At 70.5% G+C, this 85,177-nt stretch carries 84 protein-coding genes, 4 tRNA genes and 2 pseudogenes (1 of these 90 cut by a window edge); 52 read left to right on the top strand and 38 right to left on the bottom strand.

Annotation, left to right across the window (positions count from 1 at the left end; all coding sequences use genetic code 11):
- Window positions 1-1,564: 1,564 nt before the first annotated feature.
- The 4 genes from ACOJV9_RS06980 to ACOJV9_RS06965 all read left to right on the top strand — a co-directional run bounded on the left by ACOJV9_RS06980 (window position 1,565) and on the right by ACOJV9_RS06965 (window position 4,543).
- On the top strand, window positions 1,565-2,023 hold the full coding sequence (locus tag ACOJV9_RS06980; RefSeq protein WP_420184463.1) for a hypothetical protein: 459 nt from the start codon (window positions 1,565-1,567) through the stop codon (window positions 2,021-2,023).
- Window positions 2,024-2,425: 402 nt separating this feature from the next.
- Window positions 2,426-2,902 carry a hypothetical protein gene (locus ACOJV9_RS06975; protein WP_420184462.1) on the top strand — a complete coding sequence of 159 codons (477 nt, stop codon included), beginning with the start codon at window positions 2,426-2,428 and terminating at the stop codon, window positions 2,900-2,902.
- Between the two features lie 132 nt (window positions 2,903-3,034).
- Complete coding sequence (locus ACOJV9_RS06970) at window positions 3,035-3,355, top strand: pentapeptide repeat-containing protein (RefSeq protein WP_420184461.1); 321 nt, start codon at window positions 3,035-3,037, stop codon at window positions 3,353-3,355.
- A gap of 480 nt (window positions 3,356-3,835) precedes the next feature.
- Window positions 3,836-4,543: a hypothetical protein gene (locus ACOJV9_RS06965; protein WP_420184460.1), complete on the top strand. Its 708-nt coding sequence runs from the start codon at window positions 3,836-3,838 to the stop codon at window positions 4,541-4,543.
- A gap of 245 nt (window positions 4,544-4,788) precedes the next feature.
- Here the strand turns inward: ACOJV9_RS06965 and ACOJV9_RS06960 are convergent, their stop codons facing one another.
- The 3 genes and pseudogenes from ACOJV9_RS06960 to ACOJV9_RS06950 form a co-directional block, all read right to left on the bottom strand.
- Window positions 4,789-5,091 carry a hypothetical protein gene (locus ACOJV9_RS06960; RefSeq protein ID WP_420184475.1) on the bottom strand — a complete coding sequence of 101 codons (303 nt, stop codon included), beginning with the start codon at window positions 5,089-5,091 and terminating at the stop codon, window positions 4,789-4,791.
- A gap of 68 nt (window positions 5,092-5,159) precedes the next feature.
- Window positions 5,160-5,489, bottom strand: a pseudogene (locus ACOJV9_RS06955) (transposase); the annotation flags it as partial.
- A gap of 30 nt (window positions 5,490-5,519) precedes the next feature.
- A complete protein-coding gene (locus ACOJV9_RS06950) occupies window positions 5,520-5,969 on the bottom strand; it encodes an IS110 family transposase (RefSeq protein WP_420184459.1) in 450 nt (149 codons plus the stop codon).
- Window positions 5,970-6,271: 302 nt separating this feature from the next.
- Here ACOJV9_RS06950 and ACOJV9_RS06945 point away from each other — a divergent pair, with 302 nt between their 5' ends.
- The gene (locus ACOJV9_RS06945; RefSeq protein WP_420184458.1) at window positions 6,272-7,306 is read left to right on the top strand and encodes an IS110 family RNA-guided transposase; all 1,035 of its coding nucleotides are present in this window, start codon (window positions 6,272-6,274) and stop codon (window positions 7,304-7,306) included.
- Window positions 7,307-7,582: 276 nt separating this feature from the next.
- On the opposite strand, the gene ACOJV9_RS06940 is transcribed toward ACOJV9_RS06945, so the two are convergent.
- The 3 genes from ACOJV9_RS06940 to ACOJV9_RS06930 form a co-directional block, all read right to left on the bottom strand.
- The gene (locus ACOJV9_RS06940; protein WP_420184457.1) at window positions 7,583-8,356 is read right to left on the bottom strand and encodes a hypothetical protein; all 774 of its coding nucleotides are present in this window, start codon (window positions 8,354-8,356) and stop codon (window positions 7,583-7,585) included.
- A gap of 366 nt (window positions 8,357-8,722) precedes the next feature.
- Window positions 8,723-9,247: a hypothetical protein gene (locus ACOJV9_RS06935; protein ID WP_420184456.1), complete on the bottom strand. Its 525-nt coding sequence runs from the start codon at window positions 9,245-9,247 to the stop codon at window positions 8,723-8,725.
- Window positions 9,248-9,421: 174 nt separating this feature from the next.
- Window positions 9,422-9,637 (bottom strand): hypothetical protein, encoded by a 216-nt coding sequence (locus ACOJV9_RS06930; RefSeq protein ID WP_420184455.1) that lies wholly within the window; start codon window positions 9,635-9,637, stop codon window positions 9,422-9,424.
- 89 nt (window positions 9,638-9,726) lie between these two features.
- On the opposite strand from ACOJV9_RS06930, the gene ACOJV9_RS06925 reads away from it, so the two are divergent.
- Window positions 9,727-10,236, top strand: a complete 510-nt coding sequence (locus tag ACOJV9_RS06925; RefSeq protein WP_420184454.1) for a DUF6493 family protein — start codon at window positions 9,727-9,729, stop codon at window positions 10,234-10,236.
- Window positions 10,237-10,311: 75 nt separating this feature from the next.
- Window positions 10,312-10,728: a hypothetical protein gene (locus ACOJV9_RS06920; protein ID WP_420184453.1), complete on the top strand. Its 417-nt coding sequence runs from the start codon at window positions 10,312-10,314 to the stop codon at window positions 10,726-10,728.
- Between the two features lie 25 nt (window positions 10,729-10,753).
- Here the strand turns inward: ACOJV9_RS06920 and ACOJV9_RS06915 are convergent, their stop codons facing one another.
- Both ACOJV9_RS06915 and ACOJV9_RS06910 read right to left on the bottom strand, forming a co-directional pair.
- Window positions 10,754-10,909 carry a PGPGW domain-containing protein gene (locus tag ACOJV9_RS06915; RefSeq protein WP_420184452.1) on the bottom strand — a complete coding sequence of 52 codons (156 nt, stop codon included), beginning with the start codon at window positions 10,907-10,909 and terminating at the stop codon, window positions 10,754-10,756.
- A gap of 103 nt (window positions 10,910-11,012) precedes the next feature.
- Entirely contained in the window at window positions 11,013-11,423 is a 411-nt protein-coding gene (locus tag ACOJV9_RS06910; RefSeq protein WP_420184451.1) for a hypothetical protein, read from the bottom strand.
- Between the two features lie 379 nt (window positions 11,424-11,802).
- Here ACOJV9_RS06910 and ACOJV9_RS06905 point away from each other — a divergent pair, with 379 nt between their 5' ends.
- On the top strand, window positions 11,803-12,390 hold the full coding sequence (locus tag ACOJV9_RS06905) for a hypothetical protein (RefSeq protein ID WP_420184450.1): 588 nt from the start codon (window positions 11,803-11,805) through the stop codon (window positions 12,388-12,390).
- 81 nt (window positions 12,391-12,471) lie between these two features.
- On the top strand, window positions 12,472-13,272 hold the full coding sequence (locus tag ACOJV9_RS06900) for a class I SAM-dependent methyltransferase (RefSeq protein ID WP_420184449.1): 801 nt from the start codon (window positions 12,472-12,474) through the stop codon (window positions 13,270-13,272).
- A gap of 373 nt (window positions 13,273-13,645) precedes the next feature.
- On the opposite strand, the gene ACOJV9_RS06895 is transcribed toward ACOJV9_RS06900, so the two are convergent.
- From ACOJV9_RS06895 to ACOJV9_RS06880, 4 genes and pseudogenes are all read right to left on the bottom strand, one after another.
- A complete protein-coding gene (locus ACOJV9_RS06895) occupies window positions 13,646-14,377 on the bottom strand; it encodes an alpha/beta fold hydrolase (RefSeq protein WP_420184448.1) in 732 nt (243 codons plus the stop codon).
- Window positions 14,378-15,086: 709 nt separating this feature from the next.
- Window positions 15,087-15,335: pseudogene (locus tag ACOJV9_RS06890) on the bottom strand (Txe/YoeB family addiction module toxin); the annotation flags it as partial.
- A 1-nt stretch (window position 15,336) separates the two neighbouring features.
- Window positions 15,337-15,477, bottom strand: coding sequence for a type II toxin-antitoxin system Phd/YefM family antitoxin (locus tag ACOJV9_RS06885; protein WP_420184447.1), 141 nt, complete (start codon window positions 15,475-15,477; stop codon window positions 15,337-15,339).
- A gap of 124 nt (window positions 15,478-15,601) precedes the next feature.
- The gene (locus ACOJV9_RS06880) at window positions 15,602-16,168 is read right to left on the bottom strand and encodes a dihydrofolate reductase family protein (protein ID WP_420184446.1); all 567 of its coding nucleotides are present in this window, start codon (window positions 16,166-16,168) and stop codon (window positions 15,602-15,604) included.
- 221 nt (window positions 16,169-16,389) lie between these two features.
- Between ACOJV9_RS06880 and ACOJV9_RS06875 the strand changes: the two genes are divergently transcribed.
- Window positions 16,390-17,316, top strand: a complete 927-nt coding sequence (locus ACOJV9_RS06875) for an alpha/beta fold hydrolase (protein WP_420184445.1) — start codon at window positions 16,390-16,392, stop codon at window positions 17,314-17,316.
- Here ACOJV9_RS06875 and ACOJV9_RS06870 read toward each other — a convergent pair.
- The gene (locus tag ACOJV9_RS06870; protein WP_420184444.1) at window positions 17,298-19,154 is read right to left on the bottom strand and encodes a helix-turn-helix domain-containing protein; all 1,857 of its coding nucleotides are present in this window, start codon (window positions 19,152-19,154) and stop codon (window positions 17,298-17,300) included. The two genes, ACOJV9_RS06875 and ACOJV9_RS06870, sit on opposite strands and share 19 nt — an antisense overlap.
- Window positions 19,155-19,319: 165 nt before the next feature.
- Between ACOJV9_RS06870 and ACOJV9_RS06865 the strand changes: the two genes are divergently transcribed.
- From ACOJV9_RS06865 to ACOJV9_RS06840, 6 genes are all read left to right on the top strand, one after another.
- Complete coding sequence (locus ACOJV9_RS06865) at window positions 19,320-20,129, top strand: ABC transporter ATP-binding protein (protein WP_474544395.1); 810 nt, start codon at window positions 19,320-19,322, stop codon at window positions 20,127-20,129.
- Window positions 20,122-20,829, top strand: a complete 708-nt coding sequence (locus ACOJV9_RS06860) for an ABC transporter ATP-binding protein (RefSeq protein WP_420184443.1) — start codon at window positions 20,122-20,124, stop codon at window positions 20,827-20,829. The genes ACOJV9_RS06865 and ACOJV9_RS06860 overlap by 8 nt, the downstream gene beginning before the upstream one ends.
- Before the next feature lie 80 nt (window positions 20,830-20,909).
- Window positions 20,910-22,160, top strand: a complete 1,251-nt coding sequence (locus tag ACOJV9_RS06855) for an ABC transporter substrate-binding protein (protein WP_420184442.1) — start codon at window positions 20,910-20,912, stop codon at window positions 22,158-22,160.
- Between the two features lie 48 nt (window positions 22,161-22,208).
- Complete coding sequence (locus ACOJV9_RS06850) at window positions 22,209-23,078, top strand: branched-chain amino acid ABC transporter permease (RefSeq protein WP_420184441.1); 870 nt, start codon at window positions 22,209-22,211, stop codon at window positions 23,076-23,078.
- Window positions 23,075-24,106, top strand: coding sequence for a branched-chain amino acid ABC transporter permease (locus ACOJV9_RS06845; RefSeq protein ID WP_420184440.1), 1,032 nt, complete (start codon window positions 23,075-23,077; stop codon window positions 24,104-24,106). The genes ACOJV9_RS06850 and ACOJV9_RS06845 overlap by 4 nt, the downstream gene beginning before the upstream one ends.
- Window positions 24,099-24,848 (top strand): 3-hydroxybutyrate dehydrogenase, encoded by a 750-nt coding sequence (locus ACOJV9_RS06840; RefSeq protein ID WP_420184473.1) that lies wholly within the window; start codon window positions 24,099-24,101, stop codon window positions 24,846-24,848. Before ACOJV9_RS06845 ends, ACOJV9_RS06840 begins: the two co-directional genes overlap by 8 nt.
- A gap of 152 nt (window positions 24,849-25,000) precedes the next feature.
- On the opposite strand, the gene ACOJV9_RS06835 is transcribed toward ACOJV9_RS06840, so the two are convergent.
- The 6 genes from ACOJV9_RS06835 to ACOJV9_RS06810 all read right to left on the bottom strand — a co-directional run bounded on the left by ACOJV9_RS06835 (window position 25,001) and on the right by ACOJV9_RS06810 (window position 33,225).
- A complete protein-coding gene (locus tag ACOJV9_RS06835) occupies window positions 25,001-26,134 on the bottom strand; it encodes a class I SAM-dependent methyltransferase (protein ID WP_420184439.1) in 1,134 nt (377 codons plus the stop codon).
- A gap of 1 nt (window position 26,135) precedes the next feature.
- Window positions 26,136-27,671 (bottom strand): helix-turn-helix domain-containing protein, encoded by a 1,536-nt coding sequence (locus ACOJV9_RS06830; RefSeq protein ID WP_420184438.1) that lies wholly within the window; start codon window positions 27,669-27,671, stop codon window positions 26,136-26,138.
- Window positions 27,672-27,790: 119 nt separating this feature from the next.
- Window positions 27,791-29,923, bottom strand: coding sequence for a 3-hydroxyacyl-CoA dehydrogenase NAD-binding domain-containing protein (locus ACOJV9_RS06825; RefSeq protein WP_420184437.1), 2,133 nt, complete (start codon window positions 29,921-29,923; stop codon window positions 27,791-27,793).
- Between the two features lies 1 nt (window position 29,924).
- Window positions 29,925-31,148, bottom strand: coding sequence for a thiolase family protein (locus tag ACOJV9_RS06820; protein ID WP_420184436.1), 1,224 nt, complete (start codon window positions 31,146-31,148; stop codon window positions 29,925-29,927).
- Between the two features lie 177 nt (window positions 31,149-31,325).
- Window positions 31,326-32,639: an HRDC domain-containing protein gene (locus tag ACOJV9_RS06815; protein WP_420184435.1), complete on the bottom strand. Its 1,314-nt coding sequence runs from the start codon at window positions 32,637-32,639 to the stop codon at window positions 31,326-31,328.
- Window position 32,640: 1 nt separating this feature from the next.
- Window positions 32,641-33,225 carry a DUF3000 domain-containing protein gene (locus ACOJV9_RS06810; RefSeq protein WP_420184434.1) on the bottom strand — a complete coding sequence of 195 codons (585 nt, stop codon included), beginning with the start codon at window positions 33,223-33,225 and terminating at the stop codon, window positions 32,641-32,643.
- Between the two features lie 79 nt (window positions 33,226-33,304).
- Between ACOJV9_RS06810 and ACOJV9_RS06805 the strand changes: the two genes are divergently transcribed.
- Both ACOJV9_RS06805 and hemE read left to right on the top strand, forming a co-directional pair.
- Window positions 33,305-34,138, top strand: coding sequence for a DMT family transporter (locus tag ACOJV9_RS06805; RefSeq protein ID WP_420184433.1), 834 nt, complete (start codon window positions 33,305-33,307; stop codon window positions 34,136-34,138).
- 58 nt (window positions 34,139-34,196) lie between these two features.
- Window positions 34,197-35,225, top strand: coding sequence for a uroporphyrinogen decarboxylase (gene hemE / locus ACOJV9_RS06800; RefSeq protein WP_420184432.1), 1,029 nt, complete (start codon window positions 34,197-34,199; stop codon window positions 35,223-35,225).
- On the opposite strand, the gene ACOJV9_RS06795 is transcribed toward hemE, so the two are convergent.
- On the bottom strand, window positions 35,214-36,170 hold the full coding sequence (locus ACOJV9_RS06795) for a DUF4349 domain-containing protein (RefSeq protein WP_420184431.1): 957 nt from the start codon (window positions 36,168-36,170) through the stop codon (window positions 35,214-35,216). The two genes, hemE and ACOJV9_RS06795, sit on opposite strands and share 12 nt — an antisense overlap.
- Window positions 36,171-36,304: 134 nt before the next feature.
- Here ACOJV9_RS06795 and hemG point away from each other — a divergent pair, with 134 nt between their 5' ends.
- The 4 genes from hemG to ACOJV9_RS06775 all read left to right on the top strand — a co-directional run bounded on the left by hemG (window position 36,305) and on the right by ACOJV9_RS06775 (window position 39,620).
- Window positions 36,305-37,729: a protoporphyrinogen oxidase gene (hemG, locus tag ACOJV9_RS06790; protein ID WP_420184430.1), complete on the top strand. Its 1,425-nt coding sequence runs from the start codon at window positions 36,305-36,307 to the stop codon at window positions 37,727-37,729.
- 4 nt (window positions 37,730-37,733) lie between these two features.
- Window positions 37,734-38,462 (top strand): hydrogen peroxide-dependent heme synthase, encoded by a 729-nt coding sequence (gene hemQ, locus ACOJV9_RS06785; RefSeq protein ID WP_420184429.1) that lies wholly within the window; start codon window positions 37,734-37,736, stop codon window positions 38,460-38,462.
- A gap of 201 nt (window positions 38,463-38,663) precedes the next feature.
- Window positions 38,664-39,278, top strand: coding sequence for a type IV toxin-antitoxin system AbiEi family antitoxin domain-containing protein (locus tag ACOJV9_RS06780; protein ID WP_420184428.1), 615 nt, complete (start codon window positions 38,664-38,666; stop codon window positions 39,276-39,278).
- A gap of 45 nt (window positions 39,279-39,323) precedes the next feature.
- Window positions 39,324-39,620, top strand: coding sequence for a hypothetical protein (locus tag ACOJV9_RS06775; RefSeq protein ID WP_420184427.1), 297 nt, complete (start codon window positions 39,324-39,326; stop codon window positions 39,618-39,620).
- A gap of 54 nt (window positions 39,621-39,674) precedes the next feature.
- Here the strand turns inward: ACOJV9_RS06775 and msrB are convergent, their stop codons facing one another.
- Window positions 39,675-40,100: a peptide-methionine (R)-S-oxide reductase MsrB gene (gene msrB / locus ACOJV9_RS06770; RefSeq protein WP_420184426.1), complete on the bottom strand. Its 426-nt coding sequence runs from the start codon at window positions 40,098-40,100 to the stop codon at window positions 39,675-39,677.
- Window positions 40,101-40,169: 69 nt separating this feature from the next.
- A complete protein-coding gene (locus ACOJV9_RS06765) occupies window positions 40,170-42,590 on the bottom strand; it encodes an ExeM/NucH family extracellular endonuclease (RefSeq protein WP_420184425.1) in 2,421 nt (806 codons plus the stop codon).
- 117 nt (window positions 42,591-42,707) lie between these two features.
- Here ACOJV9_RS06765 and ACOJV9_RS06760 point away from each other — a divergent pair, with 117 nt between their 5' ends.
- The 4 genes from ACOJV9_RS06760 (at window position 42,708) to ACOJV9_RS06745 (ending at window position 48,613) form a co-directional block, all read left to right on the top strand.
- Entirely contained in the window at window positions 42,708-44,849 is a 2,142-nt protein-coding gene (locus ACOJV9_RS06760; RefSeq protein WP_420184424.1) for an ATP-dependent DNA ligase, read from the top strand.
- Complete coding sequence (locus ACOJV9_RS06755) at window positions 44,842-46,011, top strand: alpha/beta hydrolase family protein (RefSeq protein ID WP_420184423.1); 1,170 nt, start codon at window positions 44,842-44,844, stop codon at window positions 46,009-46,011. The genes ACOJV9_RS06760 and ACOJV9_RS06755 overlap by 8 nt, the downstream gene beginning before the upstream one ends.
- Window positions 46,012-46,199: 188 nt before the next feature.
- Window positions 46,200-47,621 (top strand): dicarboxylate/amino acid:cation symporter, encoded by a 1,422-nt coding sequence (locus ACOJV9_RS06750; RefSeq protein WP_420184422.1) that lies wholly within the window; start codon window positions 46,200-46,202, stop codon window positions 47,619-47,621.
- The gene (locus tag ACOJV9_RS06745; RefSeq protein WP_420184421.1) at window positions 47,618-48,613 is read left to right on the top strand and encodes an LLM class flavin-dependent oxidoreductase; all 996 of its coding nucleotides are present in this window, start codon (window positions 47,618-47,620) and stop codon (window positions 48,611-48,613) included. Before ACOJV9_RS06750 ends, ACOJV9_RS06745 begins: the two co-directional genes overlap by 4 nt.
- A gap of 152 nt (window positions 48,614-48,765) precedes the next feature.
- Here the strand turns inward: ACOJV9_RS06745 and ACOJV9_RS06740 are convergent, their stop codons facing one another.
- Window positions 48,766-49,446: a dihydrofolate reductase family protein gene (locus tag ACOJV9_RS06740; protein WP_420184420.1), complete on the bottom strand. Its 681-nt coding sequence runs from the start codon at window positions 49,444-49,446 to the stop codon at window positions 48,766-48,768.
- 52 nt (window positions 49,447-49,498) lie between these two features.
- On the opposite strand from ACOJV9_RS06740, the gene ACOJV9_RS06735 reads away from it, so the two are divergent.
- Window positions 49,499-50,365, top strand: a complete 867-nt coding sequence (locus ACOJV9_RS06735) for a polyphosphate kinase 2 family protein (protein ID WP_420184419.1) — start codon at window positions 49,499-49,501, stop codon at window positions 50,363-50,365.
- Between the two features lie 3 nt (window positions 50,366-50,368).
- Here the strand turns inward: ACOJV9_RS06735 and ACOJV9_RS06730 are convergent, their stop codons facing one another.
- The gene (locus ACOJV9_RS06730) at window positions 50,369-52,012 is read right to left on the bottom strand and encodes an acyl-CoA dehydrogenase family protein (RefSeq protein ID WP_420184418.1); all 1,644 of its coding nucleotides are present in this window, start codon (window positions 52,010-52,012) and stop codon (window positions 50,369-50,371) included.
- A gap of 114 nt (window positions 52,013-52,126) precedes the next feature.
- On the opposite strand from ACOJV9_RS06730, the gene ACOJV9_RS06725 reads away from it, so the two are divergent.
- The 4 genes from ACOJV9_RS06725 to ACOJV9_RS06710 all read left to right on the top strand — a co-directional run bounded on the left by ACOJV9_RS06725 (window position 52,127) and on the right by ACOJV9_RS06710 (window position 53,576).
- On the top strand, window positions 52,127-53,236 hold the full coding sequence (locus tag ACOJV9_RS06725) for a YihY/virulence factor BrkB family protein (RefSeq protein WP_420184417.1): 1,110 nt from the start codon (window positions 52,127-52,129) through the stop codon (window positions 53,234-53,236).
- Between the two features lie 80 nt (window positions 53,237-53,316).
- A tRNA-Gly gene (locus ACOJV9_RS06720) sits at window positions 53,317-53,389 on the top strand.
- Window positions 53,390-53,415: 26 nt separating this feature from the next.
- Window positions 53,416-53,486: transfer RNA gene (locus ACOJV9_RS06715), tRNA-Cys, on the top strand.
- Window positions 53,487-53,504: 18 nt separating this feature from the next.
- Window positions 53,505-53,576, top strand: a tRNA-Val gene (locus ACOJV9_RS06710).
- Between the two features lie 329 nt (window positions 53,577-53,905).
- Here ACOJV9_RS06710 and ACOJV9_RS06705 read toward each other — a convergent pair.
- Window positions 53,906-54,589 carry an ANTAR domain-containing protein gene (locus tag ACOJV9_RS06705; RefSeq protein WP_420184416.1) on the bottom strand — a complete coding sequence of 228 codons (684 nt, stop codon included), beginning with the start codon at window positions 54,587-54,589 and terminating at the stop codon, window positions 53,906-53,908.
- A gap of 362 nt (window positions 54,590-54,951) precedes the next feature.
- Here ACOJV9_RS06705 and ACOJV9_RS06700 point away from each other — a divergent pair, with 362 nt between their 5' ends.
- Complete coding sequence (locus ACOJV9_RS06700) at window positions 54,952-55,731, top strand: ZIP family metal transporter (RefSeq protein WP_420184415.1); 780 nt, start codon at window positions 54,952-54,954, stop codon at window positions 55,729-55,731.
- 97 nt (window positions 55,732-55,828) lie between these two features.
- On the opposite strand, the gene ACOJV9_RS06695 is transcribed toward ACOJV9_RS06700, so the two are convergent.
- Complete coding sequence (locus ACOJV9_RS06695) at window positions 55,829-56,650, bottom strand: ABC transporter permease (RefSeq protein ID WP_420184414.1); 822 nt, start codon at window positions 56,648-56,650, stop codon at window positions 55,829-55,831.
- On the bottom strand, window positions 56,647-57,549 hold the full coding sequence (locus tag ACOJV9_RS06690) for an ATP-binding cassette domain-containing protein (RefSeq protein ID WP_420184413.1): 903 nt from the start codon (window positions 57,547-57,549) through the stop codon (window positions 56,647-56,649). Before ACOJV9_RS06690 ends, ACOJV9_RS06695 begins: the two co-directional genes overlap by 4 nt.
- A 108-nt stretch (window positions 57,550-57,657) precedes the next feature.
- Between ACOJV9_RS06690 and ACOJV9_RS06685 the strand changes: the two genes are divergently transcribed.
- On the top strand, window positions 57,658-58,119 hold the full coding sequence (locus tag ACOJV9_RS06685; protein ID WP_420184412.1) for an SRPBCC family protein: 462 nt from the start codon (window positions 57,658-57,660) through the stop codon (window positions 58,117-58,119).
- Between the two features lie 51 nt (window positions 58,120-58,170).
- Entirely contained in the window at window positions 58,171-58,983 is an 813-nt protein-coding gene (ppk2, locus tag ACOJV9_RS06680; RefSeq protein ID WP_420184411.1) for a polyphosphate kinase 2, read from the top strand.
- Window positions 58,984-58,990: 7 nt separating this feature from the next.
- Here the strand turns inward: ppk2 and ACOJV9_RS06675 are convergent, their stop codons facing one another.
- Both ACOJV9_RS06675 and ACOJV9_RS06670 read right to left on the bottom strand, forming a co-directional pair.
- Entirely contained in the window at window positions 58,991-59,890 is a 900-nt protein-coding gene (locus ACOJV9_RS06675; protein WP_420184410.1) for an SDR family oxidoreductase, read from the bottom strand.
- A 71-nt stretch (window positions 59,891-59,961) separates the two neighbouring features.
- On the bottom strand, window positions 59,962-60,447 hold the full coding sequence (locus ACOJV9_RS06670; protein ID WP_420184409.1) for a hypothetical protein: 486 nt from the start codon (window positions 60,445-60,447) through the stop codon (window positions 59,962-59,964).
- A 130-nt stretch (window positions 60,448-60,577) separates the two neighbouring features.
- On the opposite strand from ACOJV9_RS06670, the gene ACOJV9_RS06665 reads away from it, so the two are divergent.
- Genes ACOJV9_RS06665 through ACOJV9_RS06655 form a run of 3 tightly spaced genes read left to right on the top strand, consistent with a single transcriptional unit; the run spans window position 60,578 to window position 64,681 of the window.
- On the top strand, window positions 60,578-62,284 hold the full coding sequence (locus tag ACOJV9_RS06665; RefSeq protein ID WP_420184408.1) for a formate--tetrahydrofolate ligase: 1,707 nt from the start codon (window positions 60,578-60,580) through the stop codon (window positions 62,282-62,284).
- 25 nt (window positions 62,285-62,309) lie between these two features.
- A complete protein-coding gene (locus tag ACOJV9_RS06660; RefSeq protein ID WP_420184407.1) occupies window positions 62,310-64,046 on the top strand; it encodes a SulP family inorganic anion transporter in 1,737 nt (578 codons plus the stop codon).
- Window positions 64,043-64,681, top strand: a complete 639-nt coding sequence (locus ACOJV9_RS06655; RefSeq protein ID WP_420184406.1) for a hypothetical protein — start codon at window positions 64,043-64,045, stop codon at window positions 64,679-64,681. The genes ACOJV9_RS06660 and ACOJV9_RS06655 overlap by 4 nt, the downstream gene beginning before the upstream one ends.
- A gap of 203 nt (window positions 64,682-64,884) precedes the next feature.
- On the opposite strand, the gene ACOJV9_RS06650 is transcribed toward ACOJV9_RS06655, so the two are convergent.
- Window positions 64,885-65,007: a hypothetical protein gene (locus ACOJV9_RS06650; protein ID WP_420184405.1), complete on the bottom strand. Its 123-nt coding sequence runs from the start codon at window positions 65,005-65,007 to the stop codon at window positions 64,885-64,887.
- Between the two features lie 191 nt (window positions 65,008-65,198).
- Here ACOJV9_RS06650 and ACOJV9_RS06645 point away from each other — a divergent pair, with 191 nt between their 5' ends.
- The 6 genes from ACOJV9_RS06645 to ACOJV9_RS06620 all read left to right on the top strand — a co-directional run bounded on the left by ACOJV9_RS06645 (window position 65,199) and on the right by ACOJV9_RS06620 (window position 70,911).
- Entirely contained in the window at window positions 65,199-66,029 is an 831-nt protein-coding gene (locus ACOJV9_RS06645; RefSeq protein ID WP_420184404.1) for a DUF1028 domain-containing protein, read from the top strand.
- Between the two features lie 85 nt (window positions 66,030-66,114).
- Complete coding sequence (locus tag ACOJV9_RS06640) at window positions 66,115-67,815, top strand: GAF domain-containing sensor histidine kinase (RefSeq protein WP_420184403.1); 1,701 nt, start codon at window positions 66,115-66,117, stop codon at window positions 67,813-67,815.
- Window positions 67,816-67,855: 40 nt separating this feature from the next.
- Entirely contained in the window at window positions 67,856-68,809 is a 954-nt protein-coding gene (locus tag ACOJV9_RS06635) for a universal stress protein (RefSeq protein ID WP_420184402.1), read from the top strand.
- Window positions 68,810-68,851: 42 nt separating this feature from the next.
- Entirely contained in the window at window positions 68,852-69,496 is a 645-nt protein-coding gene (locus ACOJV9_RS06630) for a response regulator (protein ID WP_420184401.1), read from the top strand.
- Window positions 69,497-69,574: 78 nt separating this feature from the next.
- Window positions 69,575-70,474: a universal stress protein gene (locus ACOJV9_RS06625; RefSeq protein ID WP_420184400.1), complete on the top strand. Its 900-nt coding sequence runs from the start codon at window positions 69,575-69,577 to the stop codon at window positions 70,472-70,474.
- Window positions 70,471-70,911 (top strand): pyridoxamine 5'-phosphate oxidase family protein, encoded by a 441-nt coding sequence (locus ACOJV9_RS06620; protein WP_420184399.1) that lies wholly within the window; start codon window positions 70,471-70,473, stop codon window positions 70,909-70,911. Before ACOJV9_RS06625 ends, ACOJV9_RS06620 begins: the two co-directional genes overlap by 4 nt.
- 125 nt (window positions 70,912-71,036) lie before the next feature.
- On the opposite strand, the gene ACOJV9_RS06615 is transcribed toward ACOJV9_RS06620, so the two are convergent.
- From ACOJV9_RS06615 to ACOJV9_RS06590, 6 genes are all read right to left on the bottom strand, one after another.
- Window positions 71,037-71,606, bottom strand: coding sequence for a CBS domain-containing protein (locus tag ACOJV9_RS06615; RefSeq protein WP_420184472.1), 570 nt, complete (start codon window positions 71,604-71,606; stop codon window positions 71,037-71,039).
- Window positions 71,606-72,910, bottom strand: a complete 1,305-nt coding sequence (locus ACOJV9_RS06610; protein WP_420184398.1) for an acetyl-CoA hydrolase/transferase family protein — start codon at window positions 72,908-72,910, stop codon at window positions 71,606-71,608. Before ACOJV9_RS06610 ends, ACOJV9_RS06615 begins: the two co-directional genes overlap by 1 nt.
- Window positions 72,907-73,359, bottom strand: a complete 453-nt coding sequence (locus ACOJV9_RS06605) for a pyridoxamine 5'-phosphate oxidase family protein (RefSeq protein ID WP_420184397.1) — start codon at window positions 73,357-73,359, stop codon at window positions 72,907-72,909. The genes ACOJV9_RS06610 and ACOJV9_RS06605 overlap by 4 nt, the downstream gene beginning before the upstream one ends.
- A 168-nt stretch (window positions 73,360-73,527) precedes the next feature.
- Window positions 73,528-74,016 (bottom strand): DUF6328 family protein, encoded by a 489-nt coding sequence (locus ACOJV9_RS06600; RefSeq protein ID WP_420184396.1) that lies wholly within the window; start codon window positions 74,014-74,016, stop codon window positions 73,528-73,530.
- A gap of 35 nt (window positions 74,017-74,051) precedes the next feature.
- Window positions 74,052-75,191 (bottom strand): thiolase family protein, encoded by a 1,140-nt coding sequence (locus ACOJV9_RS06595; protein ID WP_420184395.1) that lies wholly within the window; start codon window positions 75,189-75,191, stop codon window positions 74,052-74,054.
- Window positions 75,188-76,222 (bottom strand): class I adenylate-forming enzyme family protein, encoded by a 1,035-nt coding sequence (locus ACOJV9_RS06590; RefSeq protein WP_420184394.1) that lies wholly within the window; start codon window positions 76,220-76,222, stop codon window positions 75,188-75,190. The genes ACOJV9_RS06595 and ACOJV9_RS06590 overlap by 4 nt, the downstream gene beginning before the upstream one ends.
- Before the next feature lie 77 nt (window positions 76,223-76,299).
- Between ACOJV9_RS06590 and ACOJV9_RS06585 the strand changes: the two genes are divergently transcribed.
- The 5 genes from ACOJV9_RS06585 to ACOJV9_RS06565 all read left to right on the top strand — a co-directional run bounded on the left by ACOJV9_RS06585 (window position 76,300) and on the right by ACOJV9_RS06565 (window position 79,480).
- Window positions 76,300-76,920 (top strand): flavodoxin family protein, encoded by a 621-nt coding sequence (locus ACOJV9_RS06585; protein WP_420184393.1) that lies wholly within the window; start codon window positions 76,300-76,302, stop codon window positions 76,918-76,920.
- Window positions 76,921-76,950: 30 nt separating this feature from the next.
- The gene (locus tag ACOJV9_RS06580; RefSeq protein WP_420184392.1) at window positions 76,951-77,982 is read left to right on the top strand and encodes a chorismate-binding protein; all 1,032 of its coding nucleotides are present in this window, start codon (window positions 76,951-76,953) and stop codon (window positions 77,980-77,982) included.
- Between the two features lie 53 nt (window positions 77,983-78,035).
- Window positions 78,036-78,884 (top strand): aminotransferase class IV, encoded by an 849-nt coding sequence (locus ACOJV9_RS06575; RefSeq protein WP_420184391.1) that lies wholly within the window; start codon window positions 78,036-78,038, stop codon window positions 78,882-78,884.
- Complete coding sequence (locus ACOJV9_RS06570) at window positions 78,881-79,318, top strand: TIGR02611 family protein (protein WP_420184390.1); 438 nt, start codon at window positions 78,881-78,883, stop codon at window positions 79,316-79,318. Before ACOJV9_RS06575 ends, ACOJV9_RS06570 begins: the two co-directional genes overlap by 4 nt.
- An 85-nt stretch (window positions 79,319-79,403) precedes the next feature.
- Window positions 79,404-79,480, top strand: a tRNA-Val gene (locus ACOJV9_RS06565).
- Between the two features lie 578 nt (window positions 79,481-80,058).
- On the opposite strand, the gene ACOJV9_RS06560 is transcribed toward ACOJV9_RS06565, so the two are convergent.
- Window positions 80,059-80,253: a DUF6582 domain-containing protein gene (locus tag ACOJV9_RS06560; protein WP_420184389.1), complete on the bottom strand. Its 195-nt coding sequence runs from the start codon at window positions 80,251-80,253 to the stop codon at window positions 80,059-80,061.
- A gap of 157 nt (window positions 80,254-80,410) precedes the next feature.
- Here ACOJV9_RS06560 and ACOJV9_RS06555 point away from each other — a divergent pair, with 157 nt between their 5' ends.
- The 4 genes from ACOJV9_RS06555 to ACOJV9_RS06540 all read left to right on the top strand — a co-directional run bounded on the left by ACOJV9_RS06555 (window position 80,411) and on the right by ACOJV9_RS06540 (window position 85,050).
- Window positions 80,411-81,073, top strand: coding sequence for a Type 1 glutamine amidotransferase-like domain-containing protein (locus tag ACOJV9_RS06555; RefSeq protein WP_420184388.1), 663 nt, complete (start codon window positions 80,411-80,413; stop codon window positions 81,071-81,073).
- A gap of 59 nt (window positions 81,074-81,132) precedes the next feature.
- Window positions 81,133-82,521: an FAD-binding oxidoreductase gene (locus tag ACOJV9_RS06550; RefSeq protein WP_420184387.1), complete on the top strand. Its 1,389-nt coding sequence runs from the start codon at window positions 81,133-81,135 to the stop codon at window positions 82,519-82,521.
- Window positions 82,518-83,801, top strand: a complete 1,284-nt coding sequence (locus ACOJV9_RS06545; RefSeq protein WP_420184386.1) for a class I SAM-dependent methyltransferase — start codon at window positions 82,518-82,520, stop codon at window positions 83,799-83,801. Before ACOJV9_RS06550 ends, ACOJV9_RS06545 begins: the two co-directional genes overlap by 4 nt.
- Before the next feature lie 100 nt (window positions 83,802-83,901).
- Window positions 83,902-85,050: an NAD(P)/FAD-dependent oxidoreductase gene (locus tag ACOJV9_RS06540; protein ID WP_420184385.1), complete on the top strand. Its 1,149-nt coding sequence runs from the start codon at window positions 83,902-83,904 to the stop codon at window positions 85,048-85,050.
- Here ACOJV9_RS06540 and ACOJV9_RS06535 read toward each other — a convergent pair.
- Window positions 85,039-85,177 carry the 3' portion of a class I SAM-dependent methyltransferase gene (locus ACOJV9_RS06535; RefSeq protein ID WP_420184384.1) on the bottom strand. It continues 494 nt past the right edge of the window, so 139 of the gene's 633 nt are visible here — the last part of the coding sequence; its start codon lies off the right edge, out of view; it ends in the stop codon at window positions 85,039-85,041. The two genes, ACOJV9_RS06540 and ACOJV9_RS06535, sit on opposite strands and share 12 nt — an antisense overlap.

Here is an 85,177-nt window from a genome sequence, read left to right as displayed (position 1 = left end):
GACAACCTCATCACTGGCCTCGACAGCACCGAGGCCTCTTGACACCGATCACCCACATAATGCCGATGAGCGGGTGCTCAGCCTCGGTGGGGAGCCGCAAGGTCATGTTGTAGCAGGATGGTCTAAGTCACCGAGTCAGGAGCACCGCTTGCGCCAATTACGCCTTTCTGAGGTATGGGACATACTCGCGGTTCTCCTACTGCTCCCTGTGGTGATTGTGATGAGCAGCCAACTGCCCGGAGACTGGAAGCGCCACAACGGCGGTGGCCTGCCCGGGAGGGCCAGCGTGTCCGTGGTCGAGCCGACGCGTGGCGGCACCTACATCTTGGTAGACGTGTTCGACGAGGCAGGGCGAGTGGTTTCGACGGAGGAGGAGGTTAACGGAGACGCACCCCACGTCCTAGGCGCGGAGTTCCCAGTCACATACGTGCCTGCCGGCTTCACGGGCGTCACGCAGGTATACACAGCAGGCCATGACCCATTCACAACTAACCTGGTCGTTCTCATACCCTGCGCTGGCTTGCTCCTCGCCGGTCTAATCCGAGCGGGCCTTCGACTTCGGAGGCTAAGCAGTCGATGGTTCTCGCGAAATCGAACCGGTCCCTATCGCGCTGGCTATGGATACACGCGCGAATAGCATCGCGGCTCGGTCCGTCGAAGCGCCCGATCATGCCGCGTTCCGCGCTCGTGCCGACTGAGCGGATCGTGCAGGTCGACTACCCATACCCAGTTAGATCAGGGGCCTGTCGGTCCGCGGAAAAGGGGGTGCAGGCCGCTGCAGCCTCAGGTGCTGATGCTGATCACGCCGCTGTCAGATGTCGACACCGTGTAGGTCGTGGACTTACCGCCTGCTCCTGCATCCCCATAAGCCGTGACCGAAGTCCCCGGAGAAGGGATCCGCACGGTGAGTTGACCAACTTGGATCTCCTTGCCCACGAGGTTGCAGTCTCCAGCATTGACACCCTGAAGGTCAGCCTGGCTGTAAGAGGACTGGCCGGCCGCAGAGGCAGTCGGCGTTGGGCACCCAGAGGAGGACGCCTTGTCGGACCAACAGCCAGTAGAGCCGACGGCAGTAAGCAGCAGAACGCCCCCGAGCGCCGCCACAGAGCGCGGACGCGCGCACTTGGATGAGGGCGACTTCAATCCGTTGCGGACCGGCACGCCGCAAGTCTACGGGGGGCCTTGCGAATCAACCCGATCCAGTACCGCGAGCCGCGAGACCGACACTCGTCGGAGGGCTCCTCGCCGGGGACCCGTCCCCTTTCACCGACCCCCTGTACGCACCGACGGTGGAACGCCTCGACGTCGCCGCCCGCGGTCCCTGGCATAGGGCGCGTTAACCCCCTGCCGTTTCGCTCTCATGCCGCGGATCGTGCAGCGCGCTTTCGGCGAAAGCAGAAGTGGTCAGCCGAGGACCTCCGGTTCGCCATGGCAGATCTGGCGACAATCACTGAGGACAACTAGGCACTCGCTCGACACCTGCCGCAGCCCGTGGGTTGCTTGAACCGGTTTGCGCCGTCCAGGGCGCATGCCACACTCAGACACCCATTCTCAGGAGGTTGCGATGTCCGCCAACGTGCCGCACGGCGCTCCGTCGCGTGACCGGTCGACGTGGGCCATCGGGTTGGCGATCGCCGCGCTCGTCGTCTCAAGCGGCCTGGCAGTGCTCATGGCCGTGATGGTCTTGGGAACGGGCAGCACGACGCACGGGTGGTTCGCCTACGACACCCAGGTGCAGATGCGCGACATGGAGCCGCTGCTCAATGACGGGTCAGTCGCCGTTGACGCGGAGGGCGGGGTGTTAGGTGAGGTCATCGCGGGTGCGTTGCGCCGTGCGCTCGACCCCACGTTCGGACCGCTCACGTGCCAGGCTGTTCGCCCGGTTGCTGCCGACGCCACGTCCGTGTGTAACCACGAGAACCTGCCCGGCGAGAAGGTCGTCGTCCTGTTCATGAACGATCGCGGCCGGTTTGTCTGGTCGCAGATGCCCGTCGACGCCAGCGCCTACCTTCCTCAAGACTGATGCTCTGCCAGAGCCCGGCGACGCTGGCTGATCGTCGCGCACTCCTGAAGACGAGCCTGTAGAGCCCAGACGTCCTCACATGCCGCGTTCCGCGCTCGTGCCGATGAGCAGACATGGCATGTCGGTGGATGTGCCGGACGATGACCCGGTGGATGACAGGATCGAGTCCGTATCGCTTTGGACTCGGACGACTCGGGAGGCGAGGTTCCGGATGACAGACCTAGAGGTGCCGCTTAAGGAGTTGCCCCAGGCCATCAAGGGTCTTCCGATTCTCTGGTCGTCCGGGGCGGTGGCATCTTGGTAGGTGCCAATCTCGCCAACATCGCTGCCCGCGATACGCAGCTCTTGCCCGACGATTCGATTGGCGCACTGCTGCGATCACTTCTGCCAGCCAGGTTCGCCATGAAGGTCGGCCGCGACATCCCGGTGTTCGAGGACTGTGACTTCTCTGGCCTGCGCGGATGGTTCGAGCCGGGTATCGCCCAGTTCCACCGGTGCAGGTTCTTGGACGTGAACGTGCGAGGACAGTTGATGCGGGCGCACTTCGTGGGCTGCCAGTTCTCAGGGACTTGGGAGGCTAACTTCACCACCGAGGCCGCCCGGGAAGATCCGGCGTCGCGTGTGGTCATCTCCGGGAACGACTTTCGAGGGCTTCGAGGGATGGACTTTTTCGGGGTGCCCGAAGGCGCGAACGAGCTCGACACTGCGGGCGATCACCTCGTGCTGAGGAAGCGGCATCTGATTGACCCTGCAGTCAGGGATGTGCTGGCTGGCATGGAGTCGGGGTGGAGCCACATAGACGCCTGGAGAAGGGCGGGGATCAGTGGGTGCTCCTGGAGAAGGAAACAACCTTGCCCCCTTCAAAATGGCAGGCGCTAAGAACGGTGCTCTGGACGGCCTGAAGCGCAGCCACCTACTCGCGGATTCGGGCCTCGAGGTCCTGCGAATCGTCCGTCTTGCCGTGTAGTGGAAGGGACACCGGCTCGACTTTGCACGTGCTCTACTACGTCCATGCCGACACCCGGGTTCACCGAGCGAGAGAGCTTCGCACGCGCTGATCTTCGGCAGGTGACCTTCGATGGCCAATCCTTCAAGCTCTGCAACTTTCGCGGGGCAGATCTGCGCGGGGCCTCCCTTAGAGGTTGCCGCTTCTCCGGTTGCGATCTCCGAGGAGCGGACCTCCGAGGAGCCGATCTGACCGACGCCGTGTTCACGTACGTCGCGACCCACACGGCGGACTATGGGCGCACCGATGTCTCGGGCGCGCAATGGCAGGATGCTTGCCTGAAGCGTGTCACAACAGATCGAGTAATCGGTTGGCCAGCGGACTGACGTCCGGAGATGCCGCCATTTGGACGCTCTAGGTGTCACATGCCGTCTGGCGGGGGGACGCCGGTGGGCGGCTCATTTCACCACCCGTCTCGCTTGGCGAGGTGTCCACGCGCCAGAGCCGTCACCAAATGGTCAGTCAACCTTTCGGCCACGTAGCCAAGCTCCTCGTCTGTGGTCGGGGGGTCCGCGAGAACGTTCGCGTCCCGAAGCCCAGTCTCGACAACCTCGTTGATCGCCACCCAGTCGTGATCCGTACCCATGAGGTGATGGTTGCCGAGGGTCCAACCAGGAACGCCCGGACATGCCGCCGACCGCGCGTCGTAGGCCAGCTTCATCCGGGGTGGGTTGTTGTTTGTTACGTTTCTCCGCATGAGAAGGGCTCTTGCGGGGATTGCCCTGTTGATCGTGACACTGCCTTCTGGCTGTGCTGGGGGCTCGACGGCTGGGGCGCAACAGTCTGCACCAAGCGGTACTTCGGGGTTGGCGACCTCCTCGACAACTGCGTCGGCAACGAACCCCGACCGCACATGGGCCGAAGCCCGCGCCAATTTCGCTGGCACCGGCTCATTCACTTTCGAGGGCAAGACCGCAACGGTCAGCGAGGCCTTTCAGATTACGCGGACGGTGCGCGGTGAGGTCGATCGCAGCACAGATGCCTCATTGGTGAGAACGTCCATCACCTCACCTGATCCGAACCTTGCTGTTCCTGGGGAGACCGTCGTCTTGAGCGTTTCCGATGGCATCTGGATGCAGATGACCGAATGGAAGGCACCCAACCGTGGCAAGTGGCTCGACCTGGCGGCACAAGGCTCTGCTGGAGTCGGGCAGCGGACCTTGCTGGAGGAAGCATTGCTCTCCTTCGTTCCCGAGGGCAGCACCGCTGAGGCTTCGCAGTTCTCAGGCATGGCCCCCTTGTCGGACACGGCGAAGCTTCTCGGCATGACGAGTCTGCCGGACTCCCTCCAGATCGACGGCGACGTAAACATGACCGTCACTCTGGATGACAACGGATCAATTACGCACGTGCAGCTGGACGGCGCGGGACTTCGCGGTTCCTCCTTGCCCAGCGAGTACGCAGGCGCGGTTACAGCCTCCCGCTTCGAGGCCGAGGTGGACCTATCCGGTTCCGTCAATGTGAAAGCGCCTTCAGCAGATTCAGTTGTCAGTTCGCTCGAGCAAACTGACTGACCGCCTCTTCTGGCCTTCCGCCATTGGCTTCGCGTCTCCTTAGCGCGGCGGTAGCGCTGTAAGACGCTGGCATCAGATGGGCCGTCCAAGCCAGCCAAGTCCAACGCAGGCAAGACGCTCGGCAAGGGTTGACTGCGGCCGGCAGCGCTCGTCGTCCGATCTATTGCGGGAGCTGCCGGCCCACGGTTCCAAGCGTGGCGACCAAGGACGCGCTAAGCGACGCACGCTCATGGCTCCCTTCTGTGTCAAGACGCCCGCGGGAGGGTGGTCGTAGGCTGGGTGGTGGCGGGTCCGGGAAGTGGCTTGTCCGAAGAGCCGGTGTGGGGTTGTGAGCCGGTCGCGCTGGAGTCAGAGTCGTTGCCCCGGTGCCCTCCCGGGCTCGTCACCTTGCTCGCGGTGTAGTCGCCGAGCATGGTCCGGTAGACGATGTCGGACAGGCGCCGTTTGAGGCAGCGCATGGCTTCCATCGAGGTCTTGCCGGCGGCTTTCTTCCGGTCGAAGTAGGCCCGGCCCTCGGTGCTGGGGGTGCGCAGCTGGACCGTGGCCATGATGTGCAGGACCGGTTGATCTGTCGGTTCCCGCCGCGGGAGAGGCGGTGGCGGACGTGGTCGCCGGAGGAGGCGTCGATCGGGGCGGTGCCGGTCCAGGACGCGAAGTGGTTGCGGTCGGGCAAGCGGGACAGGTCCCCGACCGCGACCAGGAGTCGTGCGGCGCCGGAGGGGCTGATGCCGTGCAGGTCGAGCAGCGAGGTCCCGGTCGCCGCGACAAGTTCTTTCAGTTCCTTGTCTGCGGCCTTCTTGCGGGTGTAGATCCGTTCCAGGTCGGCGACGAGCTCGGCCGCGACCCGTTTGCGGGTCTTGCCCACCGCGTCACGCGGGCGGACACCGGCGAGCAGGGTCTTGGCCTGTGCCGCGGAGAGGTACTTCTTCGCGGCACCGGGCAGCATTTCCAACAGGATCCGGTGCAGCTGGCTGATCTAGCGGGTGTGCTCGTCCCCGATGCAGCGGCGCCGGTCGACCAGCAGCTGGAGCACCTCGAGCTGGGCATCGGACACCACGGGTCGCAGCCCGGCCATACGGGTGCCGACCAGCGCGACCGAGTGCGCGTCGGTGGCATCGGTCTTGCGGCCCTGCCCGGTCGCGAACACCCGCGCCCGCGCGGACAGCTTGGCCGGCACGTCGACGATGTCCTGACCGTCGGCCAGGAGCCGGTGGGCGATGTGCCGGCCGATGCCCTCGCAGCCCTCGATCGCCCACACCCGGTCCGGCCAGCCGGCGACGAACGCCAGCGTCTCTTGGTAGTCCTCGACGGTGGTGTCGAACCGGCCACCACCCACGACCGTCTCGTCAGCCAGCATCACCTCGATCGTGACGCTGCGCTTGTGCGGGTCCATCCCGATCACGACCCGCGGAACCTGCTCTTCCATGACGTCCTCCATTCGCCTCGAACCTGGTGATGGTTGGGCGTGGAGGGCACCGCTACTTCGAGCAGAGCAATCCCTTGACTTGTTCACTTGCCTCAGGCGCCATGGGTCTGCAGCCCTACGGTGTCGAGGGTGTCGGTCCGGGCTGGCTCGCAAGTCCCCTTGCCGCCTTCGGGCTGGCTCATCAAGAGCGTGCGTACCCGGCCGGCACCCGCCGCGGTGTGGCTCAGCAGAGGCGTGATCGTTCCAGAAGTCAGGTTGCCCGCCGTGGTCCCTTCCGTCACGTTTCGAGAAAGGCGTCACTGGTGATCACGATCGGGATCGACCCGCACAAGAGCTCACTGACCGCGGTAGCGGTCCACGCGAAGGGCATGCCCGGGCCTCCGCTGCGGGTGGTGGTGGACAAGACCACGCCGGCGGTGCTGTTGGCCTGGGCCGCGCAGTGGCCCGAGCGGCGGTGGGCCGTCGAAGGCGCCACCGGGTTGGGCCGAGGCATCGCCCAGCAGCTCGTCGCTGCCGGTGAGGCCGTCCTGGACGTCCCGGCGAAGCTAGCCGCCCGGGCCCACCTGCTTGGCTCCAGCAGCGCCCGCAAGACCGACGTCGCCGACGCGACCTCGGTGGCCGCAGTCGCGTTGCACAACCGGCGCCTGAACCAGGCGCGTGCCGAGGACGAGACCACGGTCATGCGGCTGCTGACCGAACGGCGCGAGGACTTGGTGGCCGAGCACACCCGCTGGATCAACCGGCTTCACGTCCTGCTGCGCGACCTCGTCCCCGGCGGGGCCCGCGTGCGCCTCAACGTCGCCCAGGCGTCCGCGCTGCTCGCCAAGGTCCGGCCCGTCACCGCAGCCGACCACCAGCGCAAGCAGCTCGCCCGGAACATCGTGCGTGACCTGCGCCGGCACGAGGCGTCTATCAAGAACCTCGAGAAGCAGCTACGCGACGCGGTATCGGCCAGCGGCAGCACGCTCACCGAGATCCAAGGCATCGGGTTCCTCACCGCGGCCGAGATCCTCGCGCTAACCGGCGACATCCGGCGCTTCCCTAACCAGGAGCACTACGCCAGTTACGCCGGCACCGCCCCGATCGACGTCTCCAGCGGCGACCAGGAAACCCATCGCCTGTCCAGACGAGGCAACCGTCAGCTCAACGCCGCCATCCACGTCGCAGCCATCACCCAAGCTCGCGACCCCGGGCCCGGCCGGGATCACTCCCGCCGCAAGATCGCCGAACACAAGACCGTCAAAGAAGCCCGTCGCAGCCTTAAACGCCGCATCACCAACGCCATCTATCGCCGAATCCTGGCCGACCAGCAACGGCCCCAAGTCCACGTCGCTTGACACACAGAGGCGCTCTTGAGCCTCTCCTGCCCGGCGGTGCCCGGGCGGCGCAGTCCATGTGAGAGCCACACGATCACCGTGGGCAGCCGCGATTGAGAGCGACGAACCCGGGCACCTGAACCGAGCCTGCGCAGGCACCGGTCCTGCCGTCAATGAAACAAGTAGCCGCGATCCGAGTGCCCCCTCACTTCCGGTCGGGGGTATGCATCGAGCGTTGGACGATGACCCGATGGCCACCACGGGAGGCGGGGATTCGTCTACTCTCGACCGGCTGGATCAGAGCGGCGGGGCGACGATGTTGGCGCTGACGCCGTACTCGACGTCGACATTGTGCCGGATCCCGCCCAGCACCATGTGGACGCGTCGCAGGTCCCCGGTTTCGCCGTGGACCCACAACTCACCGGTGATCTGCTTGGGCGCCTTGCCGTCGATGAGGTGGAGGTCCATGGCGTCGAGGGTGGCTTTGGTGTTCGCGGTGTAGGCGTAGTGCACGAGAGGGGTGCCGGCCTCCTCGACCGTGCCCTTCGAGGTCACAGTGGTCACCCCTGCCTTGAGGGCCGGGATGAGCAGGTGCACGGCAAGTTCGTAGACATCAGCCTCCGCGTCCTTGAAGCCGGTCTTGCGCCATGTCGGTGATCCCGCCTCACCCTCGTTGTCGTAGGCCTTGCCGTCCAGCACCACGAGATCCCGGTAGCCGTCCGAGTCGTCGATGAAGACGCGCGCTGCCAGTGGTTTGCGTATGACGATCTCGCCCCCGGCATCGAGTGTCGGATCGCCACCCTCTGTGTCCTCGATCTGGAAGCTGACCGAAGGATCCTTCTTGATGAGGGCATCGGTCGCGGCCAGCAGGGGTCCGATCTTCGTGTGCAGGGTCGGGGACGGCGTCGGGCTTGCTGACGCGCTGACGGTGGCAGATGCGCTCGTGCTGGCGCGCGCCTTGCCACCCGATGCTTCGGTCTCGCCCGAATCGCCCGCGCCTCCGCAGCCGGTCAGTGCAAGGGTCGCGACTGTCGCCGTGACGGCGCCCCTCAATACAGCGTTGATCCTCATGTGTCCCTCGTCCCCGTTGAACGGCCGACAAGGGCCACTGCTGGATCGGTCCAGGTGGTCAACGAGCGCCGGCGCGAACCCATGGTAGCTCTGCGGCGTCATCGCGGGGAGGCGTTCCCCGACATCCGTGGGGAGAGGTGGGGATGACGAGATCGTCCGGTGGGAAGCAGATTGAGCTCTTGGATCGCGACAGTCGAGCCGTGCGCCGCAGGCTGAAGTAGGTGACACCTTCGTGGTGATCCACGACCCCTGATCTTTCCGGCCCTTCCCAGTGAAACGTCCGCAACTGCCGCGAAGCGCGCGGTCGTGCCGATCACTGCGAGTTGGCCCAGACAGCCCACGCACCACGCCGCGGGGTGCGGGCCGCTAATCAGTATCGGTAATGCAGAGCACCGTGATCTCGGCATTTCGGGTGTCCGTAAGGACGCAGGTGTGGTCCCACGCAACGTTGGCGAACCACGGCGTCCATGCCTCGTGCGAGACGTCGACCCGAAAATCCTCGAAGCGGTCGCCGATCAGGGCGTGCACGGCACCGGCAGCCAGGTCCTTGGCTTCGCGCGCCGTCCCTCGGAACCGCTCGTAGGCGCCGCCCTGGACGATCAGACCTGCCCAGGCTCCGTCCAACATCAGTGAGCCCGCCCATTGCTCCTTGAGTCCCGCAGCTTCCCGATCCAGCCTTGGAGGAACGTTGAGCGCCGGGAGGGCTTCGCGAAATGTGTCGCTATCGAACAGCAGCCTAAAGAGTTCGTACTCGTCGAGGCGATTTCGGCTCGCAAACCACTGCGCTACATCGGGGTACTCCACAGCACGCCAGCGGCCCAGAAGGAACCCGCCATTGGAGTGTGTGCGGCGCACCTCGTCCAGATAGGACTGGAGAGAGTCGTCGTCCAATGGCCGCGTCTCCCACCGGAGGTGCGGCCAGGATGCGATGAGTTCCTGAAGCGACGGGCGAGGTTGGTCCCAATCGACAGAATTCCAGGGGCGGGGCATGCGGTCATTGTTGCTGTGGCGGCCTGTACGAGGGGCGGGAAACGCCCGGATCTGCCGCTGATCGCGCGCCGAAGTTCAGCGCTCCGGCTGTATGACCACAGTTCCGCACACAGCGCATCGCAGGGCAGGCGCGCTGTGGTTGAAGAGGCCCGTCGTTAGCGGAATGCCGGCCAGGTCACCAAGGATGCCGCGGCTCTTCTTGAACTTGACGCCCGGCGACCTGCCGACAATGAGGCCGGAGGCGAGTTCGGCGCTGCCGCACGTGGGACAGGCGATCTCGTTCTGGGACATGTCCTCATCCTGCCCGATCGACGAGCGGTCGCACTCTTTTGCCGCAGGTCGCGCTCCTTCTTGCCACCGCTCTACGTAGCCTTGCGTTCATGTTCAGCGGTGACGGTGTCCCGAGGCACCTTCGACACCTGGTGCGCGATCTTGACGCCATGGGCGACGGCACGGGTCGCAGCCTGGTCCGGGCACTGGCAGCGAGTCAGATCTGGGAGCCCTACTTCCAAGTCGTGCGATGGCGAGAGCGCCGAGGCGACTACCAGCTGGACCACGACGACACCTATGTCTTGGCGATGGTGAATGCCCTCGGCGGTGGCATGGAGGCGGAAACGCTGAACTCGGCACTTCGCCAGGACGAGGACCTGCGGGAGGAAGCCTTCTGGAGAATTTTCGAGGTCCGTGGCACCAGACGCGTGAACCTTGGGTATCTGGAGCGATACCGCGGCGAGGCCGGGGAAGGGTGGGAGTCGAGCATCCTCACCCTCATCAACGAAGGCACCCTCAGCCGACAGCGAGTCGCCGACGCGTGCGCCCGCGCTCTGGCCCGGGACTTCTCCCCGATCGAAGCGGCATGGTTCAGACGCCTGGCGTCGAAGGTCAACTGATCCCAGAACGTCCGCTTCTGCCGCAGATACTGTCGATCCGCAGCGCTGGCGCGGTGAGTCGGAGAGGATCTGCTCATGGGGCGCCTCGTGATGACGGCCACGACGATGTTGGTGGGCATTACTCTCCATGCCTTGACAGGCTGCGCCGCCCGGGATAGTGCTTCGCCGCCGCTACCGGGTGCTGCAGCTTCCGACGTGCTCGACACGTATCTGCGCGCCTTCGTTGCGGGCGACTGCGCTACTGCCCATGCGGCCGCGACACCCACGCTCGCCGCCGACCCTTCGGAGCTCTGTGGCGAGGTGAAGGTCTCGGCGTTCTCCGTGCGCGAAGACCCAGCGACCCCCAGCCCCAATAAGGTGGTCTACATGACCACCCTCACCACGAACGGGAGCAGTGACGGCACAATCGCTCGAGGGGAGACCGTCTGGTTCTACGGGCTCCAACGCGAAGGTGGCCAATGGCGGGTCGTCAGTGGAGGGTCAGGTCCGTAGGAGTGAGCCGGACGCACATGCCGCGCTAGGTGCGTTTGGGGCGATGCTGCAGCAGGGCTGCCGCGACAGCGGTCACGATGACGCCGAGGGTCAGGACGATGAACCCAGGACCCGGCAGCGGGATGAGCGCCACGCCAAGGGCGATCAGGACCAGTTCGATTCCGAGCAAGACCTTCAGCACGATCACATCCTTGACCGTCTCAGTGGCTGACGTTGGCCTTGCACTCATCTGCCGCGGATGGGGCGCTTCAAGTCGCCGCCGGTCGAAGTGGTCAATCGATCGCTTACGGCTCAGAGAAACGCCTAACGTCTAGGTCCCCCCACCTCACTGAACCATCACCCAGCAGGTACGTCGCGCCGTCATCCGCCTGCCATAGGGAGAACGTCGCTGACTTGCGGTTGTGTCGCGGTGGGCCCTCACGGACAAGGGCCTTCACGTCCTCAGTGTCAACCCACATCAAGCCGCACCCGCCACCGCAACCACAGGCGTCTATGACTACTCGGGCGCCCGCCCGGGCCAGTTCCCACACTCGGGCGTTTGGGAGGTCCTCTTCTACGCAGGTGTACTCCAGCCCGGACTCATCAACGAGCGTGTCATCATCCAGCGAGGCGATGCGCGGGGGGACCACGTCCTCGGTCTCCGGGAGGCCACTGACCATCTGCGCGAACGTCTGGCGCGTCGGCTTCTTGCCCATCCCCCCAGTATCCCCCGTGTCCACCAGCACGCGAGGTGACTAGCGAACCGGCTCCAACGCCCGAACATGCCGCAGATCGCGAATGCCGACGGGCGGACCTGCAACTGCCACAGGGCTCGTGGGAACAGCGAGAAGCAGGGCTGCCGTCTGTCTTGCTGACCAAATCGGCCCCGTGCCTTGGGCAGGTCGCCCCACGCCGCAGTCATGTCGTAGTTGCGAAGGGCCCTCCTGCTGGCCGCGTTGGCCACCGGTGCGAGCACCGGAGCATGCACCCAGAACTGCACCCTTAACGCCCTGTGAGTCGCCACGGCGAGGTGCTCGCGGACGTGCCCGCTCGTTTCCGTAGGTAGGAGCCTCATCGTGATGGCACGATCACCGCATGACGGTCACTAGCGCCGAGAATCCGACAACACGGCGTCGCCAAGTGGTTAACTGGACGCGCCCCTTCGGCGCCCTGGCCGCGCTGGTCGTGGCCGGGACGGCCATGGCCGCAACCGGGATCGGCACAGGTTCTGGCCCTATCAGCCATGGCGTCGGCACAACCTTCGGCATTAATCGCTCAGCGCCGTCCACCTTCTCGTCTGGGATCATCCTGCGCAATCACGGCTGGTTCGACGTGCAGATCGAAAGCATCCGCCCGATACCGCGTGGTGACGCGGCGAGTGGTATGCCGTTGCGGGAAGTCTCCTTCACCCTCGAGACCTACCCCGTGGGCATGTCAGATGGATCGGCCGAGCCGGAGATGCCTCGTTCCGTGCGTCGCCCAGCTGCGGGCTTCGTGCTTCCCCCGAGCGACGGCTCACCCGACTCGTCCGCCTTCGGGGTGGCCACGTGGGAACTCGTTACAGATGGCGAATGGGCCTACGACGGCTACGAGGTCATCTACCGCCATGGGTTCATCCGACACCGGGCCGAGGTGGGGCCTCGCACCGTTGCCTGTCCCGACCCGTTGACGACCTGCGACTGATGCTCGTGGTCGAGGAGAGTTGCTGACGCGCCAATCGCACGCTCATGCCGCACACGGGTCACGTGACCCACACTGGTCTGCATGCCGGAGGACCGCTTCACGCTACGGACGAGGTTCAACGAGGACGCGCTGCTCTACCACCGGGCGCGCCCGACATATCCACCTGCCGTCTTCGATGCAATCTTTAATCGCCTCCCACACGCCGCGTGGGCTCCGCCGCGGGTCCTCGAGATCGGCTGCGGAACCGGTCAGGCGACGCGGCCGCTGGCCGAGCGAGGCTGCCAGGTCCTGGCGGTCGACCTCGGCGCCGACATGACGGAAGTGACGCGCAGCAACCTGGCCGCCTTCGCCAACGTCGAGGTCGTCCACGCCGACATTGAGCAGTGGGACCCTAGAAAGACGAACTTTGACCTGGTCCTGAGCGCGACCGCCTTTCACTGGCTCGACCCCGCCACTAGATTCCCCCGGGTCGCGCGCCTACTGCGCCCCGGTGGCGTTCTCGCGCTCATCCAGACCATCCACATCGAAGGTCGGTCCGAGACGTTCTTCTCCGACGCCCAACGCTGCTACGAGCGCTGGGACCCCGCCACTCCGCCCGGGCTACGCCGACCACGCCTGCAGGACCTACCCGTCAACAGCGAGTACGGCATTGAGCAGGCCACCGAGTTCGACGAGGCCAACGTCCAGCGATTCGCTGTCGACTTCCGTTACACCGCGCAGCAGTACCTAGACTTGTTGAGGACCTTCTCCAACCATCAAGCCCTGCCGGCCGCCAGCCTCGAACGTCTCCTCGCCTGCTTGCGTCAGCGCATCGACGCCGAACCAGACCACAGCATCACCAAGTCCGTCGCCTTCGAGCTCAGCAGCGCCCTCGCTCGCTGACCCGCACACGTCGTACCATCCCACCGGTCCTGCGTGGGGGTACCTTCGGCGACCACGTCAGGGCTGGCGCACTTGACGACACTGAATCGTTCGGCAGAAATGCACGCACTGACTTTCCTGCCTGATGCTGGCCGACGAGCCCAACGTTCAATTCTTGCGCACGTCAGGGTGACGCGTTTACTGGAATGCCGCGGATCGCGCGCTGTGGTGGCCGCTCGCAGCGCGCGACACCACTCCTTGGGATCTGGCCGGCCGCACTGGCGCCCGACGAGGGGCCGGCGCCTACGTACGGGGGTGCGCCCGCGGCGACCCGCTCCGCCAAACCGCCCCACGAACACCCATGCTTTCGTTGGCGGGGCCTCGGTAGTTGGACTCAATCTGTGCGGTGCAGAATCAGCCGAGTCGCTTCGTGCGCTGCATCCCATTGTGGAAAATGACCGCATCGCTCGAACCAGTGCAACTGCGCGTCAGGGAACAGCTGCGAGGCACGAGCTGCCTGACTTGGCACGGTCACCAAATCACGACATCCCCAACCGATCGTGACTCTGCCGGGCACCGTGCCGGCCGGGGCGCCGTCTTGCTTTAGCCCTTTGGTCAGGGCGTCCATCGCAGCGCCGGTAGCCGGGGCATCGGCCAGTCCGAGCACGTCCGGCAGCACGGTCCCAGGCGAGAGCGCCCAGGGTCGCGCTGAGAGCTGCGCCAACAGCAAGGTCCTTCCCACGCGGCTGCCAAGCAGTGCGGGTAACCGGCCGCGCAGCGCTCGAACCAGTGCGATTGACGGCCGCAACGTCGCGCCGAAGACGAGGAGCTCGTGGTCGCTCCAAAAGCCGCCCGGGTCCAACGCCACGGTGTCGCCGCCCACTCCCCGTCGCGCGAGCTCGAGCACGATCCGGCCGCCCATCGACTGGCCCACGGTGGCGACCCCGTCCAAGCCCTGTTCGCGAATGAAGTCACCGACGGAGTTGGTCAGGGTGGCGATGGAGACCTCGCCGGTCAAAGGGGGCGTCTCGCCGAACCCCGGCAGGTCGACTGCGATAACTTCACGGCGCTCGGCCAGCTCATCGATGATCCGGGGTCCACGATCGCCACCCGGCGCCCAGACCATGCACAAGCAACAGTGGGCTGCCGGTTCCGCGTCGAACGTGGTTCAAGGTCACGCCGTAACGCTAATTCATGCGGATCCCGGAGTCTTCGGTCACTGCAGGCGGATCCCTTGGGGGAGCCCGGTGGCGATGCTCGGTGGTCGAGGGTTCTCGAATCGTTGTGCGCAGTGCTCGTGCCTCGCACCGAACCGTCTCACGGTTGCGAAGCGTCCGGAACTGCCGCTCTCCGCGAATCCGTGGTCGCGATGATGCGTCGCCGTCGGGGCTACGTGTGACTCTCAGTCTCGCGGGACCTGACGCGACCGCGCGGGAACATCGGCTAGAAGTTTTGTCCGTTGCCCCACTGGTTCGGCGTCGTGCTGGGCCCACTCCCATACACCTGGTCGGACACGTGGTGCGGGTCTCCTGACCCAGAGCCACGGCGCATCAGCACGACGATCGGGACGACGAACACGATGACGCCGGCCACGATCCACCACCACATGGGTTGCTCACTTCCGACGAGTGCAGCATGACGAGATGCCCGAGTGTTCCGCGGCTGAGCAGTGGTGTCCAGTGCAGGAGCAGGCGGGTTGCTGATCAGTTGAACTGCACGCCGATGCGTTGCTCACAATGACGACGAGGACGTCGAGCCACAGAAGGAGTTCATCTGTCGATCTTGGACGCGCCCCCTCGCCAGAAACGCCCGTTATTGCCGCAGGTGTGCGGTGATCCGTCGTGATACCGGCAGGCAGCGACGCGTACCTGGTCGCCGGCGATCTACGAGGCGATGCTCGTCGGTGATGCGCCTGGACCAACATCCGGCGACGTCGTGCTCGAGCGCCTCCGGCTTCCCGATGCCTTCGTTGCCGTTGCGTTGGATCTCGACCAACAGGGCGTTGAGGCGTTTCGGGACCTTGCGGTCCTGTGCTCGCCACCAGAGGTAGTCCTCCAAGCGTTCTCGTCCCAGACGAGCAGCACGTCAGTCGGTGTCGACCGGGTCGTGGACCCCGCCACCTCCGGCTTCGAGGCGCTCCATCGCATCGAGCAGGCGACGGGCGTTGGCGGGCGAGCGCATCAGGTACGCCGTCTCACGCAGGGACTCGTCGTCGTCGAGTGTCATGACTGCCTCCCGTACATGAAAGCGTGCGCTCACGCGTGTCAAAGCGCAATGAAGCCTCCCTCGACAGCTCGTGGCCACGCGCGCATAGTTCGACGCCGGGCTCGTCCTCGCCCCGGTGCGAGTGTCAGGCAGCGTTTCGCACGGCGTGGCGGACGTAGACCACGCCGTTGGCGAGTCGTCGGTGGTCCAGCAGCTCGAGGTCGAGCCGAACGCCTCGGGGCAGCGCCGGCTTGCCGCCGCCGACGAGGACCGGGCACAGCAGCAGGACGCACTCGTCGACCAGGCCGTGCCGGAAGGCCTCGGCCGCGATCCCCGCGCCTCCGATGCTCAGGTCCGAGTCGGAGGACTCCTTGAGCCGACGCACCGCCTCCGGGTCGAACCGCCGCTCGATCCTCGTGCGCGCGGTCGACACGTCGGGAAGCGAGGTGGAGTAGACGACCTTGTCGGCGTTACGCCAGATCCCCGCGTACTCGCGGACCACGGGCGGCTCGTTCACCAACCAGTCGTCGGTCTCCCACACACGCATCGCCTCATACATGCGCCGCCCGTAGAGCGACGTACCTATGCCCCGCTCGTGCTCGTTCCAGAACGCGTGCAGGTCCTCGTCGGGTACGGACCAGTCGAAAGAACCCGTCTCGTCCTCGAGGAAACCGTCCAGCGAGATGTTCGCCGCGTAGATCAACTTGCCCATGGAGCCCTCCACTCGGACGCGGGGCGACGGCGTGCGACGTCGCACAGGCACAGTCAACAACATCGACGGCGACGCGGGCGCCGCTTGGCAGGCACGGGTGGTGGCACCAACACAGAGTCGCGCCGGATGTGGTGCCGGAACCCATTCTTGGGTGGTGAGCGGACGGCATACGGTGCACGCCAGGGTGGCACCACGCGACCCGAGGCGCGGGAGGTGAGCCGGTGAGGGTCGAGCCCGCGTTCACCGTGCAGGTCGAGACCGGGACCCTTGCCGTCCACGACCTCATCCCGGGGACCGCCCGCCCGGACGTGCCCGTCATCCTCGCCCTGCACGGCATCACCGCGAACGGCCTTGCGTGGCAAGCGCTCGCGGACGAGATCGTCCGCCGTCACGGCGTCGGCACGGTGCGGCTGATCGCACCCGACCTGCGTGGGCGGGGTGCGAGCCGCGACGTGCCCGGCCCGTTCGGACTGGCCGCCCACGCGCAGGACGCCCTCGCGATCGCCTCCGCGTTCGGCGGGCGGCCGATCCTCGTCGGGCACTCGATGGGTGCCTTCGTCGCGGGCCTCGCGGCGGCTCAGGACCCGGACCGCTACCGCGCGCTCGTCCTCGTCGACGGGGGCCTCGCCTTTCCGGCGCCGGCAGGCCGCGACGCCGACCAGGCCCTCTCCGCCGTCCTCGGTCCGGCGATGGCACGGCTCGACATGGTGTTCGACTCGCCCGAGGACCACCTCGCCTTCTGGCGTCGGCACCCGGCCGTCGGACCGCTGCTCGCCGGGCCCGCCGGCGGATGGCTGCAGCGCTACCTCGCCCACGACCTCCTCCGGGGCACCGACGGCTGGCGCTCGAGCTGCGTCCTCGAGGCGGTCCGCGCCGACGGGCGCGACGTGCTCACCGACCCCGACGCCCACACGGCGGTGCGTCGTGCCGTCGAGTCAGGTGTCGACACCCAGCTGATCTGGGCCGAGCGAGGGCTCCTCGACGAGCCGCAGGGGCTCTACGACGAGGCCCGGCTGCGGGCCCTCGGCCTCCCAGCGGGCCTGCGGACCCGTGAGGTCAGGGGCTCCAACCACTACTCGGTGATCCTCGAGCCGACGGCCATCACGGCGCTGGCCGACGCCGTCGACGGTCAGCTGGCCACGAGGTGACGAAGCCGCAGCGCGAGCTGGAGCTCGAGCGCCCGCTCCGGTGACTGCCACGCGTCCCCGACGAGCCGGGTGATGCGCTCCAGCCGCTGCGCGACCGTGTTGGTGTGCACGTGCAGGCGGGTCGCCGCATGGCGCGGGCTCGACCCGGCGAGGAAGTACGCCTCCAGGGTGCCGACGAGGTCGGTGCCGCGCGCCGTGTCGTAGTCCACGAGCGCGCCGAGGACCGAGTGCACGTATGCCGCGACCTCGGGTCGGGTGCCCACGATGAGTCCCGCGAAGCCCAGGTCCGACGCCGAGGCGCCGTCCCCCCGTCGGCCGAGGGCGACGAGTGCTTCGGCGGTCCGCAGGGCCTCGGTGTGGGCGGCGGCGAGGTCGGCGACCAGCCGACCATCTCCCTCCCGGACCGGACCGGCGGCGCCCACGGTGACCACGCCGACGCGGGTGAGCCGCTGGGCCAGCTCGGTGGCGGCGGGGCCTGGCTCGGTGCAGGGGAGCAGGGCCACGGCGTGTTCGTCGACCTCTCCGACGAGACCCAGTCCGCCGAGCGCGGCGTTGACGGCGAGCACGAGCGAGCGGACCGGGCCGCCGTCGTCGCGGCGGACCACGAGCAGGCAGGTCGGCTCACGCAGGTCCACTCCCAGCGAGCGGACCGCCGGCGACAGGACGCCGAGGTCCCCATGCCCGCTGACGAGCCGGGCGACGACGTCGGTGCGCTGCTGCTGCCGGGCCTCGGCCCTGTTGCGCTCACCGAGGAGGACAAGTGCTGTCACGACCGCCGCGCGCTCGACGGTGCGTTCGTCGGACTCGTCCATCGTCGACACGTCCCCGATGGCGAGGTAGCCGATGGGGGTGTCGGTGGCGCTGATGCCCACCGCCCACACGTCCCCGACCCGGGTGAGCCGGGCACCCTCCGCGTCGGCGACGACCTGCGCAGCGAGCTCCTGCAGGGCGTCACCACTCGGGGGAGCCGCTCCCGCCACGCTGCGCGGGATCCCCTCCTCGTCGAGCAGGATGGCCCATCCGCCGAGCAGCTGGGTGAGCGACTCGGTGAGGTCGTCGACGCCGCCGCCCTCGAGGACGATCTCGGCGAACCGGTCGTGAGCGGTGGCCGCCCGCTCGATGCCCGCGGCGTACTGGCTCACTCGCTCGGTGGCCTCCGACAGGGCCGCCAGGGTGCGCGCCGCGTCCTCTGCCGCCCGCACCTGCACGATGGTGACGGCCGCCAGTGCGGCCAGCGATCCGAGCAGCGCGACCTCGTCGTGCGTGAAGGGGCGCGGGGTGCGGTTCGAGGCGAACAACACGCCGACGAACTCGTCCTTGACGATGAGGGGAGTGCCGCAGATGGCGACCAGGCCCTCGTCACCGACGGCACCGTCGATGGCGCTCGTGTGCATGAAGCGTGCGTCGGCGAAGTAGTCGGCCGTCCAGTACGGCTTGCGCGACTGGGCGACGAGCCCGCCGAGCCCGGCGCCGAAGTCGAGACGGACGACCTGGAACTGGGCCGAGACCGAGCCCGCGGTCGCCCGCATGTAGGTGTCCTCGTTCTCGGGGTCGTAGAGGGTGAGGTACGCGACGTCGGTTCCCATGAGGGCCCGGGCCCGCCGCACGATCGCGTCGAGCACGACGGAGGGGTCGGTCATCGAGGCCAGCTCGCGGGCGGTGTCGACGAGGGCGGCGAGCTGCTGCTCGCGTCGGCGCTGCACGTCGAAGGCCCCGGCGATGCGCATGGCGAGGTCCCGCGCGTGCGGGTCCACGTCGAGGGCGGCGAGGTCGGCGGGCGACGCACCGGAGGCGAGCGACTCGAGCAGCCGCGTGCCGGCGTCGACGTTGTCGGGCATGAGGGCGATCCTAGGTCCCACCGAGGCACACCCCATGGTTCGAGGGTCCATGAGACACGCCGGACCATGGTGCGCGAGGACATGGGTGGGTGTGGACGACCGCCCTATGGTGAGGCCTCATCGCCTGCAGAGCCCTTCTGCCGGTGAAGCACGAGGAGGTGCTTGGTGACGACTGGCGCATCGACGTCCGCGACCGCGACGGCCACGACGACATCGTCGACCGCGATCCTGCGGACCGTCGACCTGACGAAGGACTTCCGTGGCTTCACCGCCGTGAACGCGGTCAGCCTGGACGTCGCCGAGGGGACGATCCACGCGCTGGTGGGGCCGAACGGTGCCGGGAAGACCACGCTGTTCAACCTGCTCACCGGCTTCCTCACCCCGACCTCGGGGCAGATCCTCCTGCGCGGCGACGACATCGCGGGGCGTCAGCCCGAGCAGATCGCCCACATGGGCGTCGCCCGCTCCTTCCAGATCACCAGCCTCTTCGAGCAGATGACGCTGCTCGAGCACCTCGAGCTGGCCCTCGCCGCACCCACCGGCCTCGGCTACAAGTTCTGGACGTCGCGCAAGAGCCTGGGTCGCTTCAGGAAGCGCGGGATGGAGCTGCTCTCGGAGGTCGGCCTCGCCGACCGGAGCGGGGTCACCGCCGGTTCGCTCGCCTACGGGCAGAAGCGGGCGCTCGAGATCGCCCTCGCCCTGGCCAACGACCCCGCCCTGCTCCTCCTCGACGAGCCGACGGCCGGCATGGGTCTGGAGGACGTCGACCGCACGATCGCCCTGGTCAAGAAGGCCTCGGAGGGGCGCACGGTCGTCTTCGTCGACCACAACATGCACGTCGTCGGGTCCCTCGCGGACCAGGTGACGGTGCTCCAGTCCGGTGAGGTCCTCGCGGAGGGGACCTACGACCACGTGAGGAACGACGAACGTGTCATCACGGCATACCTCGGGGAGTCGGGGGGCGAGCATGGCTGAGCGGCTGCTCACCGTCGACAACCTGTCGGCCTTCCACGGCGAGGCGCAGGTCCTGCGCGACGTCTCCATCGACGTCTCGTCCGGCGAGGTCGTCACCCTCGTGGGCCGCAACGGTGCGGGGAAGACCACCCTGCTGCGCTCGATCATGGGTCTGCACCGCAACGTACGGGGCACGATCACCCTCGACGGCACCACGCTCGACGGCCGGTCCGCGGACAAGCGTGCGCGTCTCGGGCTCGGCTGGGTCCCCGACGACCGCGGCATCTACGCGACCCTCACCGTCGAGGAGAACCTCAGCCTGCCGCCGGTCGTCGACAAGGACGCGTCGTGGAGCCTGGACCGGATCTACGAGCAGTTCCCGGTGCTGCGCGAGCGCCGCGACTTCCCCGGCACGAAGCTCTCCGGAGGCGAGCAGCAGATGCTCGCCATGGCGCGCCCTCTGCGAGCGGGCTCGCGACTCCTTCTCCTCGACGAGCCCAGCGAGGGCCTCGCACCGGTGATCGTGAGCCAGATCGGCCAGATCATCCGGGACATCCGTACCCAGGGTGTCGCCGTCCTCCTCGTCGAGCAGAACGTGAAGTTCGCCTCCACCGTGGCCGACCGCCACAACCTCCTCGCCCAGGGCGAGGTCGTCGAGAGCCTCGACAACGACGAGTTCCAGTCCCGCACCACGGAGCTCCTCCAGCACCTCGGCATGTAGCCGAGCCGTACCACCAGCACGACCACACCATCACCACCATCGGACCGCCGGCTCCGGCGTACGACACCCCAGGAGGGGAAATGCGACACACCAGAAGAATCAGCCTCGCGGCCATGGTGGCCGGCTCCGGCCTCGTCCTCACCGCGTGCGGCAGCGCCGGCGGCGGACCGTCCTCGGCGAGCGGCAAGATCAGCGACGACAAGATCGTCCTCGCCGTGCTCAACGACCAGTCCGGCGTCTACAAGGACCTCTCCGGCCCCAACTCGGTCGAGGCCGTGAAGATGGCCGTCGAGGACTGGAAGGCCAAGCACAAGGACGACGCGGTCAGCAAGAACATCGAGGTCGTCACGGCGGACCACCAGAACAAGCCCGACATCGCCAACACCAAGGCGCAGGAGCTCTACGACCGCCAGAAGGCCGACATCATCCTCGACGTCCCGACCTCGTCGGCGGCCCTGGCCGTGGCGAACCAGGCCAAGACGAAGAAGAAGGTCTACATCAACATCGGTGCCGGCACGACCGCGCTCACCGGCGCCCAGTGCAACAAGTACACCTTCCACTGGGCCTACGACACCTACATGCTCGCCAAGGGCACCGGTGGCACGCTCACCAAGGACGGCGGCTCGAAGTGGAACGTCGTCTACCCCGACTACGCCTTCGGTCAGGACATGACCAAGTCGTTCGAGGGCCAGATCACCGCTGCGGGTGGCTCGATCGGCCAGAAGGTCCCGACGCCGTTCCCCAACGACAACTTCGCGACCTACATCACCAAGGCCGCGGCCGACAAGCCGAACGTCATCGGCACCATGCACGCCGGTGGTGACCTCATCAACTTCGTCAAGCAGTACAACCAGGCCGGTGTCTCCGACCAGATCAAGCTGGCCGTGGGCCTGATGTTCATCACCGACATCCACAGCCTGGGCGCCGAGCAGTTCAAGGGCGTCACCTTCACCGAGGCCTGGTACTGGAACTTCGACGAGCAGAACCGCGCCTGGGCCGACAAGTTCCAGGCCAAGACCAAGACCCGTCCGTCGTTCGCGCACGCCGCCAACTACTCGGCGGCCTTCAACTACCTCGAGGCCGTCCAGGAGGCCGGCTCCGACACCGGTGACGACGTCGTCGCCAAGCTCGAGGGCAAGAAGATCAACGACTTCTTCCTGCGCAACGGCGAGGTCCGCGCCGAGGACCACCGCGTCATCCACGACGCGTACCTGGCCGAGGTCAAGCCCGCCGCCGAGGTCAAGGAGGAATGGGACTACGAGAAGATCGTCGCCACCATCCCCGCGGCCGAGGCCTTCAAGCCGGTGGCCGAGTCCGGCTGCTCGATGTGACGTCCGAGTCCTGATTCCCCGGTTGTCCTGAGGTCACAGAGGTAGGCGATGAGTGCATTTATCCAGTACACGCTGCAGGGTCTGGCGACGGGCGGGTTCTACGCCCTCGCCGCCCTGGGGCTGGCGGTCATCTTCGGTGTCATGGGGGTGGTCAACTTCAGCCACGGCGCCATGTACATGCTCGGGGCGGTCGGCGCGGCCGTGCTCCTCGACGTCGCCGACGTGCCGTTCTGGGGAGCGCTCGTCATCGTCCCCGTCCTGCTGTTCCTCTTCGGGATCCTCGTGGAGCGGCTGCTCGTGCGGTGGCTCCTCGCGCTCGACCCGCTCTACAACTTCCTGCTCACCTTCGGCCTGACGCTGCTCATCGTCGACCTCGTGAAGCGCCGCTACGGCGTCTCCGGGTTGCCGTACGAGCTCCCCGCCGGGCTGGAGGGGCGGGTCAACGTGGGTGGGCTGAGCCTGTCGAGCTACCAGCTGTTCGCGGCCTTCTTCTCCGTGGCGCTGTGCGTCGCGGTGTGGCTGCTCCTCACCAAGACCCGCATCGGCATGATCGTGCGGGCCTCGACCGAGAACGCGGAGCGCACCCGAGCGCTCGGCATCAACGTCGGCCGCTGGGTCACCCCCGTCTTCGGCTTCGGCATCGCCCTGGCCGGGGTCGCGGGTGTCCTGGCGGCCCCGTTCCGCGCGATCACCGCGGACATGGGCAGCAACTTCATCATCATCCTGTTCGCCGTCGTCGTCATCGGCGGGCTCGGCTCGATCCTCGGTGCCGTCATGGCCGGGTTCCTCGTCGGGCTCGTCGAGGCGTACGGCCAGGCCTACGCGCCGTCCTACGCGCAGGTCCTCATCTTCGTCCTCATGGCAGCGGTCGTGCTCGTCCGCCCGGCAGGACTCTTCGGCCGCGAGGAGGCCTCATGAGCGCCCAGCTCACCGAGACGACCCACGTCGAGACGGCGGCGTCGTCGGCGCCGGACCGCCGGCTCAACCCGTTCCTGCGGGCCGGGCTGCTGCTCCTCGCCCTGCTCGTCGTCCTGGCCCTGCCCTGGTACATCTACCCGCCCGTGGCGATGGACATCGTCGCCTGGGGACTGTTCGCCATCTCGATCGACCTGCTCCTCGGCTTCACCGGGCTGCTCAGCTTCGGGCACGCGGCGTTCTGGGGCACGTCGGCCTACGTCACCGGCCTCATCGCCATCAGGTCCGGTCTGCCGTTCCCGGTCGCGATCCTCGGCGGGGCGCTGGTCGCGATGCTCATCGCGGTGCCCACCGGCTACCTCGCCGTGCGGCGAACCGGCATCTACTTCGCCATGGTGACGCTCGCCTTCGCCCAGATGATCTTCTTCATCGCCAACCAGGCCCGCGACATCACCGGCGGCGAGAACGGCCTCCAGGGCATCCCCAAGTCGTTCTTCGGCGTCGAGCTCGTCGAGACGGACCCGTTCTACTTCTACTACGCGGCCCTGCCGCTCATCCTGCTCGGCGCGCTCATCGCCTGGCGCACCGTGTCCTCGCCGTTCGGGCGGGTGCTGCTCGCCATCCGTGACAACCCCGCCCGTGCCCGGGCGCTCGGCTACGACGTCGAGCGCTACAAGATCATGGTGTTCGTCATCTCGGCCGGCATCGCCGGCCTGGCCGGGGGAGTCTTCTCGGTCAGCCACGGGTTCGCCTCGCTGCAGGAGCTCGTCTGGCAGACGTCCGGCAAGGTCGTGCTCATCACCGTCCTCGGTGGCATCGGCACGCTGTGGGGTGGCCCGTTCGGCGCCGCCGTCGTCGTCCTCCTCGAGGACTACCTCGCCTCGTCCGGCTTCAACGGCATCGGGATCATCACCGGCACGATCTTCGTCCTCATCGTCCTGCTCTTCCGCAAGGGCATCTGGGGCACCGTCGCGGACCTCGTGGCACGGCTGCGCAGTCGTGGCCGGACGCCGGGTCGCCGCGATGCTTGAGGGCCGGACGGCGCTCGTCACGGGTGCCGCGAGCGGCATCGGCGCGGCCGTGGTCGAGCGACTCGCCGGAGCCGGCGCCCGGGTGCACGCCGTGGACCTCGACGGTGATGCCCTGGATGCGCTGGTCAAGCAGGTGGGCGTCGAACGCGTCACCCCGTGGGTGCTGGACCTCGCGGACCTCGACGCCCACGGCGCCCTGCCCACCGACATCGACGTCCTCGTCAACAACGCCGGCATCCAGCACGTCGCACCGGTCCACGAGTTCCCCGTCGAGGAGTTCGAGCGGATCCACCGGATCATGCTGCTGTCGCCGTTCCGGCTCGTGCGTGCGTGCCTTCCCCACATGTATGCCGCGGGCTGGGGTCGCGTCGTCAACATCTCGTCCGTGCACGGCCTGCGTGCCAGCCCGTTCAAGTCCGCCTACGTCTCGGCGAAGCACGGTCTCGAGGGTCTGAGCAAGGTCGTCGCCCTGGAGGCCGGCGACAAGGGCGTGACGAGCAACTGCGTCAACCCGGCATACGTGCGAACACCCTTGGTGGAGAAGCAGATCGCGGACCAGGCGCGCACCCACGGCATACCGGACTCGGAGGTCCTGGAGAAGGTGATGCTGACGCCGGTCGCCGTCAAGCGGCTCATCGAGCCGTCCGAGGTCGCCGACCTCGTCGGGTTCCTCTGCGGCCCATCGTCGGACTCGATCTCCGGGTCGTCCTTCACCATGGACGGCGGCTGGACCGCGCACTGACGTTGGTCTCGCTCGCCGGCGCTCGTCGCACCCACGCATCGATTCGCCGCAGTCCCATCCGCACGTCGCGCGCTGCGCGCACTCCGCGCTCCCGCCAGGCCCAGCCAGCGGCGAATCGACGCGTGCGTGCTCCTGGGGCGGAGCGAGGGGCGTCAGGAACGGCGGCGGCTGGAGGTCAGGGTGAACTTGGTGGTGCGCTGGACCTGCTTCGTGGAGCCGAGGACCTTGTCGAGGATGGGGCGGTAGTTGAGGTGTGAGTTCCAGACGCACCAGAGCTCGCCGCCGGGCTCGAGGACCCGGGCGGCGTCGGCGAAGAGGCGTTCGGCGAGGCCGGAGTGGACGGCCGCGCCGACGTGGAACGGCGGGTTGAGCACGACGAGCTGCGCGGAGGCGTCGCGCTCGGTCTCGAGACCGTCGGCGCGCACGACCTCGATGCGGTCCGCGACGCCGTTGGCGGACGCGGTGGCCCGGGTGGACGCCACGGCCGCGGCCGACTGGTCGGTCGCGAGGACGCGCAGGTCGGGTCGGGCGAGGGCCAGCGCGGCGGCGACGACGCCGCCGCCTGAGGCGAGGTCGATGGCCCGGTCAGCCGGCCTCATCGCCGGGAGGTGGTCGAGCAGGAGGCGGGTGCCGATGTCGATGCCGGTGCCGGCGAAGACCCCGCCATGGGCGACGACGGTCAGGCCGACGTCCTCGTGACGCTGCTGACGGGGCCAGTCGGTGGCGACGTCGGCGCGCGGGGCACTGGCGTGCAGGACCCGGGACTTCTGCCGGGCGAGGCTGGCGCTCACCTCGCCGAACGAGGCCGCGAGCACCTCGTTCATCGAGCGGGACATGTGCTTGACCCGACCGCCGGCGACGACCCGCACCTGCGGGCGCGCATGGGCTGCGACGAGCTGGGCCACCTCGTCCAGCTCGTCGAGCGAGCGGGGGAGCTGCAGCAGGACCAGCCGCGCCCCTTCCACGAGGGTGGCGTCGAGCGGGTGGTGCGCGAACGGCGTGGTGTCACCGTCACGGCCGAGGCCGCGGCGGCGGGCGTTGGACACCAGCGCCCGCTCGCCGAGGAGTCCGTCCTGGTGCACCCGGACCCGCGTCGCCCCACCGGCCAGGGCGCCGAGGGTGAGCGCACCGTGACGGTCCCCGATGACGACCACCTCGCCGGACAGGTCGCCGGCCTCGTCGAGGATGAGGCGGTCGGTCGCGTCCCACGCCTGGAGGTTCGGTGCCTCGACGTCGGGCCAGCGCCGCAGGTCGTCCCAGTCGTCCGTCGTGGAGGTCGTCGTCACCTCAGATGTCGCGGAAGATCTCGATGGTCGCGCCGAGGGCGTTGAGGCGCTCGGCGAGGTCCTCGTAGCCACGATTGATGACGTAGACGTTGCGCAGCACCGACGTGCCGTTGGCGGCGAGCATCGCGAGGAGCACGACGACCCCGGGCCGCAGCGCCGGCGGGCACATGACCTCGGCCGGGCGCCACTTGGCGGTCGGACCGGTGATCATGACGCGGTGCGGGTCGAGGAGCTGCACCTGCGCGCCGACCTTGGTCAGCTCGGTGAGGTAGATCGCCCGGTTCTCGTAGACCCAGTCGTGGATCATCGTCGTGCCCTCGGCGCACGCCGCGATGAGCGCGAAGAACGGCAGGTTGTCGATGTTGAGGCCGGGGAAGGGCATGGGCGCGATCTTGTCGATCGGCGCGGTGAGCGTGCTCGGCAGGATGGTGATGTCCGCGAGGCGCGTGTGCCCGTTCTTGGCGAGGTACTCCTCGGTGATCTCGTACTGCAGGCCCATGCCGTCGAGGACGGCGAGCTCGACCTCGAGGAACTCGATCGGCGCGCGCTCGATGGTGATCGAGGACTCCGTGACGACCGCGGCGGCGATGAGGCTCATCGCCTCGATCGGGTCCTCGCTGGGGGAGTAGTCGACGTCCACGTCGATCGACTCGCGACCGGTGACCTTGAGCGTCGTCGTGCCGATGCCCTCGATGGTCACGCCGAGCTTCTGCAGGAAGAAGCAGACGTCCTGGACCATGTAGTTGGACGAGGCGTTGCGGATGACCGTCGTGCCCGGGTGCAGGGCCGCGGCGAACAGGACGTTCTCGGTGACCGTGTCACCTCGCTCGGTGAGGACGATGGGCTTGTCGGGGCGCGTGGTCCTGTCGACCTTCGCCTCGTAGAAGCCGTGCGTGGCCGCGACATCGAGACCGAACGACTGCAGCGTGGTGAGGTGCGGCTCGACGGTGCGGGTCCCGAGGTCGCAGCCACCGGCATACGGCAGGGAGAACGCCTCGAACTGGTGGAGCAGCGGACCGAGGAACATGATGACGGTCCGCGTGCGACGGGCGGCGGCGACGTCGATGCCGTCGAGGTCGAGGACGGCCGGGGGGATGATCTCGAGGTCGCTCGTGCCCTCGATCCAGCGCACCTTGACGCCCATCGAGGTGAGCACCTCGATGATGCGGTTGACCTCCTCGATGCGGGCGAGGTTGCGCAGCGTCGTGCGGCCCTTGTTGAGCATCGCGGCGCAGAGCAGGCCGACGGCGGCGTTCTTGCTCGTCTTGACGGGGATGGACCCGGAGAGCTTGGCGCCACCGACGATCCGCAGGTGCTGGGGGCCGCTGTGGCCGAGGGAGACGAACTCGCTGCCAAGGGTCTCGCCGACCCGGGCGAGCATCTCGAGGCTGAGGTTCTGACGGCCCTGCTCGATGCGCGCGACGGCGCTCTGGCTCGTGCCGAGCTTGTCGGCGAGCTCGTTCTGGGTGAGGCCCTGGTGTCGCCGGGCGTCCCGGATGAGGGTCCCGATTCGAGTGAGGTAGCTGGACTCAGTCATGCGATCCAGCGTATGTCACATATGAGATATTGCAAGCTGCACGGCGCGGCCCACGTGTCGCCACGCACGGGGCGGGGCGGACGGCATACGGCCCGAGGCACGTATGCCGTCCGCTCGGCTCACTCGCGAACGCTGGCTGCGCCGGGCGGCAGGAAACGCTGCCCGACGACCTTCTCGGAGATACCCTCGCGGTCGAGCAGCGGGGTGATCCCGCCGTTCCAGAACTGGAAGCCGGCACCGGTGATGAGGGCCAGGTCGATGTCCATCGGGGCCTGCGCGACGCCCTCCTCGAGCATCAGCGCCACCTCCTCGGCGAGGACGGAGAGGACCCGCTCGCGCACCTGCGCCACGTCCAGCTCGACCGGGTGCTCTGGGGCGATGTGGGCCGCCTCGAGCTCGGGGTCGACGACGAACCTGCCGTCGACCTGCTGGTAGTAGCCGCGCTTGCCGAGCTCGACCATCTTCCTGAGGTTCGGCGAGACGTGGAAGCGGTCGCCGAACGCCCGGTGCAGCGTCTCGCTGTTGTGCAGCGCGATCGCGGGGCCGACCAGCCCGAGCAGGACGAACGGCGGCATCGGTGCGAGGCCGGCCACCGCCTTCTCCGCCACGGGGACGGGCGTGCCCTCGTCGACGATCCGGCTGAACTCGCCCATGAAGCGACCGAGCAGGCGGTTGACGATGAAGGAGGGGCTGTCCTTGACGAGGATCGTCGTCTTCCTCAGGCCCTTGCCGGTGGCAAAGGCCGTCGCCAGCGAGGCGTCGTCGGTCCTGTCGCCGCGGATGATCTCGAGCAGCGGCATGACGGCGACCGGGTTGAAGAAGTGCAGGCCCACGACCCGCTCGGGGTGCCGCAGGTCCGCGGCCATCTCGGTGATCGACAGGGAGCTCGTGTTGGAGGCGAGGACGCACTCGGGCGAGACCACGGCCTCGACCTCGGCCCAGACCTGCTTCTTGACCGACATCTCCTCGAAGACCGCCTCGACGACGAGGTCGGCGTCGGCGAAGCCGTCCTTGGACGTCGAGCCCGTCACGAGCCCGGTGAGGTGGTTGGCCCGGTCGCGACCGATCTTGCCGGCCTCGAGGGACGTCGCGATCTCGCCGTGCACCCAGCCGACACCCTTGGCGACGCGCTCCTCGTCGAGGTCGGTCATGACGACCGGCACCTTGAGGTTGCGGGCGAAGAGCAGGGCGAGCTGGCTGGCCATGAGGCCGGCCCCGACGATGCCGACCTTGGTGACCTTGCGGGCGAGCGCCTTGTCCGGCGCTCCTGCCGGGCGCTTGGCCCGCTTCTGCACGAGGTCGAACGCATAGAGCCCGGCCCGCAGCTCGTCACGCATGAGAAGGTCCGCCAGCGCCTCGTCCTCGGCGGCGAAGGCCGCGTCCCGGTCGGCGGTGCGCGCGGCCGAGACGAGCTCGATCGCGCGGAGGGCGCCGGGGGAGCGTCCGGCCGTCTTGGTCAGGACGAGCCTGGTCGCGGCCTGTGTGGCCGCGTCCCACTCCGACTCGTCGCGCGAGACCTGGGCACGCTCGACGGGCGTCTCACCGGAGACCACCCGGGCGGCCCAGGCGATCGACTCCTCGAGGAAGTCGGCCGGCTCGAGGAGCGCGTCCGCGATCCCGAGCTTCGCGGCAGCCGAGCCGGAGAGCATCTTGTTGGTGTTCATCGGGTTCTCGATGATGACCTTGAGCGCGTTCGCCGGGCCGACGAGGTTCGGCAGCAGGTAGCAGCCGCCCCAGCCCGGCACGAGGCCCAGGAACGTCTCCGGCAGCGCGATCGCCGGCACGCCGGCGCTGATGGTGCGGTAGTCGCACGAGAGGGCCAGCTCCACGCCGCCCCCCATCGCCGCACCGTTGACGAACGCGAACGTCGGGACCGGCAGGTCCATGACCGCCGCGAACGCAGCGTGGCCGGCCCGGGCGATCTCGAGGGCCTGCTCGCGGCTGCTCACGGTGGGGACGCCGGAGAGGTCGGCGCCGACGGCGAAGATGAACGGCTTGCCGGTGATGGCCACGGCCACGATCTCCCCGGCCTCGGCGCGGGAGCGCAGGGTCTCGACGACACCGGCGAGCGCCCCGATGCCCTCGGGGCCGAAGGTGTTGGGCCGGGTGTGGTCGTGGCCGTTGTCGAGCGTGACGAGGGCGAGGATGCCGCCCCCACCGGGGAGCGCGACGTCCTGCACGAGGGCGCGGGTGACGACCTCGCCTCGGGCGGCGGTCTCGGGTCGGGCGGTGGTGGTCGTGGTGTCGGTCATGTCAGGCCACCTCGTCGTCGTCGCGGGCATAGTCGGCGTGGTGCGGGTTCTCCCAGATGACCGAACCGCCCATGCCGATGCCGATGCACATGGCGGTGACGCCGTAGCGGACCTCGGGGTGCTCCTCGAACTGGCGGGCGAGCTGGGTCATGAGGCGCACGCCCGAGGAGGCGAGCGGGTGGCCGGTCGCGATGGCGCCGCCGTACTCGTTGACGCGCGGGTCGTCGTCGGCGATGCCGAAGTGGTCGAGGAAGGCGAGCACCTGCACGGCGAACGCCTCGTTGAGCTCGAAGAGGCCGATGTCCTCGATCGTCAGGCCCGCCTTGGCCAGGGCCTTCTCGGTCGCGGGGACCGGGCCGATGCCCATGACCTCGGGCTCGACGCCGACGAAGCCGAAGGAGACCATCCGCATCTTCACGGGCAGGCCGAGCTCCTCGGCGGCGGTCTCGGAAGCGAGGATGCAGGCGGTCGCACCGTCGTTGAGGCCCGCGGCGTTGCCGGCGGAGACCCCGCCGTGCGGGCGGAACGGCGTCTTGAGGCCGGCGAGCTCCTCCAGCGTGGTGCCCGGGCGCGGCGGCTCGTCCCTGGTCGCGAGGCCGTAACCCCGCTCCGAGTGCCGGGTCGCCATCGGCACGAGGTCCGGCTGGATCTTGCCGGCGTCGTAGGCGGCAGCGAGCTTCGCCTGGCTGCTCACGGCATACGCGTCGGAACGCTCCTTCGTGAGCTGCGGGAAGCGGTCGTGCAGGTTCTCGGCGGTGTTGCCCATCGACAGCGCGGACTGGTCGACGATCTTCTCCGCGAGCAGCCGCGGGTTCGGGTCGATGCCCTCACCCATCGGGTGGCGGCCCATGTGCTCGACCCCACCGGCGATGGCGACGTCGTAGGCACCGAAGCCGATCGAGCTCGCGACGTTGGTCACCGCGGTCATCGCGCCGGCGCACATGCGGTCGACGGAGTAGCCCGGGGTGGTGTTGGGCAGACCCGAGAGCAGGGCGGCGAGGCGTCCGAGGGTGAGGCCCTGGTCGCCGATCTGCGTGGTGGCCGCGATGGCGACCTCCTCGACGCGGTCCTTGGGGAGCTGGGGGTTGCGCCTGAGCAGCTCGCGGATGCAGCGGATGACGAGGTCGTCGGCGCGGGTCTGGGCGTACATGCCCTTCTCTCCGGCTTTGCCGAACGGTGTGCGCACGCCGTCGACGAAGACGACCTCATTCAGGGTGCGGGGCACGGGGGGCCTCTCTGGTCGGAGGGGGTGGTGCCCGTCAGGCTACTAAGCGAGCGCTCACCTGCGTATGCCGTCCGGTCGTGAGAGCCGTCACCCCCCACCGACCTGTTGCCCAGTACGGTCAGGCGGCAGGGGCCTTCGGTCGACCGGGCGTGACCGTACTGGGCAACAAGTCCAGGGTCAGGCGGGGTCGGGGTGCGAGGTGAAGGCCTTCGCCAGCAGGGGCGCGACGACGTCGGCCTGCCACTGGCGGACCCCATGCTCGCGCAGCGCCTGCCCGAAGCCCTCCTCGTCGCGCTCGACCGGCGGGCGCCAGACGACCCGGCGCAGGGGGTCGGGGGAGCAGACGTTCTCGACGGGGATGCGGTGCTGCTCGGCGAACGCCGTGAGGTCGGCCCGCACCTCGGTCAGGCGGGCGGCGGCGACGGGGTCCTTGTCGGCCCACGAGCGAGCCGGCGGCGGTCCGTCGGAGCGGACGGTTCGCGGCGGCAGGTCTGCCTCGTCGAGGGCCATGGCGCGCTTGACGGCACCCACCCACTGCCGGCCGTAGCGGGCGATGGCTCGGTGACCGCGCGGCAGGTCGTCGGTGGACGTCGGCGACTCCGTGGCGATCGCGATGAGCCCGGCGTCCGGGAGGATCCGGCCCGGTGACGTGTCGCGGTCCTGCGCGATGTCGTCACGGGCGTACCAGAGCTCGCGCACGACGGCGACGCCGCGACGGCTGCGGATGGTGTTGAGGCCACTCGTGCGGCGCCACGGGTCGACCCGCTCGGTCGGCTCCCAGTGCAGCAGCGCCTCGAACTCCTGGCGCGCCCACTCGGACTTGTCCTGCATGGCGAGGTCGACGCCCATGAGGTTGCGCAGCTCGGTGAGGACCTCGACGTCGAGGGCGGCGTAGCGCAGCCACGGCTCCGGGAGCGGGCGGGTCGACCAGTCGACCGCCGAGTGCTCCTTGGCCAGCGCCAGGCCGAGGTAGTGCTCCACCACGGCGGCGAGGCCGACGCGGGGGAGCCCGAGCAGCCGGGCGGCGAGCTCGGTGTCGAAGAGCTGGCGCGGGCGCAGGCCCACCTCGGCGAGGCAGGCGAGGTCCTGGGTCGCGGCGTGCAGGATCCACTCGGCGCGGCCGATGGCCTCGTCGAGCGGTGACAGGTCGGGGCAGGCGATGGGGTCGATGAGCCACGTCCCCGAGCCCTCGCGGCGCACCTGCACGAGGTAGGCGCGCTGGCCGTAGCGGTAGCCCGAGGCGCGTTCGGCGTCGACCGCGACCGGTCCCTCGCCGGCGGCGATCGCCGCGGCCGCCTCGATGAGGCCTCGCTCGGTCTCGACGACGAGCGGGACGCCGTCGGCCGGCTCGTCCAGGGGTACGGTCGCAGGCGGCTGGGGTTCGTCGGTGGGCTCCGACATCCCCGACGCGTCCGGACCGGAGGGCTCGACGACCTGGGGGTCGTCGGCGGCGTGGGCGTCGGCAGGAGGGACGGTGGTGGGGCCGGTCATGTCACCGCCGCGGTCCCGGCAGCGCCACCACGCCTTCGGGCAGGGGCGGCAGCCCAGCGATGGTGCAGAGCAGGTCCGACCACGCGAGCAGGTGCTCTCCTGCGTCGGGGCCGATCGGCGTCCAGGACGCGCGCACCTCCATCTCGACGCTCGCGGGGCGGTCGGAGAGCGCAGCGAAGCTCTGGCTCACGACCCGGGTGACCGTGCCGGCCTCGGCGCTCGCGTGCACGCCGCGCAGGGCGAGGGCGTCCATGAGCCACGACCAGCCCACCTCACCGAGCAGCGGGTCGGAGGCCAGCTCGGGCTCGAGCTCGGCGCGCGCGAAGGTCACCGCGCGCCACTCGCCGCCCCACGGCTCGGGCGCCGACGGGTCGTGCAGGAGGACGAAGCGACCGGAGGCGAGCTCCTCGTCGTCACCGGCCGCGCCGAGCACATCGGCGGTGAGGGCGACGGCATACGGCGCGATGCGTTGCGGGGCCGGCACCTCGGTGATCCGGACCTCGGGACGCAGCCTGGCGTGCCGGAGGGCCTCGAGGGCCGCGGTGAACTCCGGGGACTCGCGGCCGGGAAGGGAGCGTGTTGCCACCCCGAGAGCGTATGCCGGTCGGCTGGGTCCGCGGGTGAGGCCACGCCGACCGGCCTCCGCCCGCGCCTAGGCTGCCGACATGCTCGCCGTCCTCGCCCTGGCCTCCTCGGCGGTGTGGGGCACCTCCGACTTCTTCGGCGGCCTCGTGGCCAAGCGGCTGCCGGCGATCGCCGTCGTCGGCTCGACCCAGGCGATCGCCTTCGTCGTCCTCAGCGTCATCGTCCTCGTACGGGCGGCGCAGGGTCATCCGCCGGAGTGGGGGGAGTGGGTCGGGTGGGCCATGCTCGCCGGGGTGACGGGTGCCTCCGGCCTCGTCGCGTTCTACACCGCGCTGGCCAGCGGGACGATGGGCGTCGTCGCGCCGATCGCCTCCATGGGTGTCCTCGTCCCCGTGGCCCTCGGCGTGGCGACGGGCGAGGCCCCGTCGCCGTGGGTGTGGCTGGGCATCGTGATCGCCGTCGTGGGCATCGTCCTCGCCTCCGGGCCGGAGCTCTCCGGTGACGTGTCGCCGCGGCCCGTCCTGCTGGCGGGGGTCGCGGCGGCGTGCTTCGGCATGGCGCTCTTCGCGCTCGACCGCGGGGCCCGCGACTCGTTGCTCATGACGCTGTGGGGGATGCGCTGCACCTCGGTGGCGATCTTCGTGGTCGTGGCGCTCGTCCTCCGCTCGGTCGGGGGCATCCGGGCGCGCGACCTCGTGGCCCTCGCGCTCATCGGGTGCGCCGACCTGCTGGCCAACGCCCTGTTCGCGACGGCGTCCTCGCGGGGTCAGGTGAGCATCGCGGCCGTGCTGGGGTCGCTCTACCCGGTCGCGACGATCCTGCTCGCCCGCGTCGTCCTCGCGGAGCGGCTGCGGACCATCCAGGTGGCCGGGGTCGCCTGCGCCCTGCTCGGCGCCGCCGTCATCTCCCTCTGAGGACCCGCCGAACCGCCGCCCGGCAAGCCGCCCCCGCCGCGGATGAGAGGATCGCGCGGTGATCGCCGACAGCCCGCTCGTCCTCGCCGCCACCCGCCAGCCGGTGCCGCACACCCCCGTGTGGTTCATGCGGCAGGCCGGCCGCTCCCTGCCCGAGTACCGCGAGCTGCGGGAGGGCACGGCCATGCTCGAGGCCTGCCGCACGCCCGACCTCGTCACCGAGATCACGATGCAGCCGGTCCGGCGGCACAAGGTCGATGCCGCGATCTTCTTCTCGGACATCGTCGTGCCGCTGGCCGCGGTCGGCGTCGACGTGGACATCGTGCCGGGCACCGGTCCCGTCGTGCCGGCACCGTTCCGCACGCGGGCCGACCTCGACCGCCTGCCGGACCTCACTCCCGACGCCGTCCCGGACATCACCGAGTCGGTGAGCCGCCTCGTCGCCGAGCTCGGCGCGACCCCGCTCATCGGCTTCGCCGGCGCGCCGTTCACGCTCGCGTCCTACCTCGTGGAGGGCGGTCCGTCACGCACGCACGAGCACACCAAGGCGCTGATGCACGGCGACCCGCAGCTGTGGAACGACCTCTGTGAGCGGCTCGCCCAGATCTCCGGCGCCTTCCTGCGCGTCCAGGCCGAGGCCGGCGCCAGTGCGGTCCAGCTCTTCGACTCCTGGGTGGGCGCGCTGTCCCGCACCGACTACGTCACGCACGTCCAGCGCCACTCCGCCGCCGCGCTGGCCGCGGTCGACGGGCTCGGCGTGCCGCGCATCCACTTCGGTGTGGGGACCGGCGAGCTGCTCGACCTCATGGGCGAGGCCGGCGCCGACGTCGTCGGGGTCGACTTCCGCGTCTCGCTTCCGGACGCCGTGAGCCGGCTCGGGGACGCGTATGCCGTCCAGGGCAACCTCGACCCGGCCCTCCTCGGCGCCCCGTGGGAGGTCGTCGAGGCCAAGGTCCGCTCGATCCTCGACGAGGGACGTGCCGCTCCGGGCCACATCTTCAACCTCGGTCACGGCGTCCCACCGCACACCGACCCCGACGTCCTCACCCGGATCGTCGAGGTCGTGCACGAGCACTCAGCCCGCTGACGGCGGCGGCCCGACCGGGCGGGCTAGCGCCGGCACCGCACCAACCCGACGGCGGCGCCACCACACCATCACGGGGATACCGACGAGCGCCCCGGCGAGGGCGAACGGCAGGACGGCGCCGAGCGCCGTGGCCAGGACCGACAGCGATGTGAGGAAGGCCGACCAGCCCGACCGCAGGCCGGCGAGGAACCCACCGGCCGTCACCGGCTCGAAGTCGTCGGTGGAGAGCGAGATGGAGATCGGCGACATCGCCACCGAGTCCTTGAGGTTCGCGAGCTGCGCGGTGAGCGCGTCGAGCTCGGCCTGGCGTCGCGAGAGCTCGTTCTCGAGCGCGACGAGGTCGCTGATGCTCTTCGCCGTGGCGAGCAGCTCGCGGATGCGGCCGACGCTCTCGGTGAGGGACTTCACCCGGGCCTCGGTGTCGACGTAGGTCGCTGTCACGTCCTCGCTGGAGCTCGACCGGAACTGCACGTCCCCGACCTTCTCGATCAGCCCGATCGTCGACTCCAGGGAGCTCGCCGGCACGGTGATCGTGATGGACCCGGACGTGTCCGGCCCCGCGCCCATCGACGCGTAGAGCTCCTCGGACAGGACCGACCCGCCCTGGCTGGTGGCGATGGCGCGGATCCGCTCCGCGGAGCCGCGGAGGGAGTCGACCTTGAGCTGGAGGCTGGCGCGCCGCACGAGCTTGTCGCCGGCTCCTGCCCGGACGGCGTCGGGGGCGACCTCGCCCTTGGCGTCACCCACCACGCCGGCTCGGTCGCCGTCGGCCGGCTGGGGAGCGACCTCGGACTGGTCGACCCCGCTGGAGCCTCCGGTGGCGCTGCCGGAGTCCTCCGACCCGCCGGAGCAGGCGGCGAGGCTGCCGAGACCGAGGAGGGCCACGAGGAACAGCGTGGCGAGGCGCCGCCGTGGTGCGGACCGGGGAAGGACCGAGGGGCTCATGGTGCTCTCCACTTCTCGGGGCTGGCCCCGGCTGCTGCGGGTGGTGGGTTGTCGTTGCTCGGACGTCGCCGGACGGGTCCGCGGTTCCCCCGGGCGGGTCACAACTTGGCGTCGGCCGGTGAGAGAGTGACGAGGTGACGCAGGACAACCGCCCAGAGCCCACCGTGGTCGTCGTGGGCGGTGGTCTCGCCGGCCTGACCGCCGCTCGTGACGTGCTCGTCGCCGAGCCGCGGATCCGGGTCGTCGTCCTCGACGCCGCCGACCAGGTGGGCGGCAAGCTGCGGCGGGCCGCGGTGGGCGGTCACCTCGTCGACGTCGGCGCCGAGGCCGTCCTCGCTCTGCGTCCCGAGGCCACCGCGCTGATGGCCGAGCTCGCCGACCCGACCGACGTCGTCACCCCCACGACCACCTCGGCCCGGGTGTGGTCGCGCGGCGCCCTGCACGCGCTGCCGCGCACCCGTGTGGGCGTCCCGTTCGCCGACTCCGTCGTCGCCGGGCTGCTCACCGAGGCCGAGGAGCGGCGGATGCGCGACGAGACCCCCGCGGCGGACGTCGGAGACGACGTCTCCGTCGGCGACTACGTCGCCGCCCGCCTCGGCGACGCGGTCGTCGAGCGGCTCGTCGAGCCGATGCTCGGCGGGGTGTATGCCGGTCATGCCCGCCTGTTGTCCCTGCGTTCGACGATGCCCGGCGTGTGGGAGGTCGCGAGCCGCGGCGGGTCGCTCCTCGAGCCCCCCGCGGTTCTGGTCGAGTCGGCTGCCGCCGGACCGCGGCCGCCGTTCGCGGGTCTCGTCGGGGGAGTGGGCCGGCTCGCCGACCTGCTGGCCGAGGACGTCGAGCGTCGAGGCGGCCGCATCGAGGTCGGTGTGACCGTGCGTGGCCTGGAGCGCACCCCGACCGGCTGGTCGGTGCTCACCGGCCCGACGACAGACCCCCGCCTCGTCGAGGCCGACGCGGTCGTCGTGGCCGTGCCACCCCCGGCCGCTGCGCGACTGCTCACGCCCGTGGCGCCGGACGCGGGAGCGGCGCTCGGCGAGGTCGAGATGGCCTCGGTCGCCGTCATCACGCTCGCCGTGCCGCGCTCCCAGGTCGAGGGCTGGGACGGCTCGGGGTTCCTCGTCCCGCCGGTCGACGGCCGGGGCATCAAGGCGAGCACCTTCAACTCCGCCAAGTGGGGGTGGCTGGCTGCGGAAGGCGGCGAGACGGCATACGTCAGGGCGTCGGTCGGGCGAGCGGGGGAGACCGCGTCGCTGCAACGGGACGACGCCGACCTCGTCGAGCTGGCGAAGCGCGAGATCGCGGAGGCGGTCGGCGCTGCACCGCTGACGGTCGTCGACAGCCACGTGCAGCGGTGGGGAGGTGGGCTCCCGCAGTACACCGTTGGTCACCATGCGCGGGTGGCCCGCGTGGCCCGTGCCCTCACGGCGGTGCCCGGCCTCGAGGTGGCCGGTGCCGCCTACCAGGGCATCGGGATTCCCGCCGTCATCGCGTCGGCGCACGCCGCGGCGGAGGCGACGACGACCCACCTGAGGGCGGTCCGGCGGCACGCGGGAGAATGACCGCATGAGCACCCCCACCGGTCGTCCCGCCCCGACCAAGCCCACCCCCGCCAAGATGCGCGAGATCAACGAGACGATCCGCTACACGATGTGGTCGGTGTTCGAGGTGACCGAACCGCTCGGTGCCGACGACCGGGCGGCGATGACCGCCGAGGTCGAGGAGCTCGTCGCCGAGCTCGAGTCGGGCGACGTCGTCGTGCGCGGCTTCTACGACGTGGCGGGGCTGCGCGGTGACGCCGACCTCATGGTGTGGTGGCACGCCGAGCGCATCGAGGACCTCCAGGACGCCTACCACCGGCTGCTGCGCACGTCGTTCGGCGCCCACCTGTCGTCGGTGTGGTCCAACGCGGCGCTGCACCGGCCGGCGGAGTTCAACAAGAGCCACGTCCCGGCGTTCCTCGCCGGTGAGGAGCCGCGCGACTACGTCTGCGTCTACCCGTTCGTGCGGTCCTACGAGTGGTACCTCCTCGAGGACGACGAGCGTCGCGACATGCTGCGTGAGCACGGCCAGATGGCCCGCGAGTTCCCCGACGTGCGCGCCAACACGATCTCGTCGTTCGCCCTGGGTGACTACGAGTGGATCCTCGCGTTCGAGGCCGACGAGCTGCACCGGATCGTCGACCTCATGCGCGAGCTGCGACCGTCCCGCGCCCGGCTGCACGTGCGCGAGGAGGTCCCCTTCTTCACCGGCCCCCGGGTCGACGTCGCCGACCTCATCGCCCGCCAGCGCTGACCCGCCCCCGCCCCCCCTTTTTCCGCCTGATCGCGGAAGGTGGCCCTTCCCCCGGGATCGTTCCCGGGGTGAAGGGTCAGCTTCCGGGGTGGAGGTCGCCCGCTCGGCGCGCGTCCACAGCCAACCTGCAGGACCGGGCTCGTCCACAGCCGCTGCAACCGGCTGTCGTCAGGCACGCGTCGACGCCGGAGGCTGCGGCTCATGGCATGCCTCGATCCCAACCTGCTCGCTCTCGCTGAGGGCCAGTGCGGCCTGTTCACCACCCGACAGGCACGCGACGTCGGCGTCGTCGCCAAGGCCTTGAGGGAACACGTCACCTCGAAGCGGATCGTGCGTCTCGCTCGAGGCCTGTATGCCGTGTCGCCGCCTCGGCCGCAGTCGTCCGAGGCACGTCACCAGTCCCTCGCGCGGGGAGCGCACCTCCTCTACGACGACGCCGTCCTCACCGGTGTCACGGCCGTCCTCGCGCACGGGCTACCGGTGTGGAACTGCCCGTTGGGCCGACCGGACCTGCTGCGGCCCATCCACCGTCAGGTCGGCGTCAGGCCCTACCGGGTGCGCCCGCGCCGAGGCGGACAGGTGGACTCGCCCTGGGGTCCCACGGTTCCGCTGGCGCAGGCTCTCGTCCAGCTGTGCCTCGACCACGGGATCGTGCAAGGGGTGGTGTCCGCCGATGCTGCGCTGCACGCGGGGCGTGTCACGCTCGCAGAGCTGACGGCAGCCGTCGAGGCCGTCCGGACCTGGCCGAAGTCGAACCGCCCCCGCGCGATGCTCGAGTTCGTCGACCCGTCGTGCGAGTCCGTGGCGGAGAGCTGAGCCCGCGTCGAGTTCACCACTCACGGCATACGCGTCCGGTCGCAGGTGAACGTCTGCAGACGGGACGGATCGGTCATCGGACGCGCCGACTTCATCGTCGAGGACACCGATGTGGTCGTCGAGGTCGACGGCAGGGTGAAGTACGCCACCGGCGATCCTGGGGTCCTCTGGGCGGAGAAGCGGCGAGAGGACGACATGCGGGCCGAGGGGAAGGTCGTCGTCCGGGTGACGTGGGCCGACCTGGAGACGCCCGGTCGGGCCTCGGCGAAGGTGCAGCGGGCCCTGCCGCGCGCCCTCGAGTCACCGTCACCCCCGGAACATGACCCTTCCCCCGGGAAATGATCCCGGAGGAAGGGTTAGTTTCCGTGATGAGGCGGGAAACGGGAGGCGGGTCGGTCAGGCGTCGGCCGGGCGCAGCGTCATCGCGATGCTGTTCATGCAGTAGCGCTGGTCGGTCGGCGTCTCGTAGCCCTCGCCCTCGAAGACGTGGCCGAGGTGGCTGCCGCAGGACGCGCAGCGGACCTCGGTGCGGGGGCGACCCGGCAGCGAGGCGTCCTCGAGCAGCTCCACCGACTCGCCGGCGAGCGGGCTGTAGAAGGACGGCCAGCCGCAGTGGCTGTCGAACTTCGTCGTGGACGTGAACAGCTCCGCACCACAGGCGCGGCACGAGTAGACGCCCTCGGTCTTGGTGTCGGTGTACTCGCCGGCGTAGGGACGCTCGGTGCCGGCCTGGCGGAGCACGGCGTACTCCTCCGGGGTCAGCTCGGCGCGCCACTCCTCGTCGGACTTGGTGACGGCATACGTGCGGTTGGTGGGCTCCATGACAAGAGGTAACCACGAGACCCCCGGGAAGGTTCCCGGGGGTCTCGTGTCATGCGGTCAGGCCGGTCCTCAGCGCGGTCCGCGCCCTTCGACCGACAGCCCGATGAGCAGCGGGTCGTGGTCCGAGGACGAGAACGGCGTCGCGGCGAAGAAGTCCGTGATGTTGTAGTTGCGACGCGAGTACTGCATCGCGACGGACTCGTCACCGTTGATGTCCCAGACGCCGGCGCCGGTCACCATCTTGAGCGCCTTGGCGTTGGCGAACCCGTGGTCGAGGGAGCCGAGGCGCCCGTCGAACTGGTAGCTGGCCGAGCCCTCGTCGAACGTCTTGGCCAGGTTGGTGTAGCCGGCCGCCTCGATGATGCGGATCGGGTCCTCCATGGAGTAGGCGTTGAAGTCACCCACCAGGAAGATCGCCTCGTCGGCGAACTGGGTGTTCGCCCACGTCGTCAGCGCCGTGGCCTGAGCGATGCGCGAGGGGTTGGCGTTACCCTGGCCAGTGCCGTCGTTGACGCCCGAACCCTTGGACTTGAAGTGGTTGGCGATGACGACGAAGGGGCTGCCGGCGTTGAGCGCCTTGAACTTCTGTGCCAGCGGGTAGCGCGCGTTGGCGAACGCTCCGTCGAGCAGGATCTGCGAGGCCTCGAGCGGCATCACCCGGTCCGTGCGGTAGATGAACGCCGTGCGGATGACGTCCTCGTTGCTCGGCGTGACGGTCGGCGACGCGACGTAGGCCCACTGCCCGCCATCGGCGTTGAGCGCCGTGACGAGGGTGGCGAGCGCCTTGTCGCGCGGCTGGCCCGGCAGGTAGCTGATTGCCGCGGAGTTCTCGATCTCCTCGAGGGAGATGACGTCCGCCCCGAGACCGTTGATCGCCGTGACGATCTTGGTCTCCTGGTCCTCGAACGCCTCGGGGGTCCACGCACCGCGGACCTCGCAGAAGTCCGTGGTGACGGGAGTGCCGTCGCGGTCGGCGAAATAGCGGCAGTTCTTGTAGGTGTCCTCGGTCGCACCCAGGTCCGGGAAGTAGTTGAGGACGTTGAAGGTGGCGAGCTTGAGGTTGCCACCGACAGCCGGAGCGGTGAGCTCGCGGTCGTTCTCGGTGCTCACCGGGTCGTCCGAGTCGGTGGCGCCGACGACGTGCCCGGTGGGCTGGTAGTTCCACTGGAACCGGTAGTCGAGGATGACCGGCTTGGTGAAGCTCACCTGGGAGCCGGTGCGCATCGGCTCCGCCTGCGAGAGGTAGGGCAGCGGCGAGTCCTGCGCCGTCTGGTTGGTGACGTAGTTCCAGCTGGAGCCGTCGTCGAGGGTGATGTACTTCTTCTTGTTCTCAGCCTCGTATGCCGTCGCAGCGGCTCCCGGGAGGACGACGTCTGTTGCGGTGTAGAGCGGCTGGTCACCGACGGCGAGGCCGACCTGGCCGAACTGGTTCAGCTGGAAGTTGTTCGTGATCGTGTAGGTGCCCTCGGGCTGCACGAGCATGCCCTCGTACTGCTCCTTGTCGGCGTCCGTGACCGGGACCGTAACCAGCGGCGTCGGCGCCACCGGCGCGCAGTCGGTCGCTGCCGCCAGGGTCGCGTCGCCCAGCTGGGTCTGCATGCCGAACTCGGAGACGGTCGCGGTGACCGTGTAGCACTCACCGATCTGGACGTCGGCCGCGCGGAAGACGAAGAGGCCGTCCGAGGCGCCGGGGGTGGCGTCGGTGGTGCCACCCGTTCCAGGCGTCTGCAGGTAGGCCCCGTTGAAGCCGCCGGTCGGGTACACGGCCGTGACGACGCCCGTCGTCTCGACCTGCTTGCCGACCATGGGGGAGGCGGGACCGGTGCCCTGGATCTCGGCGATCGTCGCCTTGGTGACGACCGGGGTCGGGTCAGGGTCGGGGTCGGTCCCGCCGCCCGAAGTGGTCTGGGGCGTTGGGGCGCCGGTGGCGAAGTCGGCCGCGTTGTTGTCCGTGTCCACGAACGAGTTCTTGCGCGCCACGGAGGTCGAGTTGGTCGTCGCCGGAGCGGGAGCACCCTCAGACGGCGTGGCGGTGGGGCCCCAGGCGAGCAGGTCCACGACCAGGTTCGAGGAGTTCACCAGCTCCACGCGGCCGGTCGTGCCGGACATCGGGATGCTCCCGGTGGCATTCGGTGTGGGGAGCGCGGTGGTACCGCCGTTGCCCTTGGCCTCCTGCACAAGATAGAGGCCGTTCGCTGCCACCGATCCGGTGAGCGGCGTGGTCTGTGCCGAGGTGCCAGTGCTGGAGTAGTACTTCACCGACCATCCATCGAGCGACAGCGAGCCGGACGTCTTGTTCGACAGCTCGATGAAGTCATGGGTGTAGGTGGCGCCGGAGTTGCCGCCACCGCCGTAGACCTCGGAGATGAGCACGGTGTCGGACACCGCGTTGGCAGGAGCGGCCGCGACCAGGGCGGTGGCCCCGGCGAGCGGCAGGGCGACGAACGGCGCAGCGATGGCAGCGCACGTCCGACGGGAGATCACGGACATGGGGGACCCTTCGGGGGCTCAGGGGAGTGAACACGCCGACGGTAAGCGGTGAAGGGGGTCCGCGTCTGCACCCCAAGGTATGCAATCGGCAAAGAGTGCATGACTAGTCTTCGAAGCATGGCGTCCTCCACGACGATCGAGCTCGACGGACCCGACGGACCCCGCGAGGTCCGGCTCTCGAGCCCCGACCGGCTGATGTGGCCGGGAGACGGGATCACCAAGGGTGACCTCGCGGCATACGTCGCCGCGGTCGGCGAGCCGCTGGTGCGGGCGATCGGGGACCGGCCGGTCACCCTGCAACGCTTTCCCGAGGGGATCGACGGCGAGGAGTTCTACCAGAAGAACCCGCCCAAGGGCATGCCCGAGTGGATCCGGACGGTGTCGTGCCGCTACCCGTCCGGGCGGCGCCACGACCAGCTCGTCGTCGACGAGGTCGCCGCCGCCGTCTGGGCCGTCCAGATGAACACCGTCACCTTCCACCCCTGGCCGGTGCGCACCGCCGACAACGACAACCCCGACGAGCTGCGCATCGACCTCGACCCTCAGCCCGGGCGCACCTTCGACGACGCCGTCGAGGCGGCGGTCGCGCTGCGCGAGCTGATGTCCGAGCTCGGGCTGACGGCCTGGGCCAAGACCTCGGGCAACCGCGGGGTCCACGTCTTCGCCCGGGTGACCCCGACCCACGAGTTCCTCGACGTGCGCCACGGCGTCATCGGCATCGCCCGCGAGCTCGAGCGACGCCTGCCCGACCTCGTCACCACCTCGTGGTGGAAGGAGGAGCGCGGCGAGCGCGTGTTCGTCGACTTCAACCAGGCCTGCCGCGACCGCACCATCGCCTCGGCCTACAGCCCCCGGCCGCTGCCCGGCGCCCCCGTGTCGATGCCGGTGTCGTGGGAGGAACTGGTCACAATCGCTCCTGCCGACTTCACCGTCCTCACGGTGCCGGAGATCGTCGCCGACCGCGGTGACGCCTGGGAGGGCATGAGCGAGACCGTCGCCGACATCCAGCCGGCCCTCGCGCTCTGGGACGCCGACGTCGAGCGAGGGCTCGGTGAGCTGAACTTCCCTCCGGACTACCCCAAGATGCCGGGGGAGCCGCCGCGCGTGCAGCCGAGCAAGCGGCGCGCCGACCGCGCCGACGAGGACTACATGCGACCCAAGGCCGAGCGTGACGCCGAGGAGCGCGAGCAGTGGGGTATGCCGGTCGTGCCGCCGGTCGCTCCGATGCTCGCCAAGCCGAGCAAGAAGCTCGTCGAGGGAGAGGTGAGCTACGAGCCGAAGTGGGACGGCTTCCGCTCGATCATCTACCGGTCGGGGGACCGGGTCGAGATCGGCAGCCGCAACGAGAAGCCGATGACCCGCTACTTCCCGGACGTCGTCGAGGCCGTCCTCGCGAACTTCCCCGACAAGTGCGTCGTCGACGGCGAGATCATCGTCGTACGGCCCGGGGAGGACCGGCTGGACTTCGACCTGCTCCAGCAGCGGATTCATCCGGCGGCGAGCCGGGTGAAGAAGCTGGCCGGCGAGACCCCGGCGAGCTTCGTGGCGTTCGACCTGCTGGCCCTTGGCGAACGCGACCTCATGGGCGAGCCGTTCGCGGTCCGGCGGGCCGAGCTCGAGAAGGCCTTCGCCGACGTCAAGGCGCCGGTCCACCTCACGGCTGCGACGCGCGACGTCGAGCAGGCCCGCAGATGGTTCGAGCAGTTCGAGGGGGCCGGGCTCGACGGGGTCATGGTCAAGCCGCTCGACGGGACCTACGAGCCCGACAAGCGCACGATGCACAAGTTCAAGCACGAGCGCACGGCCGACTGCGTCGTCGCGGGCTACCGCACCCACAAGAGCGGGGACGACCTCGTCGGCTCGCTCCTGCTCGGCCTCTACGACGACGAGGGGACGCTCGCGAGCGTCGGCGTCATCGGCGCGTTCCCGATGGCCCGCCGCAGGGAGCTGTTCGAGGAGCTGCAGCCCCTTGTCACCGACTTCGACGACCACCCCTGGGCGTGGGCGAAGCAGGAGGAGGGCACGCGCACGCCGCAGAACGCCGCCGGCTCCCGGTGGGCGGCAGGCAAGGACCTCTCGTTCACGCCGCTGCGGCCCGAGCGGGTCGTGGAGGTGCGCTACGACCACATGGAGGGCGTGCGCTTCCGGCACACCGCCCAGTTCGTGCGCTGGCGCACCGACCGGGAGCCGGAGTCCTGCACCTACTCGCAGCTGGAGGAGCCGGTCTCCTACGACCTCGCCGACGTGCTCGATGCCTGAGGCGTCCGGCCTGCGCCGGGCGACCCTGGCCGCCGCCGTGGTGGCCTCGACCACGACGCTGGCGAGCGCGGCCGGCTCGCTTGCGGCAGCGGCATACTTCGCGCGTCGCGTGCTCACGCCCGAGCGCGACCGGCCGGACGACACCGAGGTCCTGTCGGTGGGCGACGGCACCGTCGTGCTGTCGGCGACCGCCGAGACCGTGGTGCCGGGACGCTACGGGCTGTGGCTCGACGGAGGCCGGGGGCACGTGCGCCTCGGCGACCTCGTCGACACCGACGTCGCCGAGGGCACGGTCGAGCGCGAGGTGCTCGGCGTGGACGCCGGGGACCTGCGACCGGGCGGAGCCCGCTTCGACGGCTGGTTCCACTGCGGCACGCCCGACACCGCGGTGGGACTGGCGACCGAGCACGTGCACGTCGACGGCGAGCTCGGTCGTATGCCGGCCTGGCTCGTCCCGGCGGAGGCCGGCACCGGTTCTCGCTGGGCGGTGCTCGTGCACGGCCGGGGGGCGCAGCGGCAGGAGACGCTCCGTGCCCTGCCGGTCCTGCACGCGGCCGGCTGGACCTCGCTCGTGCCGACCTACCGCAACGACGAGGACGTGCCGCCCGGGCCGGACGGACGCTACAACCTCGGGCTGTCGGAGTGGCGCGACATCGAAGCGGCGGTAGAGCACGCGGTCCGGTCGGGTGCGCAGGAGGTCCTCCTGGTGGGCTGGTCCATGGGTGGGGCGATCGTGCTCCAGTTCCTCGACCGGTCACCGCTCTCGGACGTCGTGTCGCGGGTCGTGCTCGACGGTCCGGTCATCGACTGGGGGGACGTCCTCGCCCACCACGCCCGCCTGCACCGGGTCCCCCGTGGCGTCGGGACGCTCTCGCGCACGATGATGGGGCGCCGCTGGGGCAGGCGCCTCGTCGGCGTGCACGAGTCCGTCGACGTCGCCCGCACCGACTGGGTGCGGCGAGCCGACGAGCTCACCCACCCCGTGCTCCTCATCCACTCCGCCGACGACGAGTTCGTCCCCGTGGGGCCGTCGCGGCAGCTGGCGCAGCACCGCCCCGACCTCCTGACCTACGAGGAGTGGCGGGTCGCGCGGCACTGCAAGGAGTGGAACACCGAGCCCGAGCGCTGGGAGGCCCTCGTGCGCGACTTCGTGGGCGGGTGAGGTCGTTAGGGAATAGGCGCCGCACAGTGGCCGTTGCCGCCTGACGTGACCCACCTGACGACCGCCCCCGCCCTGTGGCGGCGGTTGCACGTGGACCTGGGGCTCGTCGCCAGCAGTCGTTGACGGCCCGGACCGCGTCCGACCGCCCGACCTCCCCCTGACCCCACCTCTGACCCGAAGGTTTCGTCATGTCTGCCACCACCTCCGACGCCGCCGTGCCCGCGTCGTCTCCCACCGCTCGCCCCCGTCCCCCGCGCGTGCCCTTCTGGGCGCAGGTCTTCCTCGGCCTCGCCCTCGGGGTCGTCCTCGGCTTCGTCGCCCGCCAGTTCGACCAGGCCTGGCTGGCCGAGACCCTCAAGACCGTCGGCGGCATCTTCGTCCAGCTGCTCAAGGTCATCGTCGTGCCGCTCGTCCTCACCGCGATCATCGTCTCGATCGCCAACCTCCGGCAGGTCACGAACGCCGCGCGGCTCGCGGGCGAGACCCTCGTCTGGTTCGCGGTCACGGCCGCTGCCTCGGTGGTCGTCGGCATCACCCTCGGCCTCGTGACCAACCCGGGCGCCAGCGCCACCCTCGACACCAGCGCCGGTGAGGCCCCGAGCCGGACCGGCAGCTGGCTCGACTTCCTCACCTCGATCGTCCCCGGCAACGTCCTGGGCCTCGAGGTCTCGACCACCGCCGAGGACGGTGGGGCACTCAGCTCCAGCCCGTCGTTCAACATCCTCCAGCTCGTGGTGCTCGGCCTCGCGATCGGCGCGGCCTGCCTCTCGGTCGGCGCCAAGGCCGAGCCGTTCGTCAACCTGACCCGCAGCGCGCTCGAGGTCTTCAGCAAGCTCGTCTGGTGGGTCATCAAGCTGTCGCCGCTCGGCACCGCGGCGCTCATCGGCTCTGCCGTCGCCAACTATGGCTGGGACCTCGTCGGACCGCTCGCCATCTTCACCGCCGACGTCTACCTCGGCTGCGCCATCGTGCTGCTCGTCATCTATCCGATCGTTGCCCGGGCCAACGGTCTCAACCCCGTGAAGTTCTTCGCGGGAGCGTGGCCCGCGATCCAGTTCGCCTTCGTCTCGCGCAGCTCGATCGGCACCCTCCCACTGACCCAGCGCGTCGTCACCCACAACCTCGGTGTCTCGCGCGACTACGCATCCTTCGCGGTGCCGATCGGCGCCACGACCAAGATGGACGGCTGCGCGGCGATCTATCCGGCGTTGGCCGCGATCACCGTGGCCCAGCTGTTCGGGGTCGACCTCGGCGTCACCGACTACCTGCTCATCGCGTTCGTCTCGATCGTCGGGTCGGCAGCCACGGCGGGCCTCACCGGTGCGGTCGTCATGCTCACGCTGACCCTGTCGACGCTGGGCCTGCCGCTCGAGGGCGTCGGCCTCCTCCTCGCGATAGACCCGATCATCGACATGATCCGCACCGCCACCAACGTGGCCGGACAGGCGCTCATCCCGACGATCGTGGCCAAGCGCAACGGGCTGCTCGACCAGGACGTCTACGACGCCAACACCTTCGGTGGCGCCGACGCCCGTCTCGAGCTCGAGGAGGACGAGGCCACGGTCCCGGCCCCCGCCCCGGAGCGTGACCGCGTGGCGGTGCCCGCGTGAGCCCCGCGTCGCCGCGGCTCTCGCTGCTCGACCTCGCCGTCGTCGGTCGCGACCAGCCGATCGGTGAGGCCCTCGAGGCCAGCGTGACGCTGGCCCAGAAGGCCGACACGCTCGGCACGTTCGAGCGGCTGTGGTTCGCCGAGCACCACAACATGCCCTCGATCGCGTCGGCCGCCACCGCTGTCCTGCTCGCGCACGTCGCTGCCCGGACCGAGCGGATCCGGGTCGGCGCGGGTGGCGTCATGCTGCCGAACCACTCGCCGCTCGTCATCGCCGAGCAGTTCGGCACCCTCGCCGAGCTGCACCCGGGCCGCATCGACCTTGGTCTGGGCCGGGCGCCCGGCAGCGACCAGGTCACCACCCGCGCCCTGCGCGTCGACCCCCGGGCCTCGGAGCGGTTCCCGGAGGACGTCCTCGAGCTGCAGGGCTACCTCTCCGACGAGAGCCTCGTGCCGACGATCGACGCGATCCCCGGGCGAGGGACCAGGGTGCCGCTCTACATCCTCGGCAGCTCGCTGTTCGGCGCGCAGCTCGCTGCCCGGTTCGGGCTGCCCTACGCCTTCGCGAGCCACTTCGCACCGGACGCGCTCCAGCAGGCAGTCGCGGTCTACCGGCGCGACTTCCGCCCGTCGGAGCAGCTCGCCGAACCCCACGTCATCGCGGCGGTCAACGTCGTCGTCGCCGACGAGCAGGAGCGCGCCGAGGCACTGGCCGCCTCGGTGCTCCGGTCCCGCGTGCGTTCGCTCGCCTCCCGTGTCCCGGCGTATGCCGGCCAGCTCGACGAGCAGACCCTCGACGCGCTGATGGACTCGCCCGTCGCTGCGCAGGCCCGGCACATGATGACGTACTCCGCGGTGGGCGACATCACGACCGTGCGGGACTACCTCGGTCGGTTCGCGGAGCACGCGAGCGCCGACGAGGTCATGGTCACCAACGCCGCGCCGGGCCTCGACAACCGCCTCCGCGCCCTCGAGCTCCTCGCGTCCCCCTGACCCCAGCCCTCACCGACGACTGCCCACGCCCGTCGCCCCCCCACCCCGACACTTTCCGACCAATAGGTCACGAACTGGCGCGCGCCCGAGCGTTCATCCGCGCACTTCGTGACCTATTGGTCGAAAGCTGGCGCCAGGGGCTGGCTGGAGGGTCAGGGCTTCACTCGCCAGAGGCCCATGATTGAGCCGTCCTCCTCGAGGAGGTGGACGACCTCGGCGTCGAGGCCCGACGGGCCGCCCAGCGGGTTCCCGGCCACGACCCTCGTGTGGTCGCCGCCGACGATCCTCGGGGCGAGCGTCAGGGCGAGCTCGTCGACCACCCCGGCCTCGAGCAGGTCGTGGAAGAGACGGGGTCCGCCCTCAGTGAGGACACCCGGCATACCGGCATCGCGGAGGCGGGCCACCACGGCAGGCAGGTCCACCGTCTCGTCACCCTCGACCCACACGTGGTCGCCGTCGCGTCGGCCCGACGACGCGCAGGTTGCGAGAACCACATCGCCGGTCCCGGTCGCCAGCGACTCCGGGATACGCCCGCTGCGGCTCACGACGACGATCGGCGTGGGACCACGCCGGTAGCCCTCTGCGCGAGCGGTTCCCGCGCCCACGAGCACGCAGTGGGAAAGCTGCCGCTGCAGGTGGAAGATGCGTCCGTCGGGCTCGGTGTTGATCGAGCCGCTGCGGCCGTCCGCTCCGACACCGGACCCGTCGAGGGTGGACACGAAGTTGGCGCGTACCCCGCCGCCTTCGGGCCACGCGTAGAGCCGGGCGAGGTCGTCGTCGGTCACCGGCTCGGTGGGCAGGTGCCGCGCACGGGTGTCGAGGAGGAGGCGCACGGGGCCGAGTCTGGCACCCCACGAGGCGGTCGGTGCCTGACAGGATGCCGGGATGGCGACCACGAGCACGACCCCACCGGCCAGTGCGGCATACATCAAGGCTCTGCGGGTGGGGGAGGGCTTCGACCTGCTCGCCCTCGACCCCAGATCCACCCCGGGGTTCGACGGCGACAAGGCGGCGGGTGAGAAGGCCTTGGCGGCTCTCGGCGACCGGCTCGCGGAACTGCAGGAGCGGCTCTACGCGGAGTCCAAGGCCGGCGGTACCCGCTCGATGCTGCTGATCATCCAGGGCATGGACACCTCGGGCAAGGGCGGCGTCATGCGCCACGTCGTCGGCGCGTTCGACCCGCAGGGCGTGGACATCACGTCGTTCAAGGCACCCACGGCGGAGGAGAAGAAGCACCCGTTCCTCTGGCGGATCCGCAACGCACTGCCCACCGCCGGGCAGATCGGCGTCTTCGACAGGTCCCACTACGAGGACGTGCTCATCGTGCGCGTCCACGACCTCGTGCCGCAGAGCGAGTGGTCGGGCCGCTACGCGCAGATCAACGACTTCGAGGCCGAGGTCGTCGCGTCAGGCACCACCGTCGTCAAGGTGATGCTGCACATCTCGAGCGACGAGCAGAAGGAGCGGCTGTCCGAGCGGCTCGAGCGTCCGGACAAGCACTGGAAGTTCAACCCCGGCGACCTCGACGAGCGAGCGCACTGGGCGGACTACCAGGAGGCCTACCAGGCTGCGGTCGAACGCTGCTCGACCGACGGCGCTCCGTGGTTCGTCGTGCCGGCCGACCGCAAGTGGTACGCCCGCCTGGCCGTCATGAACCTCGTGCTGGAGCACCTCGAGGCACTGGACCTCCAGTGGCCGACGGCCGACTTCGACGTCGAGGCGGAGAAGCGCCGGCTTGCCACCATGCCCTGAGGCTCAGGCGAAGGTGCGGTCGAGCACCCGGGTCACCTCGGCGTCGCCGACGCCCGCGAGGGTGCCGAACGTCGCACCGTGACCCGAGGGGTCCAGACGCCCGGCGACGAACGTGTCGCTGACCGCGGCAGGGGAGTGCTGCACGAGCAGCGCGGCCTGCAGGGTCACGGCCAGGTGCTCGACGATGCGGCGCGCCTGCCACGGGGCCTCGTCGGTGGCCGCGAGGGCCACCAGGGCAGGGACCTCGTCGATCGCGCGGTCAAGGCCTCGGTCGTGTCCGCGCGCCCCGGACAGCTCCTTGTCGAGGGCGGCGACGCTCGCCGGCTCACGGGTCATGGCCCGCAGCACGTCAAGGGCACCGACGTTGCCCGAGCCCTCCCAGATGGAGTTGAGCGGCGCCTCACGGTAGAGACGGGCCATGCCGTTCTCCTCGACGTACCCCGCTCCGCCCAGGCACTCGAGCGCCTCCGCGACCATCGGCAAGGTGCGCTTGCACACCCAGAACTTGCCGAGCGCGACGCCGAGGCGCGCGAGGTCGCTCTCGCCCACATCGACTGCGTGCGCCATCCGCAGACCCAGCAGCTCCGCGGCCTCAGCCTCGACGGCGAGGTCCACGAGGACGTTGCGCATCAACGGCTGGTCGACGAGCCGGGCACCGAAGGCGGAGCGGTGGCGCGCGTGGTGCACCGCACGGACGGCCGCCTCCCGCATGGTCGCCGAGGAGCCGAGGATGCAGTCGAGCCGGGTGGAGGACACCATCTCGAGAATCGTGCGGATGCCTCGGCCGTCGTCGCCGACCCGCACCGCCCAGGCGCCCTCGAGCTCGACCTCGGACGAGGCGTTCGAGCGGTTGCCGAGCTTGTCCTTCAGCCGTTGCAGCCGCAGGGCGTTGCGGGTGCCGTCGTCCAACACCCGCGGCACGAGGAAGCAGGTGACCCCGGCGGGAGTCGTCGCCAGGACGAGGAAGACGTCGCTCATCGGCGCGGAGAAGAACCACTTGTGCCCGGTGAGGCGATAGGTCTCGCCGCCCTCGACCGGACCACCCGGGGTTGCGACCGCTCTGGTGACGTTGGCCCGCACGTCCGACCCGCCCTGCTTCTCGGTCATGCCCATCCCGGCGATCGCGGAGCGCTTCTCGCCGAACGGTGCCAGCGTCGGGTCGTAGTGCCGCGAGGCGAGCCGCGGGACCCAGCGCGCCGCGAGCTCGGGGGATGAGCGCAGGGCCGGCGCCGCGGCATACGTCATCGACACGGGGCACAGGTGGCCCGCCTCGGCACGTGACCACGTGACGAAGCCGGCGGCTCGGCGCAGGTGCGCTCCGCTTCCCGCCGGTCGAGTCCACGGCTCGGCGGTCAGCCCGTGGCCGACGGCCGTCCGCATGAGGTCGTGGTAGCCACGGTCGTAGTCCACCTCGTCGACGCGGGCTCCGGTGCGGTCGTGCGTGCGCAGGCGGGGCGGGTTGCGGTGCGCGTCGTCGGCCCACGCCTGCACCTCGGCCGAGCCGGCGTGTCGACCCAGGTCTGCCAAGGCCACGGAGTCCTCGAGGCGGCCCCACCGCTCCATGGCCTCGACGGCGACCGCGTCGCTGGTGAACAGGTCGTGCCCGACGAGGTCGGGCACCTGGTTCGCGACGTCGGAGGTGTCCACGCGCCGAACGGTAGCCCGCGCGCACCTCGCAGGGGGACAGTTGTGATCGGCTCGTGTCGCAGGGGCGCCGTGTCAGCGCAGGGGCGGCCGGGACTCGGCAGATAGCGTGGACGGGTGACCGATGTGAAGCGACGCCTGCGGGGCTGGCTGGCGCGGTTCCCCGCGCTGCTCGCCCTGGCTCGCCTCACGGTGGAGACGATCCGGATCTGTCTGCGCTACCGGGTGACCGGGCTGGCATCCGAGGCGGGCTTCTTCGCGCTGCTGTCGCTGCCGCCGCTCGTGCTCGGGCTCTTCGGCGGGGTCGGCTACGTCGGTCGCTGGCTGGGGCAGGACACCGTCGAGCAGGTGCGCGAGGCGGTGAGCGAGTATGCCGCCCGCTTCCTCACGGAGGACGTCATCTCGACGACGTTGTCGCCGACCGTCGACGACGTCTTCACGGACGGCCGCTTCGACCTCATCTCCGTGGGTTTCGTCCTGTCGCTGTGGTCGGGCTCGAGGGCCCTCAACGTGCTCGTCGACACGGTCGCGATCATGTACGGGCAGTCCGGGCTGAGGGGCATCGTTCCCACGCGGGCGCTGAGCTTCTCGCTCTACGTCGTCGCTCTCCTCGTGGGCGTCGTCATGATCCCGCTCGTGCTCATCGGGCCCACCCTCCTCGGGCAGTTCCTGCCGTCCGGGTGGGACTTCCTCACGGCGCTCTACTGGCCGGTGATGTCGCTGCTCGTCGTCGCCGCCTTCACGAGCCTCTACCACGTGTCCACACCGCGCCGGAGCCCGTGGACCCGGGACCTGCCCGGTGCCTTCATGACGCTCGGGATATGGGTCGTGGCGTCGTTCGCCGTGCGCGGGACGATCGCCGCGTCGCTGGGCGGGACCTCGATCTACGGTCCGCTGAGCGCTCCGATCGTGCTGCTCATCTGGCTCTACATGCTCGCCATCGCCGTCCTCATCGGCGCCGCGCTCAACGCGGCCATCCGCAACCTGTGGCCGTCCTCGGAGCAGCGGGGGCTCCGGGAGCGGTTCGCCGGCTGGGTCCGACCCGCGCGACCCGCCTCCACCACCGGCCGCGGTGACGCGGGCGAGGAGGGCGACGACAGCGGGAGTGCGCCCGAGGACGACCTGGACCTGGACGGCATACGGGACGCAGCCCGCCGCCCGCTGACCCCGATCAAGGACGACGAGACCCTCGTCATCCCGCGCATCCGGGTCGGTTCCGGGCGCTGAAACCAACGGGTTTGGAGTTCACGCGGCCCATCAGTTAATGTCTCTCCGCACGCCACAAGGGAAACCGAGTGGAGCGAAGTGCGGATGTAGCTCAGTTGGTAGAGCGCAACCTTGCCAAGGTTGAGGTCGCCGGTTCGAACCCGGTCATCCGCTCGGAGGGCAAGCCGCCCCTCAGATCTGGTGGAGTGGCCGAGAGGCGAGGCAGCGGCCTGCAAAGCCGTTTACACGGGTTCAAATCCCGTCTCCACCTCGAGTTCCACCCCTCACGGGGCGATTGGCGCAGCGGTAGCGCGCTTCCCTGACACGGAAGAGGTCACTGGTTCGATCCCAGTATCGCCCACTGAACGAGAACAGCCCCTGACCTGCAGGTATGCCGGTCAGGGGCTGTCTCGTTCACGCGTCGTGCGCAGGGGCTGGGGTCATCGCCCTGGTCACGCGCAGAAGGCCGCTCCCACCTCGGCGACGTTGGACTGGCTGCCGGGACGCTGTGGGAGCTTCCGCTCGCTTGCGGGTGGGGCGAGCACCCTCATGCACGCGGTTCCCGTGTGGGCCGGCCCAGCCGGGTTCGGATGGGGTCCAGCCGTGGCCGCGGCAGCAGCGGCCATGGCGGCGAGTGACGACAGGCAGCAGCCGGGTTGTCGTCCGGCCTGAAGTCTCGTCAGCGTCGGGCTACCCTGCGCCCGCGCGGCGGTGTCCCGGTGAGGTTGACCTCGCGGCGACGTCATAGAGCCGCTCGTTGAGGTCCATGCTGGCTTGGCGCAGGAGTGCAAAGGCGTCATCATCCGACACGTGCTTGACGGCCATGATGATGCCGACGGCAGTGGAGATGTGTCGGCTGGAGCCGAGTGCTTTCGTGAGGTTGTCCCGGTCGCGCTGACGCAGCTCCGCCTCGATCGACAGGGCAGCCAACGGGACGACCACCGAGGCCGCCGTCACGTCCTCGTCGGTGAAGGCCCCCTGTCCGCTGGAGGAGAAGGACATCGCGGCGTGATCGTCTCCACCGACCGGCAGTCGGATGCTCAGCACGCTTCGCACCCGCGTGCCCTCGGTACACCGGGGACCGAAGGTCGGCCATCGGTCGTCCGTCGAGACGTCGTGCGACAGCAGAACCGACGGCCCCGTTGACCCGTCGAGGAGCGGCCCCTCGCGGCACTGGTGCTGCAACGCGTCCATCTCTCGCAGGGTGTCGTCCGAGACATCGACGATGACGGACTTTCGTCCGGCCCGGATCAGGCTCAACCCGACGTGCTCGGCGCGGGGGAGCGCGAGGGTGGCGAGCCGGATCACCTGGCCCGGGCTCACCACGTGGTCGGAACCGGAGAGCCGCTCGACGATGGCCCTGAGGTGCGTCACCAGCTCGTGTTCACGGTCGGTAGATCCTGAGCCATTGCTACGTCCCCCTTCAGGGGTGGGCCGCCCTGCGGGCGGCTGCTTCCTCGTCAGGGTAGGCCACCCGGGCGCCGGCCCCTCCGTCCCCGCGAATGGCCTCCCGGGAGTGTGTGACCCGCACGTGCTGGGTAGGGCATGGTCAGGTCGGTGGGTTCAGCCGTTGATGCTCGCGTGGCCAGGCATCCTCGTCAGCGTCATTGATCGCGACGGCTGACGGGGATGCCGCCGTTCGACCTCGCCAGCTCAGCCGCCTCCACTGAGGCCACTGCGCGCCGGCGCGGTTGGCCGTTCCTCCTGGGGGTAAGGCGCGGTCATGGAGACGTCAGGTGGGTGAGGGGCTGGTCTTCGGCGCCATCGGGTCGAGCGCGCTCGTCCTCGGTGCGGTCGTCGGCGGTCGGGTTCAGATCCCGAAACGCGTCCTCGCCGCGATGCTGGCCTTCGCGTCGGGCGCGCTCATCACCGCTCTGGCCTTCGAGCTGTTCGAGGACTCGCACGAGCAGGGTGGGCTGTGGCGCGCCGGGTTGGGGCTGATGGCAGGAGCGGTGGTCTTCACCGTGGTGAGCCAGCGGCTCGACCGCGCGGCCGCGGGAGACCGGCCCGACGAGGACCACGGCAGCGACAAGCTCGACAAGGACGCTGCGTCGCAGGCCGAGGCCCCGTCGCACGCCTCGGTGACGGGCTCCGCAGGACTGGCGCTGCTCGCAGCGGTCACCCTCGACGGGGTGCCGGAGAACATCGCCCTCGGGGTGTCCGTGGGTGAGGGCACCGGAGGAGTCGCGCTCCTCGCCGCGATCTTCGTCTCCAACTTCCCCGAGGCCCTCGTGGGCAGCGCGTCGATGCGTGCTCAGGGCCGTTCGCAGGGCTTCATCGTGGGCGTGTGGTTCGGCTGTGCAGTGCTGCTTGCCGTGGCCGTGGCCGTGGGTGCGGGGCCGCTGTCCAACGCCGACCCGAAGACCCTCTCGTGGCCGCTCGCCTTCGCGGCGGGTGCCGTGCTCGCGTCGCTCGCCGACACGCTCATGCCCGAAGCCTACGAGGACGGGGGACCGGCGGTCGCGCTCAGCACGGCAGCCGGGTTCGTCCTCTCCTACGTCCTCGCGACCCTGTAGTTCCCTCCTCCTCGAGGGGATGCAACTTGCCGCGGGCGGCGCCCGCCTCGCCGGGTGACGGGAGGCGGGCGCCGGGGTCCCGGTCCGGATCGGGGTTCTACTTCACCTCGGCTCGACGGACGAGCACGAGCCCCACCGCCATGGGCAGGAGGAACCAGAGCGCACCGGAGACCGCGAGGTGCTGCCACTGCTCACCCGTGAGGCTGCCGTTGTAGAGCGGGTTCTGCGCGTAGGTGTAGTCGACCCAGGGCTGGAGGTCGGCGAACCACTGCTGGTTGGCGGCCAGCAGTCCGAGCAGGGGTGGGAGGACCAGCGTGTAGACGAAGTACGTGACGATCGCTCCGGCCGAGTTGCGGATGACGAGGCCGAGCATGAACCCGAAGAGCATCCCGAGGACGCTGGCCAGCACGATGTGGAGGAACTGGACGGCGGAGACGTTCCAGACCGGGTCCACGTCGGCGATGGCGCTCCCGACGAGCGTGCCGAGGGTCCCGACGACGAGCGCGATGAGCATCGACACGATCCCCACCGTGATGGCGGCCAGCAGCTTGGCGCCGAGCACCCTGCCCCGGTGGGGGACCAGGGTGAACGTCGTGAGGCCGCTGCGTTGGCTCCACTCGCTCGCCACGGCGAGGATCCCGATCATCGGGAGGATGACGGTCATCGGGGCGCCGATCGCTGCGGCGAAGTTGTCGAAGGTGAGCTGGTCGTCGGGCGCGAACGCGATGATCGCGGCCGTGGCGAGCACGCTCGTGATGACGATGCTGGCCATGAGCCAGAACCCGGAGCGGGTGTCGAACATCTTGCGGAGCTCGACCCTGACGAGGCGGAGCAGGGGAATCCGCGCCCCGGGCGTGCGGGCCCGGGCGACGGCGGCCACGGACCGGGAGTCCGAGGCGGTGAGGACGGTGGTGGTCATGCTGCTGCTCCTTCACGCTGCGTGTCTGCGGTGAGCTGGAGGAACATGTCCTCGAGCCCTGCCCCGCCGGCGGCGCGGAGCTCGGTGACGACCAGGCCTGCGGCGAGGGCGACCTCGCCGACCTGGTCGGGTGAGGCGTCGGTGTGGGCGCTGCCGTCGGCATGGAGCGTCATGGCCAGGCCGGCGGCCTCCATCGCCCGGGTCAGTGCCGCGCCGTCGCGGGCGCGGACCACCGTGCCGGCCTCGTCGAGGAGGTCGGCCTTGGTGCCCCGAGCCACGATGCGGCCGTTGCCGATGACGACGAGGTCGTCCGCGATGACCTCGATCTCGTGCAGGAGGTGCGACGAGAGCAGGACGGTGCCACCCCGGTCGGCGAACCCGCGCAGGAGGTCACGCATCCAGCGGATTCCAGCGGGGTCGAGCCCGTTCGCAGGCTCGTCCAGGATGAGGGTCTGGGGGTCGCCGATGAGGGCGGTGCCGATGCCGAGCCGCTGGCGCATCCCCAACGAGTAGTCACGCACGCGCCGGTCGGCCTCGGTGGGGGTGAGGCTGACGAGGTCCAGCATCTGCTGCACCCGAGCCCGTGGCAGGCCCATCGTCTGCTGCGCCAGGGCGAGGATCTCGCGGCCGGTGCGCCCGGCGTGCTGCGCTGACGCGTCGAGGAGGACGCCGACCTCGGTGCCGGGGTTGGGCAGGTCGCTGAACCGGTACCCGTCGATCGTGGCCGTGCCGGAGGTGGCCGGGGTCAGTCCGACGATGATGCGCATCGTCGTCGACTTGCCGGCGCCGTTGGGCCCGAGGAACCCGGTGACGCGACCGGTGGCCGCGGTGAACGAGACGTCGTCGACGGCGGTGGGACCGCGTCCGTACGTCTTGGTGACTGCTTCGACTGTGATCATGCCGAGAAGCGTCGCGCCGACGGCGGTGCCGGCACATCGGGGAGAGCCCCTGCTCCCACCCTGACCCGACCCTGAGGTCGGCTCGGGGCGACCCGTACCGTGTGCCGCATGGCTCACCGCAACAGCGTCAGCGTGGAGCGCGTGGTCCCTGCCACCGCCGACAAGATCTTCGACCTGCTGGTCGACCCGGCCCGTCACCTCGACATCGACGGGTCCGGCACGGTGCGGCGCGCGCGATCAGGCGGGCGGCGGCTCCGCCTCGGTGACTCCTTCGGCATGGACATGAAGCTCGGCGCGAGGTACTCGACCCGCAACGAGGTCGTCGAGCTGGTCGAGGACAGGCGGATCGCCTGGCGCACCCTGGCGCCCTTCCCGCTGTCCCTGCTCTTCACGGGTCGGACGTGGCGCTACGAGCTGGAGCCGGTCGACGGCGGCACCCTCGTCCGGGAGACCTGGGACCTCAGCACCGAGGCCTTCCCCGGTCGTCCCGCGGTCCGCCGCATGGCGGGGACGACCCGGCGCAACATGGACCGGACACTGGCACGGATCGAGGAGATCGTCACCGCCTGACGTCGCCGACGCGTCCCGCCGCCGTGCCGGGCCGCGGCCTACGATCAGCCCATGGCTCACGACGCACGCCCCGGGAGTTCCCTCAGCAACCGCGTCTACGAGGCCGAGCTGGTCCGGCTCCAGGCCGAGCTGGTCAAGGTGCAGGAGTGGGTCAAGGCCGAGAAGCAGCGCATCGTCGTGATCTTCGAGGGGCGGGACGCCGCGGGGAAGGGCGGCACGATCAAGCGGATCACGGAGTACCTGAGTCCGCGCAACGTCCGCATCGCGGCCCTCCCGACGCCGACCGAGCGTGAGCAGACGCAGTGGTACTTCCAGCGCTACATCGAGCACCTGCCGGCTGCCGGGGAGATCACCCTCTTCGACCGCTCCTGGTACAACCGGGCCGGGGTGGAGCGGGTGATGGGCTACTGCACCCCGAACGAGCACCGACGGTTCCTGCACCAGTGCCCGATCTTCGAGCGTCTGCTCGTCGAGGACGGCATCCTGCTGCGCAAGTACTGGTTCTCCGTGAGCGACTCCGAGCAGCAGCGACGCTTCGCCTCCCGGCTGCAGGACCCGATGCGGCACTGGAAGCTCTCACCCATGGACCTCGAGTCGATCACCCGCTGGGAGGACTACTCACGAGCCAAGGACGAGATGATGGTGCACACCGACATCCCGGAGGCCCCGTGGTTCGTCGTCGAGTCGGACTCGAAGAAGCGTGCGCGGCTCAACATGATGGCCCACCTCCTGTCCACCATCCCGTACGTCGACGTCCCGCTGCCCACGCTCGACCTGCCGGACCGCCCCGAGCCGCGAGGGTACGAGCGCCCGCCCCGCGAGCACACGACGTACGTCCCCGACCACAGCGCCACCCTCGCCTGACGACGCGTCACGGCGCGCGGTGCCGGGCCGCCTCCTGCGTGATCCACTCGGTCGCCGGGCGTGGGGTGATCCCACGCTCCCGCAACGGGGCGTCGTCCCACGCGACATCGGTGCGGTCCATCATCACGCCGGTGCCGAAGATGCTGGCCATCGCGTCGTTGGGTCGCGCGAGCACCTTCATCAGGACCCGCGCCAGGGGCAGGGGAGCCCGCCGGACCGTGAACGACCTCCCCGAGGCGCGCTCGGCCACCACGACGGCCTCGTTGCGGCTCAGCGCCTCCGGTCCGCCGAACTCGACCACGTCGGGCGGGTCCGCCTCGACCGCCACGGCAGCCACGAGGGCGGCGACGTCGTCCGTGGCCACCCAGCGGCGCTTCCGGTTCCCCGTTCCGAAGGTGGCCACCTTGCCCGCGGCGATGTCGAAGCGACCGAGCGGAGCGAGGTGCACCTCCTGGAAGGCGTCCGGTCGCACGATGACCCGCTGGAGGCTCGACGAGCCGAGCCGCGACTCCATCGCCATCTTGGCGCGCTCCAGGGGCGTGCCGAGCGCCCCGTCGATCCCCGCGTAGGACACGTAGACGAACCGTTGCACCCCGCTGGCCTCGGCCGCGTCCACGAGCCGTGCCATGCCGACCTCGTCGACCTCGCGGATCGATGGTCCCTTCGCGCCGGCGAGGCGGCGACCGATGGCGGTCGCGCTGGCCACGACGACGTCGGCGCCCTCGCACGCGGCACGCAGGGAGCCCGGGTCCGTCAGGTCCCCGGCAACGACCTCGGCGCCGGCCGCGGACAGCGCAGCGCCATTCGAGCCGGGCCTGACCAGGCAGCGCACCGCCTGGCCGTCATCGACCAAGTGATGGACGATCCGGCTCCCCAGGTCACCGGTGCCCCCTACGACGAGAATCATCGGGTCTCCCTTCGCCGTTGTGCCGGCAGCGCCCGGTCAGGTGCGGTGGGGCCGGCTGGTCCGTGCGTCCGTCAGGTGCTGAAGCCGCCCTCGGCGCGCCCCTTGACGATGCCGTAGTGGCGTTCGGAGTCGAAGCCGGACCGGAACTCCTCGACCTCCGACTCCAGGACGGCCGGGTCCGCACCGTCCCAGTCGGCGTACCCCTGTGACAGCCCCTCCTCACGACCGGCGCGCACCGAGGCGGAGGCGAGTCGTTCGAGGACGTCCGCCGGAAGGTGGCGGATCACGGCTCCGGCCTCTCGACGCTCGCCCATGGTGGCGAGGCGCGCGATCTCGTCGACGTGCTCCGCGGTGAGGCGGGCACCGGAGACGAGTCGCGTCTGGATCGTCGCCAGAACGGCCTGGCGGTCCTCGGCGGGGAGCGACGCGAGGCCGGCGCGGGTGACCGACCTCATGGCGTCGACCGGAGCCGTCCGCAGCTGGTAGCGGAACTCGCGAACCGACGCTGTCTCGTCGGTGCCGACCTCTCGCTCACGCCTGTGCCGCTGCGGCCACATGGGTCAACGGTAGACCCGGCGGCCGACCGCGGGAAGGCGTTTGCGGACTCGCCCATCCCATCGACGACGCCGCCGGAGATCGGGCCCTTTGGCCCGAGACGAGCCCGCGGACGTGGAGGACGGTGGTTGCATGACCACGAACGCGCCCCCCTCGGACCTCGCCATCGCCCGCGCCGCCCACCTCGAGCCGATCACCGCGGTCGCCGAGGCGGCGGGCATCCCGCTCGACCGTCTAGAGCCCTACGGCCGGCACGTCGCCAAGATCGACCTCGGCGCCGAGCAGGACCTCGCGGACCGCCCCAGAGCGCGGTACGTCGTCATCACCGCCATCACCCCGACGCCGCTGGGGGAGGGCAAGACGACCACGGCGGTCGGGCTCGCACAGGGCCTGAACCAGCTCGGTCACCGCGCCACACTGGCCCTGCGTCAACCCTCCATGGGCCCGACCTTCGGGATCAAGGGAGGGGCCGCCGGGGCCGGCTTCAGCCAGGTGCTGCCGATGGAGACGCTCAACCTGCACCTCACCGGCGACTTCCACGCGGTGACCGCGGCCCACAACCTCCTGGCCGCGATGCTCGACAACTCGCTCCACCACGGCAACGACCTGGGCATCGACCCCCGCAACATCTCGTGGCGGCGGGTGCTCGACGTCAACGACCGGGCCCTCAGGGGGATCGTCGAGGGCCTCGGTGCCCGGATCGACGGCGTTCCCCGGCAGTCGGGGTTCGACATCACCGCGGCCAGCGAGGTCATGGTGGTGCTCTCCCTCGCGACGTCCCTCGCCGACCTCAGGAGCCGGCTCGGCCGGATCGTCGTGGGCTTCACCCTGGAGGGCCGCCCGGTGACCGCAGACGACCTGCACGCCGCGGGCGCGATGGCAGTGATCCTCAAGGACGCGCTCATGCCGAACCTCATGCAGACCACCGAGAACACGCCCGTCCTCATCCACACCGGTCCGTTCGGCAACATCGCCACGGGCAACTCGTCGGTCATGGCCGACCGCATCGGCATCCACACCGGGGACTACCTCCTCACCGAGGCCGGCTTCGGGTCCGACATGGGGGCTGAGCGCTTCTTCAACCTCAAGTGCCGCGTCTCGGGGCTCACCCCGGACGCCGCCGTCCTCGTGGCCACCGTGCGGTCGCTGAAGGCGCACTCCGGGCGGTTCGCCGTCGTCGCCGGCCGGCCACTGCCGCCAGAGATGCTGCTGGAGGACCCGGAGGCCGTCCGCGCGGGGGCGGCGAACCTGCGCCGGCACATCGAGATCGTCCGGTCGTTCGGCGTGCCACCGGTCGTGGCCGTCAACGCGTTTCCCACCGACCACGACTCCGAGCTGGACGTCATCCGCGCGGTGGCCGAGGCCGAGGGGGCGCGCGTCGCGGTCTCGACCCACGTGGTCGACGGGGGGAAGGGGGCGACCGACCTCGCCGCGGTCGTCGCCGAGGCCTGCGACGACCCTCACGAGCTGCGCTGCACCTACGAGCTGGACGAGCCGCTGCGGACGAAGATCGAGGCGGTCGCGACGAAGGTCTACGGCGCCGACGGCGTCGACTTCTCGCCGACGGCGGCCAGGGACCTCGCGAGGTTCGAGGTGCTCGGCTACGGCGGCTTCCCGGTCGTCATCGCCAAGACGCACTTGTCCATCTCGTCCGACCCCGCGCTGCGGGGAGACCCCCGCGGATGGCGTATGCCGGTGCGCGAGGTCCGCGTCGCGGCCGGGGCCGGCTACGTCTACGCCATCAGCGGCGAGATGCGCACCATGCCTGGGCTGCCGAAGCACCCCGCGGCGGCCTCGATCGACCTCGACGAGGACGGCCAGGTCGTCGGGCTGTTCTGAGCGAGCCGGCGGCAGGAGGACGGACGTGACCAGGCGCAGGACCACGCGCGGTCGACCGCCGGTGCTGCCCGGTGTGGCCGCGCTCCGGTCGTACGACCGCACGTGGCTGCGCGGTGACGTGCTCGCGGGCGTGACCGTGGCGGCATACCTCGTCCCGCAGGTCATGGCGTATGCCGGCGTGGCCGGTCTGCCGGCCGCCGCAGGGCTCTGGGCCGCCTGCGTCTCGATGGTCGTGTACGGACTCCTCGGTTCGTCGACGCAGCTCTCCGTCGGACCCGAGTCGACCACGGCGCTCATGACCGCTGTCGCGCTCGGTGGCCTGGCCGCCGGTGACCCGGGTCGCTACGCGGCACTGGCGGCCGCGCTCGCCGCTCTCGTGGGGGGAATCTGCCTGGCGGCCTGGGCACTGCGCCTGGCCTTCGTGGCGGAGCTGCTCTCGCGGCCGGTGCTCGCCGGATACATGGCCGGCGTGGCGGCGCTCATGGTCGTGAGCCAGCTCGACACCCTCACCGGACTGGAGGTGTCCGGCGACACCGCGGTGGCCGAGGTCGGCTCCGTCCTGCGGCAGCTGGGGGAGGTCCATGTGCCCACCGCCCTGCTGGCCCTCGTGGTGCTCACGCTGCTCGTCCTGGCGCACCGGGTGTGGCCACGGCTTCCCGGCCCGCTCCTGGCCGTCGTGCTGTCGGCGGCGGCCGTGACGGTGCTCGACCTCCAGTCCCGGGGGATCGAGGTCGTCGGGGCGGTGCCCCGGACCGTGCCGTCGCTCCGGCTCCCGGACCTCACGCTCCAGGACCTGCGCACGCTCCTCCCGGCGGCGCTGGGGATCGCGGTCGTCGCCTACACCGACAACGTGCTCACGGGCCGGGCGTTCGGCGAACGCCGCGAGTCGACCCCCGACGCCTCGCAGGAGCTGCTCGCGCTCGGCGCCGCCAACCTCGCCGTGTCGGCCACCCAGGGATTCCCCGTCAGCAGCAGCGGGAGCCGGACGGCCATCGTCGACGCGGCAGGGGGACGCAGCCAGGTGAACGCGCTCGTGGCGCTGGCCACCGTCGTGCTCGCCGTCCTCGTCCTCAACCCCGTGCTGGCGGCCTTCCCCCTGGCGGCGCTGGGCGCGCTCGTGGTCCATGCCGGCATCCGGCTGGTCGACGTGGCCCTCTTCCGCCGCATCTTCGCGTTCCGGACGACGGAGGGGGCACTCGCGGTGGGCACCACGCTCGCGGTGCTCGTCGTCGGCATCCTGCCCGGTGTCCTCGTCGCCATCGTGCTGTCACTGCTCGACCTGCTCCACCGGGTGACCCGCCCGCACGACGGGATCCTCGGCCACGTCCCGGGGGTGGCCGGCATGCACGACGTGGACGACTACCCCACGGCGACAACGGTTCCCGGTCTGGTCGTCTACCGCTACGACTCACCGCTCTTCTTCGCGAACGCCGACGACTTCCTCACGCGGGCGCTGGCCGCGGTGGACGCCGCTCCCACTCCCGCTCGGTGGCTGCTGCTCAACATGGAGGCGAACGTGACGGTGGACATCACGGCGGCGGATGCGTTGGAGACGCTGCGGGCCCAGCTCGAGCGACGCGGCGTGCTGCTGGCGCTCAGCAGGGTCAAGCAGGACCTGCGCGAGGAGCTGGAGCGCACCGGGTTCCTGGCCCGGGTGGGGGAGGAGCGGGTCTTCATGACCCTGCCGTTCGCCGTCGACGGGTATGCCGCGTGGTCGGCCCTCCACCCTGCCCCGCCCAGCGGTATGGAGGGCGCACGATGACGCCGTTCACGCGTCGCTGGGTCCGGTGGACGGTGGCCGGGGAGATGGCGGGTTTCGTCGCGCCCGCCGTCGTCGGGGTGCTGACGGCGGGCTGGCCTGCGCGGCTCGCGCTGCCCTCCCTCGTCGCCGCCGGAGCCGTCGAGGGCCTCCTGCTCGGGGCTGCGCAGGGGCACGTCCTCTCGTCGGCGATCCCCGGCCTGGACGCCCGGAGGTTCGCTGGACTCACCGCGGGGGCGGCGGCGCTCGCCTACGTGGTGGGCATGCTGCCGTCGTCCCTGGGCGCGGCCGGCTCCGACGTCCCGCTGGCTCTGCTCGCCGCGGCCGCTCTCGTCGGCGGCGTGGTCCTCCTGGGCTCGATCGGGACGGCACAGTTCCTCGAGCTGCGGCGGCACGTCAGCCGCAGCTGGACGTGGGTGCTCACGACGGCCGCGGCCTGGCTCGTCGCCCTCGCGGTGTTCCTGCTTGTCGCGACCCCCCTGTGGCGACCGGGTCAGCCCGTCGTCCTGTCCGTGCTCATCGGTCTCGGGGCAGCGCTGTGCATGGCCACCATGGTGGCCCTCATCACCGGACGTGCGGCCCAGCGGCTGGTAAACCGGGCCCCCGCGCCGGCGCACACCGCCCACCCGCTGCGCTGACCCCCTCAGAGGCGGGGCCAGTCGTGGCGCAGCAGCCAGACGAGCACGATGACGGCCGGGACGGCATACGCCCAGACCCCCCAGCCGAAGAGCAGCAGGAGGGCGTGGAAGGCCAGCACGGCCACCCAGCCGGCCCGGGCCGGGCGCCCGCCCAGCAGCAGCAGGACGCCCAGGGTGGCCTCGCCGCCGGCGAAAAGGAAGATTCACAGCCGGGGGTCGGCCATGACGATCTCCGACCACCCGGTCCGGACGAACGCGAACAGCCCCCTCTCGGCGAAGGACTCGTGGTGTCCGCCGTCGGCGTCGGGTCGGGCACCTACTCCCACGCCTTCTGGCCGGGGCCGTGGTAGACGAGTGCCTTCATGGTCGTTCCTCTCGGTGCACGGGGCGGCCGCGTCGCCGCCCACACCCATTCCACGGCTCAGCCGTCACCGTCGACAGGGTCCGAGGTCCCGCTGCGGCACCGGGATCGGCGCCGCGGCGGCACGCCGACGGGGGCGGACGGCATACTGCGACCATGACGTTCTCGATCGTGGCCCGCTCGGCGGACGGGACGTCGTGGGGCGTGGCGGTCGCCTCCAAGTTCCTCGCCGCAGGCAGTGCCGTGCCCGCCGCCGTCGCCGGCATCGGCGCCATCGCCACGCAGGCCCTGGCCAACGTGTCCTACAAGGCCCAGGCGCTCGCGCTCCTTGACGAGGGCGCCACCGCGTCGGTGGCGCTCCAACGCCTCATCGACGACGACGAGGGCCGGGACCAGCGCCAGGTGGGCATCGTCGACCTGGACGGCCTGGCCGCGACCTACACCGGGGCCGCCTGCCTCGACTGGGCCGGCGGTGAGACGGGGGAGGGGGTCGCCATCCAGGGCAACATCCTCACCGGTCCCGAGGTGGTCGCCGCGATGCGCGCCTCGTGGGACGAGGGGGATCCCGCCGCGCCCTTGGCCGAGCGGCTCCTCGCCGCGCTGCGCGCCGGTGACGAGGCCGGCGGGGACCGGCGCGGCCGGGAGTCGGCGGCGCTGCTCGTCGTCACGGAGGGCGGCGGCATCGGCGGGTTCGACGACGTGCAGGTGGACCTGCGGGTGGACCACCACGACGACCCGGTGACCGAGCTGGAGAAGCTCCTCGCCATCCACGGCACCTACTTCCCCGACGTGCCACTGGACGAGCGCGTCCCCGACACCCCCGAGCTCATGGCCGAGCTCGACTCGCGGGCCCGCTCGCTGGGTCTGCCGGGGCTCATGGAGTGGATGGGCCAGCACAACCTCGAGGGGTACGGCGGCCCGGACTGGACGGCCCGCACCGTCGTGGACCGGCTGCGGGCCGCCACGCCGGAGTGGCGGTCCGGCTGAGCCCACCTCGTCGCGACGACGGTGGCGACTCGCGGCGAGCGCCGAGCTGGACCACGAGGGGAACCGTGCGGCATACGATCGGGTCGTGTCAGCTGACCCGTCGCAGAGTCCTGCGCCCCTCGCGACGCCCACCTCACCCGAGGGTGCGCGGTGGCCCCTCTCGTCCCTCGACCTCGACGACCTCGTCGAGGAGCTGCGAGGCCGGGCCAGCTCGGCCCGTGAGTCGCAGGAGCGCCTGAGCTCTCTGCTCGACGCCGTCCTCGCGGTCAGCTCCAACCTCGAGCTCGGTGAGGTCCTCCAGCGCATCGTCCTCGTGGCCTGCGAGCTGGTCGACGCGACCTACGGCGCACTAGGGGTCCTCGGGCCGAGCGGCGAGGAGCTCGTGGAGTTCGTCACCCATGGACTGACGCCGGAGCAGCGGGAGGCCATCGGACCCCTGCCGCACGGCCATGGGCTCCTCGGTCTGGTCATCGAGAGCCCGGTGCCGCAACGGGTCCGGGTCATCAGCGAGCACCCTGACTCCTACGGCTTCCCGCCGAACCACCCGCCGATGACGAGCTTCCTCGGTGCTCCCGTCCGGATCCGCGACCAGGTCTTCGGCAACCTCTACCTCACCGACAAGCGGACCGCCCCGGAGTTCAGCGAGGACGACGAGGCGATCCTCGGTGCCCTCGCGGCCGCGGCCGGTGTGGCGATCGAGAACGCGCGTCTCTACGACAGGGTGCGGGTCCAGCAGCAGTGGGCCGAGGTCATCGGCAACGCCACCCAGGACCTGCTCGCCGGGCAGGACCAGGCCGAGGTCCTCGCCGGCGTCGCCACCCAGGTGCGCGACCTCACCTACGCGGCGTCGTGCGTGGTGGCGCTCAGCCGCGAGTCCGACCTGGTGCTGACCGCGCTGGCCGGTCGATCGACCCTCGAGGAGTCGCCGGAGGTGGGCGCCGGCGTGCGCGACGCCGAGGTCCGCGCGGCGCTCCTCGAGCCGGCGCAGCTCGTTCCGCACGGCGAACGGGGCACCCGGGCCCTCGTGCCGCTGGCCCTGGGAACCACCCGCATCGGCATCCTCGTCGTCGAGTGGGCCGAGGGTGAGCAGTCCCCGCACCTCCCGATGCTGACCGACTTCGGCAGCGGGCTCGCGGTGTCGCTGGGCGCGGCGAGCGCCCGCACCGAACGTGCGCGGTCTGACCTCTTCGAGGACCGCGAGCGCATCGCCCGCGACATGCACGACAACGTCATCCAGCGCCTCTTCGCCACCGGGATGTCCCTCCAGTCGGCGGCGCCGCTCAGTGACCCCCACGTGCGCGCCAAGCTCGACACGGCGGTCGACGAGCTCGATGCGGCGATCAAGGACATCCGGCACGCGATCTTCGCCCTCCACCGGGTCCCGGGTGCCCGGCCCCTCAGCGCCGAGATCGCGACCGTCTGTGGTGACGCCGCCGTGACGCTCGGCTTCGCACCGGAGCTCCGCCTCTCCGGGCGCACGGCCGACATCCCCGAGGCGGTCTCGGCCGAGCTCCTGGCCGTCGTCCGTGAGGCCCTCAGCAACGTCGCCCGCCACGCCTCGGCGTCCTCGGTCCAGGTGTCCGTCGAGGTCGGGGACGACGTGCGCGTCCTCGTCGTCGACGACGGACGCGGGGTGCCGGCCCAGGCGGTCCGCTCCGGGCTGGCCAATCTCGCCCGCCGCGCCGAGCGGCGTGGAGGCTCCTTCGGTCTCGAGCCGGGCGTTCCCACGGGGACCGTGCTGTCGTGGAGCGTCCCGTTGGAGGACCGGGGGCCACTCGGGACCTAGTTCCCTAGTGGGTCCTGCCCACCCGGACAAGGCTCTGACCATGACCATTCAGCGCCCCGACGAGGGCACGACGTTGCGCCACCCCGTCCGGCGTCCGATGCACGGACCCGTGGTGGTGGGATACGACGAGTCCCCCGAGGCCGAGACCGCCCTGCGATGGGCGGCGGACTGGGCGAGCACGCGTGGCGCTGCCCTGGTGGTCGTGTATGCCGTGAGCCCGCCGCTCTCACTGACGTGGGCCTCCTCGAAGACGCCCGCGCCCGAGCTGCTCCGGCGGGCTGCGGAGCGGATCGCACGTCGCGGGGCCGCGCGGGCGCGACGGGGCCACCCGCGCCTCGAGGTGCGGGAGCTGGGCGCCGTGGGGAGTCCTGCCGCCGAGCTCGTCGCCATGTCGCAGTCGGCCGAGCTCGTCGTGGTGGGCCGCCGGTCGGAGAAGGCGAGGGCCGACACGAGCCTGGGCTCGGTCTCCTTCGCCCTCGGCATGCACGCGCGGTGCCCGGTCACCGTCGTCCAGGGCTCCGACGCGGCGGAGATCGGTCCGGGCCGGCCCGTGGTCGTCGGCGTCGACTCGTCGCGGCCCTCGGCCCGGGCGCTGCAGTTCGCCGCCGAGGCGGCCTCCGCGGCCGGGGCACGGCTCGTCGTCGTCTCCGCGTGGTCCGGGCCTCGCCAGGAGCCGTGGATGGCCGACCTGTGGCCGGACTCGGGTGCCGCGGCCGCGCGGCTGTCCGACGGGGCCTCCGGCAGGGCCGCGGCGAGTGTGCAGGAGGCGGTCGCGCTCGTGGAGGAGTGGCACCCCGAGGTCGAGGTGGTGACCCGCGCGCCGCAGGGGCTCGCCCAGGAGGTGCTGCTCGACGAGGCGCGCGACGCCGGTCTGCTCGTCGTCGGGTCGCGCGGCCAGGGGGGCTTCGCCGGTCTCGAGCTCGGGTCGGTGAGCCGGTCCCTGCTGCGCCAGGCCGACCTGCCCGTCGCCGTGGTGCGTGACGGCGGAATCTGACGCTTCGGCCTAGGCTTGCGGCACCAACGAAGGAGCCTGTCGATGATCCGTGTCTTCCTGCTCGACGACCACGAGGTGGTTCGCCGCGGCCTGCGAGAGCTGCTCGAGGTCGAGGACGACCTCGAGGTGGTGGGGGAGTCCGGGAGTGCCCAGGAGGCCACCCGCCGCATCCCGGCCCTGCGTCCGCACGTCATGATCCTCGACGCCCGGCTGCCGGACGGGTCGGGCATCGACGTGTGCCGCGACGTGCGGTCGGTCGACCCCTCCGTCGCCGGCATCGTCCTCACGTCCTTCGACGACGACGAGGCGCTGCGCTCTGCGGTGCTCGCCGGGGCCGCCGGCTACCTCCTCAAGGACATCCGGGGCAGCCGCCTCGTGGACAGCATCCGGCAGGTCGCGGCAGGCGAGAGCCTGCTCGACGACAGCGTGGTGTCGCGGTTGCGGGCCCAGTGGGGCCACGACGTCGAGGACCCGCGGCTCAAGGGGCTCTCGCCCCAGGAGCGCCGGATCCTCGAGCACATCGCCGAGGGCCTCACCAACCGCCAGATCGGCGAGGTGCTGGGGCTCGCCGAGAAGACGGTCAAGAACTACGTGACCTCGGTGCTCGCCAAGCTGGGCATGGAGCGGCGGACGCAGGCCGCGGTCTACATGGCCGGCAAGGAGCGCCGCGGCGAGTCGCCGCACTGAGGGACCAAGGGCCCTAGGACGGCCGCGCCGGCCGCGCCACGCTCGAAGGACCAGCCCCTTCGCAGCACAGGAGGACCCATGAGCACCACCGCAGCCGCCCGTCCCATCGTCGTCGGGTTCGACGGTTCGGACTCCGCAGACGCCGCCTTCGCGTGGGCAGCGCACGAGGCCCAGCGGCGCGGTGTGCCGCTGCACGTGCTCGTCGCCCGCGGCATGCTCTACCCGGTCGCGGCCGGTTACGGGCTGACGACGCCCTGGCCCGAGGACTTCGACAGCGAGCTCGTGGAGCAGGCCCGTGAGCGGGCGGCCGCACTCGGCCCGGACCGCGCGGTCGTCGTCGAGTCCGTGGCCGGGACCCCCGCCGGGTTCCTCGTCGACGCGTCGCGCGAGGCCGAGCTCGTGGTGGTCGGTCGCCGACGGCAGTCCGCGCTGGGGGAGGCGTTCTCCGGGTCCACGTCGTCACAGGTCGCGGCCCATGCCTCCTGCCCCGTGGTCGTCGTGGACCGGGCCTTCGACGTCCCCGCCGACGGCCCGATCGTCGTGGCCGTGGACGGCTCGTCGGCCAACGACCCCGCGGTCGGGTTCGCCTTCGAGAGGGCTGACGCCCTCGGCGTCCCGGTCGTCGCCATCCACTCCTGGTGGGTCGACGTGCCCCAGACCTTCGACGCCCCGTGGCTGAGCGAGGAGCGGGTCGCCGAGCTGGAGGAGCACCACCGCGGGCGCCTGGACGTCGCCCTGGCCGGCTGGTGCGCGAAGTTCTCCGACGTCCAGGTCCACCCCCGGCTCCGGCGGTCCCTGCCCGTCGAGGCGGTGCTCGCCGAGGCGGAGGCCGACAAGGCGCAGCTCATCGTCGTCGGCAGCCGTGGTCACGGCGGCTTCGTCGGGCTGCTGCTCGGGTCCGTGAGCCAGGGACTGCTCCACCGTGAGCGTCCCTGCCCGCTCGCCGTCGTCCACGCCGTGTCGGGAGGGACGTCATGAGCGCCTCCGACGCCGCCGACGTCCCCGTCGACCACAGCGGTCTGCGGGTAATGAGCACCGAGGAGTGCATGGAGCGCCTCTCGCGTGCCGGCCTGGGGCGCCTGGGGTTCGTCCTCGCCGGCGAGGTGACCGTGCTGCCCGTGCACCACCTGGTGCACGGGATGGAGCTCTACTTCCGGACCAGCGGCGGCTCGAAGATCGAGGCGGCGGCCGACCACAGTGCCGTGGGGTTCGAGATCGACGACTACGACCGGGCGACGGTCACCGGGTGGAGTGTGTCGGTCTCCGGCACCGCATCCCTCGTGGACGACGAGCAGCTCGCCGAGGAGCTGGCCGGGCTCGACGACGCGCCGTGGCCGGGCGGCGACCCGAGCGACTCGGTGTGGGTCCGCATCCGGCCCGACCAGATCTCGGGGAGGGAGCTCCTTCCGCACTGAGGTGGAGCCGTGCGATCGGCGCCCCCACCGCACCAGCAGACGGTGCGCTGGGGGCGCCGTCGGCTGTCAGCCCGGGGGCGCCGACGTTGGTGAGGTGGGCCGGTGGGGCGGCGGTCGCCGGGCCGTCAGGGAGCGAGCTGCACGCTGCGGATGCCGGGAACGGTGGCGGCCACGGCGAGGGCGGCCGGGCCGAGCTCGGGCACGTCGGGGCTGACGCTCACGTGTCCGCCGGACACCTGCACGCTCACCGAGGGGATGCCGGCCTCGATGAGGGCGCGGTCGATCGCCTGCACGAGCTCGGCGTCGGGAACGGCCATGACGCGCAGGATGTCGCTGCGGCTGACCACGCCGACGAGGTGCTGCTCGTCGTCGACGACCGGCAGGCTCTTCCACCCCCGGCGGGCCAGCAGCTGGGCCACCTCGGAGCTGTCCGTCGTGGGGGTCACGCACCTGGGGTCGGCCGTCATGACGTCGTTGACCGTCCGGTCGCGGGCCAGGGTCGGGAGCGGGGCCCGCAGGTGGGCTCGCGGGTCCTGCGGGAGCTGGTCGCGCAGGACGTCGCCCTCCGACAGGATGCCGACGACGGCACCGACCTCGTCGACGACCGGCAGGGAGCTGATGCTCGAGCGCCCGAGGATGGCGATCGCCACCTCGATGGGGGCGCCCAGCGGAACGCTCAGGGCGGGGGAGGTCATCACGTCGCTGACAAGCATGGGATACCGGCCTTTCCTCTTTGAGGGGACTGCGCCCCACCGAGCCCGAGCTCACGGGCTTCCTCCCAGAGCTCGGCACGGACCGACGGATGGGCGGCGTGCTCGATGAGGTGTCGTGCCTGGGCCTGGGCGTCCCACCCCATGATGTCAGCGACGCCCTGCTCGGTGACGACCGCCGAGTGCTGGAACGACGTGACCGGCCCCTCGAGCAGCCCGACGATGGCCGAGACGTTCGCCCGGGGGTGCCAGGAGCGGACGGCCAGGATGGCCTGCCCGCCGGGGGAGTCCATGGCTCCGACGACGAAGTCGCACTGGCCACCGAAGCCCGAGTGCAGCCGCGACCCGACGTGGCTGCCGTTCGCCTGGTCGAACAGGTCGACGCTGAGCGCGGTGTTGATGCTCGTCATCAGCGGGTTGGCGGCGATGCGTCCGGGGTCGTTGACCACCTCGGTGCGCAGCATGCGGACGCGGCGGTTCTCGTGCAGCCAGCCCATGAGCCGCGGGCCACCCACCGCGAACGACGCGATGACCTCGCGGTCGCGGTCGAGCGCTCCCGCGTCGTCGAGGTGGAGAATCCCGTCGGAGACCATCTCGCTCCAGACACCGAGCCGCTTCCGGTTGGTGAGCCTGGGGACGACGGCGTCAGGGATGGCACCGATGCCGAGCTGCAGCGTGGCGCCGGACGAGACCCGGCGCGACACGTGGTCGCCGATGGCCTCCACGTCAGCCGACACCGGGGGCGGCTGGTGGCCGGAGCCGTCAGGGGCCGGTGCGTCGAGCAGGACGGCGTCGAGGTCGTCGGCCCCGAGCTCGGCGTCCCCGTAGGTGAACGGCACCTCGGCGTGGGCCTCGGCGAGGACGAGGCCGCCCCCCGCGCGGCAGACCTCCATGGCGGCCGGGAGGATGTTGACCTCGGCGCCGAGGGAGAACGCGCCGACGCCGTTGGGGGCCGACACGGTGACCAGGACGACGTCCGGCACGAAGCGTCGGGCGATGAGCGTCGGCACGTGCGAGAGCCGCGCCGGCAGGTAGGACAGGTCGGCCTGCCCACGCATCCCCGGGCCGACGAAGGGGGTGACGTGCCGCACGCCGACACGGGTCGGGATGCCGCGGGGGGCGTTGAGCATGAACAGCTCCACCTCGGGGACGGCCTCGTCGAGCAGGCGCACCAAGGTCCAGGGCACGGCAGCGTTGCCGCCGACGACGACCCGCACCGGACGGTCGAGGTCGTGTGCCAGGCGGCGCAGGGCAGCGCTGACGGAGGAGGAGCTCGCGATGGGGCTCATGCGCGCCGCGCACCCCCGCTGACCGCGAACCGGCGACCGGTCAGGGTGACCGGGGCGAGACGCAGCAGGTGGGGCTTGGGGCCCTTGGCCCACGGGACCAGAGGGAGGTTGAGGATGGCGATCGAGTCGTCGACGTCACGCACCCCGACGGCCTTCCCGCGGGCCACGACGCTCCATGCCTCGCCGGTGTCGACGTCGTAGCCGTCGACCTCGAAGGCGACAGGGTTGCTCCGCGCGGCGTCGTGCTTGGTGCCGCCGGCCGTGCGGATCACCACCGTGCCGTGGTCGACGGCGAAGTTGACCGGGAAGATGTCGGGAGCGCCGTCGTGGACGACAGCGAGACGACCGATAACGGCCTGCCGCAACAGCTCCCAGCACTCCTGCACGCTCGTCTCCCGGATGGCTCCCGGATCCCGCTCCTGCGGGGCTGGTTCTGTCGTGTCGTCCATCGTGCTCCCCTTGGGTCGCAGCTGCACCGGTGCGGTGGCAGCGGTGGCGGTGTCGGTCGGACGTCCGGATGGGCGCTCGTGCCGTCGGGTCTGTCACGGCCACTCTGTCGCCGGTCCGGGTTCGGCGACAGGGACCAAGGGCCCGTGCGCGGCTGGCCGGGCGGGCGCTCAGTCCGACTGCGGCAGGCGTGCCCGCAGCACGAGGGGCAGCACGACCCAGTTGACGGCGAACAGCACCGTGGCGACGCCGGCCGCCGTGATCCCCTGCGTGCGTCCGAGGACGACGTCGAAGATGAGGAACGTCGCCGACACGATGCTTCCTGCGAGGGCGCCCAGCCCGCTCATCGCGGCCTTGTCGGCGAAGGACACCAGCTGCCTCTTTGCCCCGCGACGGAAGAGGACACGGTGCGCACTGACCGGCGCGACGAGCAGCGCCGTGGCGAGGACAGCGAACGAGAGGGACACGAGGTAGGCGGTCCGCTGCGCGTCGTCGAGGTCCGAGAAGCGCTGCTGGAAGGGGAGGGTCAGCAGGAAGCCGGCGAGGATCTGCACCCCCGTCTGAGTGACCCTCAGCTCCTGGAGGAGCTCGTTCCAGTTGCGGTCCAGGCCCTCGGTCTCGGTCTCGTGGCGGTCCCCGTTGCTCGGCGCAGACTCCATGGGGAGAAGGTACCCATGCAGGGCCGCGACCACGCTCATCCGACCCTCCGGACGAGCAGGGCGACCCCTTGGCCCCCGCCGACGGCGATGGTGGCGAGCCCCAGCTCCGGCCCGTCCCGCCTCACCATCTGGGTGAACAGCCGCACGGCCAGCACAGCGCCGGACGCTCCCCACGGGTGCCCGAGGGCGAGGGCGCCACCGTCGGCGCACACCCGTTCCTCGTCGAGGCCGAGCTCGTCGCAGCAAGCGAGCACCTGCGCGGCGAACGCCTCGTTGACCTCGATGACGCCGATGTCGTCGAGGGTGATCCCGTTGCGCCGCAGCAGGTTCCGCACGGCGGGAACCGGTCCGAGGCCCGGCAGGTTCGGGTCGCAGCCGACCGTCTCCCAGTCGAGGCAGGCCAGACCCGGTATGCCGTCCGCCCGCCGCCGTGCCTCCGTCACGACCGCGACCGCGGCGCCACCGTCGTTGATCCCGCACGCGTTGCCCGCGGTGACCGTCCCGGCGGGTGAGAACGCTGTCGGGAGACGCGCGAGCGTCGAGGCACTGAGCCGGTCGCGCACCCGCTCGTCGTGGTCGAGGCCGGGCAGGGGGACGAGCTCGTCGTCGAACCGGCCGGCCGCCCGAGCGGCGGCGGCTCGCGCGTGGGAGCGGACGGCATACGCGTCCTGGCGGGGGCGGGTGATGCCTCGACTGCGGGCGACCTCGTCGGCGGCCTCGCCCATCTCCGGGTCACCGATGTCGACGGGGGAGAACGGGGCCCGCGCATAGCGCTGGGGCGCTCCGCCGTCCACGGGCGGCCACAGGCGCCAGGGAGCGGTGCTCGCGCTCTCCACCCCGCCCGCGACGACCGTGTCGGCGGACCCCGAGCGGACGAGGGCGCAGGCGGTGGTGACGGCGGCCAGCCCGCTGCCGCACTGGAGGTCCACCGTCATGGCAGGCACGGAGAGGTCGAAGCCGGCCGCGAGCGAGGCGACCCGGGCGACGTTGCCTCCCGGCCCCATGCAGTTGCCGAGGACCACGTGGGACGGGTCCGCGTCGAGGGCGTCACCGCCGACCGCGCGCAGCACGAGGTGGGCGAGGTCGACGGCGGTGACGTCCTTGAGCGCATGGCCCGCCGTGCCGATGGGCGTACGGCGGGCCGCCACGAGGACCGGTGTCCTCGGGTCGGTCACGGTGTCGTCTCCGCCCCGGCGCGTGCCTCGACGAGCCGGCACCGCACCTCGCGCCGGTCGACCTTCCCGGCAGGCGTGAGCGGCAGCTCCGGCCAGTGGTGCCACCGGCGGGGCAGGTGGCTGGGGGAGAGGCGTGCGGCCACGTCCGCGCGCACGACGGTGAGGTCGACCGGGTCCGGTGCCACGACGACGACCTCGAGCAGCTCGCCGAGGTCGGGGTGGGGTGTCCCGATGACGACCGCGTCGGTGACGCCGGCGCACGACCGGACCTGCGCCTCGACGTCGGCGCAGACGACCGTGGCGCCACCCGTGGTGACGCTGTCGTCACGACCGACGACGACGAGCCCGCCGTCGTCGTCGAGGCGGCCGCGGTCGCCGACGGTGGCCCAGCCCTCGTCGTCCCGCTCGAGCGGACCGGTCCGGCCGTCGGCGTAGCCCTCGCACAGCCAGGGGCTCCGTGCCCAGATGACACCGTCGCGCACGTCGACCTCCACCTCCGGGAACGGGGCCAGGACCCCGTCGGTGCGGACGGCGACGAAGCTCAGCTCGGCTGCGCCGTAGTAGTCGACGAGCCCCAGCCCGGCCCCCTCGGCCCGGCCGCGGTCCACCGCAGGGAGCCCGGACCCTGCGCAGACCACCGTGCGGAGCCGACCGAGATCCCTCTCGAGGAGTGCGGTGAGCATCGACGGCGTCAGGTGGGCGACGGTGCACTCGGCCAGGGCGAGCTCCGCCTCGCGCATGCTCCAGCGGGGCAGCGCCACCACGTCGGCCCCCAGGTGTGCAGCGTGCGCGAGGGCGAACGCGAACATCGAGCCACCCGGGGGCGCCGGGACGAGGACCCGGTCGCCGGCGGTGATCCCGGTGAGCCGGGTGACGTGGTCGAAGCTGTCCTCCCACGAGGCGAGCGACCGCACGACGGTCCGTGGGGAGTCCGTCGTCCCGGAGGTCCGGAGCTCCAGCCACTGGCGACCGTCCGCCTCGCGCAGCAGGCCCATCGACCTGAGGGCCTCACGAGCCGGGGTCTCACGCACGGCCACACGCTCTCACACCCGCATCGGCACCGCGCTGACCTGCCACGATGCCGCTGACGTGGGGTAGACAGGAACACATGGCCACCGACACGACGACCCTGACCGCCCTCGCCCTCACCTGCAGCCTCACGCCGTCACCGGCCGAGTCGAGCACCGACCTCCTCGCCCAGCAGCTCCTCGACGCCCTCGCCGAGCACGACGTGACCGGCGAGCTGGTCCGTGTCGTCGACCACGACGTGCGCCCCGGCGTGCTGAAGGACATGGGCGACGGGGACCAGTGGTCCGCCCTGCGCGAGAAGGTCCTCGCCGCCGACATCGTCGTCATCGCCACGCCGACCTGGATGGGCCAGCACTCCAGCGTCTGCCAGCGGGTCCTGGAGCGCCTCGACGCCGAGCTCTCCGAGACGAACGACAAGGGTCAGCCACTGACCTACGGCAAGGTCGGCTGCGCCGTCGTGGTCGGCAACGAGGACGGTGCCCACCACATCAGCGCGATCCTGTTCCAGGCCCTCAACGACGTCGGCTTCACCATCCCGGCGGGCGGAGTGACGTACTGGAACGGCGAGGCGATGCACACGACCGACTACAAGGACCTCGAGTCGACGCCGGAGAAGACCGAGAGCACGACGACCACCCTGGCCGCCAACGCGGCACACCTGGCCCGGCTCCTGCGCAGCGCGGCGTATCCCGAGGCGTGAGCCGGACCGCCCGCGCCCTACCATCGGCCCGTGGCGTGGGCAAGGTTCAGCTCCCTGGACGGGGGAGCCATCGAGGCGAGCGGCGCCCAGGCCGTCACCCACGACATCGACGACGTCGACTCCGGCTTCTGGGCCGTCGTCCTCACCTTCGAGGGCGACCTCACCGCGGTGCGCATGTCGTCGGTGGACCGGGACGCGGCTCCGCTGCGCGCTGCCCCCAGTTGGCCCGGAGCGGTGGGGGAGTGGACCGCGAGCCTGGCTGACCCGGCATACGTGGGAGGTGTGGAGGAGGTCCGCGAACGCATCGCGCGCGGCAGCGTCTACCAGGTCAACCTCTGCCGCGTGCTCGGCACGGAGGTTCCCGACGGCCTGTCGGTGGGCGACCTCGGTGCGGTTCTCGCACAGGGCAACCCGGCACCCTATGCCGCGACCATCGACATCCCGGAAGCCGGCCTCGAGATCGCGTGCGCGTCGCCCGAGGTCTACCTCGTGCGGCAAGGGGACACCGTGACGTCGAGCCCCATCAAGGGCACCGCTGCGAGCGCTGACCTGCTGCTGCCCAAGGACTACGCGGAGAACGTCATGATCGTGGACCTGGTCCGCAACGACCTCCAGCACGTATGCCGTCCGGGCACCGTGCGTGTCGACCACCTGTGCCGTCTCGAACCGCACCCGGGACTGGTGCACCTCGTCTCGGACGTCACCGGGGTGCTGCGCGAGGGCATGGGCTGGCGCGACCTCCTCGACGCGTCCTTCCCCCCGGGGTCGGTGTCGGGCGCTCCCAAGCACACGGCACTGCAGGCCATCGCCGACCTCGAGCCCGCGGCGCGCGGGCCGTACTGCGGGGCGATCGGGTGGATCGACGCCGACCGGGACGAGGCGCTGCTGGCGGTCGGGATCCGGACGTTCTGGGCGTCGCGGGAGCCGGACGGGCGGCGGATGCTGCGCTTCGGCACGGGTGCGGCGATCACGTGGTCGTCCGACGCGCAGGGGGAGCTCCGCGAGACCGAGCTCAAGGCGAGCCGGCTGCTGGCCCTCGCCCGAGGCGTCGTCCGGGGCTGAGTCAGGGGATGCCCTCATGGGTCCGTGCAGGGACATCTGGGATGCTCGACCCCATGAACGCGATCCGGGTGTGGGTGGACGGTCAGCTCGTCGGGGCGGACGTGCCGTCGGTGAGGGCGCTGGACCACGGGGTGACGGTGGGAGACGGGGCCTTCGAGACGTGCAAGGTGGTGGACGGCGAAGCGTTCGCGATGACGCGCCACCTGCGCCGGCTCGGACGCACGCTGGCCGGACTCGGCCTTCCGCCGGTCGACGACGCACGGGTCCGGGAGGGGGTGAAGGAGGTCCTGGCGACGGGGGAGCCGATCGGGTTCGGTCGCGTCCGGATCACCGTCACCGCTGGTGCGGGGCCACTGGGCTCCGACCGGCACGACTCGCCCCCGACGATCATCATCGCCGCGACGCCGTCGGCGGAGCACGCGCCGTCGGCGGCGGTCGTCACCGTGCCGTGGGTGCGCAACGAGCGCGCGGCCACCGTCGGCCTCAAGACCACGTCCTACGCCGAGAACGTCATCGCCGTCACGCACGCGCGCTCCCACGGTGCTGAGGAGGCCCTGCTCGCCAACACCCGCGGCGAGCTGTGCGAGGGCACCGCGTCCAACGTCTTCGTCGTGACCGACGGTGTCCTGCGCACGCCACCGCTGGCCAGCGGGTGCCTCGCCGGCATCACCCGCGAGCTGGCCATCGAGTGGTGCCGCGAAGCGGGGCTCGTGGTGGTCGAGGAGACGATGCCGTTCGACGTGCTGGTCACCGCGGACGAGGTCATCATCACGAACTCGTCGCGTGACGTGCAGCCCGTCCACCTCGTCGACGAACGGCAGCTCGAGGCTCCCGGCCCGGTCGGCGCCCGGATGGTCGAGATCTGGCGCGCTGCCGAGGCCCACCTCGGGATCGACCCGTGAGCCAGAACCTCGACCGGGACTCGGCCGTGGCGGTGGACGACGACGACTGGGCCTGGCGTCGCCGCATCCGGGCCAACCCGGCGACGGCGCGGGTCTACCGCATCGGCGTCTTCGTCGTCGGGCTCGTCGTCGTCTGCGGTGGACTGCTGCTCATCCCGTTCCCCGGCCCCGGGTGGCTCATCGTCATCGGCGGACTGGCGATCTGGTCCACGGAGTTCGAGCGGGCCCACAGGGTGATGGAGTTCGTCAAGAAGCACCTCAAACGGTGGGAGGAGTGGGTCAAGCGCCAGAACCTCGCCGTCAAGACCCTCGTCGGCGTCGTCGGCATCGCCTTCATCGCGACCGTCCTGTGGCTGACGTTCCACTTCTCGGGGATCCCCGGCTTCTTCCCCGACGGGGTCGAGACCTGGATGCGGACGACCGCCCGGGTCTGAGGGCGGTCCGGTCGCGCGTGAACCCGGATTTCGCTCCCGAGAGACCGTCCGGGTATCCTCGGTCCGCCCGCTCCCGAGCGGGCACGGACGTGTAGCTCAGCTGGTTAGAGCGCTCGCCTCACACGCGAGAGGTCAGGGGTTCGAGTCCCTTCACGTCCACCATCGACCGCCCCCTCCGGTGCCACGTGGTCGGGCCACGGTCCCAGCAGGGTCTGTATGCGGAGCAGCTGGTCGTTGCTGAGCCACGACGGGTTGGACATCTGTGGTTGCACCTGGACCTCGAGGTCCGTGATGCCTGCGGCCACCAGCTCGGCCGACGACAGCTCCCCGCCCTCCTCGAAGAGGGGAATGTCGAGGACGATCTCACTGGAGCCGCCCGTGCGTGACGAGCCGTGGCCCTCCTGGACGTGTCCCATGACCCAGCCCACGCCCCAGATGCCACGGGTCACCCGTCGACCGTTGCCCGAGATCCACAAGACGGCTCGGTCACCCGGCTTCATCATCCGGCTGCGATAGCTGCTTGCAACGCACCGCTTCGTGACGAGCCCGGTCCGCCGCAGGTCGTCGTCGGTATCCGGATCGGCCTTGATGAGCCAGGCACCGAGGTTGTCTTCAGTGATGAGGCGCCCCATGCGCCCGTTCTACCAAAACCACGCCGCTCCCAGGCTGACGCCCAGGTTGCACCGTCGCTGGGCTTGAGGCCGGCATCGCTTGCCCGGGCGTTTGTCAGTCGTCCTTCTTCAGGCTCGGGTACTTCTTCTCGACCGCAGCCCGCACCTTCTTCTTCTGGACTCGGAACCGTGCTGGGCCACCCGGGCCAGGGCGTTGCGGGCGTGCTCGATGTCCGGGATCGGGTACTTCTCCTGTTCGGGCAAGGCGAACGAGGACTTCTTCAGCTTCTTGCGGTTGGCGCTGTCACTCAGGTCCTTCGACATGGTGCTCTCCTTCCGTTCAGGGCTCACCCTCAGGACTACCCTCGCGACGCATCGCCAACCGGCGTGGACAGGCACACGGTGCGCGTGCTCGCATGACCATGCGCGCGTCGGCATCGAGGAGCCACGTCGAACCAGTGGAAGAAGGACAGGCCGAACGATGAAGCTGTTGCTCACGTCAGGAGGCGTCACGAACGCGAGCATCCGGACGTCGTTGGAGCAGCTGCTCGGCAAACCGATTTCTCAGTGCCGGGCGCTCTGCGTCCCCACCGCGCAGTGGGGTCATCCGATGTGCGGTCCGAGCTCGGTCCAGGGCTTTCTCGCCGCTGCACCCGACTGGCGACACTTCTCAGGACTGGGGTGGAAGTCGCTGGGCGTCCTCGAGCTCACCGCGCTCCCCACGGTCGACCGGGAGCGATGGGTCCCCTGGGTTCGCGAGGCGGACGCGCTGCTCGTCGACGGTGGTGACGCGACCTACCTCGGCCACTGGATGCGCGAGTCGGGTCTTGCCGACCTGCTGCCCGACCTGCCGGAGACGGTCTGGGTCGGGGTCAGCGCCGGCAGCATGGTGCTGACGCCACGGATCGGGACGTACTTCGTCGAGTGGCAGGACGCCCCGGACGACCGCACCCTTGGTCTCGTCGACTTCGCGATCTTCCCTCACCTCAACGCCTTTTCGACGAACACCATGGCGGACGCGGAGCGGTGGGCGGCCGACGTCGGCATTCCGGCCTACGCCATCGACGAGCAGACAGCCATCGTGGTCGTCGACGGCTCGGTCGAGGTCGTCTCCGAGGGGGAGTGGCGTCGACTGAACCCCTGATCGCACACCGGCCCCGAGGCCGGCGCCCCCGCCGACGGACGCGAGTAACGTCGTAGGACATGGACCGGACCGTCTCGGCCACCACACGCACCGACGGGGAACGCCGCCTGCTGGCGAGCTTCGATGCCGTCCCGTCGACGGAGCAGGTCCGTCTGGCGAAGCGGACGTCCAACCTCTTCCGGGCCCGGGAGCGCCGCTCCACCCCGGGTCTCGACACCTCCGGCCTGACCGGCGTGCGGAGCGTCGACCCGGCGGCGCGCACGGCCGATGTCGACGGCATGTGCACCTACGAGGACCTCGTGGCGGCCACCCTTCCGCACGGCCTGGCGCCGCTCGTCGTGCCCCAGCTGAGGACGATCACCCTGGGTGGCGCGGTGACGGGCCTGGGCATCGAGTCCGCGTCGTTCCGGAACGGGCTGCCGCACGAGTCGGTGCTCGAGATGGACGTGCTCACCGGGACGGGTGACGTCGTCACCGCCACGGCGGACAACGAGCACGCCGACCTCTTCCACGGGTTCCCCAACTCCTACGGCTCTCTGGGCTACGCGACCCGGTTGCGCATCGAGCTCGAACCCGTCGGCACCCACGTCGCCCTGCGCCACGTCCGCTTCCACGACCTCGACGCGGTGGCCGCCGCGATCGACGCCATTGTGGGGTCAGGCGGCCACGAGGGCGACGAGGTCGACTACCTCGACGGCGTGGTGTTCACGGCGACCGAGGCGTACCTGACCCTGGGGCGAAGAACGGACGAGGCCGGGCCGACGAGCGACTACACCGGTCAGGACATCTACTACCGTTCGATCCAGCACGACGGCGACACCCCGAGGCGTGACCTGCTGACCACCCACGGCTACCTCTGGCGCTGGGACACCGACTGGTTCTGGTGCTCGCGTGCCTTCGGGGTGCAGAACCCCCACCTGAGGCGACTGTGGCCACGCCGGTGGCGACGCTCGAGCGTCTACGGCAGGCTCGTCGCGCTCGACCGCCGCACCGGCTTCTCGGACCGGCAGGAGGCGCGCCACGGACGCCCTCCTCGGGAGCGGGTCGTCCAGGACGTCGAGATCCCGCTCGAGCACACCGCATCCTTCCTGCGCTGGTTCCTCGACGAGGTGCCGATCGAGCCGATCTGGCTGTGCCCGTTGCGTCTTCGCACCGGCCGGACGTGGACCCTCTACCCGCTGCAACCCGACCGGACCTACGTCAACGTCGGCTTCTGGTCGACAGTGCCGGGCCCCGGCCCGGGCGAGGAGCAGGGAGCCACCAACCGCGCGATCGAGCGCCGCGTCCACGAGCTCGGCGGTCACAAGTCCCTCTACTCCGACTCCTCCTACTCGCGGGACGAGTTCGACGCCCTGTACGGCGGCGACGCGTATGCCGCACTCAAGTCCACCCACGACCCGGACGGACGGTTCCCCCACCTCTACGACAAGGCGGTGCGCCACGCATGACGACCACGGTGCATGACCCGAGGACGATCGCCGACCTCGTCCACGAGGTGGTGGACGGACCGCTCCCACTGCGCATCACGGCATACGACGGCTCGTCGGCCGGACCGGACAGCGCACCGCGCGCCGTCCACATCGCCAACGAGCGCGCGGTCGCGTACCTCGTCACCGCCCCGGGCGACCTCGGCATGGCCCGTGCCTACACGGCCGGCGACCTCGTGATCGAGGGCGTCCACCCCGGCAACCCCTACGACGCCCTGGTCGACCTCGAGGGCCTGCACTTCCGTCGGCCGGACCCCCGTCTCGTCCTCGACCTCGCCAGGGTGCTGGGCCCGCGGAACCTCGCACCACCGCCACCCCCGCCCCAGGAGGCGATGCCCCGCTGGCGGCGGGTGAGCGAGGGTGTGCGTCACTCGCTGAGGCGTGACAGCGAGGCCATCCAGCACCACTACGACGTCTCCAACCGCTTCTACGAGCACGTGCTCGGCCCGAGCATGACCTACACCTGCGCCGTCTATCCCGACCGCGACGCCGACCTCGACGAGGCCCAGGAGAACAAGTACCGCCTCGTCTTCGGCAAGCTCGGTCTGCGACCGGGTGACCGGCTCCTCGACATCGGCTGCGGATGGGGAGGGATGGTCCGGTATGCCGCGCGGCGCGGCGTGCGTGCCGTCGGAGTGACGCTGTCGGCCGAACAGGCTCGGTGGGCCCGGGACGCCATCGAGCGCGAGGGCCTCGGTGGCCTGGCCAGCGTGCGTCACGCCGACTACCGCAGCGTCACGGAGTCGGGCTTCGACGCCATCTCGTCCATCGGCATCACCGAGCACATCGGGGTGCGCAACTACCCGGCCTACTTCCGGTGGATGCTCCAGCACGTCACGGAGGGCGGGTTGGTGCTCAACCACTGCATCACCAGACCCGACAACCGGCCACGCAGGGTCGGGGCCTTCATCGACCGCTACGTCTTCCCCGATGGTGAGCTCACCGGAGCGGGTCGGATCATCACGGCGATGCAGGACAACGGGTTCGAGGTCCTGCACGCAGAGAACCTCCGGGAGCACTACGCGCTCACGCTCGAGGGGTGGGGTGACAACCTCGTGTCGCAATGGGACGCCTGCGTCGCCGAGGTCGGCGAGGGCACGGCCAAGGTCTGGGGTCTCTACCTCGCCGGGTCCCGACGGGGGTTCGAGCGCAACGTCGTCCAGCTGCACCAGGTCCTCGCGACCCGGCTGGACGGGTCACGGCGGCCACGGACGCCGCTGCGACCGTGGTGGACTCCCTGAGCCTCGTCGCGCGAGGCCGGGCCGGCACGAGAGGCCAGCCCGTCGCCGCTGACGCGCGCGGCGTAGCGTCTCGACGCATGGACCGGACCCGGGAGATGTCATGAAGGTCGTCGTCGTCGGTGGAGGTCTCGCCGGAGCGAACGTCGTCGAGGAGCTGCGCACGCGCGGGCACGACGGCGAGATCGTCCTTCTCGGCGCGGAGTCGCACCTGCCCTACGAGAGACCGCCCCTGAGCAAGGACGTCCTCCTCGGGAAGAAGGAGACGACCGACGCGATCGTCCACGGCGCCGACTGGTACTCCGAGCACGACGTCGAGGTGCACACCGGCACCGAGGCGACGTCGGTCGACCGTGAGCGCAAGGTCGTCGTCACCGACAGCGGCGAGCACCCGTACGACGCCCTCGTCCTGGCCACCGGGTGCGAGCCGCGACGGTTCGCCCTGGCCAACGAGTCGGGTCGCCCGGTCCACTACCTCCGCACGATGGAGGACTCCGCCGGCCTCAAGGCGGCGCTGACCGACGGGGCGCGGGTGGTGATCGTCGGGGCCGGGTGGATCGGTCTCGAGGTCGCCGCGGCCGCACGCCGGGCGGGGGCTCAGGTCACCGTCCACGAGAGCGCCGAGCTGCCGCTGGTCGCGGTCCTCGGACCCGAGGTGGCCGAGCGCTTCGCCGACCTTCACCGCTCTCACGGCGTCGACCTGCGGCTCGGCACGACGGTGACCGCCGAGGACCTCGCAGAGGCCGACATCGTCGTCGTCGGTGTGGGTGTCGTCCCCCGCACCGCCCTGGCCGAGGCCGCGGGTCTCGACGTCGACAACGGCGTCCTCGTCGACGCCCGGCTGCGCAGCTCGGATCCTGACATCCTGGCCGTGGGCGACATCGCCAACCAGCTTCATCCGGTCCTCAGCCGCCGGCTGCGCGTCGAGCACTGGGACACCGCGATCCAGCACGGCAAGGCGGCCGCGGCGACGATCCTCGGGGCCGACGAGCCGTACACCCGGCTGCCGTACTTCTACACCGACCAGTACGACCTCGGCATGGAGTACTGGGGGAGCCTCGGCTCCGACGGCTATGACCGCGTGCAGACCACCGGCGACTTCAACGGCGCGTTCCGGGCGTGGTGGGTCCGGGACGACGTCGTCGTCGCGGCGATGCAGGCCAACGACTGGGACGCCGCCGACGAGATGCGTGCGAGCGTCGGCCAGCCGCCTCCCGAGCAGCCCGAGCCGGGCACGACGTCAGGGACGTGACGACGGGTCGCTGAGCAGCCACACGGCATACTCCGCGTCCGGCGGTCGCAGGTCGTAACCCCCGACGCGCAGGTCGACGCGCAGACCGGCGGCCTCGACGTCGAGCGCGAACTCCTCCGGTGGGTAG

This window comes from Knoellia terrae (genome assembly GCF_048606435.1).
Taxonomy (GTDB): domain Bacteria; phylum Actinomycetota; class Actinomycetes; order Actinomycetales; family Dermatophilaceae; genus Knoellia; species Knoellia terrae.
This window is presented reverse-complemented; position numbering and strand designations above follow the sequence as displayed.

Excerpts from the sequence above, each read along its gene's own strand:
- ACOJV9_RS06980 (WP_420184463.1), top strand. The coding sequence starts at position 1,565 with ATGTCCGCCAACGTGCCGCACGGCGCTCCGTCGCGTGACCGGTCGACG.
- ACOJV9_RS06975 (WP_420184462.1), top strand. The coding sequence starts at position 2,426 with ATGAAGGTCGGCCGCGACATCCCGGTGTTCGAGGACTGTGACTTCTCT.
- ACOJV9_RS06970 (WP_420184461.1), top strand. The coding sequence starts at position 3,035 with ATGCCGACACCCGGGTTCACCGAGCGAGAGAGCTTCGCACGCGCTGAT.
- ACOJV9_RS06960 (WP_420184475.1), bottom strand. The coding sequence starts at position 5,091 with ATGGCCACGGTCCAGCTGCGCACCCCCAGCACCGAGGGCCGGGCCTAC.
- ACOJV9_RS06950 (WP_420184459.1), bottom strand. The coding sequence starts at position 5,969 with ATGGAAGAGCAGGTTCCGCGGGTCGTGATCGGGATGGACCCGCACAAG.
- ACOJV9_RS06940 (WP_420184457.1), bottom strand. The coding sequence starts at position 8,356 with ATGAGGATCAACGCTGTATTGAGGGGCGCCGTCACGGCGACAGTCGCG.
- ACOJV9_RS06930 (WP_420184455.1), bottom strand. The coding sequence starts at position 9,637 with ATGTCCCAGAACGAGATCGCCTGTCCCACGTGCGGCAGCGCCGAACTC.
- ACOJV9_RS06925 (WP_420184454.1), top strand. The coding sequence starts at position 9,727 with ATGTTCAGCGGTGACGGTGTCCCGAGGCACCTTCGACACCTGGTGCGC.
- ACOJV9_RS06920 (WP_420184453.1), top strand. The coding sequence starts at position 10,312 with ATGGGGCGCCTCGTGATGACGGCCACGACGATGTTGGTGGGCATTACT.
- ACOJV9_RS06910 (WP_420184451.1), bottom strand. The coding sequence starts at position 11,423 with ATGGGCAAGAAGCCGACGCGCCAGACGTTCGCGCAGATGGTCAGTGGC.
- ACOJV9_RS06905 (WP_420184450.1), top strand. The coding sequence starts at position 11,803 with ATGACGGTCACTAGCGCCGAGAATCCGACAACACGGCGTCGCCAAGTG.
- ACOJV9_RS06900 (WP_420184449.1), top strand. The coding sequence starts at position 12,472 with ATGCCGGAGGACCGCTTCACGCTACGGACGAGGTTCAACGAGGACGCG.
- ACOJV9_RS06895 (WP_420184448.1), bottom strand. The coding sequence starts at position 14,377 with ATGGTCTGGGCGCCGGGTGGCGATCGTGGACCCCGGATCATCGATGAG.
- ACOJV9_RS06885 (WP_420184447.1), bottom strand. The coding sequence starts at position 15,477 with ATGACACTCGACGACGACGAGTCCCTGCGTGAGACGGCGTACCTGATG.
- ACOJV9_RS06880 (WP_420184446.1), bottom strand. The coding sequence starts at position 16,168 with ATGGGCAAGTTGATCTACGCGGCGAACATCTCGCTGGACGGTTTCCTC.
- ACOJV9_RS06870 (WP_420184444.1), bottom strand. The coding sequence starts at position 19,154 with ATGCCCGACAACGTCGACGCCGGCACGCGGCTGCTCGAGTCGCTCGCC.
- ACOJV9_RS06860 (WP_420184443.1), top strand. The coding sequence starts at position 20,122 with ATGGCTGAGCGGCTGCTCACCGTCGACAACCTGTCGGCCTTCCACGGC.
- ACOJV9_RS06855 (WP_420184442.1), top strand. The coding sequence starts at position 20,910 with ATGCGACACACCAGAAGAATCAGCCTCGCGGCCATGGTGGCCGGCTCC.
- ACOJV9_RS06850 (WP_420184441.1), top strand. The coding sequence starts at position 22,209 with ATGAGTGCATTTATCCAGTACACGCTGCAGGGTCTGGCGACGGGCGGG.
- ACOJV9_RS06845 (WP_420184440.1), top strand. The coding sequence starts at position 23,075 with ATGAGCGCCCAGCTCACCGAGACGACCCACGTCGAGACGGCGGCGTCG.
- ACOJV9_RS06840 (WP_420184473.1), top strand. The coding sequence starts at position 24,099 with ATGCTTGAGGGCCGGACGGCGCTCGTCACGGGTGCCGCGAGCGGCATC.
- ACOJV9_RS06830 (WP_420184438.1), bottom strand. The coding sequence starts at position 27,671 with ATGACTGAGTCCAGCTACCTCACTCGAATCGGGACCCTCATCCGGGAC.
- ACOJV9_RS06825 (WP_420184437.1), bottom strand. The coding sequence starts at position 29,923 with ATGACCGACACCACGACCACCACCGCCCGACCCGAGACCGCCGCCCGA.
- ACOJV9_RS06815 (WP_420184435.1), bottom strand. The coding sequence starts at position 32,639 with ATGACCGGCCCCACCACCGTCCCTCCTGCCGACGCCCACGCCGCCGAC.
- ACOJV9_RS06805 (WP_420184433.1), top strand. The coding sequence starts at position 33,305 with ATGCTCGCCGTCCTCGCCCTGGCCTCCTCGGCGGTGTGGGGCACCTCC.
- ACOJV9_RS06795 (WP_420184431.1), bottom strand. The coding sequence starts at position 36,170 with ATGAGCCCCTCGGTCCTTCCCCGGTCCGCACCACGGCGGCGCCTCGCC.
- hemQ (WP_420184429.1), top strand. The coding sequence starts at position 37,734 with ATGAGCACCCCCACCGGTCGTCCCGCCCCGACCAAGCCCACCCCCGCC.
- ACOJV9_RS06780 (WP_420184428.1), top strand. The coding sequence starts at position 38,664 with ATGGCATGCCTCGATCCCAACCTGCTCGCTCTCGCTGAGGGCCAGTGC.
- msrB (WP_420184426.1), bottom strand. The coding sequence starts at position 40,100 with ATGGAGCCCACCAACCGCACGTATGCCGTCACCAAGTCCGACGAGGAG.
- ACOJV9_RS06765 (WP_420184425.1), bottom strand. The coding sequence starts at position 42,590 with ATGTCCGTGATCTCCCGTCGGACGTGCGCTGCCATCGCTGCGCCGTTC.
- ACOJV9_RS06760 (WP_420184424.1), top strand. The coding sequence starts at position 42,708 with ATGGCGTCCTCCACGACGATCGAGCTCGACGGACCCGACGGACCCCGC.
- ACOJV9_RS06755 (WP_420184423.1), top strand. The coding sequence starts at position 44,842 with ATGCCTGAGGCGTCCGGCCTGCGCCGGGCGACCCTGGCCGCCGCCGTG.
- ACOJV9_RS06750 (WP_420184422.1), top strand. The coding sequence starts at position 46,200 with ATGTCTGCCACCACCTCCGACGCCGCCGTGCCCGCGTCGTCTCCCACC.
- ACOJV9_RS06735 (WP_420184419.1), top strand. The coding sequence starts at position 49,499 with ATGGCGACCACGAGCACGACCCCACCGGCCAGTGCGGCATACATCAAG.
- ACOJV9_RS06695 (WP_420184414.1), bottom strand. The coding sequence starts at position 56,650 with ATGACCACCACCGTCCTCACCGCCTCGGACTCCCGGTCCGTGGCCGCC.
- ACOJV9_RS06690 (WP_420184413.1), bottom strand. The coding sequence starts at position 57,549 with ATGATCACAGTCGAAGCAGTCACCAAGACGTACGGACGCGGTCCCACC.
- ACOJV9_RS06685 (WP_420184412.1), top strand. The coding sequence starts at position 57,658 with ATGGCTCACCGCAACAGCGTCAGCGTGGAGCGCGTGGTCCCTGCCACC.
- ppk2 (WP_420184411.1), top strand. The coding sequence starts at position 58,171 with ATGGCTCACGACGCACGCCCCGGGAGTTCCCTCAGCAACCGCGTCTAC.
- ACOJV9_RS06675 (WP_420184410.1), bottom strand. The coding sequence starts at position 59,890 with ATGATTCTCGTCGTAGGGGGCACCGGTGACCTGGGGAGCCGGATCGTC.
- ACOJV9_RS06670 (WP_420184409.1), bottom strand. The coding sequence starts at position 60,447 with ATGTGGCCGCAGCGGCACAGGCGTGAGCGAGAGGTCGGCACCGACGAG.
- ACOJV9_RS06665 (WP_420184408.1), top strand. The coding sequence starts at position 60,578 with ATGACCACGAACGCGCCCCCCTCGGACCTCGCCATCGCCCGCGCCGCC.
- ACOJV9_RS06655 (WP_420184406.1), top strand. The coding sequence starts at position 64,043 with ATGACGCCGTTCACGCGTCGCTGGGTCCGGTGGACGGTGGCCGGGGAG.
- ACOJV9_RS06645 (WP_420184404.1), top strand. The coding sequence starts at position 65,199 with ATGACGTTCTCGATCGTGGCCCGCTCGGCGGACGGGACGTCGTGGGGC.
- ACOJV9_RS06635 (WP_420184402.1), top strand. The coding sequence starts at position 67,856 with ATGACCATTCAGCGCCCCGACGAGGGCACGACGTTGCGCCACCCCGTC.
- ACOJV9_RS06630 (WP_420184401.1), top strand. The coding sequence starts at position 68,852 with ATGATCCGTGTCTTCCTGCTCGACGACCACGAGGTGGTTCGCCGCGGC.
- ACOJV9_RS06625 (WP_420184400.1), top strand. The coding sequence starts at position 69,575 with ATGAGCACCACCGCAGCCGCCCGTCCCATCGTCGTCGGGTTCGACGGT.
- ACOJV9_RS06620 (WP_420184399.1), top strand. The coding sequence starts at position 70,471 with ATGAGCGCCTCCGACGCCGCCGACGTCCCCGTCGACCACAGCGGTCTG.
- ACOJV9_RS06615 (WP_420184472.1), bottom strand. The coding sequence starts at position 71,606 with ATGACCTCCCCCGCCCTGAGCGTTCCGCTGGGCGCCCCCATCGAGGTG.
- ACOJV9_RS06610 (WP_420184398.1), bottom strand. The coding sequence starts at position 72,910 with ATGAGCCCCATCGCGAGCTCCTCCTCCGTCAGCGCTGCCCTGCGCCGC.
- ACOJV9_RS06605 (WP_420184397.1), bottom strand. The coding sequence starts at position 73,359 with ATGGACGACACGACAGAACCAGCCCCGCAGGAGCGGGATCCGGGAGCC.
- ACOJV9_RS06600 (WP_420184396.1), bottom strand. The coding sequence starts at position 74,016 with ATGGAGTCTGCGCCGAGCAACGGGGACCGCCACGAGACCGAGACCGAG.
- ACOJV9_RS06585 (WP_420184393.1), top strand. The coding sequence starts at position 76,300 with ATGGCCACCGACACGACGACCCTGACCGCCCTCGCCCTCACCTGCAGC.
- ACOJV9_RS06575 (WP_420184391.1), top strand. The coding sequence starts at position 78,036 with ATGAACGCGATCCGGGTGTGGGTGGACGGTCAGCTCGTCGGGGCGGAC.
- ACOJV9_RS06560 (WP_420184389.1), bottom strand. The coding sequence starts at position 80,253 with ATGTCGAAGGACCTGAGTGACAGCGCCAACCGCAAGAAGCTGAAGAAG.
- ACOJV9_RS06555 (WP_420184388.1), top strand. The coding sequence starts at position 80,411 with ATGAAGCTGTTGCTCACGTCAGGAGGCGTCACGAACGCGAGCATCCGG.
- ACOJV9_RS06550 (WP_420184387.1), top strand. The coding sequence starts at position 81,133 with ATGGACCGGACCGTCTCGGCCACCACACGCACCGACGGGGAACGCCGC.
- ACOJV9_RS06545 (WP_420184386.1), top strand. The coding sequence starts at position 82,518 with ATGACGACCACGGTGCATGACCCGAGGACGATCGCCGACCTCGTCCAC.
- ACOJV9_RS06540 (WP_420184385.1), top strand. The coding sequence starts at position 83,902 with ATGAAGGTCGTCGTCGTCGGTGGAGGTCTCGCCGGAGCGAACGTCGTC.